This is a genomic window from Amycolatopsis sp. cmx-11-12, assembly GCF_046269425.1.
In the GTDB taxonomy this organism is placed as follows: Bacteria; Actinomycetota; Actinomycetes; order Mycobacteriales; family Pseudonocardiaceae; genus Amycolatopsis.
Window position 1 is genome coordinate 173,014 of record NZ_JADNQM010000010.1, and the last position, 110,963, is coordinate 283,976.

The window sequence follows — 110,963 nt, forward strand, 5'->3', positions numbered from 1 at the left end:
AGGATCGCAGATGCGCCACCGAGTTGGCCGCGACGACCTTCTGGGTCTCGGTGGTCACGTAGTTCTGCGCCGCGGCGAGCAGTGCGGGGTCGCGGACGAGATCCTTGCGCACCCACACCCCGACGTCACCGAACGCGGCCGGGTCACGGGGGCTGCGGTAGAGCACCTCGTACTCCCGCGCGAACCGTTCGTCCTGGGCGAAGCCGAGTGTGGTGTCCCACGAGCCGATGAGCGAGATCAGCTCCGGACGGACCTGGTCGAACACGTACTGACGTTCACCCGCGAAATCCGCGGTGCTCAGGTAGTCGGCGATGACGCGGTCGGCGAGACCGGCGAGGTCGATCACCTGGAGCCTGCTGACCAGCGACATCCCGCCGAGGTCGATCACGCCGATCTTCGCGGAATCGGGCAGCCTCAGGAGGTCCGCGACGCCGTTGGTGACCCTGGCGTCGCGCTCGACGACACTGCAGAACGGCGTTTTCGGGGTGTCGTGGTACTTCTTGCCCTGAGTGTAGAAGCCGTCGACCGACGACACCGTCGCGACGACGAGCGTGGCCACCAGCAGGACCCGGCCGCGGATCCGCGCCTTGCGCACGGTCTCGACGATCACGATCGTGCCGCCGAGTGTGCCGAGCGCCCAGATCGGCGTGGCGAACCGGAGCTGTCCCATCCAGTCGGCCTGGAGGACACAGAAGGCGATCACCGACAGGCCGAACGGGACCACGAGCGCGACCATCCCCGCGCGGAGCTTGGACGGCTTCTGCATCACCAGTGCGAGACAGACGATCGCGACCGCGACCAGCAGCCAGCCCGCGTATTGGAGGACCGTCCCGGCCTTGGCGATGTCGGTGACGGCCGGGAGCGGCTGCGCCTTGGCGACCGCGGTGTTGGGCAGCAGGCGCCCGTACTCGATCCAGCGGAACAGCAGGTAACCACCGAACGGGACGGTGAACCCGGCGGCGGACAGTAGTACCGCCCGGACGGCCGGGGCCAGGCCGCCGCGGCGGGTGAACAGCGCGACCACGATCGGGAACGCGGCCGCGTAGATGACACCGTCGGGGCGGCTCAGCCCGGCGAGGGCGGCGAGCGCGCCTGTCGACACGGCGACCTTCGCGGTCAGGAGCGTGCCGGAGTTCACGCCGCAGAGGGTGACCACGGCCACCGCGGTGACCGCGAGGGCGTAGACCGAGTTCTCCAGGCCGGAGAAGCACCAGATGACGAACGAGGAGTTGGCCGCGAGCGCCGCACCGGCGATCACGGTGACCAGGGCGGGCCGCGGTGTCACGCGCTTCGCGGCGACGTACACCAGCGCCAGGATGGCCGCGCAGCAAAGCAGCGCCAAACCCTTGGGGAACAAGACGTAATCGGGGATGCCGAAAAGCGTGCCGTTGTCGAACAGGCCGACCAGTTTCCCGAGTGCCAGCAGCACCATCCACACCGGATTCGAGAAGCCCTCGACGGGCTCCACCCCAGGCTGCAGAACCGGTCCGAAACCGTCGGCGAGGTTACGGGAATAGGCGAACGTGATGGCCGCGTCGTCGATCATCCAGTTGCCGTAGAAGCTCGCGTGGACGGCGATCAGCACCGTACCGGCGAGGACCGAGGCGAGGGCGCCGAGGAACGGCGGGAAACCCCGGTGCGGGGGTGCCAGGCCGTCGCCTGACGGTCTGGCGCGGCCACGGTCCGGCTCCGCCACCTGCGGCGGGCCGGTCAGTTCCACACTGCTCACGAGGTGAATCCCCCATAGTCAAGGTTCGAGAATCCGGCGACGGCGCCGAGCGGCCGAGCCCCCTTGCCACGGCCGCAGCGTCCTGTCTCATCCACTACACGGATTGTTCGAGGAACCTCATCGTTCTCGGCGGATGATCCGGAAACACAGCTTCAGCTGATTATCATCACCCAGACGTGTAGCGTTACAGGATCAAGGGGTGATTTTTCTTGCCCGGTTTCAGGGCAACTTCGTCGAAACCTCCCGGTTACCCGGAGTGCTCGGCGACGCGCGATCACGATCGGGGTGGCGATCGAGGACAGGTTCCCGATGAAGTTGAACATCCCCCCGGTCAGCCCGAACAGCCGCCGCGGCGCCAGCGACCAGGTGATCGACGCGAGACCGTTCCCGAAGAAGGCGACGGACAGGATCACGATGACCATCGCGGTCGAATCGGTGAAACTCGCCCCGACCATGACGGTGCTCAGCAGCAGCCCGGCGATGATCGGCCCCTTGCGCGCCACACTGAGCGAAGCGCCGCGCCGGACCAGGAAACCGGACTTTATGTAGTCCATGTCCCGGTACTCGACCGCTGGTGGTCTCCATCAGTCCGCGTGAGGCTCGGCGGGCGCGGGACGGCGTCCCGGATGAACCGGGCGTCGACCGACATGGGCAATGTCTCGCAGGTCGTCCCCGCCATCCATCCCTACATCGGCATCGGCTCGCTGCCCGCGATCAACCACCAGCGCGAATTCGCCGCGCACTGCGTCGGCGGCGAGGCCGAACGCGCCCTGCTGGACGGCGCGATCGCCCTGGCCTGGACCGGCGTGGACCGGGCGGCCTGACCGTCCACTGAGGACGAACGTGGAGACGGACCGTCCTCGCGCGACATGGTTCGAGGAGGCACCATGACCACACAGGACTCTCCGCCCGACGAGTTCGTCACCACTACCACCACCACCACCACCGCCGACCCTGCGGCGCAGCATCGCCGCGGGAGCCGTCGGCGTTTTCGTGCACTGGTTCGATTGGGCCGCCTACGCCTACCTCGCGAGCACCATCGCGTCGGTGTTCTTCCCCGCGGGCGACGCCACCGCCGGACTGCTCGCCGTATTCGGCGTTTTCGCGGTCTCCTTCGGGATCCGGCCGATCGGGGCACTGGTGTTCGGTCTGCTCGATGACCGGATCGGCCGCAAGCGCACGCTGTCCATCGTCATCTTCGTGATGTCCGGCGCCACCCTGGTCATCGGCCTGCTGCCCGGGTACTCGACGATCGGGATCGCCGCTCCCCTGTTACTGGTCTTCCTGCGGCTGCTGCAAGGTTTCGCGGCGAGTTCGGGAGCGCGGCGAGTTTCCTCGCCGAATACGCACCACGCCACCGCCGCGGTTTCGGCGTCAGCTGGCTCGAAGTCGGTTCCCTGCTGGGATTCCTCGCCGGATCGTTCGTGTTCCTGCTGCTGTCGCTCGGTCTCTCGGACGCGCAACTGGCGTCCTGGGGCTGGCGGATCCCGTTCCTCCTCGCGGCGCCGCTCGGGATCATCGGCTTCGTCATCCGCACCAAGATCGAGGACACCCCGGAGTACCGCGCGCTCGAGGCGACCGGCGACGTGCCCCGCAGCCCCGTCCGGGAACTGTTCCGCAACAACAAGAAGCAGCTTTTCCAGGCCGCCGGTCTGATGACCATGATGCATGTGCCGTTCTACGCCGTGCTCACCTATCTCGTCACCTACGAGACCGACCACCTCGGCCATTCCGCGGGCAGTGCCGCCTTGCTGTCCACGGCGATCTCGCTCCTCGCCCTCGTCCTCATGCCCGCCTTCGGGCGTCCCTCCGACAGGGTCGGGCGGAGGCCGGTCCTGCTCGGTGCGGGGATCGCGCTCTTCGTCCTCGCGACACCCGCGTACCTCGTGATGCGAACAGGGCTCATCGGCACGTGGATCGGCGGGCTCACGCTCGGCGTCGTACTCGCCGCGATCCTCGGCACCTACGCGGTGTGGTCCGCGGAGATCTTCCCGACCCGCACCCGCCAAGGCGGACTGTCGATCGCCTACAACCTCACCGCGGCCGGCAGCACCCTCGTCCCCGGCCCGTACCTCATGGTCGCCGCCGTCGTCGGGCTCGTCGCGGCGTTCTCACTGCGGGAGACCGCCGGAAAGCCGTTGCCGCAGACGGAAGACGACACCACCGGGTGACGTCGGTTTTCCCGCCCCGTTTCCTTGCTAGCGGCATCCCGAGATGGCTTGATGGACACGTGGCTTTCCGCGCGGCTGTGCACCGGACAGTGCTGGTCGTGGACGTGTCCGCATTCGGCGACCGGCGGCGCACGAACCTGCACCAGCTCGCGGTGCGACGCGGTCTGTACGGCGTCCTGGATCGGGCGTTCAGGGAGGCCGAGGTCCCTTGGACGGACTACGACCACGAGGATCGCGGCGACGGAGTACTCATGATCCTGCCGCCGGAGGTCGCCAAGAGCACACTTGTCGAGACGCTGCCGGCACCGCTCGTCCTCGCGTTGCAGGAGCACAACGCCGGGCACCCGACCGAGGAGCACATCCGGCTGCGACTCGCGCTCCACGCCGGAGAGATCCATTACGACGACCACGGAGTGGTGGGCCACGCGGTGAACCTCGCGTTCCGGCTCCTCGACGCGCCCTCTTTCAAGGCCGCGCACGCCAGGTCCGGCGGGCTGCTGAGCGTGATCACGTCGGCGTGGTTCTTCGACGAGGTGGTCTGGCACAGCGCGACGGCCGCACGTCACACTTACCACCGGATTCACGTCACCGCCAAGGAAACCGACACCACTGCCTGGATCCGGCTTGTGGACGGAGAACTCGCGCTCGTGGACGAGCCACCGCCGGTGTCACCTCGACCGGCTCCCCATCAGCTCCCAGTGAGCACCCGGCAGTTCGTGGGGCGCGACGCCGAACTCACGCGGCTGACCGAACTGCTCACGCCGCGGCGGCCCGGGACGGGGGCTGTCATCGCCGCGATCGACGGCACCGCCGGTATCGGGAAGACCGCACTGACGCTGGCATGGGCGCATCAGGTGCGCGACCGGTTCCCGGACGGCGAACTACACGTCAACCTCCGCGGATTCGATGAGCAGGATCCCTTGGACCCCGACCAGGTACTGGACAGTTTCCTCCAGACGCTCGGGGTGCATCCGCAGGCGATCCCGGCCGGGCACGACGCCAAATCCGCGCTCTACCGCAGCATGCTGGCCGAGCGCCGTATGCTCGTGGTCCTCGACAACGCGCGATCGAGCGATCACGTGCGCCCCCTTCTGCCCGCGAGCCCGGTCTGCCTCGTCGTGGTCACGAGCCGGAACCGGTTGGACAGTCTGGTGGTCCGGGAAGGCGCCCACCGAATCGCGCTCGACGTCCTGTCCGACGCGGGTGCGCTCGCGTTGATCTCCGAGCGAGTCGGCCGAGCGCGCCTTGAAGAAGATCCCGAGTCCACCGCGGAGCTGGTGCGTCTGTGCGCGCATTTGCCGCTGGCGCTCAGCGTGGCCTCCGCGCGTGCGGCGAATCAGCCGGCTCTGCCTCTGCGAGACCTACTCGGGGAACTGCGCGACGAGCGCCGTCGGTTGGACGCGCTGGACCTCGGGGAGCCGGATCTGAACCTGCGGGCGGTCTTCTCCTGGTCGTATTCAGTGCTGCCACCCGCGGCCGCTCGTCTGTTCCGCCTGCTCGGCCTGCACCCTGGCGCCGACATCGGGCTCGCCGCCTGCCGGGCGCTGGCCGACGACGGTGCCCAGGCCGCGCTCCGCAAACTGACCAGCGCCCATCTGGTGTTGGAATTCCGGCCAGGCCGGTTTCGCCTGCACGACTTGCTGCGCGCCTATGCCGCGGAGCTGGCCGCGACCGATCCGGAGCGGACGGCCGCCACGGCCCGGCTCGTGGGGCACTATCTGCATACCGCGCTCCATGCCGAACGGCAGATCCTGCCGCATCGCTACGGTCGCGACGCGCTCATCGGGGGACGTGCGCTCGGCCAAACCGAAGTCGCCGACGCCATGGGCTGGTTCACCGACGAGCACCCCACTCTCCTGACACTCGTCGGATTCGCCGCCGACCACGGGCTGCCTGGGCACGCCTGGCGGCTGGCTTGGGCGTGCACCACTTTCCTTCGCCGCACAGGGCGCTGGTCCGAACGTGCCGCCGTTCATCGCGCCGCCCTGGCGGCGGCGGTCCAGGCGGACGACCGGCTCGGCGAGGCCACGAGCCGCCGCAACCTGGCGACCGCGATCGCACGCCTCGGCGAGATCGACGAAGCCATCCAGCTGCTGAGGAGGTCCGCAGAGCTGTACGAGGAGCTCGGCGATGAGGTCGGTGAGATCAAAAACCACTTGGCCTGTATGAGGGTGCTCAGCGCTCAGGGTGATCACATCGAAGCGCTGAAGCACGCGGAAAGGGCGTGGAGTCTGGTCCAGGACCGCCCTGATCGGCTCGGACACGCTGACGCCTTGGCGGCGTTGGCCGAACAGCTTTCCGCTCTGCATCGCAACGATGAGGCACGCCGGCTCGGCACTCGGGCATTCGACCTGTACACCGCGATCGGGCACCTCGAGGGACAGGCCTACGTCCTGCTCGTACTGGGCGACGTCGAACGTGCTCTGGGCCGTCCCGTCCAGGCTATCGAGCACTACCAGTATTCCCAGTCGCTCGACCGGCGACTCGGCGACCGGTATTGGATCGCCGTCTCGGCGGAAAAGCTCGCTGAGGTGTATCCAGACGACCGGGATCGCGCGAGCGCGCTACGCGAGGCGCTCGCGACGTACCGGGAGATCCGGCATCCAGCCGCCGAACGCGTCGCGGTCCGGCTCACGGCCCTTGTGGCTTCGACCGGCGTTGCGCAGGCACCGGCAGGCGAGACACCAGCGTACTGACCGTCGCGCTCCATCTGAACCGGACGGCGAGACGGCGCTGCATCTCTCGCGCGTAGTCGAACGCGCCGGTCAGGTTGTCCATCTTGCGCTCCACGGCGTTCCGCCACGTACGGATGTCCTGCTCCAGATCGTCCATCACCGGGACGATCATCGGCTCGGCGAACTCGGGGCAGTTGTCGCGCAGCATCTGCGCGAGACCGCTACGGCTGCTGATGAGCACCGGGGTGCCCAGCCCTATCGCTTCCAGCGCCGCGAGGCCGAACCCCTCGGCCCGTGACGGCATGAGGAACAGTGCCGCGTGGCCGAGGTCCTGTGCGATGGCGGCGGGGGCCGCGTCGTACTCGCGCACGTCGATCCGGTCGCGGGCGATCCCGAACCGGGTGACGAGTTCGTCTTTGAGCGAGTCGCACCGTTCGCCGTGTGCCCCGCGAATCCGCAGCTCCGGGGGCGGTCGGTGATAGGGGTACCGCATTCCGGCGACGGCGCTGGCCGCGATGTCCAGGCCCTTGGGCTCGATGTACTCGGTGCGGCACACCATCAGCACGATCGAGTTGGACGGCGGGCTACGGCGCAGCCAGCGCGGGTCGTCGGGAATGTCGATGCCGGGGTCGAGCTGCAGCACGTCCCTGCTGCCCAGGATCGCCTCCGCACGGTTGCGCAGCAACGGCCCCACCGCGGCGACGACGGCGGCATCGGCGGCGATCTCCCGCATCCGCCGCTCACGATCGGAGGTCCGCCTGGCTCGGTCGGGATGGGGTTTGTAGGACTCGTTCTGAGCGGGAGACGTATGCATGACGTGCACCAGAGCCGCGGTCGGGACGTAGTACTTGGAGTACGCCCAGGCCACCGAGCCGCTGACGATGTCGTGTCCGATCACCACGTCCGGACACCAGGCGACCACCTCCGGCGAAGGTACGAACAGTCTCGGCCCATCGGGAGTGGCAGGCGCGGTGAACAGCCGGACGTCGTGTTCCTCCGCGTCCGCGGACTCGATCGCGGACGCGGCCTCGACCAGACACGCGGTCCGGTAGCCCTCTGCCGCGAACGTGATCGCCAAGCGCCTGTTGAACTGGGAGATCCCTCCGCGTTTCGGTGACCACTCGTCACTGATCAGCAGGATGGACGGGGGCTCGGCGCGCGCCCAACCGTTGGTTCGGAATGACGTGCTCGGCATCGGCTCCCCCTGCCCCGTCCCCTGGTGTCAGATGTCGTATTCGCGTCGGTACTTGTCGAGGATCGATGGAGTTTGGCCACGCATCCGTTCCCTGGCGCGGTCGCGGGCGATCTGAGCCACCTCTGCCGGTCCGTAGCCCAGCCAGCGCAGGGTGTTGAGCGCGATGCTGATCACGTCCGTCACTTCGCGCGCGGCCGCTCGAGAGTCGTTGTTGCCGAGGTGTTCGCGCATTTCGTCGAACTGAATCTCCACTGCGCGGGGGAAGTGCTCGAACGCTTTGCCGCGTATCTCGTCGTCTACCTCATTCCAGGCGTTCCAGAAGTCCTGGAATGGACCCAGATCCTCGGCCATCATCGTCACCCTTCGGTTCTCCTCTTCGTCAACCGGCAACGATTGCTCGCAACGCGGCCAGATCGTGCAAGACGATCCGCCGCCTCCCGGTGGTGACCAGCCCCCGCTCACGCAACTTCCGCAGCTCGATCGCCACCCCGTCACGGGATGCGCCGATCCGGGCGGCGAGGTCCTGTTGTGACAGCGTCGATTCGATGACCCAGCCCGCTTCGGTGTCTTCACCCACCTCGGTCGCCAGCTCCAGGAGCCACCGCGCCAGCCGGCTGCGGACGTCCAGTCTGGCCAGCATCAGCCGCTCCTCCAACTGACGGCGGCGCCGGACGGCCGCCCGGTACATCGCAGGCCAGAGGTCTTGCTGGCTGACGAACCGCAGCAGTTCGTCCGCGCGGAGGATCAAACCGGAAACCGCTGTGATCGTGCTGACCGTGGCCGAGCGCGACTCGGCCATCAACACGCCCTCCTCGCCCATTACCTCGTCCGCCCCTCGGATCGCGAAGATGATCTCCGCGCCATCCGCACCTTGGCGAGTCACCTTCACATTGCCGGACTGGATGATCAGCACCGAGAGGGACGGTTCGCCCTCCCAGAAGATCGTGTGCTCGGGCGGATAGGCCACCTCGTCAGCAAGACCTTCCAGCTCAGCGCGCTGACGTGCGCTGAGGAAGTCAGTCAGGTGAAGAGATGTGTTCTGAGACATGGGACTGAGTGTATTACTCTACACATCAACGTGGGTTAATCCGATCGAATGATTAGAGCCAGGCATGTTCGTACGCTGACTGGCCCTCACCGGACCATGTCTCAATGCACCTTCCGATGCTGCCTGGGACTACCGATCGCCCGCGCCGGACCCCTTGCCTGCCATGAAAGCGCGATACTAGCGACCGGCCGCGGCGGCGAGGACGGCTTGAGCCGTGGCGCGGGCGTGCAGGGCGTGGTCGGGGTCCCGGGGGGCCAGCTGGAACTGCAGTACCCGGAAACCCTCGCCGGGCGTGGGCTGACGCTGGTGCCCAGCTATTTCTGTTCGAGAGACCGGTCACCCTGATCGACCCCGAGCTGCCACCGGTGCTGATCTACCCCGCCACGGCCGGCCAGGACACCCCGCCGCCGATCGACGATGCGTCGCGCTGGCTTGTCCCGTTGCTCGGCCGGACCCGCGCCGACTGCCTGGCCTTCTTGACCACGCCGCACACCACCACCGCGTTGACCACCCACGTCCGCACCTCGATCGGCACAGCCAGCAAACAGGCCACCGTGCTGCGAGAAGCCGGGCTGATCAGCAGCGAGCGGCGGGGAAGCCATAGTGACCGTTGCCGCGTATCGGGCCGTCGACCGGAACCCTGCTTCTACCGGGCGAGACCAAGGAAGGCATCCAGTTCGGCCCGGATGGGTGCGGTGGCGGGTCCCCGCCTCGTGACGGCGATCGCGGCGGCGGCGTTCGCCCGGCGAGCGGCCTCGAGCAGGCTCGTCCCGGCGATCAGTTCGGCGGCGAGGACGCCACAGTGCGCATCCCCCGCACCGTTGGTGTCCACGGCGTCCACCGCGAATCCGGGCACGGACACGACGCGTTCTCCGACGACCACCCGGCATCCGGCGGGGCCATCCCTGACGACGAGCGTCTCCACTCGACCACTTTCCAGATCCATGGCTTTCGCTTCCCTGGCGTTACAGCTGAGAATGTCCACATGCGACAGAACGGCCGCGAGCACCTGGCCGGGAACGTCACCGGCGAGCGGGCCTGGGTCGAACAGGACGGTCGCGTCGCCGATCCTGGGTAACCAGTCCAGCAGGGCTTCCGCGTTCGGCGCGTGCAGCAGGCTGTATCCGGTGAGGTAGACGACGTCCTGGCCGGTGGGGGCGATGCCGTCGAGCAGGCCTCGCGACAGCCGCCCTTCGGCTCCGGCGCCGGTGATGAAGCTGCGTTCACCGTCATCCTCCACGAGGGCGACGACGATCCCGGTGTCCCCTTCGCCCATCGGTTCGTGCGCGAGGACGATGCCCTCGGCGGCCATCGCCGACCGGGCGAGGTCGGCGAAGTTCGCGGTGCCGTGTGTCCCGGCGTAAAGCACCGGGGCACCCGCCCTGGCGGCAGCGGCCATCACGTTGAAGCCCCCACCAGGCACGAAGTCCACTGTGGACGCCATCACGTCCCCGCCCGGCACGGGCAGGTTCGGCACCCGCATCACGAGGTCCACCACGACCTGCCCGGTGTGGATCAAACGTCCGCTCATCGCAGTGGACCTTTCTGTTCAGCGGGCCGGGGCCGGAAGGTGGAGGCGTCCATCGTGGACTTCGGCGATCTGGTCGGCGGCGGTGAGGTGGGTGCGGTCATGGGTGACCAGGATGGTGGCCGTGGCCTGCTGATGGGTGAGCCGGGTGATGAGGTCGACGACCGCGGCGCCGCGGTCGTGGTCGAGGGCGCTGGTGGGTTCGTCGATCAGGAGGATGGTGGGGTCGTTCATCAGGGCACGGGCGATGTTGACGCGTTGGCGCTGACCGCCGGAGAGCTGGTGCGGCCGCCGGTCCGCCTCGGCGGTGAGACCGACGGCCGCCAGGAGTTCGCGGGCCCTGCCACGGGACTTGCCCGGTGATCGGCCGTCGATCTGGGCCATGACCTGGAGCTGTTCGGTCGCGGTGAGGGCGGACAACAGGTTGGGCTGCTGGAAGACGATCCCGATCTTGTGACGGCGCAGGTCGGTGAGCTCACCCCGGGTCAGCCCCGTGGTGGTGATGCCGTCGATGGTGAGGGTTCCGGTGTCGGGGGTGATGAGGGTGGCGGCGACGGCCAGCAGACTGGACTTGCCGGAGCCCGAGGGGCCGACCACCGCGGTCATGCTTCCGCGTGGGACCTCCAGGGTGACGTGGTCGAGGGCGGTGAGACGGGAGTCGCCATCGGGGTAGGTGAGGGTGATGTCGGCGAGGTAGAGGCTCATCGGGCGCTCCCCAATGCGGTCAGCGGGTCGACGGAAGTGATGCGGCGGATGGACAATGCGGCCCCGAGCGCGCCGAGCAGGATCATCACGAGAGCCGGGACGAGAACGGTGGCGGGGGTGAGTTCGAAGGGCACCGCGGATCCGGTGATGGCGGCGCCTAGGCCGGCCGCGAGACCGGTTCCGACGAGAGTGCCGCCGACGAGCAGGACGACGGCCTGGCCGAGCGCGTCCTTCAGCAGGCCTGCCGTGGTGGCACCCAGTGCTTTGAGGACGGCTATGTCGCCGCTGCGCTGGATGGTCCACACGGTGAAGAAGGCGCCGATGACCAGTGCGGAGATCGCGAACAGGAAGCCACGCATCAACTGCAGGGAGCCGTTTTCGGAGGTGTAGGAGCCGATCGCGGACAACGAGTCGTCCTTGGACACCGTCCTGGTGCCGGCTGCCTGGTCAATGGCCGCGATATCGGCGCCGGAGGTCGTCAGCGCGATCACGGTCGCGGCCTGCCCGCCGTCGCCGCTGGGGGGCGCGATGGTGCGCCAGAGGTCGAGGCTGGTCCAGACGACCGGGGTGTGGCTGAAGGAGGCGTCTCCTGCCACGGCGGTCACGGTCACTTGCCGTCCGGCCAGGGTGATGGTGTCGCCGGGCCCGGCTCCCAAGTCGTCTGCGGCCGCGGTGGAGAGTACCGCCGAGTTCCCGGCGACTTCGCCGGTGCCGGGCAGGAGAACCGATCCGGGCTGGACGCCGAAAGCGGAGACGCCGGTGCTCCTGGTGCCGGAAACGGCCTTGGTGGTGGTGATCCCCAGCGGTTCAGCGCTGGTGACACCGGGAGTGGCGGCCCACTGCCGCCACTGCTGTTCCGTGACGGTGGAGTTGGCATACGAGAGATCCTGGCCGCCGTCGGGTGCGGCGAAGGCGATCTTGTCGGCGGGCAGGCCGGTGATCGCGGAGATGTTCTGCTTGCCGAGCCCGGCGGTCAACCCGGACAGCAGGCCGACCAGCAGGGTGATCAGCACGACGACGGCACCCATCAGCGCGAAGCGCCCTTTGGCGAATTTCAGGTCTCTCCAGGCGACGAACACGGCCTCGGTTTGTCCTTTCCAGCGAGCGGAGTCGGTATGCCTCCACTTTCGCCGCCCGGTCCGACCAGGACATCTGGCTGGGGACAGCACTTCGCGAGCCGGAAGGAGGCGCGCCGGTTCCACCTTTCGATAGAGGTGAATCCGGAGCCTGCTCCGTAACCTGGAACGCACTGTGAACATCACCGCTCCCACCTTGACCCCGACCAGCCGGGTACTGACCTGGTGTCTGCACCTGCTGCTCATCGCCCTGCTCGCCCTGGCCGCGGGGCGAGCCGTCGCCGGTGGCCTGCCCCAGGCCGGACCGGTCGTCGCGGTGGCTGCGCTCTGCGCGCTGGTGTACTCGATCGGCCCGCTCCTCCCCCGCGTCCGCACCTCCCGCCGCGTCGCCGCGTGGTGGCTGGCCGCCGTGTGCGCGGCGTGGCTGGCGCTGGTGGTGCTGACCGCGGACGGGGTCTGGGTCGCGTTCCCGCTGTACTTCCTCCAGCTCCATCTGCTCTCGCGCCGGACGGGCGCGGCGGCGGTGGCCGCCACCGCGCTGACCGCGATCGTCGCCTTCGCCGCGCACCAAGGCGTCTTCAATCCCGCCGCCGTGATCGGCCCCGCGCTCGGTGCGGCCGTCGCCGTGGCCGTCGTGTGGGGATATCAGGCCCTCTACCAGGAGAGCGAACAACGGCGACGGCTGATCGGGGAACTCACCGCGACCCGCGCCGACCTCGCCGAGGCCCAGCACACCGCCGGGGTGCTGGCCGAACGGGAACGTCTGGCTCGCGAAATCCACGACACCCTCGCACAGGGACTCTCCAGCATCCAGCTGTTGTTGCGCGCCGCCGAACGCGTCCCCGGCAACGGGGACCGTTACGTCACCCAGGCCCGCCAGGCCGCCGCGGACAACCTCGCCGAAGCCCGCCGCTTCGTCGCCGCCCTCACCCCGCCCGCCCTGGACGACACCACCTTGGCCGGAGCGCTGGAGCGCCTGTGCACCACCACCAGCACCAGCCACCCGATCGCCGCGCGCTTCCACCTTTCCGGCGATCCGGTGCCGCTGCCGACCGCGTATGAGGTCGCCTTGCTCCGCATCGCCCAAGCCGCCCTCGCGAACACCGTCCGCCACGCCGACGCCGCCACCGCCGAGATCACCCTGAGCTACCTCGATGGCCGCATCGCACTCGACATCGTCGACGACGGCACGGGTTTCGACCTTGACCAGCTGCCGACCGCGGATCCCGAGAATGGCGGCTTCGGACTGGCCGCCATGCGCGGCCGCACCCAGGCACTGGGCGGCACCTTCACCCTCGAATCCACTCCTGCCCACGGCACCGCGCTGGCCGCCCGGTTGCCCCTGCCCGAGGCGAGCCCTTGACCGAAACAGCCATCCGCCTTCTCCTGGCGGACGACCATCCCCTGGTGCGGGTCGGACTTCGCGCCCTGCTGGAGGCCGAACCCGGCCTCATCGTGATCGCGGAGGCCGCGACCGCCGAGGACGCCGTGACCCGTGCCGCCGCGGGCGACATCGACGTCGTGCTGATGGACCTGCGGTTCGGCCCCGGGATGACCGGCGCCGAAGCCACCGCCGCGATCACCGCCCGCCCCGGCGCCCCGCGCGTCCTGATCGTCACGACCTACGACACCGACGCCGACACCCTCCCCGCCATCGAAGCGGGCGCCACCGGCTACCTCCTCAAAGACGCCCTGCCGGAAGAGCTGGCCGCCGCCGTGCGCGCCGCCGCCGCCGGACGCACGACACTGGCCCCCACCGTCGCCGACCGGCTCATGAACCGGATGCGCGCCCCCGACACCGCCCCGACCCGGCGCGAGATCGAAGTCCTCGCGCTGGTCGCCGACGGCCTCTCCAACCGAGCCATCGCCACCCGGCTCCACCTCACCGAAGGCACCGTGAAATCCCATCTGGCCCGCATCTACACCAAACTCGCCGTCGACTCGCGCACCGCGGCCGTCGCCGCCGCGACCGACCTGGGTCTCATCCGCCGCTAGCGCGGAGTGTCATGACGTTCGCTCGCCGCCGCCACGGGAGGCGCGCACGACCAACGTCGGCCCGCTCCGCGGGATCGGCCAACCGTGCCAGCGCCCTCTCGTCGAGGGCGCGGGCGAGCGGGACACCGAGCGGGTCGCGCACGCCCGGGCGGAAGTCCGCCGTCTGCTCGAAACCGCCTAACGGATCAGGCCCGCGGCACGCAGATCGGTCCAGACCTGCGCGGGTACCTCGACCGCGAAGGATTCCACGTTGCGCCGTGTCTCCTCGGCGGACCGCATCCCCACCGCGATACCGGCGACAGCCGGGTGCTGCAACGGGAAGGCCATCGCCACCTGCGGAAGTGTCACGCCGTGCGACTCGCATACGTCGGCGATCTTGTTGGCGCGCTCCAGAACTTCCGGCGTCACGGCCTCGTAGTCGAAGTACGCTCCCTCGCGCGGCCGTGGCACCGCGAGCAACCCGGAGTTGAAGATCGACGCCGCGATCACCGAGACGCCGCGTTCCGTACACGCGGGCAGGAATGTGTCGAGTGCGCTGTGATCGAGCAGCGTGTAGCGGCCGGACTGCATGACCACGTCGACATCCGCTTCCCGCACCAAAGTGGTCAGCATGGCCGTGTCGTACATGCCCGCGCCGATCGCGCCGACGACGCCTTCCGACCGCAGTTCCGCCAGGGCCGGGTAGCCATCGCGCAACGCGTCGTCGAAGAACTCCTCGGCGTCGTGCAGGTACAGCACGTCGATCCGGTCCAGGCCGAGCCGCTCCAGCGAATCCTCGACACTGCGCCGAATCCCGTCCCGTGTGAAGTCACGGACCCGGTAATGCGTCGCGGGGACATGGAAACCGGCCGGATCCAGCTTCCCGTCCGCGTCCTGCGGCACCAGCAGCCTGCCGACTTTCGTCGACAGGACGTACGAATCACGCGGCCGCTGTCGCAGGAATTCGCCGATCCGGCGCTCGGAATGCCCGATGCCGTAGTGCGGAGACGTGTCGTAGTACCGGATCCCGCCGTCCCAGGCCGCGGCCAGTGCCCCCGCCGCGGTCTCGTCGTCCAGCGGTGCGAACAGTCCGCCGAGCGGCCCGCCGCCGAACCCCAGCCGTGTCACTTCGACGGTGGTGCGCCCGAGTCGGTTCGTCTTCATCCCAGCTCCCCCTGATCAGCTCGCGGCCGACGGTGTCATATCCGCAGCCCACCGGTCGAGGAGATATTCAGCGCCAGTCGGCGCAGGAGACGACCTCGAATCCCCGGCTGGGGAAGACGGCGTCGACGAAGAAGTCGTGGATCGACTGATCACCGTCCGCGCAACCGTCGCGCAGCACGGTCACCCGGTAGCCGCGGTCCGCCGCGTCGTAGGCGGTCGCGGCCACCATCGCGCTGGTCGCGACTCCGGCGATCGCGATGGTGTCGACGCCCTGGGCTCGGAGCACCAGGTCGAGATCCGTGCCGGCGAACGCGCTGGCACGGCGTTTCAGCACGACGACATCCTCGTCGGCGACCGGCAGAGCGATCTCGGTTCCGGCCGAGCCCTCGTGGAAGGTGTCCCCTGCCTCGTGGAACATCTTGAACATCGGGTTCCCCGGCGGCAGGTCCGCCCCGTTGCCCCGGAGCGCGAAGTGTACGAACACGACGAGCGCACCGGCCGCGCGGGCACGCGGCAGCAGCTCCTCGATCGGCTGCAGAACCCTTCTGGCGAACGGATAGTCGCCCGTGATGCCTCGCTGGAGGTCACCGATGATCAACGCGGTGGTCATGACGGGAAGCTATCCAATCGGCGGCGTAGCTGGCTAGCCTCCGCGAGTGAGGATCAAGAGTGTGCTGCTCGCCGCGCTGGTGGCCGTCGGCATCGTGGTTCCCCCTCCCTCGCTCGCCGGACCTATGCGGACGCTGACCGGGCGTCCGGCTACAGCGTCGACGCGACGGGCAACCGGTTCAAGCTGAGGGGTCTTTCGTCGCATTTGATGTCCCCAATGTCGCATTGGAGACTGTGAGCGTCTCCAATGCGACATTGGGGACTGTGACCGCGAGTGTTACGCCACCTTCGGCGAGCCTGAAGGAGGTCAAGCGACGAAGACGCAGAACGGATGCCCCGCCGGATCCGCGTAGACGCGCAGCGGTTCGTCCGGGTGGTCGCTGCGGTCGAGCAGGAGCCGCCCGCCGAACTCGAGGACGCGTTCGTGCTGCGCGTCGAGATCCTCGACCGTGTCCACGGTCAGGTCCAGGTGCAATTGCTGAGGTATCGGGGTGGGATCCGGCCAGCTCGCTTCGGGTAGCCGATCGACCTGCTGGAAGGCCAGCTGTACCCCGCCGTCCGGGTTTCTCAGTACCAGCCAGTCTTTGTCATGCCCGGTTTCGACGCCGGGCCGAAGCAGTTCGTCACCCGGGCGGTAGTCCCACACCAGCAGACGCCGGTAGAACTCCGCCAGGGCGCGGGCATCGGTGCAGTCCAGCACCACCTGACGAAACGTCGGACCCATCTTCCGCTCAACCAAGCCGATCTCCTCTGAAGTCCGCGGCCGTACGCTGATCGAGAACGCTGAGAACTTGTTCGCACCAGCGGATGTTCTCCGTTTCGAACGCGATCCCTCTGACAAGTGTCAGGTAGGGGCCGACGCGGGGCGCGACGGCGAGGAACTCCGCCTCGGCCGACTCGCCGAGGAGGCGGTCCCGGAGGCGTTCGAATCGTTTGAGTTTCGTTTCGGCGGTGGCCATCCTGTCGGCGACAGCGCGCCGGATCGCTTCGTCGTCACCTGCGTCGATCGCCTGGAGCTGAACCAGTAGTTCGTCGCGGATCGCGGTCGGTTTCGGGGCTCGCGTGGTGAAGTCGGCAAGCTCGGCCGCACCGGCGTCGGTCAGGGAGAAGAGCCGCTTGTTCGGACGGCGCAGCTGTTCGACGACCCGTGCCGTGACCAGGCCCTGCGACTCCATCTTGTCCAGCTCCCGGTAGAGCTGCTGAGGCGTCGCTGTCCAGAAGTTGGCGACCGACGCGTTAAAGCTCTTCGCTAGGTCGTAGCCCGAGGACTCGCCCTCCAGAAGCATCGCGAGGATCGCGTTCCGCAGCGCCATGACGCGATCGTAGTCACTCTGTGGATTAGTCGCAAAGTTGATTAGACACTGCCGCGACCATCACCTACGCTCGCGGCAGCTACTCAACTAGTTGACTACGGGAGATCGCCATGCCCACGTTCCGTCAGGCCGTCGAAGCGAAGGACGCAGCCGCGATCGAGGCGATGCTCGCCGACGACGTGGTCTTCACCAGCCCGGTGGCGTTCAAGCCCTATCAGGGCAAGGCGATCACCGCGGCGATCCTGCGCGGGGTCCTGCGTGTGTTCGAGGACTTCCGCTACGTCCGCGAGATCCAGGACGGCGTGCACCACGTGTACGAGTTCGAAGCGACGGTCGACGGGCTCCAGATCAACGGATGCGACCTCCTGACCTTCGACGCCGACGGCAAGATCGTCGACTTCAAGGTGATGGTCCGGCCGTTGCGCGCGGCGGAGGCGCTCGCGGCGCGTATGGGTGCCCAGTTCGAGGCCATCAAGGCCGACGCGCTCGGCTGACATCGGCTGGATACCGTGGATCACCATGACCACCCGTGTGTCCCGCTCAGCGCCGTCCGGTGGCGGATTCGTGCGATCGATCCGGCTGGCGACGGGCTCGGACACCGGCCGCTACCCGTTCACCCTGCCCGTGGTGCGACGGCTGGCCCGCTCCGCCGGACTTGCCCTCGACCTTGGCTTGACGTTTCTGGTCGGCGACAACGGCACCGGGAAATCGACGCTGGTCGAGGCGATCGCGGTGGCGGCGGGTTTCAACCCGGAAGGCGGGTCGCAGTCGTTCCGCTTCGCCACGCGCGCCACCGAGTCCAGCCTGGGTGATCAGCTGGTGCTGCGCTGGGGTGTCCGCAAGCCGCGTACTGGTTTCTTCCTGCGCGCCGAGTCCTATTACAACGTCGCGTCGGAGATCGAGCGCCTCGATCAGGACCCCGGGTCGCCGCCGCTACTGCCTGCCTACGGCGGGATCTCACCCCACGAACGTTCCCACGGGCAGTCCTTTCTGGACCTCGTCACACACCGCTTCGGACCGGGCGGGCTGTATTTGCTGGACGAGCCGGAAGCGGCGCTGTCCCCGCGCGGGTGCATGGCGCTGGTGGCGAGGATCGCCGAGTTGCGTGAGCAGGGCTGCCAGTTCGTGGTGGCGACGCACTCCCCGATCCTGCTCGCCGTGCCGGACGCGCGGATCTTGCAGATCGACGGCGACGGCGAGATCGAGCAGGTGGGGTACGACGAGGCCGAGCCGGTCGTCCTGACCCGGGGATTTCTCGCCCAGCCGGACCACTACCTGCGCCACCTGCTCACCGACGAGTGACCGGCGGGTGGCGCCTGCTCACCGGCCGGCTTCCTGCCGTCGCACCATTTCGGCGATCCAGACGGGCGCGAACGGCGACGTGCAGTTCGGCGGGGTCGGGTAGTCCTTGAGCACCTCCAGGCGCTCGCCGATGTCGATCGCCCGGGCGCGGTGCTCGTCGTGTTCGATCCCGATCTGCGCCAGGCAGTGGTTCATCGCCCATTGCAGGCGATCCGGGGCGTCCCTCATCTCTTTCTCTACGACGTCGAGCAGCCGGGTGAGGTCGAGGCCCTCGGGTTTCTTCGCCACACGTTCGGTGGTCAACGCCCAGCCGGCACTCGCGACCACCGGATCCGGATCGGCCGACCAGGCCACGCGTAGATCCTCGGCGTGCGGGCTCTTCTTCACCACGTAGTTGACGAGCCAGTCGTGGACCTTCGGGGTGCGCGCCTCGCGCACCATGCGGTCCAGGTCGTCCCGTTCGAAGGCCTTCGGACGGCAGATCAAGAGCGCGAGCAGCTTCGCCGCGGTGTCGTCCGTCTCCCAGAGCTCGAGCGCGAGCTCCTGCCGCGTCTTCAGCCGCTTCGCGATCGCGCGGAGCTTGCCGAGATTCACGCCGTGATCGTCACCGTGCTTCTCGTTCACCTCGCGTGCCCTCGGATCATCGAGGGCCGCCAGCTCGGCCAGCACCTCGGCCACCGTCGTCCCGGCCACGTCGTCCTCCCGTCCCCCGCCCGTGGGGTCCACCCTAAGGTCGGTCACGACAAGCGGGCCGGACCTCGCTCATCCGGCAGGTCGGGCCGCGGGACTGCTACGGTTGTCCCGTCGCGGTTCAGACACCAGCCGCCGGGTCCCTTCTTCCTGGTCCGGCATGCCCAAACAGGGCACCAGCCGGTCCTCCCCCGTACCGGCAAGGAGTCACCTTTTGACCGACTATCGCGCCCCCGCCTCCGATCCGCCCCGTTCCCCCCGGAGATTCGTGTCCCCTCTCGACGTCTCGGTCACCGCTTCCGGCACCGACACGGTGGTCACTGTTTCCGGCGAGATCGATCTCGCCGTCTCCGACGGCCTGCGGCGGACGCTGGAGGACGAGCTCCGGTTCACCCCCGTGGCGTTGATCGCGGACCTTTCCGCGGTCACCTTCTGCGACTCCTCGGGCTTCACGGCCCTCGTCCAGATCAGGGCGAAGGCCGAAGAAGCGAGTGTCCCGTTCATCCTGGTCACCCAGGAACGGGCGCTGCTACGCCCGATGTCACTCCTCGGCCTCGACGCCGTCTTCAACGTGCATCCGACGCTCGACTCGGCACGGGACGCGCTCAGCCGCTGACCCGGTCGGCTGTCATGATGGGTGGTTGTGACGGGTGACAAGGATCCAGGGTTCCGCATCGGCGGCCGCCCGCTGGTGGAACGGCTGACCGAAGTCCTGCCGTCGCTCGCGAAGGCGGTCCTCGCCGAGATCGTGTCCCGGATCCCCGAGTACGGCCACCTGCCCGCCGAAGAACTCAGCGGCGACATCACGCACGTGATCGAGCAGAACCTGCGTTCGTTCATCGACACCCTGCGTACCGGGGCGACACCCGCCCAGGAGGAACTCGACTTCCTCCGCGAGTCGGCCGCCCGCCGCGCGGAAGAGGGCATCCCGATCGACATCGTGCTCACCGCGTATCACATCGGCATCCAGGTGGTCTGGGCGTCGCTGGCACCGGACGCGCGCCCGGAAGAGGTGGCGGACGTCCTGGCCGTCAACGCGCTCACCCTGCGTTACCTCGAAGTCGTCACTCCCGCCGTCGGCGCCGGGTACCTCGACGAGCGCCGGACGATGTTCGACGACGAGCGGTCGGCGCGGCACGCGGTGCTGTCCGCCCTGCTCGACGGCGAACCCGCCGACGTGGCCGCGGGACAGGCCGGCCTGCGGCTGCCGCCGTGCTACATCGTCCTCGCCGCGACGGTCGGGGCGCATCCGGACGAGGAGGCCAGCGGCGTCGACCCGCTGGTCGCCGGACGCCGGAAACTCCGGCGGCTGCGGGTCGAACTGGAGCGCCAGATCCGCGGCACGGTCCTGACCTCGCTCACGCCCGAGGGCGGCGTCGCCTTGCTGCCGCACGAAACCCCGGCGGGCGAACTGTCCACACGCGACTGGGCACGGCTGGAGCGGGTCCTCGCCGACGTCGCCCGCACGGCGGGCGCGGAGGTCATCGCCGGGGTCGCGGCGGCCGGACCGGCCGGTGTTCCCGCCGCGGCGAAGCTGGCGCAGGACGTGCTCGCGGTCGCCACCGGATCCAGGCGGCCGCCGGGGTTGTACCGGCTCGACGACGTCTTGCTCGAGTACCAGCTGTCCCGCCCCGGGCCTGCCCTCGACCGGCTGGCCACCCGGCTGGAACCGTTGGACGGCAACGAAGAACTCCTCCAGACACTGGAGACCTTCCTGCGCCGTGGCGGGCGGCGGCAGACCGCCGCCGCCCTGCACGTCCATCCCAACACCGTCGACTACCGGCTGCGCCGGATCGCCGACCTCACCGGGCTGGACCCCACCCGGCTCGAACACATCGCCCTGCTGAGCGCGGCGCTCGCGGCACGCTCGGCGACCGGCCGGGGATGATCGGGGTCAGCGCGCCGCCTTCGCGATCGCGGCACCGAACACCGCCATCCCCGACGCGTTCGGATGCAATGGGGCCGCGGCGTGCGCGGGAATCAGGCCTTCGAGGTAGCGATCACGCGGGGCGGCGCAGATGTCGTGCCCGACGGTGAGCGGAGCGAAGTCGACGAACGTCGCGCCGCGGGCCTCGGCCTGCTTCCGGGCGGTGGAGCTGATCAGGTTCATCACGCTCTGCAGGTAGTTCGCGTCCCGCGCCCAGACCGGCTGCACGGGATAGCAGCCGTTGTGCCGGATGTAGGTGCCGTATCCGGTCACGAGGATCTTCGCGTGCGGTGACCTGGCTCGGATCTCGTCGAGCGCGGCGCCGAATTTCGGAGCCCACGCCCGGATCGAGTCGCCGAGGGGATCCTTGCCGCCCGCGGTGAGCCGGTCCGCGCACGAGAAGCCCGCCGGTTCCGGCAGCAGGTTGATACAACTGATCGCCTGCTGGAACAGGCCGGAGTCGTTGGCGCCCATGGTGATCGACACCAGACCCGTCGACGGCTTGAGTACGTCGAGTTGCGGCGCGAGGATGCCGAACCGCCGGTTCGTGAGATCGGCCGTCACCGCGCCCGAACACGAAACGTCGGTCAGTTTCGCGCCGAGCGCCGCCGCGGCGATCGCCGGGTAGTCGCGATCCGACCGCAGGCACAGCAGGTTGGGATCCTGATTCGGGATCAGCGGCCCCGCGGCGGCGGAATCGCCGAGCGCGACGTACTCCAGCTGACCCGCCTGCGCCGGTATCGCCGCCGCCGTCACCGCCACTCCGGCGGCCAGCGCCACCAGCCCTGCCTTGACCCGCTTGCCCAGCGCCATCCCAGCCTCCAACGTCGTTGTTGTTACCGCCCGGTAATGCGTCTTCACATCTTGCGGTCGGATCGACGGGACGGGCGTGGGGAATTTCCCAGACTTACTCCAGGCGCGGTTGTGACATGTCACCACAAGAGGGAGGCTTGAAGATCATGGGAAACGGGTATCACCAGCATGTCGGAGGTGATGATCGGTGTCCCCTGAACAGACCGGAAGCGGTCCCGTGGTGACCGGATTCGACGGCTCCCCGGAGGCTCGCCGCGCCGTCCGCTGGGCGGCGGCCGAGGCGAAGACCCGAGGGCGCGGCCTGGTGCTCGCGTATTGCACCAGGGATCGCTTGCCACCGCCCGGTGCCGACCCTGTCGCCGCACCACTCGCCGGAATGGTCCCGGAGGCCGCCGACGACGCGGACGCCGTGGAACCGGCGCGACGGCAACTGGACTCCATGGCCGAAGCGTTGCGACGCACCGACCCGGAGCTCGACGTCCGGACCGTCGTGCAAGGCGGTACCCCGGACGAGGTCCTGAAGTCGGTCGCCGACGAGACGGACGCGGTGATGATCGTGCTGGGCGAATCCCATACCGGAGTGTTCACCCGTGCCGTGACCGGCTCGACCGAAGCGGAGGTCACCCAGCACGCGGGCCGCCCGGTGGTCGTCGTCCGCGGGGAAGAACCCCCTCAGGACGGGCCGGTGATCCTCGGGACCGACGGCACGGAGCAGAGCACCCAAGCGGCCGGGTTCGCGTTCGATTTCGCGGCGAGGCACGGCCTGACCGTGCACGCGGTCCACGCCGCGCGAATTCCCGTCTGGGGGCCGGCGAGTGAACCGCTGCTCGGCGGCCCGGTGCTGGATCCGGCGCCGCCGCTCCCCCAGGACGTCGTCGACGAGCTCGTCGATCGACAGCTGCAGCCTTGGCGGGAGCGCTATCCGGAGGTGCCTGTCGAGATCGTGCACGGCGTCGGACCGACTTCGCAGGCGCTGACCGTGCAGTCCAGCGAAGCGGCATTGCTGGTCCTCGGCCGGAGTGACCACGGCGGCCTTCGACGCCTGCTTCTGGGCTCGGTCAGTGACGACGCGCTCCACCACGCGCATTGCCCGGTCGCGGTGGTCAGGTCGTAGCGGCTCAGCCGTCCAGCGGAGCGGCCATCCCGCCGAGTAGGCGCTGCGAAGCCCGGAGTTCTTGTGCCATCAGCAATCCGGCCGCCCGCGCGCGGGCGAGGTCGTCGGCCAGACGGCGCAGTGCTCCGAGTGTCCGATCGAGATCGGCCGTCGAGTCGGGTTCGCCCTCCCGCACCTGGCGGTTCAGGCGGCGCACGACGGAGGCGGCCTGCGCGGCCAGCAGATACGGCGGTTCCGCCGAGACGGGGTCCATGCCCGGTAATACCCGGAACCGGTATCGGGAAAACAGGTTTGCCGATTCCGCCCCGGGGTAACCCGGCCTCGTGAACGATGACGACCTCACTTTCGGTATCGAAGAGGAATTCTTCGTCGTAGACCGCGAAGGCCATCTCTCCCAGAGCGGCAACACGGTCGTCGATTCCGCCGAAGAGGGCCAAGGCGAACTGCAGCACGAACTCACCCGGACGCAGGTGGAATCCGCGACCGCGATCTGCCGGACGAGCGACGAAGCGTTGGGGCAGTTGAAGGCCCTGCGGACCGAACTCTCCGAAGCGGCGGCTCAACGCGGCTGCCATCTCCTCCCCTGTGGCAGCCCGCTGTTGGTCGAAACCGGTTTCCCGCACTTCACCCCGCATCCCCGCTACCAGCGGATCGCCGAACACTTCGGTGCCACCGCGCGCACCACGATCACCTGCGGCTGCCATATCCACATCGCGATCCCGGACCGGGAGACGGGAGTCCGGCTGATCGCGCGGGTCCGGCGCTGGCTGCCCGCTTTGCTGACGCTCACCGCGAACTCCGCGATCTCCGACGGCGCCGACACCGGCTACAGCAGCTGGCGGTATCAGCAGTGGACCAGATGGCCGTCGGCAGGGCCGCCGCCGGAGTTCACGTCGCTCGACCACTACGAGAGCATCGTGGACGCCTGGCTGCGCGCGGGGGCGATCCTCGACCGCCAAATGGTCTATTGGGACGTAAGGCTTTCCGAAGGCCAGCCGACGGTCGAGTTCCGGTTTTCCGATGTGGCGGCGACGCCGGAGGAGGCGGTGCTGCTCGGCATCCTGATCCGGGGGCTCGTCACCACGATCCTCGACGACGGACCCGCCGCCCCCTTGTCCAACGAGGTGCTGCGCGCCCATCTCTGGCGTGCTTCCCGGGAAGGACTTTCCGGCCGGTGCCCGCATCCGCGTACCGGCGATCTCACGCCCGCGCGCGAGGTGGTCGGCGATGTCGTGGCTTTCGCCGCGGCCGCCCTGGAGACGACCGGCGATCTGGACTTCGTCCGCGACGGCTGTGCCCGGCTGTTCGAGAGCGGGAACGGGGCGGATCGGCAACGGGCCAAGTTCTCGGAGCGGAAATGTCCCGAGGACGTGGTGGAGATGCTCGTCCGCTGAGCTGAGTGGTCTCGGTGACCGGCGTGCCGGCGTCCTTGCTCCGCCGAGGCTGCCCACGCCGGTCCACCTCGCGACCGGTGGACGCACAGCCGCGCTGCACCGGTCGCTGACCTCTGGTTACCCGCTCACACGGCGCTAAACCTGATCGCGCGGAACCGTCCTGTGCCAGTTCCGGGAAAAGACCCTTCGCTCGCCTTCGTAGCCGTCGAGCTGGGCGTCGATGACGAACTCCGTCGGCGTGCACGACACCCGGGTGCGGGTCTCGCTCCTGGCTTCCCAGCCGTCCCGGGCGAACGTCATCGACCACGCCGTTTCCGCCACCGGGGAACAGAAGTCGTCCGCCACCCACGAATAGCGCTCGAACACGTTCCTGGTGACGTCGAGCGCGATGTCCTCGAACCGGACCTTGCCCGCGTTCTTCACGATCTCGAGCGCGGACCGGTAGTCGATCAGGTCGCGAGACACCGTCCAGCGCTGCTCGCCGGGTTCGATCTGGGTGGCGGACAAGGGTTCCGTGCCTTCGGGCTCGTCGAACGGCCGGGCGGGCACCTCGTCCGCCTCCGCCATCGGGCGCACCGGCAGGGTGACCGTGCTCTGTCCGGTGTGGACGGTCACCATCGCCGGTTCCGGCGGTGGCCACGCCAGCGGCCAGTACGACGACGAGATCGACAAGCGGATCCGGTGCCCGGCGGGGAAGGCCTGCGCGACGGCGTTGAGTTCGACGCGCACCCGGTACGGCTTACCCGGTTCCAGCGGCTCCGGATCGTCGTGCCCGTCCCGGTGGGTCAGGTTCAGCAGCCCGTAGGTCACCCGCGTGGCCCTGCCGTCTGGGGCGACGTCGGACAACCGGACGGCGACCTGCGCCACCGGCTTGTCCGCCGAAACCTCCAGATCCACCACCGGCGAACCGAGGATCTCGCACGGCTCGGTGAGTTCGTCGGTGTCGAAGACGAGCGATCCGCCGTCCTCCTCCCGCTGGTCGTACGGCAGGTCGGGCGGTGCGCTGTAGGAAGCCCACTTGCCCGCGAACTGGCCGACCGAAAGCGGCGACTCCACCGACAGCCGTTCTTCCCTGACCTCCTCGTCCGGCCTGGCGATCCGGTGCCTCGCGAGCCGGTGCACCGAAGGGTGGACGTGCGGCGACGGCCAGGACGGCTCGCCGACCCAGCGGCCGGGCCGGTCCTCGTACGACGTCGACGGCGGCACGCTGTCCTGCATCCACGTCCGCAGCATCGGCCCGTCCATGACACCGTTCTCGGCGTCCTTCAGCCAGTGGTCCCACCAGCGGACCAGCTCTTGCAGGTACCCGATGGCCGGGCCGGGCTGCCCCAGATGCGGATACCTGTGCGACCACGGCCCGATCAGCCCGCGGCGCGGCACGTCGAGATGGGCCAGGAGCCGGGAGACGGCGTTCGAGTAGCCGTCCGCCCATCCGCTGGAGGCGAGCACGGGCACCTGGACGTCGCTGTAGTTCTCGCAGACCGACGCGTGCCGCCAGTAGTCGTCGCGGCGTTGGTGCCCCAGCCATTCGCCGATCCAGAGACCGCAGTTCTCCAGCCGTTCGAACCATCGGTCGCGCCACTGCTCGCCCGCCAGCGCCGGGTCGGGCGGCAACGTGGCGTAGGCGAACATCGTGGACGCCTCGGCGACGTTGTCCGAAAGCAGGCAGCCGCCCATGTAGTGCATGTCGTCGGCGTACCGGTCGTCGGTGAACGACGAGATCGCGATCGCGGTCAGGCTCGGCGGTTTGCGCGCGGCCACCTGCAAGGCGGCGAACCCGCCCCAGGAGAGCCCCATCATGCCCGTGCGGCCGGTGCACCACGGCTGCGCCGCGATCCACTCGAGCACCTCTTCCGCGTCCTGCTGCTCTCGTTCCAGGTACTCGTCCGCCAGCACGCCCTCCGACTCCCCCGAGCCGCGGATGTCCACGCGGACACAGGCGTAGCCGTGCCCCGCGAGGTAAGGGTGGTGCACGGAGTCCCGCACCGAGGTGAGGTCACGGTGCCGGTACGGGATGTACTCCAGGATCGCCGGGACCGGCGTGTCGTCCGAAGCGACCGGCCGCCAGATCCTGGCCGACAGCCGGACGCCGTCGGAGACCGGGATCCAGACGTGGTCGGACTCCGTGATCTCGTACGGCAGCGAAGCCACCGTCCGCATGGGCTATCCCTCCTCGAAGTCGAACCGCAGCGCATCGGTGCACCGGCGGTATTTGTGTTCCATCTCCCGCTGGGTCTGCGCGGCGACGAAGATGTGCGCGAGTTCGTAGCTGTAGCTGTCCTGTGCGGGTAGCTCCGAGAGCCGGATCCCCTTCTCCGGTACCACTTCGATCTTGACGCCGGGGATCTCCGCCTCCAGGTCCGCGATCTCGCCACGGGTGGGCACGCGGGTGACCAGGCCGTCACGGAACCGCCGGTGGTACCACTTGCCCGCGACCCGATAGTCACCCTGGTGGCGCCGGCCCGCGGGATCCCGGCCGAGTCCCAGCTGGACCATGATGTGATGGTTCGCCACCCCGTCGACGTACTCGAACAGTTCGGCGTGGGACTGCGAATGCCGCGGGTTGATCTCCAGCAGGCAGGCCTGACCGGATTCGGGATGGCAGAAGAACTCGATGCTGAAGGTGGCGTTGTCGAAGCCGATCCGCTCCATCACCCGGACGGAGATCTCCTTCATCCGGTCGACCGCGTCCTCGGGCAGCTGCGACGGGTACTGATGTCTCAGAAAGCAGGTGGAGTCGGGATAGTTGATCGAATCGAGAACGCCGTACACCGTCACCTGTCCGTTGTGGACGTAACCCTCGGTCGCGGCCTGCACACCGGTTAGTTCGCCTTCCGCGAGGCACGCGGCCCCTCCGGCGTCGGCCACCTCGGCGGGAAGCGCGACTTTTCCGAGGATGTGGTCGAAGGGAAGGCCGACTCGTTCGACGCCCGCCCTGATCTCGGCGACGGCCTTCTCGAACTCGCTCTCATCGGCCACATGGAAGGCCAGTTCCGACGAAAACGACTTCACCGGCTTGAGCCACATGGGGTAGTCGACGCCGTCGGGTGGCCGGGGATCGTCCTGCTCCAGGTCGACGATGCCGAACGACGGCAGCTCGTCGATCACCTTCGCCTGTTCGAGTCTGCTCCAGTACTTGTGCTCGCATTTCAGCACCGCCTCGAGCGAAACACCGGGGAGACCGTACTTCTCGCACAACATCGCCACCATCGTCGAAGACGGGAAGTCCCAATAACTGACGATTGCGTCGATCGGCCCATCGAAAGCGTCCAAATGCGACTGTGCCTTCTCCATCAGCGCGACGATCGGGATCTCGCCCTCTTGAAGTTCCTCAGGCGACAGCAACGGATGGAAGCGATATCGGTCAGCACCGGGGATTCGGCGCAGTACCTCGTCGTTGCTCTCGTCGAGGCCGATCACGAAGATGTTCTTTTCCTCTGGGGACCTGGAGGATGTGGTCATGGGCGAGACCTACCCTTTCGAGTGAGACAGAAAACCCGGATGACACTGGTTTGCCCATGTTGTCTCGCGGGAACCCGGCGGTCATGACCGAGTTGCCCGGCACGCGTTCCCTGTGGCTCGACACCGCCCCCGCTCCCGATCGCACCGGCACGCCGCTGCCGAGGGAGATCGATGTCGCCGTCCTCGGCGGTGGGATCGCGGGACTCACCACGGCCTACCGGCTGGCGAAGGCCGGGCGGTCGGTACTGGTCCTGGAAGCCGGCCGTCTCGCGGCGGGGGTTTCCGGGCACACCACGGCGAAGATCAGCACGCAGCACGGGATGAAGTACGCCTCGCTCGCGAAGGCCAAAGGCGCCGATGCGGCCGCGATGTACGCCTACACCCAAGCCGCGGCCCTGGACTGGATCGCGGCCGCCACCGCCGAACTCGGCATCGAATGCGGGTTCACCCGTGCCGACAGCTTCGTGTACACGACCAGGCCTGAAACGGTGGAAAGCCTTGAACGAGAGGCGGAAGCGGCCGCCGAAGCCGGTCTTCCCGCCACCTTCGTCACCGGCGTCGACCTCGATGTGGCGGCGGTCGGCGCGGTCAAATTCGCCGCACAGGCTCATTTCCACCCCCGCCGGTGGCTTCTCGGCCTGGCCGACGAGATCGAACGCGCGGGCGGCACGATCGTGGAGGGCGTCCGCGCGGAGGGTGTCGACGAACTCGGCGGGACCACGGTGCGCACCAGTTCCGGCGACGTGCGTGCCGGAGAGGTCGTGGTGGCGACCCATTACCCGATGCTGGACCGCGGCCTGTTCTTCGCCCGGCTCGATCCGGTGCGGGACCTCGTGGTCGCCGGTCCGGTCGAGGGCGACCGGTTGCCGGACGGGATGTTCCTCGATGCGGACACGCACCATTCCGTCCGCGGCTACCTCAACGACGGCGTCACGTACGCGATCGCGGGCGGCGAGCACTACCGCGTCGGTGACTCGGTCGACGTCGAGAGCCGTTACGAACGGCTGGCCACCTGGGCGAGTGAACATACCGGGATGCCAAGGGTGACCCACCGCTGGTCCGCCCACGACGTGTCCACTTTGGACTCGGTACCGTACGTCGGCCGTTATCACCCGGCGAGCCGCCACCTCTGGGTCGCCACCGGCTTCGGGCAGTGGGGGATGACGGGCGGCACCGCCGCCGGACTCCTGCTGGCGGATCTCCTGACCGGCCGGGACAACGCCGCGGCGAGCCTATATGACCCGAACCGGTTCGACCTCCGTTCCGCGATCAGCACCGTCGAGAACAACGCGACGGTCGCGAAGTTCCTGGTGGGTGACCATCTCAGCGCGTTGCGCAAGCCCGCGTCCTTGGCGGAACTCGCGCTCGGCGAGGCCAAGGTGACCCGCGACGGCGGCGAACTCGTCGCCGCCTACCGCGCCCCGGACGGCGAACTGCACGCCGTCAGCGCCCACTGCACCCACCTCGGCTGCCTGGTCGCGTTCAACAACGCGGAGAAGACCTGGGACTGCCCTTGCCACGGTTCCCGGTTCGGCCTGGACGGGTCGGTACTCCAAGGACCGGCCGTGCGCCCGCTGCCGAAGAAGCGGGAGCAGTGATGAGCGGCACCGGCGTCGAAACGGTTCCGGTCGCGTAGATCGGGTACTCCGTCCGCATGACGACGATCGACCATACGGTGGCCGCCTCGCTGCCCCAGGTCCGTGGCCCGCTCTCCGCCGCCACAGTGGACGCCCTGACAGGCGGAGGCGGCGACGGATTCGACCTCGAAGCGGCGGCCCACGCGGACCCCTTCGGCGACGATCTCCAGCTCGCGCTGCACGTCTGCTACGAACTCCACTACCAGGGCTTCGACGGCGTCGACCCCGGCTGGGAGTGGGATCCTGCCCTGCTCGGCTTCCGCGCGAGCCTGGAGCGGGTGTTCCTCGACGGTATCCGCGAGGCCGTACCCGGCGGGGACGACGTCGAGGGCCTGCTCGACGACCTGCTGGTCGAGCCCGTCGGCGGGGACGGCGTCTCGCATTTCCTCCGCGACAAAGGCGAGTGGTGGCACGTCGAGGAGTACTTCGCGCACCGGTCGATCTACCACCTCAAGGAAGGTGACCCGCACGCGTGGGTGATCCCCCGGCTGCGGGGCCGGGCCAAGGCGGCGCTGGTCGCCGTCGAATTCGACGAGTTCGGGGGCGGCCGGGCCGAGCAGGCGCATTCCCGGCTGTTCGCGGAACTCCTGACCGCGGCGGGCCTGTCCGATGGCTACCTCGCCTACCTCGACCACGTCCCGGCCTGCACGCTCGCGACGGTGAACATGATGTCGCTGTTCGGCCTGCTGCGCGGCGCGCTCGTCGGGCATTTCGCCGTCGCCGAGATCACCACCGCGCCCGCTGCCCGCCGCATGGACCAAGCACTGGAGCGGCTCGGCGGGGCGGCGGAATGCCGGTACTTCTACACCGAGCACATCGAGGCCGACGCGGTGCACGAGCAGGTGCTCCGGCACGACGTCGTCGGCGACCTGCTGGCGCGGGAACCCGAGCTGACGGCGGACATCGCGTTGGGCATTCAGGCCACCACGCTGCTGGAGGACCGGCTGGCCGGGCACCTCATGCGGTCCTGGACGGCCGGGGAGTCCTCACTCGTCCGGCCGCTGAACCGCCTGCCGTGACCGGCGGCGGTGGCTGGTGTCGCAGAAGGGGTAGGTCTTGCTGCGGCGGCAGGCGCAGAGCGCGACGAGGAACCTGTCGGAGGTCACCGTCTCGCCGTCCGGCATGACGATCTCGACCGGGCCCTCCACCAGGACCGGGCCGCCGGGTTCGATCCGCACCCGGGTCCTCTTGATGTTCGCGGTCATGGGCCCTCCGGTTCGCCGATACTTCCGGCTACCCCGGTCACGCGCCGCCAAACCAGCGCGACACGCGACTTACGTCTCCAAGCACGCGGGCTGGTGAGGAGTAAGGCAACGGCGGCGTCTGGTGAGGGGTGTGTGGATTTCGGGTCATCTAACGCACCAAAATCCACACAGTGAGGGAAGCGATCCCGCACCGCGCCCGAACACGAGACCTTCTCAGGACACTAGACGGTTGATTCCGTGAAAATCACGTGAAGCACTATGACTGTCCACAGAGGACGCTTTTCGAGTCGAATCGTCCGATTGGATGCCGTATGTCCGTATCGCCAAGGTTGTGAAGGCCTCCTTGCCTACCTTGAGGGTAGGCAAGGAGGCCTTCACAACCTTGGTTCGCACTGAAGGGGCGACCGAGACGGCCACGGCCACCTGAGCATGTCGAGTCCTTGAGGGGCCTCGCAGATCCGGTAATACGGGCAATCGATGATCAATCGGATAATTCGGCCCCAACCAGTGTCCTTTATGACGGTCAAGGGAAGGATTCCTTCGCGGGGTTGCACTTCACGCAATCTTCACGGAATCTCTCAGGACACTAGCGGACGGGACCGGCCTCGAAGACCTTCACCATGTCCCGCATCAAGCCGTTACCCGACGGCAGCGCCCGAAGCGCGGCGACCGCCCGCCCCTGCACCGAAGAACACCAGCGCCACCACGAATCGAGGTTCTCGGCTCGTGCCGCCTCCTCGGCCGGGACGAGCGCAGGCCAGCCGAGCGCGTCGGCCTGGGCCGTCAGGGCGCCGCCGCCGTCGACGGGATCCACCGCCAAGACGGGAACACCCGCCCGCAGCCCCAGCACCAGCCCGTCCAGCCGGGTCGTGACCACCACGTCCAGATGCGACAGGATCGACGTGAACTGGTCGGGTGTCGCACAACGCGTCCAGTCCGAAGACACCAGGCCCGGGTCGAGTGGCACCCGCCCGCAGTCGATCCCGGTGAGCCACCTCGTCACGCGGGACCGGGCGGCGGTGGGTTCCGGCTCGAGGATCAGGCCCGCCACCAGCACCTCGTCCGTCGGGGTGTCGATCGAGAGGTCCGGGGTGGCGATCCCCTGGTGGTCACGGACCAGCACCTGATCGAACCCGGTGACCGCGTCGTCGCCGGGATCGGTCACCGAAACCCCGACGGCGATCCGGTGACAGTGCGCGAAGCGCCGGTGCACCTCGCGCACCTGTCCGCCCCGCGCGGCGCCCGAGACGAACACGACGTGGCTGTACCTCGCCGGATCCACCTCCTCGTAGTTCAACCCCTCCGCTCGAAGGGAGGGACCCCACGCCAGATCATGCGGCACCTCCGCCAGCGACAGCGCGGCGTCGACCCGCCGCATCCCGAGCACGTCCACCGGAGTCGCCCCGCCATGGCGGAAGCTCGCCCACCCGATCACCAAAACACGCATATCCAACGCGTACCCGGCTTCGCCCGATTCACACGGGTTTCCCCGAATGCCGGTCCGGGTAGCCCGTCGCCATGAAGGCTCTCGCTCTCGTGTGTTCTCTCAAACCCTCGCCCGCGGCATCGAGCAGCGCTCTCATCGCCCAGCAAGTGCTCGACAAAATGGCGGAACGCGGTGTCACCGGTGAACTGGTGCGTGTCGTCGACCACGACGTCAAACCCGGGGTCGAAGCCGACATGGGCGACGGCGACGCCTGGCCGGAAATCCGGCGCAAGATCGCGGCCGCGGACATCCTGCTGCTCTCGACACCGACCTGGGTCGGCCACATGTCCAGCGTGGCGCAGCGGGTGCTGGAACGGCTCGACGCGGAGCTTCCCGAAACGGACGACGAGGGCAGGCCCGGCATGTTCGGCAAGGTCGCCGTCACCGCCGTGGTCGGCAACGAGGACGGCGCGCACAAGATCACCGCGGACCTGTTCCAGGCACTCAACGACACCGGTTTCACCGTGCCGGCCCAGGGCGGGACCTATTGGAACGGTGAGGCGATGAAGGGCGGCGACTACAACGACCTCGACGAAACTCCGGACGCGGTCGAATCGACCAACTCGACCGTGGCCCGCAATGCCGTCCACCTCGCGAAACTGCTGAAGGAAAAGCAATATCCCGCGTCATGATCGACGGGGTAATCCCGCGCCCGTCCAGGTAAACCACCTCCGTGATCGTGGGCCCCGGAAGGGTGCGAGCGTGGACATGCCGGAGCGGTGACGACGCGCTCTCCCTGGGCTTCGGGCTGCTGTTCCTGCTGAGCCTCGACTACCTGCCCTCCGCCGATTTTCGCCGTCGACGTCGCCGAAAACCGGCAAATCGAAATCGGTCGGCGCCCCGCATCACGTCACCGACGAATCCGGGTGATCGAGCCGCTGAACGAGACGACGGGCGGGCAACGCCATCGCCCCGAGCCCGATCGACGTCGTGACCTCGTCCGTGGGGGTGACGAGCAGGTGGTCGATCTCTTCGACCAGCCCGCGCGAGTGATCGAGCTTGTCCGGATCACCCGACCGCGCCACTTCCGCGAGCGCTTCGAGCAGGTCGCCGACCACCCCGCGCGCGTACTCGCCGGGATGCCGGAACGGCTGCTCACTCTGGGCGGCTTCGCTGACCGCGTCGATCAGCTGGGCGAGCGGCGGCCACAGCGAGACGAGCTTCGCCAGCGGCTCTTCCCGTGTCTCACGCCGGCGGCGATGATTCAGGTAGCGGCCCTCCCGGGTCCAGCCGATCGCCTCCTCCGCCTCCGCGACCAGACTGCGGACGTCGCGCAGGCGTTCGTGCAGAAGGTCCGCCGCCTCGGGTGGCTCACCGCCACGGACCAGCGCGGCGGTCTCCTCGAGAACGTCCCCGATCGCCGAGGCGAGCCGGGACGTCACCGTCTCCAGGCGCTCCCCGTGCAGTGGCGGGAGGACGACCGCGTTCAGCACCACGCCGATCGCCGCGCCCAGCGCGGTCTCCAGCAGCCGGTCGGCGAGCAGGACGGGCTCGGTCGCGTTGCCGTAGGAGATCAGCAGCATGCCGGTGATCCCCACCCAGACCCCCGAATCGCCGAACCCTCGCCACGAGCCGATCAGCAGCCCGGCGAAGACGACCAGCCCGAGCGCCACCGTCACCGACGGGATCAGCTGGACCGCACCCGCCGCGAGCAGCACTCCCCCGGTGACCGCGCCGACCTGTTGCGCCCAGCCGCGCACCGACCGGTAGACGGTGGCCTGCACCAGGAACACGGCCGCGTACGGCGCGAGAAAGGGCTGCGGCAGCTCGAGGACCGAGGTCGCGACGATCCACGCGATCACCGCCGCCGCTGCCGCCTTGGTGGTCTGGACGAGGCTTCGCCGTTCCTCCCCCGGGACCCGTACCACCCTGCCGAGCCACGCGAACGGCGACGTCAAACGGTTTCGTACGTTCATCACTACCCGGGCGTCGTCTCGCCGCCGAGGGCCGCGATGACCTCGCCGCTGTAGTACGACGAGAGCCTGTTGGATGCCAGGAAGACGTACGAAGGCGCGAGGTCGTCGGGGTGGGCCGCCCGCTCGAACGGGACCTGGAGGCCGAACTTCTCGACCTTCTCGGGCGGGAACGTCGACGGGATCAACGGTGTCCACACCGGACCCGGCGCGACGCAGTTGATCCGGACGCCCCGGTCGGCCAAGGCCTGCGCCATCGCGTAGGTCCAGGCGTGCACGGCACCCTTGGTGGCGGAGTAGTCGATCAGGGACTTGTTGCCACGCAAGCCGTTCACCGAGCCGGTGTTGATGATCACCGCGCCCTTCTTCAGATGCGGCAGCGCGGCGTCGGTCACCCGGAAGTAGCTGTGGATGTTCACGTCGAAGGTGTGGGTCCACTGCTCGTCGGTGAGGTCCTCCGGCGAGTCGACCGGCCATTGCGTGGCGACGTTGTTGACGAGGATGTCCAGGCCGCCGAGTGCACTCACGGTGCGGTCCACGATCTCGCGACACTGGGCGGCCTCGGCCAGATCACCCGGTAGGAGGAGGCACTCGCGGCCCTCCGCCCGGACACGCTCTTCGGTGTACTTCGCGTCCTCGTGCTCGTTGAGGTAGGCGATCGCGACGTCGGCGCCCTCCTTCGCGAAGGCGATGGCGACCGCGCGGCCGATCCCGGAGTCGCCCCCGGTGATCAGGGCGCGTTTGCCTGCCAGCAGGTCACGGCCTTCGTAGTCCTCCATGGAGTCACGAGGATGCGGGTCCATTTTCGACGTCACGCCCGGCGGGTCCTGCTGCTGCGGCGGCCGTAACTTGTCTGGCATGAGGGCTCCTCCGGTCGGGTGCGTTCCGCGCCCTGAGTACCCGGAGGAACTCGCTCCTGAACATGGCTACAGGAGGCCCCTTCCTGAGAGGTCGGCAAACGTGGCTCACGTGTCCGCCACGTACACGCGTTCGCCTGGCCGTGAAGGCCACTGCTCCCAATGCCGCATTGGGAGCATCAAGTCGCGTGCTTGGGCACGTGACTCGCGTGCTTGGGCGCGTCTCAGTGCACCCGCCGGTCCTCCGCCGTCCCGCGGTACCGGATCGTCCACAGGCTGCGGCGGATGTAGGTGCGTTGCAGCCACCGGTCACGCCCGTTGTGCCGCGCGAAGAACTGCGACCGCGCGTGCAGGCCCTTCCGGTTGTTGATCAGCAGCGCCGTCCCCGGCTCCAGCTTGACCTGGTGCGCGACCTCGCGGCAGACCCGCTGAAGTTCCTCCAGCGCCTGCTCCGCCTCGACGGTCTCCCCCACCACGCCGTTGGCCGAGACCGAAACCTCCGGCGAGTCCGACGGGCCGGAGATGACCGGCACGAGATCGGACAGCACGTCGGCGCCCTTGGCCACGTCCCGCACGTAACTGCCGGGCGCGTTGAGCCGGAACAGCGGACGGCGCAGGATGTCGAGCACCTCCGGGCGCAGGGCGGCCGAGATGTCCCGGCCGTCGGCGTAGTAGGTGACGGCTTCCTTGTTCCCATCCTGCCGCACGCAGTTCAGCACCAGGAAGTCCGGATTGGACACGTCGTACCGGCCGACCTCGTCGTGCACGATGTCGTTGTGGAAGTTCAGGAAGACGTGCGAACTCTGGTTGGTCTGGCTCCGCGCCCCCGCCGAGACCGGGACGACGTCGTGCACGAGCCGTCCGCTTTTCTCGGTGGTGAACCCGACGGGCTCGCCGAGCAACTGACTCAGTCCCAAAAGGACGGTCTCGGCGACGAACGTCTTCTTGTCCTTGCTGGGTTCCCCGTCGATCGGTGTCTCCGGGAGTTCCGGGTCCACCGGCAGGTTGCGCACGAGCGCCACACCCGGCGTGTCGACGTGCCTGCCGAAGTCCAGGATCGTCTGGAGCTGGTCGATGGGCAGCCGAGAGAAGACCACCCGGAGCATCGCCAGCGAACGGTCGATGTCGTCGACGGGGTCCGCGAAGGACCGCAACCCGGTTCCGATGGTCTCGCGGACCTCGTCATCGAGCACGACCTCGGCGAAGGTACTGACTAGGGTTTCCTTGCTGGTCATGATGTCCTATCCACCTTCTGGTCCTTTTCGGACTTCTTCTTCTCGAACTTCTCGATCAGGCTGAGCGCGGGTGCGGTGGCGATCGTCGAGACCAGCGTCATGATCACGAGCATCGCGAAGACCGTCGGGCTGATCACCTTCAGCTGGAGGCCGACGTTGAGCACCACCAGTTCAGTCAGCCCGCGGCAGTTCATCAACGCGCCGAGTGACAGCGAATCGCGCCAGCGGACGCCGGTCAGCCGGGCCGCCGTGGTACTGCCGAACCATTTCCCGAACACGGCCACCGCCGTGACCACACCGGTCCAGAGCCACATCGAACCGGAGCCGAGCAGGCTGAACTCGGTGTGCAGACCGGTGTAGGCGAAGAAGAGCGGCAGCAGCAAGGTCAGGGTCACGCTGCCGAGCTTCCCGGCGGCGCGGGCGAGGACCGGCTCCTTCCTCGGCGCGATCACGCCGAACAGGAAGGCGCCGAAGAGCGCATGGATGCCGATCTCGTTCGTGGCCAGCGCCGACAGCATGATCCCGCCGAGCAGGATCGCGAGAACGGCGGACTCCGGCGCCCGGGTGAGCACCTTGGCCAGCAGCGGTCGGACGACATAGACCATCACCACGGCGAACGCCAAGGTGAGCCCGACGGTCAGGAAGACCTCCGACGGCGCACCGCCCTGGCTGACCGCGACCACCACGGCCAGCAGGCACCACGCCGCGACGTCGTCCACGGCGGCACAGGTGAGCGCGAGCGCGCCCAGCGGGGTCTTCGAGATCCCCCGGTCGGTCAGGATCCTCGCGAGCACGGGGAAAGCCGTCACGCTCATGGAGACCGCGATGAACAACCCGAACGCGAGGAAGCCGACGTCACCACCGAAGATCGGGTACATGCCGAGCGCGAGCACGATGCCGGAGACCATCGGCAGCGCGATGCTGACCTGGCTGACCGTCACCGCGGTGAACCCCCGCCTCCGCACCGCGTCGACGTCGATCTCCGAACCGACCAGGTACATGAAGAAGATCAGCCCCAGCTGCGACAGGATGTTGATCGCCGAGACCACCCCGCCGGGGAACAGCCAGCCGAACGCGCCGGGCCAGACGATCCCGAACAGCGACGGTCCCAGCAGGATGCCCGCGACGATCTCGCCGATCACCGCGGGCTGGCCGAGCCGCCGGGCCAGCATTCCCGCCAGGTAACAGGCGCCGAGGATCACCGGCAGCGCAACCAGCAGGCGCGCGTAGGTGTCGGGTCCGCTGTCCGCCGCCTTGGCCGCCGTGCCCGAAACCGGCTCGTATGCGGACCCCAGGCCGAGCACCACGACGACGACCACCGCCGGTATCGCGATCAGCGCCGTCCCGACGAGGATCCGGCGCGGCGCCGACCGCCCGCTCCGGCCCTGTACAGCTGACTCCATCGAGTTCTCCTTAGTGGTCACCATCGGAAGTCCTCCGGGGGCAACCACTAGCCCGCGCGCAATTCCAGCGTGCAGCATTTGACACTGCCGCCCGCCTTCAGCAGTTCGGACAGGTCGGCGCCGATCGGCTCGAACCCGTGCTCCCGCAGTTGAGCGGTCAGCCCGGTGGCCGCCTGCGGGAGGACGACGTGCTTGCCGTCGGAGACGGCGTTGAGGCCGAACACAGCGGCGTCGCGTTCGGAGGCCAGGATCGCGTCGGGGTACATCTCCTTCAGCACCAGACGGCTGTCCTCGGAGAACGCCTCCGGGTAGTACATCACCATGTCGTCGTCGAGGACGGCGAGTGCGGTGTCGAGGTGGTAATAGCGCGGGTCGATCAAGGTCAGCCCGATCACCGGGCAGCCGAAGAATTCACGGGATTCGTTGTGTGCCTCGGGATTCGTACGGAATCCGGTGCCGGCGAGGATCTTCGTCCCCGCGACGAGGTAGTCGCCCTCCCCCTCGTTGACCCACTGCGCCTGCCGCACGTAGCGATACCCGTTGGCACGGAACCACTCCAGGTACGCCTCGGATTCACCGGCGCGCTGCATGTGGTGGAACCGTGCGACGAGGACCTGTCCGTTGACGACGGTGGCGCCGTTGGCCGCGAACACCATGTCGGGCAGACCGGGCACCGGGTCGAGCAATTCGACCCGATGACCCAGATCGACGTACAGATCGTGCAGCCACTCCCACTGCGCGACGGCCAGTTCGGTGTACGTGGGCTTCTTCGGGTCCATCCAAGGGTTGATCGAGTACTCGACGTCGAAGTACGTCGGTCTGACCATCAGGTAGTGCCGTTGGGCGACTGTTCGTGACACGCTGTCCTCCACGCGGAATTCAGTGCTTTTTCTGGGTTTCGCTCAGCTTGACCTCGATCTTCCCGGCCAGGTCGTTCGCGTTGTGCATGGCTTCGTCGAAGGACGAGCCGAGCGCGCCGATGCCGCCGAAGATGTTGTTTCCCAGCGGAGGGCGCTTGATCAGGTCGCCCGGCTTCGCGAAGATCTTGAGGTAGTACAAGGATTCCGAGTCCTTCACCGCCGGCGGGACGTCGATCGAGGAGATCACGCCACCAGGGCAGATCAGGCACATCGCGGCGGTGTGCACACCGGTCGGGCTGAAGTGGTGGACGTCCGGCCGCACGCCGCGAGAGACGTCCATGAGCCCTTTGATCGGGTCGTACCCTGCCGAAAGCCGCGCCATATGGTCGAGTCCGCCACCGCCGGGACGGACGGCGATCTCCAGCAGGAACGGCTTACCTTGGTGGAAACGGACTTCGGCGTGCAGTGCGCCGCGGATGAGCCCCTGCGCCCGAACCCCGGCGGTCACCACAGCGTGCACCTCGGCGACCTGTTCGGGAGTGAGCGACGTGGGAGCGTGGTGCACGTCGTCATCGAAGGTCTCACCCTCCGACGTGACCCTGTCCACAATGGAGCCGAGATAGACCTCGTCGTCCCAGGCGAGCGCCTCGATGAGATGTTCGTGACCGTCCAGAAAGGACTCGACGAGCAAACCGTGCGGACCGAGATCCAGTCCCTCGGCTTCCATGTTGTACCAGGTCATCCGGTCGATGCCTTCGCGTGCCTGCTCGTAGCGTTCACGCATCTTCTCTTCGTCGTCGACCCGGAAGACGAAGTTGCTGGCCGCGCCGAGGGTCGGCTTGAGGATCACCGGATAGCCGAAGTCCTCGGCCGCCCGCAAGGCAGCGTCGAGATCCTCGACGAACCGGTAGTCCGGATGCGCGGCCCCGCCCTTTTCGTGCGCCTGCCGCATGATCAGCTTGTTCCGGCTCGTCCGCGCCGCGTCGACACCGATGCCGGGCAGGCCGAGCGCTTCGGCGACTGCGGCGACCAGGACCACACCCGACTCGGAAAAGGTGAGCACGCCGTCGAAGGACTCCTCCGCGTGCCAGGCCTTCGCGTGCCGGACCAGGTCGTCGATGTGGTTGCTGCCGGCGATCCGGTAGCGATCCGACGGCCAGAGATCCTCGGTCCCGATCCCGTTGAGGACGTACAGCACCCCGCCGAAATCCTCGATCTGCTGGTAGCGGGGCAGGTAGTAGTAGGAGTTCTGGCTGGCTTCCAGCGCGAGCAGTTTCACGACACACCTCGGAGGGCAGGACGGGTTGGGTGGACACCGGACGCGCGCACGAGCGGCCGGTCGAGCGGGGCGAATCCGGTCGGGGCCGGGTCGGCGCCGGTCAGGCGTGCGGCGAGGGACCGGGCGATCAGCGGCGCGAATTTGAAGGACGAGCCACCGCAGGCCGCGTAGGACAGGACCCGGTCGCCGAGGATGGCGAGCATCGGGCCGAGGGTGGAGCGCCGGGCCAGGTAGTGGCAGTCCCGGGTGTCGATCAGCCAGTCCCGGCGGAAGCCAGGGATCAGCGCGGCGAACGTGTCGATCAGGTGCTCACGCCACCACGACGGTGAGGTGGCGCCGCCGACCTCGTCGACGACCCGGCAGGCGCTCGCCGCGCTGAGCTTCAAGGGCGTCCCGGCGACCGGCGGTACCAGCCACGCGCCACCCGGGGCACCGAGCGAGGTGATCGCCGGTGTCGCCGCCCACGCGGCGGCGTCGGCGGGTGGGACGTCGCAGTAGAGCATCGTCTGCCGGTGCAGCACGAGTTCCCTGGACAGTTCGGGCGCCAGCAGATCGCGGGACCACGGGCCCGCCGCCAGCAGGACCGCGTCACCTCGGAGGATCTCGCCGTCGGCCAGCCGTACCTCGGCCCGGTCCGTGTCGACCCCGACCACCTTGCGGTGCGGATGGAGTTCCGCGTGGGCGTGCCAGCGGAGCCAACCGGCGCAGGCCGCCAGTACCCGGTCGGCGAGCAGAACTCCCGCGTGCGACTCGAAGACCGCGCCCGTGCCCGGGACGAACCCGGCGTGCGGGAACTCCACGGCGAGTTCGCCCGCGCCGAACACTTCGGCCTTGGACCCGGCCGCGATCAGGAGGTCCTGCGCGGCGCTCGCCTCGTCCGCGGCGATCGCGGTGAGCGCACCGACCTGTTCGTAGAACGGCGTGGACAACCGGCGCTCGAGTTCGGTCCACGCGTGATGCGCGCCGACGGCGGCCGTCGTGGTGGCGAGATCGCCGGGATGCAGTGCGCGCAGCACGCGGTGACGGTCGAACGAAGTCGCGCCGGAGAACGGGATGTCGGCCTGGTCGGCGACGACCACCTCATGCCCGGCGGACACGCATTCCACGGCGGTCAGCAGCGCGATGACACCGCCGCCCGCGAGCACGACTCGCATGACCTTCCCCCTCCGGTGAATGTTCTTTCGGGCACCACGGGGTGCCCGGATGCCACGACTGGGCGCGTGGCATCCGGGTCTTGCCCCCGGTGGGCAAGGAATCAGGAGTCGCGCGGGGTCACGAACGTGTCGTTGATGACGTAGCCGTCGAGGCCGTACGTCTCCCCGTACTCGATGAGATCACTGGTGCGGTTGAGGAAACCGCGCCCGTTGTTGTTCAGCGAGGTGTTGCACAGCACGCTGAACCCGGTCTGCTCGCGGAACGCTTCGAGCAGGTCGGTGATGCCGGCGTTGCGTTCCCGCGTCACCGTCTGGGTGCGCGCGGTGCCGTCGACATGTGTGATGGCCTTCAACTCGTCGGAGGTGACGTGGTTGAAGTACAGCATGTACGGGTCCTGCACCGAGCCGACGAACCACTTCGGCGCATCGGACTCCAGCGCGATCGGCGCGATCGGGCGGTAGTCCTCGCGCCGCTTGATCTTGTTGAGCCGCACGGTGGTGTCCACGGTGAACGGCGCGGCCAGGATGGACCGGTTGCCCAGCGCCCGCGGACCCATTTCGTACCGGCCGCGCGCCCAGCCGATGATGTTGCCGTCCTTGATGTACTTCGCGACCTCGCTCGCCACGAGTGGCCGCGTCTCGTACTTCACGGGATCCGGGATGACGTCCTCGACGAAGTTCTCGCCCGCGTAGACGTCCCACTCGATCGTCGCCTGCCCGGTGTAGAACCACTGTGCGTCGATGGCCGTGCCCAGCGCGGAACCACTGTCGTTGGGACACGGCGGCACGAACACCGAGGAGAACAGCCCGCTCTCACGCCACAACCTGTTCCAGTCGCAGTTCAGCCCGCAGCCGCCGGAGATCAGCAGCGGCAGCCCTTCGGTCAGGTTCTTTTCGGCGTAGTCGTGGAACCGGCCGAAGATCGCTTGCGAATGTTTGGCCGCCGCGTTGCGGTACTCCTGCGACCAGACACCGGCGTTGTACAGATGGGACCACGACATCTCCTCTTTGGACAGACCGAGGATGATGCCGTCGCGGTCGAGGATGAAGTCGATGGTCTTCTGCTCGTCGGGGGTGAGCGGACCGGGTTCGGCGAATCCGGTGAGCGCCATCTGCTTGCCTGCGTCGTTGAACCGGAACTTTCCCTTGCCGAGCGGGAATCCCGGGTCCGCCAGCGCGAACAGGTAGGCGTACTTCGCACCCGGGTCGGCCAGCACGTGCTTCAGGTGAGTGGCCTCACCGCGCTCGTCGATCCGGTAGAAGTCCCCGATGTTCCCTTCCCACACCAGGGAGTAGTACGCCTGGCCGGGCGCGGCGGGCGCCATCCCGAGGGAGCTGTAGATATGCGAGCGCTCGTGGGTCGAGGAGAAGTAACGCACGTCCTTGCCGAAGAACTTGCCGGCCTCGTCGGAGACGGCGCCCTCTCCGACACCGAAGTATCCGGTGCGGGACGGGGGTTCCACCGAGAACTCCCCCTTGACCCAGCCGCCGAGCGCGACCACGTCGGGTTGTTTGCCGAGCAGGCCGGCCGCGCGCGCCATCAGCTCGCCGGTGATCCGGTCGTAGCGCGGGTAGTTGTCCTTTTCCGACTCCAGCGCGAACAGCAGTTTGCCGTCCTCGATGGCCACGATCCCGCCATCGTGGCCCTCTTTCATCGACAGAATCAGCATGGTGTCACCGAATTTCGCTCGCCTTCATTCGTCGACTCATTCAAGCCGCGCGGCCCGTTGACCGGAAGGACCGCGCGACTCGAACAATCAACCCTCGGACGAGCTGCCCGGCAGAGTGCGTACAGTCTCGTGGCGCAGCGCCTCGAACGCGTTCTTCCGCGCCCGCCGGCCCGCCATCGGGACCGCGGCGGCGAGCGGGTTCGGCTCCCGCTGCCGTTCGGCGGCGAACGCGCTCACCAGACGGGAGACCGCGTAGCGGCCGGCGACGTTGGCGCGCTGGAGAAGTCCCGCGTCAACGACGGATTCGAGGAGCTCGTCGGCGGTCTCGATCATGATGCCCATCGCCGCGGCGACACCGATCGACGTCGTCCAGCCCGCCCCGCTCTGTCCGAAGTGGTGGATGGCCTCGCGCCCGGCAGGAGAAAGGTGTTCGTACGCCGAGGTGAACCGGTCCCGGACATTGACGTCACCCACACAGAGGCTGTCCATGAGCCGTTCGCGGTCGGCGAGCTGACCCGCCGTGTACGCGATCGCCCATTCCGGGCGTGCGGCGATCTTGCGGCCGACGATGTTGATCGCCAGCGGAAGGTCACCGCACAGATCGGCGATCGCGTCCGTGGCGTCGTGCTCCGCCCGGACCCTGCTCGGACCGGCGATCCGGCCGATCAACGCCAGCGATTCCTTGCGCGTGAACGTATCCAGCTCGACACGGTTCGTGTCCTCCAGCCCGAGCAGCCGGGCGCGGCTGGTCACCACGACCTGACTGTGCGGGGCCTGGCCGAGCAGCGGCCGCACCTGCCCCTCGTCGCTGACCCCCGCGAGGAGAACGAACAACCGGCGTTCCGCCAGCAGGGACCGGTACAGGCCGATGCGCTGCATCGGGTCGTCGGGCACGAGATGCGCCGGCACGCCCAGCGCGCGCAGGAAGCCGCGCACGATCCCGTTGGCCGAGCGGCCGCCGGTGCCGCTGTTGCTCAGGTCGGCGTAAAGCTGCCCGTCCGGGAAGTCGGCGGCGACCTCTTCGGCGAGCCGCAACGCGAAGACGGTTTTACCTACCCCGATCGGACCACTGACGAGCAGCGGGACTTTGACCGGACCGGTCGCCCCGATCATCTCGGCGGCGTCGGCGAGATCCCGCTCCCTGCCGACGAAAGTCCTCGATCCCATGGGCAGCTGGGCCGGACGGGCGAGATGAATGACCCCGGATGCCAGCACGGGCGCGCCGTCCATCGGTATCTCGGCGGGCGGCGGGGCGGGCGCGCGTTCCTCGCGCGCCTCGACCCCACCGCCCGTTTGCCCGGCGAGACTCCGCCAACGCCGCTCCCACGCCGCGCGGTCCCCACCGCACGCGGAAACGAACGCCAGCGTCACAGCGAGAGTGGGCAGCCGGTGGCCGCTGGCCGCGCTGGACAGCACGGAAGGCGCGAACAGCGCCGTCCTGGCGAGTTCCCGGTAGCTCGGGTTTCCCGCCCGGTTCCGTAACACCCGCAGATCATGAGCGAATGCGGCGATCGGACCAGCGGAGCCGTCCAACGGTCGCTCTGGTCTGCCCATGCCTTCTTCCTCCCCTGGATGAGGCAACGCGGTCGCGCTGCGTGACCGACATCCTCGCGGCCTTCCTGGTCACAACACTAAAGGACCAATGAAGCTTGCAGCAGATACAAATAGGTGACTCAATGTACAAAGTCCAATAGATGGACACGGAAATTCACCCCCTTGGTGGCACCGGATAGGGTTCCCACATGTCTGGATCTCTCCCTCCGCTCGCCGAACTCCGGCGCGCGGCCGAAGTGTTCAACGGCTTCGCGAATGCCGACACCTCATGGCTTCGACTCAGCAAGGAAACGCGTTCCGCGATCGACCTGTCACAGGCCGCACACCGCACAATTCTTCTGCGCTGGCTGAACTCCTGGGGATGCCGTATCCGGTATCCGCGGGAAGGCGAACCAGCCCTCTTCGACGACGGGGTCCAGAACTGGTGGGAGACCTGGGGCGCCGCTCTGCCGTTCGTGGACCTCGTCCACCTAACGGATGCGGGCATCGACACGGCCGCGAAGGCGTACGCGGACCTCTCGGGCGTCGTCGTCTCAGCCGGACGGACGAGGCGCACACTGGGGCCGACCGCCGCGGCGAAGGCACTGTATGCGTTGCGGCCCAACACGATCATTCCGTGGGACGCCGCCATCGCGGCCGCCCTCCACGGCGACCGCGACGGCGCCGCGTTCGGCAGGCACCTGCGACTCGGCCGCACCTGGGCCGCGGCGGTGATCGCGGAGGCAGGGGACGAGATCCCCGCCCTTGTGGGCAGGCCCGTGTCGCTGGCCAAAATCCTCGACGAATATCTTTACGTCGTCTTCACCATGGGCGACGCGGGTGACTGGGGAACGGACAGCAGAGAATGGTGGAAAAATGGTAACTGGGGATGACGTCAGACGGATCGCTTCGGAGCTGCCCCGCGCCTATGAAGCGCTGGTGCGGGACCGGGCGAAGTTCCGCGTGGGACGAATCGTGTTCCTTTCGCTCTCGCCTGACGAAACCGTGCTGGGATTCGGCTATCCCAAAGAGGAGCGGGAAGCGCTCGTGGCAGGCGAGCCGGACAAGTTCATGATGCCGATTCCGTCCGATATGCGCTATCAGTGGGTTCGCGTCCGACTGTCCGCGATCGATTACGAAGAGTTACGAGAGCTGATCGTCGACTCGTGGCGAATGTGCGTGCCGAAGAAGGTCTGGGCGGAATACCTCGAAAAGAACCCCCGTCTTTCGAAGTAGGCTGTTCAGCCCCGTCGGCTACCCTTTTCGGTCGCGTGAATTCCCTTTCAGGCGACCGAACGCCCTTTCTGGGCAATACGCCACGGTCTGAGGGAAGGTGGTACGGAAGTCCGTGAAGGCCTCCTTCCCTACCTTGAGAGTAGGGAAGGAGGCCATCACGACGTGCGGGAGACGTCGCAGCGGGCGCGAAGGGACCTTCACGCGCTCTCACGGTGGAAACTGAGGTCACCCGAGCGAGAGCGTGGTCACCCCCACCCAAGTACATGAAGGCCCCCTTCCTTGCGCTAGGCGCAAGGAAGGGGGCCTTCATGTACTTGCGAACTACTCCGCGACCTCCTCGATCGCCGAAATCCCCCGGGAGCCGTGGGCGCCGTACCGTTCCCACACCTCGTTCAGCCGGATCCGCCCGTCCGGCAGGAACTCCGGCGTATTCGTGCTGTGCCCCGCGATCACCTGGCCGCTGGCCAGCACCATCGTGTAGGCCATGTCGATCGTCCCGTCCTCGCCGCACTTCCCGGTCAGCGACCCGAGCCGCACGCCGCCGCCGGTCAGTTCGGCCCACACCAGGTCGTCCTTCTGCCGGTACCGGGTGACCGGCGCGTTCGGGTCGGCGCTGACCTTGCGGAACCGTTTCCCGTCGTAGTTGATCATCCGTCCTGCTCCATTCGTCCGGGAGTGCCGGGGAACCAGAGGTCGTCCGAGGTGAGGTCCGCGAGGTCGTACTTGCCGAGCGCGCTGGTGAGCAGCCGCAGTTCGAGTTCGAGGCACCGCACCAGCCGCACGAGCCCTTCGGCCGCGTCCTCGTCGACGGCGAGCAGCGCCGCCCGGCCGAGGCCGACCGCGGAAGCGCCCATGGCCAGGCACTTCAGCGCACGGGCCCCTTCCCAGATCCGCCCCGACACCAGCAGCGACGCGTCGTGCTTCCCGACCCGACGCAGGCATTCCACCAGCGGCAAGCCCACCTGGTCGAGGAACACCGACGGCGCCCAGCCGGTGCCGCCCTCGGCACCGTCCACGGTGACGGCGTCCGCTCCCGCCGCCCAGGCGACCTGCGACGCCTCGCCGACGTCGCGGCCCGGGTGCAGTTTCACCCAGGCGCGGGCCCGCGGGTAGTTGTTGCGCATCAGGTGGATCTGCTGACGCAGGATCTCGCCGGTGAACGTGCCGGGGCTGCTCGAGCGCAGCAGCATGGCGGTGTCCGTGCCGAAGGCTTCGTCCACTGTGTACTGTTCGGCGACCTCGACGGCGGCCGTGCGCGAGAGCACGGTCATCCCGCCGAGACCCGGTTTGGCTCCCTGACCGACCTTGAGCTCGAACGCCAGCCGCCCGGTCTCCAGCAGTTTCGTCGCGGACGGGTCGCTGTAGACGAGGTTCCACACCTCCGCGTCGGCGTCCTCGGTGCTCTGCTGCACCACGACGCCGCCCAGCCCGTCCGGCACCGCGCCCGCGTACGCGCGGATCCGGCCGAGCAGACCGTCTTCGACGCTTTCGCCCATCCGGCCGTAGCCGTGCATGGGCACGACGTTCTCACCGATCACCATCGGCATCCCGAGCCTGCCGGCCTGCTCGCTCGCCGCGATCCCGAGACCGCTGCCCGCCACCTGCGTGGATCCGAACGCGCACAGGAACACCGGGGACGGCGCGGTGAACCCGCCGAGGACCGTCGAGAGCCCGACATCGCCGTAGACCGGTTCGCGCGCGAGGTCGAACATCTTCTCCAGACGCCGTGGGACGAACACCGGCGGCACGATCCGCGCGCGGTCGAGTTCGTCGGTACCCGAGTCGACGTCCGCGCCGAACAACGACCGGCCGTACCCGCCGACGTCGGGGAAGATCGCCGCGCTGCCTTCCCGCGCCCTGGCGCGGATCGCGTCTTCCGGAAGCTGCCGCGCGGTGATCACGGCGCCGCGATCCCCGGCAGCTTCGGGTACGCGTTGGCCTGCCAGATCGCGTCCAGCCCGGCGATGTAACGCGTCACCCGCTCCAGCCCCATCCCGAAGCCGGCGCTCGGCGGCAGCCCCTCGCGCGCGAGGTCGAGGTACCAGGCGTACTTCGCCGGGTTCTCCCCCGTCTCCCGCATCCGCTCGATGAGCCGCCGGTACTCGTGCGTGCGCTCGCCACCGCTGCACAGTTCGCCGAACCCCTCCGCGGCGATGAGGTCGAAGTTCCGCAGCACGCCCGGCTCGGTGCTCGACTCACCGTCGGTGAACCCGCGTGACCCCTTGGGATAGTCGACGATGAAGAACGGCCGGTTCGTCTGCTCGGAGATGATCCGCTCGCCCTGCCAGTCGATCTCCGCGTCGGCGCTCTGCCCGTGCAGCAGACCCTGCAGTCGCGACACCGCCTCACGGTGCGTCATCCGCTCGAAGTCCTCGTCCAGCAACGCCGTGAAGGCGTTCTGATCCCGGCCGAGCGTGGCAAGGTCCATTTTGGACTCTCGCAGCGTGTACGTGACCACGTGCCGGAGCAGGCCCTGCGCCAGGTCGAGGACGTCTTCGCGGCTCGCTCGCGCCACCTCGACGTCGATCTGGGTGAACTCGACCAGGTGCCGCCCGGTGGTCGAGGTCTCCAGCGGCTCCAGCCGGACGTTCGGAGCGACGTAGAAGATCTTGTCGAACGCGAGCAGCGACGCCTGCTTGTACAGGATGACGCTGGTCATCATCTTGTACTTGTGCCCGTAGTAGTCGACGTCGACCTGTTTGGCACCACGGCATCCCGGGTCGGTGACCGGCCCGATCAGCGGCGGTTGCAGCTCCACGAACCCGTTCATGCCGAGGTACTCACGGGTGCCCGCGGTGATGCTGTTCTGAATGCGCAACGCCGCCTGCGTCACCGGCGACGTCAGGTGCTCGCGGGTTCCCGGCGGCAGCGCCGCGCCCGGTGTTCCGGTCATGTTCCACTCCCCTGAATTAGTTGCACAGTCTCGATTCCCGGCATCCCGTACCGGTCGTCGAACGAGCGCTCGACGTAGCGGAGCGCGTCCAGCAGGCCGGACGACGTCATCCGCCGGTCCGCGGGCAGGTCGACGAGATCACCCAGTGGCATCGCGCCGATCCGCTGCCATTCCAGGCGCCCGCTCGGATCCAGCCGTCCGCGTGCGCGGCCGGCGTTGTCCGGATGCAGGCAGAACGGAACGTCCAGCTGGCCCCGCGCGAACGCGGTGACGAGCGCCCGGCCGAGGTCGTTGTCGAGCGAAAGTACGTTGTCCACCAACGCTTTCGCCTGCGCGTGGATCCCGGTGTCGCCGAGATGGCCGATCGGGGACACGCCCAGTGCGGCCTCGGCCGCGTGTTCGAGGGCGGTCACGTTCTCCGTCACGGTCGGCACGCGGTGCGCTTCGGCGGTGGTCTTGACGATCAGCCTGCTCGCTCCGGTTCGGGCGGCCAGCCGCGCGGACTCGGCCAGCAGCGCCAGCGCGCCGCCGGGAGTCCTCGGGTAGACGCCCATGTAGTTGTAGATCACGACATGCGTCCGCGCATGCGGCACGTATTCCCTGATGAGGGCGTGCAGTGCGGCGACGGCCTCCTCGTCCTGGCCGGCGTGCGTCCCCTGCGCGTAACTGAAGGAGATGCAGCGGACGCCGTGCCGCCAGAAGAACATTCCCTCCAGCACGCTCAGCGCCACCAGCAGCGCGGGCGGGCACAGCTGACCCATCATGCAGCCACCGAAGGTCTCCAGATGCGGTTCCAGCCGCGGTCCCCTGGCCAGTGCCAGCGTTTCGCAACAACGCCGCCAATTGTCGACGGCGGCCGAGAGCGGCATCCGGCTGTAGGGCAGGCAGTAGGAGACCGGTCCCCCTTCCGTCGCGTGCAGGCCGAGGTCCAGCAGCTTCCGCACGACCCGGCGGGGATCCGGCGAACCGTGCCGGATCTGCACCGGGAAATCCCCGGCCCGCACGGTGTCGAGCAACGCCGCCGTCGTGCCGGGCTCGTGGTCGACCAGCGGGTACCCGTTGAGGTCGGCACCCGCGGCCAGCGCCGCACGCGCCGCGTCGTGGTCGCCGACCCGGGTGTAGCTGTCGATCGTGATCGTGCCGACGGTCGCGGCCCTCGCCGCGCGCGTGGCGAGCAGGCCCCGGCCCATCCGCTCCGGATCGGCGAACCCCATCCGGGGCTGGACGACCAGTTCCCCTTTGGCGTGGTGGTTTGCGACAACCTCGCCGAACGAAAGTCCCCGTGGCGGGGCGAGCACGGTCATCCGGCACCCAGCGGGACACCGGTGCGCACCGAGAGCGTGTGGATGAACGTCCGGAACGGATTGAGCCCGCCGGAGTCCTCGAACACCGCGTCGAAGCCGGCCTCCAGCAGCCGCTCGGCGTTGCTCCCGCCGACGACGTCGAGCTTCCCGCCGATGACGACCGGCATCGTGACCAGGCCCGGCTGGGCACGGAAGCCCGCCATCAGCCGGACCCCGTCCTGGCAGCCGTGCCCGTTCACACTGCTGATCACCACCAGATCCGGCCGCCGGGTGGCGCATTCACGCACGATCGTCGCGTCCGGGACGCAGGCGCCGAGATTGGTCACCCGGCAGCCCAGTTCCTCCAGCAACAGCTCCAGGTACACCAGGTTCCAGGTGTGCGCGTCGGACGAGAGCCCGGTGACGATCACGTCGAGACCGGCGTCCGGGAGTGCGGGCTGGACGGCTTCGATGGTCATGGTGCGGCGTTCTCCCTCTCTTCGCCGTCCGGCCGCACGTCGATCTCGATCAGCGCGACCGCCTCTTCGGCCAGGCGCAACGCCTTCGCCGGGCTGTCCGCGGTCACCATCAGATCGCCGACGCGGTCCCACGAACTACGCAGCCCGTCGAACCGGTCACCGGCCGAAACACCGACGTCGCACATGAACACACCTTCGGCCTGTGACGCCTTGTCGACACCGCGCACGTCTTCGATGACACCGGGCTCGATGGACAGGAACCGCACGGCGGCACCACCTTCGGCCTGGCGTGGCAGCACATCCGTGACGGGCTCGTCCTTCATCACCGAGAAGTAGGCGCGATTCAGCTCCACCGGATAGGCACGCTGGATCAGCTCGATGATGCCGTCGCCCGCGAACCGGCCGGCGCATTCCACCAGGTACGGCACACCGGCCGAGACGATCCATTCACAGTGGACGATCCCGGTGCGGAACCCGGCCGCGCCGGTGAGCCGCCGCGTCTCCTCGGCCAGCAGCGCGGTCAGCTCGGCCGGAATTTCGGCGGGGACGATATGCGCGAGTTCCACCGGACGCGGCCCGGGGAACAGCTGCTTGCCGGTGACGTTGGCGAACAACGGCTCGCCGTCCCGCAACAGCATTTCGACGCTGTACTCGTCGCCCTCGACGAAGCTCTCGGCCAGCATCTTCAGTTCCATCGCGCGGTCCGGGACGAAAATGCCCTCGTCCTGCACGACGCAGTTCGCCCACGCCTGCTCGGCCTCGGCCGGGTCGGTGAGCACCTGGGTCCCCACCGACGCCTGCCGGTTCGCGGGCTTCAGCACGATCTTCCCCGGATTCCGCGCCATGAACTCACGGACCTGCGCCGGGCTTTCGACGCGCGCCGAGTCCGGGTTCGCGATCCCCGCCGCCCGGCTGACCAGGCGCAGCACCCCTTTGTCCCGCAGGATCTGCGCCGCGCCGAACCCCGCCCCCGGCAGGCCGTAGCGTTCCGCGAGCCGGGCCGCGAACGGGGTCGCGTACTCGGTCAGCGGCACCACCGCGGCCGGATCGAGGTCACGGTGGACGTGGTAGAACTCGTCCGCCTTGCCGGGGAGGTGGAACTCCCATTCGATCAGTTCGCGCACCAACGCCGAACCTGCCACCGTCTCCCGCGCGTTGCGCTTGCGGATGACGTCGGGCTCCTCGACGAAGATCACCGAGCCGTCCGGCTGGAAGTCCTTGATGGACGAACCGAGCGCGGCGGCCACGAACCCGACCAGCACCACCGGCCTTGTCATGACTCACCGTCCGCTGTGTCGTCGATGTAGTACCAGTTCTCGGGGTTGATCAGCCCGTACGGGTTCAGCGGCGTGAACCCGCGCAGGCTTCCGGCGACTTCGAACAACCGGCGAGGGAACGTCGGCATGAAGATCACCGGCGCCTGATCGGCGATGTACTCCTGGTACTCGTACAGGTCCGCGAGGTCGTCGGAGGTGACCGTCTTCGCGATCAGCTCGTCCGCCTTGGCGTCGCGGTAGTTGCTGAAGTTGCAGGCGGCGCCGCTCTGGAAGAGGTTCTCGCCGGTCGGGTAGTTGTAGACCCAGCCGCCGCCCCAGCAGGACAGCTCCCACATCCGCTTCTCGCCCGGCCCGTCCTCCGCCACCAGGACCGAACCCATCACCTCTTCCAGCCGGATCTCGATGCCCGCCTTCGACGCGTCGTCCCGGAACTGCGCCATGAGCCGTGCCAGCGATGGCCGTCCTTCCCAGTACCGCAGGGAGAAACTCAGCTCGGTGCCTGCCGGGATGCCCTCGCCTGCCTCGCCGGGACCGGTGCCAGGGCGGACGCACACCGCGGGCGAAGCGCTGACATCCCAGCCGTTTTCGGCCAGCAGCGTCCGCGCCTTCTCCAGGTCGAACGGCCAGAAACCGCCGCGTTCGGTGATCTTCGGCGACACCAGGTCGCTCTTGGGCAGCACCGGGATCGACCCGGTCTGGCTCCAGCCGTAGCCCTGGTAGACCTCGCGGGCGCCGTACTCCTGATCGAAACAGCTTTGCAGTGCCTGCCGGACATACGGCTGCCCGATCAGCTTCCCGGCGACCGTCGGGTTGCTGAAGTTCACCGCCATGAAGTTGATGTTGAACAGGATCTGCGGCTCCAGCTGGAATCCGTCGCCCAGCGGGTTCGGCCCGCCCTTCGTCGGGTCGCCGTCCGGCTGGACGCCCATCCCCGGCGGCAGGAAGCCGACCTGGACGTCGCCCGACCGCAGCAGTTCGTACTGCTGCTCGTCCGACGTCGTCGAAACCTGGCGCAGCTCATCGAGGTGCGGCGGGTTCGGCCCGCTGTAGTGCTCGTTCGGGACGAAGGTGATGACGCCTTCCTCCGTGTAGCTCTTCAGCCGCCACGGCCCGTTGACGACACTCCACACAGGACTGTCCGCCCAGCGCGTGCGGTGGCTGTTGTCCTCGGCGACGGGGTCACCGTTCTCCGCCATCAGGAACTCGTAGACCGCCTCGGCCTGACCGATGTCGTGCGTCGCGTCGGCGGGCCCGTCCACGGTGCGATCCCACGCCTTCGGCATCGGCGTGATCATGGTGAGCTGGTTCAGCAGCACCCAGTTCGTCGAGTACGCCTTGTCGAAGGTGAAGCTCACCTTGTCCTCGGCGACCTTCTCGAACGACACCAGGTTGTCCGGGAAGTAGCCCTCGCTGTAAGCGCCGAACCTCGGTCCCTTCACCTTCAGCATGTTCATCCAGAAGATGACGTTGTCCGCACAGACCGTCTCGCCGTTGGACCACTTCCACGGTTTGATCCGGACCGTGCAGGTGCGGCCGGTCTCGTCCCACACCGGCTCTTCGCCGACGCTGAGGTCGTAGTCGATGGCGGGTTCGCCGTCCCGGCCCAGCCAGTAGAGGGGCCGGTACATCAGCATCTGGAATTCGTAGAGGTTCCGCACGCCGAAGCGTTCACCGGGGGTGAACGGGAAGATCACCGCGGGCGGGAACCCTGGCAGGCAGGCCCAGGTCGCCACGCCACCCTTGATCGGCTTGTCCGTCATGACTTTCGCTTCCTCCGTAGTCGGCCGCGCTCAGGCGGCGGTCGCCTCGAGAACCTCGGCCGGCTGCTTCTTCTCCTGCGCCGAAAGGGGTTTCGCCAGACTGAAGTAGGTCCCGATCACGATCGCTCCCTGCAGCAGCGCCAGTCCCCAGAACGCGTAGGGCACGGTGGTCGCGTCCGCCAGTGTCGAGAGGCCGACGGTCGCGGCGACACCGAGGCCGAGACCGACCGCTTGCGTGCCACCGAAGATCCGGCCGACCCGGTCTTCCGGGCTCGCCCGCATCAGCAGGGTGCGGGCGGCGATCCGGCCTTGCGCGAAACAGAACCCGGCGAACGGGATCGCCGCCATCAGCGCGATGTAGTGCAAAGGCTGGATCGCGAGGCAGATCAGGTTCCCGAGCGTGCCGAGTACGGCGAGATGGATGCCCTTGAACCGTTTGCTGACCTTGCCGTACGCGGCGGCGCCGACGATGAAGCCGACCCCGGCCAGCGCGTCGACGACGCCGATCATCCACGCGCCCTGGTTGAACGTCTGCAGGATCAGCGTCGTCAGGATGACGTTGGCGACCATCAGGCCGATGTTCCCGTTGGCGTACAACAGCGCGAGCCGCTTGATCGGCTGGCGCACCGGAGCCTCGACAGGCACCGACGGGTCCGCCACCGTCTCCGTGACCACCGGCGCCTTCACGGGCTTGCGGCCGATCGCGTAGACGAGGACGGCCGAGAGGATGAAGGTCAGCGAGTTGAAGATGAACAGCGGGGTGGCACCGAACCAGATCACCAGGAACCCGGCGAGCGAGGACGCCAGCAGCATGCCCGAGTTGCTCGCCATCTCGAAGTGCGAGTTGAACTTCCCGAGCCGCTCGTCGGCGATCCGTTCCTTGATCAGGCCGTTGCTGGCCGGCATGAACAGCGCCGCGGTGCAGGCGAGCAGGAAGTTCGCTATGTAGGACCCCAGGTTCGCGGGACCGCCGATCCACAACCAGACCGGCAGGGCGAACGCCGTCATCGCGCTGATCAGGTCCGCGGCGACGCACAGCATCCGCCGGTCGACCTTGTCGACCAGCTTGCCGAACAGCAGCGCGAGCGCCACCTGCGGGATCGACACCGCGATGAACAGCCAGCCGACCGCCAGGGTGGTCTGTTCGGCGTGGAAGACCAGGATCGCGGCCGCGGTGATCTGGAACGCGTTGCCCGCCGTGGTGACGAACCCGGCGGGGACCAGCAGGCGTTCGGCGAGCCGGGAACTCCGGGCCGCGTCGGCGGAGAGGGTGGTGTCGAGTGACATGGGGTCTCAGACCTCGCTCGTGAGGGAAAATTCCAGTGGTGGTACGGCGAACGCCGTGGTGTGCGTGACGTCGAAGGCGTCCGCGGCGATCCGGAGGTCGAACCCACCCGCGCTCGCGGCCCGCGCGGTGAGGTCGATCAGGATCGGCGAAGCGCAGCCGATCAGCGCCCGCAGTTCGAGGAAGAGGTCGCCCAGCCTGCCGCGGAGCACCTCCTGGTCGAGGTTCCCCGCGACGGTGCGTTCCGTCGCCGCGCGCAGGCGTTCGACGTGCTGCACGATCAGGTCGGCCGCCCGGCTGAGGCTGAAGTCCTCGAGTTCGTAGTTCAGGGCGAACCGGGAGACCATCGCCGCCGCGCGTTCCGTCGCCTCGGTCGACACCGGGAGCGCGCCGTTCTCACCGCCGACCTCGGCGGTGAGTTTGGCCAGTGTCTCGGCGAGTTCGTTCCAGGGCGCGACGAGCCGCTCCCCCGCGACCTTCTCCAGCGCGGCCCGGCTGAAGTTCGTCCTGGCGAACTCGGGGGCGGTGAGGTTGAGGTGGAACCGCGCGATGTCACGCGGCACCTCGGCCGCCAGTTCGCGGGCCCACACCACATGTCCCTTGCTGGTGGAGAACTTCTCGTTCTCCAGTTCGTAGAACTCGTTGACGAGCAGGGTGTCCGGGAGGACGTAACGGCCCTCAAGAGCGATCAACTCGGCGACGTGGACGACGCCCCAGGTGAACAGCGGGTCGAACCCCATGAACACCACGACCCGCGCGTCGTTCTCCGCCAGCCACGCGTCGTCGTCGCCGCGTACCGGCTTTCCGTTGCGGCGCAAGGCGTACTCGGTGCAGTACATCGAGGCGGGCATTCCCTCGACCCACGCGTTGAGCCGCTGCCCCGGCGTCTGGAGGAACGGCGCGGGCAACCCCCAGTTCACCGGATACGTGATCGCGAAGTCCGGCAAAGGCCCGGCCAGCAGTTCCCGCATCAGGCCGAGGACGTGCGGCCGCCACGCCGGACCACGGTCCTCGTAGTAGGCGAGCAGCTGTTCGCGGTACTCCGAAACGGGGAAGACCATGATCTCCGTCTCGCGATAGGTCACCTCGTCGTCCGGGTGGAGCACCGAGTAGGGCTCGATGAGCGCGTCGAAATCGATCGGATGCCCGCAGCCCTCGCAGAAACCACCGCGACTGTCGGCGAGACAGGTCGGGCAGCCGCCGCCGACGAACCCCTCGACCAGGAACTCGCCCTTGCTCTCGCTGTACGGCAGCCGCACCTTGCGCAGGCGAAGCTTTCCCTTGTCGTACAAGCGTTTGACGTAATCATGGACGAGGGCCTTGTAGCCGTCGTCAGTCGGCGAGAAACCGTCGACCTCGACCCCCATCGCCTTGAACGTGCTCTGGATGGCGTCGGTCGACTGCTTCACCAGCTCGGGCGGCGTCGTCCCGACCCGCGCCGCGCTGGTGACGAGGTAGGTCTGGCTGTCGTCGGTGCAGGAGGCGAACACGCCTTCGCGGCCGGCCGCGCGCAGGTACCGCCGGTGCACGTCGGCGCCGAGGTACGGGCCCGCGATATGCCCGATGTGCAGGTCCCCGTTGGACGTCGGGGGGCCGCCGATGATCACCACCGGTCTCGTGTCGGGGGCCGTGGTCACGCCGTCTCCTCGTGCCGGGCGGTGAACTTCGCGCTCATGTCCGGGTCCCACCAGATCGCGTACATCTCGAAGTCCTCCGCGCCGTCGTTGAGGATGCGGTGTTCGGTGCCGGGCGCGTGGAACTCGACGTCACCAGGACGGAACGTGCGGCGCTCTCCCCCGGCCTCGACGACCGCCTCACCGTTGACGGCGATGAAGATCTCGTACTCGTGGTGGGAATGCGCACCCGTCGCGCCGTGTGCCGGCACCGTGACCCAGGCGCCTTCGAACGGCGCGTTCAGCGCCGCCCACGGCAGGAGCCGGTGGCCGTAGGCGCCGTTCTCGAAGACCATCTTTTCCCGCTCCAGCGGACGGATCTCCATGACTTTCTCTTCCCTCTCGGTGATCAGGGGATGGCCACGATGGGCGCGGTGCCCGACGTCGGCTGCGGCGGCACCGCGGGGATTTCGCCGCGGTGGGCGAGGATGTCCTGCAAGATGTCGTTGGCGCGCGGGGCGAGCACGCTCAGCAAGGAGTCCGCGATCCCGTGCGTCGCCTCGTTGACGCCCTGGAGGTAGACGGCCGCGGTGGCGGGCTGGTCGATCTCCAGCCGGTAGTCGCGCGTCACCTTGATCTCCGAGAGGCCGATCGATTTCGCGATCTCCTGGACCATCCTCGGCATCTCCGGGGAGAAGCCGGTGCCGAGCAGCACGAGGTCCGTCCGCAGTTCCTGGACCTCGCCGGTGCGGCGGTCGGTCAGCTCCAGCACGACCTCGTCGCCGTCGTCGCGGGCGTCGGTGATGTCGTTCATCGTGATCATCCGCAGCCGGGAGCGGCCGGAAAGGCGGTCCAGGTACACCGTGCGGTAGAGCGAGTCCATCGTCCCCGGAGCCAGCCCGGAGTAGTTGGTGTGGTGCATCTCCTTGAGCATCTGCTCGCGGGCGTCCGGCAGCGCGTCGAAGAATGTGTCCACATGGGACGGGAAGAACAGCTCGTTGTTGAACTTGCTGCTCTCGTAGTAGTTCAGGCCGATCGAGCGCATCACCATGGTCGGCTTGCATTCGGGCAGATCGTTCTGCACCGAGCAGAACAGTTCCGCCGCGCTCTGCCCGGCGCCGATCACCGCGACGCGGTACGGGAAGTCCTTGCGCAGCTTGGCGACCCTCGGCAGGTACTGCGTACTGTGGATGACGCGATCCTGGTTCACCGTCCGGAGCTGGTCGGGGATCCGCGCGTCCCGTCCCGCGCCGACCACCAGGTACCGGCTGCGGATGGTCTCGCCGTCGGCGACCTTGGTCTCCCAGCCGGTGAGCGTTCCGTCCGTCCACACAGGAGTGATGTCAAGGCATTCCTTGCCGCGCTGCAAATCGACCAGCGAGAGCGAATCGGCCGTCCACTTGAGATAGTCGGCCAGCTCGACCCGGTACGGGACGAAGCTGCCCATGTTCACGAACTCGTTGAGCCGGTTGGTGGCGTGCAGGTAGTTGAGGAACGAGAACCGGCTGCACGGATTGCGCAGGGTCACCAGGTCCTTGAGGAACGAGACCTGCGAAAGCGCCTCCGGCAGGAGCATCCCCCGCTGCCAGGAGACCTCCTCGTCGCGTTCGATCAGGACCGAATCGCGGGCCAGTCCGGGCGCGAGCTCCTCCAGTGCCACTGCGAGTGCCAGGTTGGACGGTCCTGCTCCGACTGCGAGAAGCTCGACATCACGGTTCGCCATTGTTTGCTCCGCCATCGTTGAGAGTACTGGGAAGGTGTTCTGCGGTGCCGGTGCGCGGTCAGCCACCGGCGGCAACCGAGGGCAGCAGAGGGTGCGCGGTCAGCCGGACCTGGGCCATGGCCTTGTCCAGCACCACTTCACAGTCGTCGGGATCGCGGCCGGCGCAGATCACGTACGCGTGCCGCGAGATGAACTCCGCCGGTGGCAGCCGCATCCGCGCCCCCGGTTCGACGAGCGCGTCGGCGGCGAGAACGCCGTTGTCCCGCATGGAATCCGGCACGGACACGGACTCGACGACGCAGTCCTGTTTCGGGTAGCCGAACCGCACCCCGATCCACCGGGGCTCGGCCTCGTGCGGGAGATGCGGCCGCATGCCGAGCGCGACGTCGACCGCGGCCGCGGCCGGGTCGATCCCGGTCGCGAACCGCGCCAGCAACGGGATCAGGTCCCCGCCGAGCCTGCCGTTGATCTCGATGATCACCGGCCCGCGCTCGGTGAGCTTGAGTTCGGTATGGGTGATGCCGTACCGGAAATCGATCGCGCCGTGCGCGCGGGCCAGTGTCGACCGGAGTGCCGGGTCGGCGAGCAGTTCGTCCTTCGAACTCACCAGGTGACCGAGTTCCTCGAAGTACGGGTGCATGCCGACCGTCTTGTGCGCGACGAACATCGGCGTGTACTCGCCGTCGACGACGGCGCCGTCCACGCTGATCTCGGGACCGGTCAGGTACTCCTCGACCAGTGCCCCGCCCTGGTAGGCGGGAGAGCCGCCGAAACTGGCGTCCTCCGCGGTCCGGAACGCCTTCCGCACCGCCTCGCCGTCTTCCGCGAGGCTGACGCCGATGCTGGCCCCGCCCCCTCGCGGCTTGACGACGACCGGGTACCCGATCCGCTCGGCCACGCGGACGGCCTGCTCTTCGTCGTGCACGAAACCGAAGTCCGGCTGGGCCAGCCCGGCCGCGGTGAGTGTCCGCCGATTCAGCCACTTGTCGCGGCAGCCTTCGATCGCGGAGACCCCGGCGCCCGGCACGCCGAGTTCGTCCGCGACATGCGCGGCCGTCACGATCAGCGCCTCGTCCCAGGACACCACACCGAGCACCGGGGTGGCCGCGTTCAGCGTGCGGGCCGCGGCCAGCACCGCGTCGCGGTCCGGCAAGTCCAGCACCGTGGCGCCGGTGATGTAGCGCTCCTGCCAGGTCGGCTCGGTCCCGTTGAACAGCCACAAGGGATGCCGGTGCCCGGCCGACGCCAACAGGTACTCCCGGTACGGCCGCATCCCGCAGCCGATGACCAGGACAACACCCTCCGCTGAGCTCATTCCCTCTCCCCACCAGCCCGTCGCTTCGTCGCGGGCTACTACATCCCGGGGATTGGTTGACCGGAACCCTTGATTCGGGCAGAACAATCAACGAGATGCGCGGAGAGGGCGCGGGCGCTATGGGGATTGCGCTGTCCCCGCAAGTAGTCGGCTACTTGCGGCACCGGGTCGCACCAGGCGACCGCAAGTAGTCGACTACTTGCGGAGGTTCGTCAGAGGGCGGCGTCGTAGGCGGCGGCGAGTCGTTCCAGCACACCGGGCCCGTCCCGGTCCGGCGCCTGCTCGCCGAGATGGACGACCCGAAGTTCGGCCATGAACTCCGCCCACAGTTCCGGCCCGCCCGCGGCGAGCAGTTCGGCCCGCACCCTCAGGCGCTTCGTGGTCGGGCGGTGGGTCAAGCCCCACGAACCGAGCTGGGCGAACACGGGCACCAGCTGGATCGACGCCTCGGTCAGGCTGTACGCGGCCCGCTTGCCGGGGCCGGCGTCCTCACGGGTCAGCAGACCGGCCTTGACCAGCCGTTTCAGCCTGTCGGCGAGGATGTTGGAGGCGATCCCCTCTTCGGATCCGGCGAGCAGTTCGCGGAAATAGCGCCGCGTGCCGAACATGATGTCCCGCAGGACGAGCAGGCTCCAGCTGTCGCCGAACGCCTCGACCGCGGCGTTGATCGGGCAGCCCGAACGGGCGGGTTCCACCATTCGTCTCACCTCCGGAAGAAGTGGTTGCAAACTACCATCACCCACTCTACGGTGAGCAAACCGATTGCACATCGCAAGCAGTAGGAGACGAGATGCTCGAACCACAGACCGCGAGCGGAAAAGTGCTCTGGCACTTCACGATGTCCCTGGACGGCTTCGTCGCGGGCCCGGGCCACAGCATGGACTGGATGGGCGGCACCACGTCCCGGCCGGGCCTGACCGACGAGTACGCGTCGACCACCGGCGCCGTCCTCGGCGGCCGCGACGGCTGGGACGCCTACCCCGACCCCAGCGGCATCTACGGCGGCGCCTGGCAGGGGCCGCTCTTCGTCCTCACCCACCACCCCGAGGACGCGACCCCCACCGAAGGCGTCACCTTCCTGAACTGCGGCCCGGCCGAAGCGGTCCGGATCGGACTGGAGGCGGCAGGCGGGAAGAACCTCGAAGTGTTCTCGCCGAACATCGGCCGCCAACTGCTCGGACTCGGCTTGATCGACGAGATCGACCTGCACATCGCGCCGGTCCTGCTCGGCGACGGCATCCGGCTGTACGACAACCCGGGCGGCACGCCGATCCGCCTCCACGGACTCGGCAAAGCGGACCCGTTCGCCGAAGTCGACGTCCGCTTCAAGCCCATCTAGTGTGGCGATTCGTTGGTTCGTGCTCAGATTCCGGTGTTGTGTCACGCTGTTCGGCGTACCGTGCGCCCAGCCGCCCAGCACGTGTCGCGAAAGCCACTTTCGCGACATCTGACGTCCCGAAAGTGGCTTTCGCGACACATCAGGTCCGGCGCTGCTGGCGAATCCGGGTCCTGACAGGACTGCGAGCGGCGGCGGCAGGTCGGACGAGTAGGTCGTGAGCGGTAAATAGCCCCACCAACCTCAGGAGCAACGATTGACGCGCGACGCTAGCGAGTTCTACGTCACGCAGAAAGTTTTCGACACTGTGCAGATTTTTCTCTGCACTGTGTCATAGTGGCTTCGTGGCAGCGAAACGTCGTGACACACCGAGCAAAGGCGACCAGCGGGAACAGGCGATCCTGGACGCCGCCGAGACTCTGCTCGAACGGGAGCACACCGAACCGATGACCGTCGAGTCGATCGCCAAGGGCGCCGGCCTTTCCCGCGGCTCGCTGTACTTCTACTTCGGATCGAAGCAGGAGGTCCTCGCCGCACTGGTCGCGCGCACAGTCGCCCGGTTGCAGATGGACGAACAGTCCACTGACCTCGACTCGCCCGTGCGCGACGTCGTACGAAAGGCCGTGGAGAACACGGCCCGCGCGTGGCGCGAGCACGGAACCGTGATGCGAGCGGCGGTCGACTTCAGTGCCGAAGTACCCGAGATCGCCCGTCTTTGGCACGGCACCATCGCCAACAACACCGAGGCCATGGCCCGCGTCCTCGTCGCCGCCGGACTGTCCGATGAGGACGGTCCGGCCGGGGCCGCGGCCATCGCCAACGCACTCTGCTGGATGACCGAACGCAACTTCTATCACGCGTCGGCACAACCCAGCGGCCTGGATCGGATGACCGAGACGATGGTCGAGATCTGGTGCCGCGTCCTCCCTGGAGCGTGACCATGCTTTTCCTGATCACCGGTGTCAGCGGCGGCCTCGGCCGCGCTTTCGCCCAAGGCGCCCTCGACGCCGGGCACAGCGTCGTCGGCACGGTCCGCCGGGAAGACGACCTCGCGACGTTCGAAGCGCTCGCGCCGGGACGTGCGCACGCGCGTCGGCTGGATGTCACCGACGACGACGCGGTGTACTCCGTCGTCGGTGACGTCGAGGAACAGGTCGGACCGATCGACGTGCTCATCGCGAACGCCGGCTACGGGCACGAGGGCGTGTTCGAGGAGTCACCGCTGTCGGAACTGCGTGCGCAGTTCGCCGTCAACGTTTTCGGTGTGGCCGCCACCGTCCACGCCGTTCTGCCGTTCATGCGGAAACGCCGCGCGGGGCACGTGTTCGCCGTCAGCTCCATGGGCGGGCTGATGACCGTGCCAGGGCTGGCCTATTACTGCGGCAGCAAGTACGCCGTGGAGGGCATCCTGGAGACCGTCGCCAAGGAGGTCGCGGACTTCGGCGTACACGTGACGATCATCGAACCCGGCTCGTTCCGCACGGACTGGGCGGGCCGATCGATGGTCCGCACCGAACGGTCCATCCAGGACTACGACAAGCTGTTCGAGCCCATCCGCACGGCCCGGCAGGCAGCGAGCGGCAACCAGCTGGGCGATCCGGCCAAAGCCGCCGAGGCCGTCCTGCGAGTCCTCGAAGCAGAGAATCCCCCTGTGCACCTGGCACTGGGCTCGGACGCGCTGCGACTGGTCGCGACCGGCCGCTCGGCGGTCGAGCAGGATCTGCGCGAGTGGGAGGAGCTGTCTCGCTCCACCGACTTCCCCGACGGCCACCAGATCACGTCGAACTGACATCGGAGTTCAGTTCCGGTTCCCGTACGACTGCTCGCACGGATATCCGTCACGATCGGCGTCCCAGCTCAGCGGGCGCCCCGCGTTCACCCAGGCGCTGAACGCGTAGGTGAACGAGTACCCCTCGGCGAACAGACGCTGGCACGAGGTAAGACTCGGCGCCACGGGTGCCCGCGTGACGGTCACCGGCGGTTCCACCACGACCACCGAAGTGGGTGGCGGGGCGACGACCGCGGTGGTCGTCGACGGCGGCACGATCTCCCGCACCACGGTGACCGGTGTCCCGGCGGTCGGCGTCCCGCAACCACCCAGTGCCGCAACGGAAACGGCGGCACCCGCCGAAACCAGCAGTGCCGTGACCATTCTGTTCATACCCTTGCCCTCCGATGGAACCGCCGAACCCTCACGAGAGGAGAACGGCGGTTTCACCGGCGGCGTAACAGGTTTCCCGCGATCGGAGCCGCAAGGCCCCGGAAGTCGGGAGCTTCGGCACCGAGCGGATCGGGCCGGAAGTCTCTAGCCCTGGATGACGTTCACCATCCACGAGATGCCGAACTTGTCGGTGCAGGCACCGAATTCGTCACCCCACATCTGCTTTTCGAACGGCACCGAGACGGTACCGTCGGCGGAGAGTTTCTCCCAGTACCCGCGCAATTCCTCACCGTCGTCACCGCTGAGGCTGACCGACAGATTGGTGCCCGGATTATGCGTCATTCCCGGCGGCGTGTCCGACGCCATGATCGTGTAGCCGCTCGGTGCGTCGAGCTGACTGTGCATGATCTGGTCCTCCACCGGCGAACCCGCCATACCGGACTCGCCGAACGTGTTCAGCGTCAGTTCTCCGCCGAACACCGACTTGTAGAATTCCATGGCTTGCCGGGCATCGCCGGCAAAGCTGATGTAGGGATTGAGACGGGAAGCCACTGGACGCTCCTTCAGGTCGAGTCACGAGCATCCTGGCAGACGCCACCGGACGCGACAACGACTGAACTACACCCGGGTGAATTCCTTCGCGCAACGAAAATTCAACCCCGTTCACCGAATGCGGTGAGCGATTTCCCCAACGCGCTCCGATAGCCGACGTCGCTTCGGTTTGACCGGGCGGCGAGCCGGGAAATCGGGGGAATGGCGACCAAGGCACCCGGGGCGGATCCGCCCGAGACCGTCGATCTGCGCAGGCTCCGTTCGGCGGCGGCCGGCTGTCGCGGCTGCGATCTCTACCGCGACGCGACCCAGACCGTCTTCGGTGAAGGCCCCCGTGGGGCGGAGGTCATGGTGGTCGGCGAACAACCGGGCGACCAGGAGGATCAGGCGGGCGCCCCGTTCGTCGGCCCCGCCGGGCGGTTGCTCGACCGCGCCCTCGACGAAGCGGGCTTCGACCGCCGGAAGATCTACGTCACCAACGCCGTCAAGCACTTCAAGTTCAAGCGCGACGAACGCGGCAAGCGGCGCATCCACAAGACGCCTTCGAAGACCGAAATCGTCGCGTGCCGCCCATGGCTGCGCGCCGAACTGTCGGCTGTCCATCCGGACCTGCTGATCTTTCTCGGCGCCACGGCGGCGAAGGCGCTGCTGGGCGACGACTTCCGCATCACTCGCAGCCGCGGTGAGCGAATCGAACTCCCCGAGTTCGCCACCACCGCGGTCACCACCGTTCACCCGTCCGCGGTACTGCGTGCGCCCGACCGCGACGAGGCGTATCAGGCCTTCGTCGCGGACCTCGTGGTGGCGCGCGGCACCCGCTGAATCAAGCCACTTCGGTGCTGCGGCCACCGTCGTGCAGACCGAGCATGTCCAGGAGTGTCGCGCAGTCGTCGGCGTCCGTCGCCCGTGAAGCCACGACAAGGGCCGCCTTACGACGGATCGCTTCCTGCTCCGGCGAGTCTTGGCCCTCCGGCAGCAGGTCGGGTACCGGGTGGAGCCCGAGTTCGCTCATCAGTTCCCCCTTCGGTGAAGGCCGGCTTGCCGCTCTAGTACCCACGATCGCCGACTTGCACACAGGTGTCCCCGTACGGACGCGCAGAGACAGGGCAGACGTACTCCGTCCGTGTGAATCAGCCGCGCAACGCCGGGAGCAGCGTCTCCTCGGCGAAACGAAGGAAACCCTCCTGCTGGTCACCGCCGATCTGGATCAGGGCGAGGTCGGTGAATCCGGCCGCCTCGAACTCGCCTGCCTGCTTCACGATCTGGTCGACGTCCGGCCCGCAGGGGATGGCCGCGGCGACGTCCTCGGGTTTGACGAACTGGGTGGCACCGGCGAATCCCGCCGGCCCCGGCAGTTCGGCGTTGACCTTCCAGCCGCCGGCGAACCAGCGGAACTGCTCGTGCGCCCGCTGGATCGCGGCGTCGCGGTCCTCGCCCCAGGACACCGGCAGCTGGGCGATCTTCCTGGACGGCGGGCCGGGTTTGGTGGCGTCCCACTCGCTGCTCAGCGACTCGTTCGGTTCGACGGCGATCATCGCGTCGGCGATCGGCGCGAACCGGGTCACCGACTGTGACCCGGACACCGCGACGGCGATCGGGACACGCTGCTCCGGCAGATCCCACAGCTTCGCCGAGTCCACCCGGAAGTGGTCACCGGCGTAGTTGAAATACCCGCCGTCGAACAGCCCGCCGATGATCTGGACGGCCTCGGCGAGCATCTCGTGCCGTACGTTCGCCGGTGGCCAGCCACGGCCGACGACGTGCTCGTTGAGGTTCTCCCCCGCCCCAAGCCCGAGGGTGAACCGGCCGTCGGACAGCGCCTGGACGGTCGCCGCCTTCTGCGCCACCACCGCCGGGTGGTAACGCATGGTGGGGCAGGTCACGAACGTCATCAGCTCGACCCGTTCGGTGCTCTGGGTGACCGCCCCCAGCACGCTCCACGCGTACGGCGAATGGCCCTGCTCGTCCAGCCAAGGGGAGTAATGGTCGCTCATCACCTCGAAGTCGAATCCGGCCTTCTCCGCCCCGGCGGCGTATCCGACCAGGTCCTTCGGCCCGGTTTGTTCGGTCATGAGCGTGTAGCCGATCCGCATCGGCGCCTCCTTCCGTCTGACCTCCGCGTACCCGTCTGCTTCGGGTGTCAACCGGAGGTTTATCCGGCGAAACGATCGGGGTACCTGAGCTGAGGAGAAGGGAGCAGCCATGCCTCAACAGAGTTGGAGCGACAAACGCGAACGACAGTACGAGCACATCAAGGACTCGGCGAAGGACCGTGGAGCGAGCACGGACCGCGCGGAGGAGATCGCCGCGCGCACGGTGAACAAGAACCGCGCGCAGGCCGGCGAGTCGCGGGAGGCGAGCAAGACCTCCACCCAGGACATGTCCCCGCAGCGGCGAGGCGGCAAGCGGTCCGGAAACCGGCAGGGCCCGAACGGCCCCACCAAAGACCAGCTCTACAACGACGCGAAGAAGCGCAACATCGAGGGCAGGTCGAAGATGTCCAAAAAGGAGCTTCAGCGCGCACTTGGCCGTTGATCACCTGTCCCGCGGCGGGTCCCTGTCGCGGTTGCCCCACGGCCATGGACGGATAGGTCTCGCAATGGATTCACACGCACGGGGCAGCCTCACCCCCGAAACCCGCCATGAGCAGGACGGGTATCTCGACCGAGTAGAACTCCGCCTCCCCGCTGAGGCGGAGCAGATCCCCCTCGTCCGCACGCTCACCCACGGTGTGGTGGCACGTGCGGACTTCGGCTTGGATGCCATTTCAGACGCGAAGATGGCCGTCGACGAAGCCTGTTCCCAACTGGTCCAGCCCGCAGAACTGGGAGCGACTCTGTGTTGCGTCTTTCACGAGATCCCGGAAGGGATAGCCGTTTCGATCTCCACCCGGACGGCAGAACCGCATCTTCCGAGCGAAACGACGTTCGGATGGCACGTTCTGACGACCCTGACGCGGTCGGCGGTGGCTCGCTGCGAGCCGATCCCCGGCGAAGCGGGGAGTACGACGACGATCGACCTCGTCCTGACACCGGGAACGAGCGACGGGTGAACGCCGAGCGCAAGTCGACCACCCGCCAGGCGGACGACTACGCCCATTGCCAGCCGCTGTTCGACGAGATGTTCTCGCTGCCGGAGGACTCCCCCCGGCGCCAGGCCCTGCGTGCCCGGCTGGTCACCGAACTGCTGCCGCTCGCCGAGCACATCGCCACCCGGTTCTCCGGGCGAGGCGAACCTCGCGAGGATCTCGTGCAGGTGGCACGGATCGGGCTGATCAACGCGGTCGACCGCTTCGACCCCGGCCGCGGCCACGACTTCCTCTCCTTCGCCGTGCCCACGATCATGGGCGAGGTCCGGCGGCACTTCAGGGACACCGGCTGGTCCGTCCGCGTACCGAGACGGCTCAAGGAACTCCACGTCTCACTCAGCCAGGGCACGGCCGCGTTGTCCCAGCGCCTCGGCCGCGCGCCGACACCGACCGAACTCGCCGAATACCTCGAACTCGAAGTGAACGAGGTGCGCGAAGGGCTGCTCGCCGGTCAGGCGTATCAGACGTTGTCGGTCGACAAGCCGGTTCACGACGACGCCACCGAGGCCCTGTCCCTCGCCGACACGATCGGCGAAGAGGACCACGAGATGGCCTTGGTGGAAACCCACGAGGCGCTGCAACCGTTGCTGCGGGAACTCCCGAAACGGGAACGCGCGATCCTCGTGATGCGGTTCTTCGGCGGCTACACCCAGACGCAGATCGCGGAGCGGGTCGGCATCTCGCAGATGCACGTTTCGCGGCTTCTTTCGCAGACGCTGGAACAGCTGCGAGGGAAGCTTTCGGAGTAGACCGGCGTGACGGCGCCCGGTCACCTGAAGTACATGAAGGCCCCCTTCCTTGCGCTAGGCGCAAGGAAGGGGGCCTTCATGTACTTGGGAAAGGGGCCTTCACGAGCCGACGCTGTGGCTGGTGATGCTGCGGAGGCACTTTGACCGTCCACAGAGGACACTTTCGAGGTCGAACCGTCCGATTAGATGCCTTATGTCCGCATCGCCAAGGTCGTGAAGGCCTCCTTGCCTACCTTGAGGGTAGGCAAGGAGGCCTTCACGACCTTGGTTCGCGCCGAAGGGGCGTGCGCGACCGAAACGGCCACGGCCACCTAAGCAAGGGGAATCTTGAGGGACCCAGGGTCCCTCAAGGAGTCCTTCACGGACCCCGCCTTACCCGCCTTAGATATCTAAAGCACTGTTGGCTCTATCCTTCCTACCACTTACGAGACCCGACCGCGCCTGACTCGCGTGAAGGCCCCCTTCCCTCGGCTGAGCCGAGGGAAGGGGCCTTCACGCGCAAAGCGGTCGGACTAAGGCGTCGTGTACGGCGCCTGCTGCTCGATCGACGGGCTCGCGGTCGGGAAGCGGCCTTCCTGACCGGGCACCGGGGTCACCGTGGTGCCCTGCCGTTCAGGCTCGACACGCCCCCGCGGACGGTTGATCACCGCTTCGGCCTCCTGCTCACCACGGATCCGCGAGAGCACGCTGAGCGTGATCGCGTGGGCGATGGCCAGGACCAGCAACAGAACGCCCAGCCTGCCCACCACACCCGGCAGGTCACTGCCCCCGATGTCGACGGTCGACAGCAGCGCAAGCACGCCCAGCGTCGCGAGGTGGAACAGCACCGTGACGAGCCACGTCATGGACGCCCCGGCGGCCGGATCGCCGTGGGAACCTCGCAGGTAACGCTTACCGCTCTGGTAGATGATCAGGCCGTCGAGCATGACCAGCGCCACCCCGATGACGAGGAAGGCGACGTATGCGTTGGTAGTCATGCCAGGACGCTCCCTTCGTTGTGGACCACACCCATGAAGTACCCGGGACCTTCCCCTGGAAAACGGCGTTTTCCAGGGGAAGGTCCCGGGCGAAGGTCAGCTGCCGGGGCGATCCACGTCACCGCGCCACGCGCCGGTCTCGTGACCGCGGCTTTCGATGAACTCCTTGAACCGCTTCATGTCGCCCTTGATCCGGCGGTCGAGCACGCCGAGCTTGTCGGCGACGTTCTCGGCGAAGCCCTCCGGGTCGATCTCCATCTGCGCCGTGACACGGGTCTTGTTGTCGTCCAGGCGATGGAAGGTGATGACGCCGGCGTGGTCGGGACCGGAGTCCGACGTCCACGCGACGCGCTCGTCGGGATGCTGTTCGGTGATGGTCGCGTCGAATTCCCGGCTCACACCACCGAACTTGGTCACCCAGTGGGTGTGAGTCGCGTCGACCTGGCGGATCTCCTCGACGCCTTCCATGAACTTCGGGAAGGACTCGAACTGGGTCCACTGGTTGTACGCGGTCTTGACCGGTACGTCGACATCGACCATTTCGGTGATCGTGCTCATGCATCCTCCTGTTTGTTGGGTGCTTTCGAGCCGGCAATCCCTCGGCTACCCGGCACCCGGCGGCCCGAAACTCGCCGTGATTGATCGCCGGTACTCCCGGGTACCCGGCGGGCAGAACGCTCCGAGGAGGTGCCCCCATGATCGAAAAGACCGAAGACCGGTCGGTCGGCGAATTGGTCTCCGACCTGAGTGACGAGGTCAAACGTCTCGTCCGCGACGAAATGCGACTCGCCGTCGCCGAATTGCAGGGCAAAGGAAAACGAATGGGGCTCGGTGCCGGATTGTTCGGCGCGGCGGGCCTCTTCGCCCTGTTCGGCGTGGCGACCCTGATCGTCGCGGTGGTACTGGCACTCGCCCTGGTCATGCCCGCGTGGCTGGCCGCCGTGGTGACCGGCGCGGCGCTGCTGCTGATCGGCGGACTGTCGGCCGTGGTCGGCAAGAAGGAGATCGCGAGCGCGACACCGCCAGTGCCGGAAGAAGCCATCGAAGGTGTCCGCGAGGATGTCGACATCGTCAAACAGGGAGTGCGCTCATGACCGATTTCCCCAAGAACGCCGAAGAAGCCCGCGCCGATCGCGACGTGACGCGCGAGGAACTCACCGAGACCCTCGACGCGTTGGGCCAGAAGCTCGACGTCAAGGCCCGGGTCAACGACAACCTCGACGCGAAGGTCGATGAGGCCAGCGCCAAGATCTCCGAGAAGGTTTCCGAACCCGCGGCGGACAAGTTCCGCCAGGGCACCGAAGTCGTCCGCGCCCATCCCCTGCCGATCTTCGCCGCTGTTCTCGCACTGCTCGTGACGATCCGGCTGATCATGCGAAAGAGGTCTTCGTCGTGAACAAGGTGCTCTACAAACCGCTGAACATGGTCGTGAGCGCCGCGGGCGGCGTGCTCGCCGGGATCGCGTTCAAGCAGATCTGGAAACGTGTGAGCGGCGAGGAAGACGCGCCCAACGCCACCGACCGGGACTTCACCTGGACTCAGGTGATCGTCGCCGGCGCCGCGCAGGGCGCGATCTTCGGCGCGGTGAAGGCGGCGACGGAACGGGCGGGCGCGGTCGGCTACCGCAAGGCGACCGGCGACTGGCCCACTGAGGACTGACGATGCGCGTAGTAATCATCGGAGGCGGGTTCGCCGGTTACAACGCCGCCAAAACCCTCCGCAAGGCGGCGGGCGACGACACGGAGATCGTCGTGCTGAACCCCACCGACTACTTCCTCTACCTTCCCCTGCTGCCCGAAGTCGCCGCCGGGATCCTCGAACCACGGCGGATCTCGGTGTCCATCCCCGGTACCTTGCGCGGCGTGCGCCTGGTGCTCGGCACCGCGACGTCGGTCGACTTCGACGGCCGCAGGGTGAGCTACACCGACCCTGAAGACCGCGAACACGAAATCGGTTACGACCGTCTCGTGCTCGCCGCGGGCAGCGTCAACAAGCTGCTCCCGATCCCTGGCGTGGCCGAGTACGCCCACGGCTTCCGAGGTCTCCCTGAGGCCCTCTACCTACGGGACCACATCACCCGGCAGGTGGAACTCGCCGCCTCCGCGAAGGATCCGGCCGAACGCGACGCGCGCTGCACGTTCGTCGTGGTCGGCGCCGGCTACACCGGGACCGAAGTCGCCGCGCAGGGTCCGGCGTTCACCACGGCGCTCGCCGCCCGGCATCCCGAACTGGACGGCCAGAAGATCCGGTGGCTGCTGCTGGACGTGGCCGACCGTGTCCTGCCGGAACTCGACCGGCGGCTCGGCACCACCGCGGACGAGGTGTTGCGGGCACGCGGCGTCGAGGTGCTGATGAAGACGTCCGTCGACAACGCCGACGAAAAGGGCGTCACGCTGACCTCGGGTGAAGCCGTGCCGACCTGCACCCTCGTCTGGTGCGTCGGGGTCCGGCCGGATCCGCTGATCGAGGACTTGGGCTTGAAGACGGCCAAGGGCAGGCTCGTCGTCACCACGCAACTGAACGTCCCCGGACGGCGTGACGTCTACGCGTGCGGCGACGCGGCCGCCGTCCCGGATCTGACCCGGCCCGGCGAATACACACCGATGACCGCCCAGCACGCCGAACGGCAAGGGAAACTCGCCGGGCGGAATGTGGCCGCGTCGCTCGGGTACGGGTCGCACGGCACCTACCGGCACCATGATCTCGGCTTCGTCGTCGACCTCGGCGCGCATCAAGCTGCGGCGAACCCCTTGCACATCCCCCTTTCCGGGCTCGCCGCCAAGGCGGTGACGCGGGGGTATCACCTGCTGGCCATGCCGGGCAACCGGCTGCGCACCGCCACCGACTGGGCGCTGGAAGCGGTGACGAAGCGCCAGACCGTCCAATTAGGACTGGTGCGGTCGGCCTCGGTCCCGCTGGACACCGATTCCCCGGAACTACCGCGCATGAAGCGTTAGGCGCTAGCGCCGCCGTCGAGGACGATGTCGTGCCCCACGACGTACGCGGACTCGTCGGAAGCCAGCCAGAGCACGGCCGCGGCGATCTCCTCGACCTTGCCGATCCGGCCGAGCGGGATGACCGCGCCGAGCCGTTCGGCGCGGTCGGCCTCGGTCTCACCGGGCCGGAACGACATGCCGGTGTCGGTGGCGCCGGGGCTGACCGCGTTGATCCGGATGCCCTCCGCGATGTGGTCGCGGGCGGCCGTCCGGGTCAGCACGTCCACGGCGGCCTTCGAGGCGGCGTAGGCGGCCATGTTCGGGAGGCGGGTGTGCGAACCGATGTTGGACGCCATGTTGACGATGACTCCCCCGCCGCCTGCCCGCATCTGCGCGATCTCGTGCTTCATGGACAGCCAGGTGCCGGTGAGGTTCGTCTGCACGACGGCGGTGAAACCGTCTTCGTCGAGGTCCGCGGTCGGCGCGGGGCTGCCGAGGACGCCCGCGTTGTTGAACGCGATGTCGAGTTTGCCGTGCCGTCGCACGGTCTCGGTGACGAGACGCTCGACTTCGGCGCCGACACCCACGTCGGCGGCCACCGCGTCGGCCGCGCCGCCTTCGGCCTCGATCTCCTTCACGGTCTGACGCAGCTTCTCGCCGTCCCGGCCGGAAACGACGACCTGCGCGCCTTCGCGTGCGAAGGCCGCCGCTGTGGCACGGCCGATCCCGGAGCCTCCCCCGGTGACCAGGACGACTTTGCCGCTGAATCGCTTCTCCACAGTACCCAACTTTCTGGTCCGATCGTTCTAGTATTTATGCATGACAACATCAATGCGGACGGGATCAATGCGGACGGGCGGCTTCGAGGACCGCGATGGCCTGCTTCGCCGTCCCCTGGGCCCGCGCCTCGGGATCCGGCCCCTTGCCCAGCACCCGCATCCCCTGCAAAACGGTGAGCAGGAAGGCGGCGAGTGTTTCCGGGTCGGTGGCGGCGTCGAGTTCGCCTTGCGCCTTCGCCCGGCTCAACGCCATCCTCAAGGCCAGTTCGAGTGCATCCCAGCTGCGCTCGACCACGCGCGCGACCTCGGGATCTCTCGGCATCATCTCCATGGCGGCGTTGACGACGAAACAGCCCTTGCGTCCCGATTCGCCGAGTACTTCGGCGAGAAAGCGGTCGATGAGCCGCCGCACCCCGTCGAGCGCGGGCCCCGGTCCGGCGAAGTCCTCGACGAACCGCTCGTTGCCCCGGGCGATGTAGCGGTTCAAGGCGGTCAGGTACAGCTCATGCTTGGTGCCGAACGTCGCATAGAGACTGGCCTTGCCGATGCCCAGCTCGGCGACCAGGTCGTTGACCGAAGTCGCCTCGTACCCTTGCCGCCAGAACAGTTCCAGCGCGGCACCGCAGGCCGCGTCGACGTCGAATTCCTTTACCCGGGACACGTGAGCAGCGTAGCCGTATCTAGACCGATCAGTCAAGAAAGAGAACCGCTACCGCCCCGAGTCGTAGGCCGACCGGGCCTCCTCGACCTTCGGCAGATTCTCCGTCGACCAGTCCGCGAGGGTCGCGAATAGCGGCGCCAGGCTCCGGCCGAGATCACTGATCTCGTACTCGACCCGGGGCGGCACCTCCGCGTGATAGGTCCGCGTGAGGAGTCCGTCGCGTTCCAGTTGCCGTAGCCGCTGGGTCAGCACCTTCGGCGTGATCGTCCCGATCCGTCGCTCGAGTTCGACGAACCGCTGCCTGCCGAACTCGTTGAGCGCCCACAGGATCGGCGTGGTCCAGCGACTGAAGACGAGGTCGACCACCGGGGCGATCGGACAGGCCTGCTCGGGAGTGGTCAGGGCATCGGCGCGCATGGGGTCAAGGTACGCGGGTCCGCCCGGGTCGTCTTCGACACAGGAATCGGACACCCCATCACCCCACCTTTGCGCGTAGCGTTCTCTTATGGACTTGACCACCGAAAGGCTCGTCGTCCGTGACTGGTCCGAGGACGACGCCGAAGCCGCGCTGGCGATCTACGGCACCGCCGACGTGACCCGCTGGCTCACCCCGGCGATGGACCGGGTGACCGACGCCGCGGCCATGCGCTCGGTTCTCCAGGCCTGGCAACAGGCTCAGCCCAACCTCGTGCCGCCGCGCGGAAGATGGGCGGTGCAGCGCAAGGAGGACGGCGCGGTCGTCGGCGGACTGGGCATCCACCTGCTTCCACCGTACGAAGAGGACCTGGAGATCAGCTGGCAGCTGCATCCGGACGCCTGGGGCGAGGGATACGCCTCCGAGGCCGCCCGCGCACTGCTCGGCTGGGCGTTCACCCAGGACACGGACGAACTCTTCGCCGTCGCGCGGCCGAACAACGTACGTGCCATCGCGACCGCGAAACGGCTCGGGATGGTCTGGGTCGGCGAAACCGAGAAGTACTACGGACTTCGCCTCCAGGTGTACCGCGTCAGGCACACAGACGTAATCTAGGGCGCGTCTGAGCTGAAGGCGTCCTTCAGCCGCACTGACCTAGCCCGAATCGCCACTCACGACACCTGTACCGAGTACTGCCTGAGAGACACGCCCTAGCCGCGTCGGTCCACTCGGGACACTTCGCCAGCCACCGAGACGGCGTGCCCCGCCCCGCGCCCGTCCGCCGTGGCGACGATCCGTCCCCGCTCGACCCGGACCGCGGCCTCGGTCTCGTCGCTGACCGCGAGCACTCCCCCGGCGGCCGCCAGCGTGCCGGTCACGTCGCACACCACGCGCACGCCCGGCCAAGCCCGCTCCGGGAAGGCCTGCCGCAGGCCGCCGCACACTTCCGCGACGATCAGCCGGGTCAGCGGGACCAGCTCGTCGGGCTCGCTGGTCACGACGACCACGGTGACGTCGCGACCGTAGGCCCGCACGGCCTCTTCGGCGGCGACCAGCCGATGGGTGCCCAGGACGATCACGACGCCGTCGGCGGGGATGAACGTCTCGGCGCGCACGAGGTCGACGGCCTCGGGCGGTGACCACGGCCGGTCGGCCGGCTGCGCGGCGGGCGCGATCACCGGCGGCGCCCACCAGTCGTTGAGGGCCAGCCCCGCCAGTCGCTCGCAGGCACTCACGACGTCGAAGGGTTCGACGAGTCCCGGCGCGGCGGCCGCCAGCTGGCCGGCGCCGTGCAGCGTGGTCAGCACCGTTTCCGCGAGCCGGATACGGCGCGGGATCGGCGCTCCCGCCGGACGTTCCGGCGGATCGAGCCGTTCCAGCGCGAGTCCGAGCAGCAGCCCGTTGAGCTTCACCAGCTGAGCGAACGGACGCCGGATCCGCTCGTCGGCCAGCACTTCCGGCATCAGATCGCGCGCGAGACCCGTCTGGTCGTCACCCAAGGGAAGCGCCGCCACCCTCGCCCTCGCGAGTGCGCCCAACGCGTCCTGGAGCGTCTCGCCCGGCACGGCGTGCGGCGCTCCGGCGGACCGTTCCGCCAGTTCGGCCAGGACGGCGAAGTACAGCGCGCGTTTACCGGGGAAGTTCGAGTAGACCGCGCCGCGGGTGAGTTCCGCCCGTTCGGCGATGACGTCGATCTTGGCGTCCCGGAAGCCCCGGTCCGCGAACTCGTCACGCGCGGCGGCCAGCACCTTCGTGCGATTGCGCTCCTGCGTCTCCGCCCTGCTCAGCCGGACCATCGGCCTCCTGTCGTCCAGCACGATTGCCCTCGGACCGTAATCAAGATACCTTGAGCATTCAGATGATGAGAACATCTGATTTGAACATCCGAACTGGGAGACCTGCCTTGTCCGACGTTCCCGAGATCCTCCTGACCGACCCCGAGGTCCTGCGCGATCCGTTCACCGCGTACAGCCCGGTCCGTGAGCGCTCCCCCATCGCCAAGCTCTCCGCGCCGGGGTTCTCGATGTGGGCGATCCTGCGCCACGAAGAAGCACGGAAGATGCTGAGCGACTCGCGTTTCGCCCTGAGCTCGGCCAGCTACCAGCGGATGGAGATCCCCGAGCACTGCCGCCCGTACATGCGGTCCATGCAGGAGGTCGAAGGCCCGGAACACCTCCGGCTCCGGCGCCTCGTCTCCCCCGCGTTCACCCCGCGCAAGGCCGCCGCGCTCCGGCCGGGGATCGAGCGGCTCGTGGACGACCTCCTCGACGGCCTCGCCGGACAAGACCGGATCGACCTGGTCACCGCCTTCGCCCGCCCGCTGCCGGTCGACGTGATCTGCGCGCTGGTCGGCATCCCCGAAGCCGACCGCCCGCGTTGGCGCGAGTACGGCACCATGGTCGCGGCGGGCGACGGCCCCGGGCTCGCGAAGGCGGTTCCAGGGATCGTCGAGGACTCACTGGCCGCCATCGCGAACCGGAAGCTCGAGCCCGCCGAAGACGTCGTCTCGCAGCTGCTCCAGATCCAGGCTGAAGATGGCGACAGGCTCAGCGAAACCGAACTGGTCGCCCTGGTCTGGCAGCTGGTCCTTGGCGGCCAGGTGCCCGGCAACCTCATCGCCAACTCCGTCGAGATCCTGCTCTCCCACCCTGACCAGCTGGCCGAACTCCGCGAAGACCCGGCCCTCATGCCCGGCGCGGTCGAGGAACTGATGCGCTGGTGCAGCCCGCAACTCCTGACGGTCCCCCGGCTCACCACGACTGACGTCCGGATCGGCGATGTCCTGATCCCCGAAGGAGAACCGGTTACCGTCGCGATCGCGGCGGTGAACCGGGATCCGAGGGCGTTCACAGACCCGGACGTCTTCGACATCCGGCGCGCGGCGGGGCCCGCGTGGCATCTGGCGTTCGCCCACGGGCCGCATTTCTGTCTCGGCGCCTCACTGGCCAGGGTGCAGACCGAAGTCGCGCTCACCGCACTGCTTCGCCGCTTCCCCGATCTGGCGCTCGTGGACGGACTGCTGCGGATCCCGGATCCGGGCACCTGGCGGCTGAACGCGCTACCGGTCACCCTGCACGCGACGGTTGCGAACTGAAACACGTTCTAATAATGTGACCGGCTGTGAGACACGGGATAGTGCTGTTCACCAGTGACCGGGGCATCACACCGGCGGCCGCCGCGCGGGCGGCGGAAGCGGCGGGCTTCGATGCCTTCCACGTGCCCGAACACACGCATATCCCGGTCAAACGGGAGGCTCCACATCCGCGCACCGGCGACGCATCGCTGCCCGACGATCGCTATCTGCGCACCCTGGATCCGTGGGTCGCGCTGGCCACCGCGGCCTCGGTGACCACGCGGATCCGGCTCGCGACGGCGGTGGCCCTCCCGGTCGAGAGCGATCCGATCACGCTGGCCAAGACGATCGCCAGCCTCGATCACCTCTCGGGCGGGCGGGTCACCCTCGGCGTCGGCTTCGGCTGGAACGTCGACGAACTGGCCGATCACGGCGTGCCCGGCGGCAAGCGGCGGACGGTCCTGCGCGAGTACGTCGAAGCGATGCGCGCGCTCTGGACGGACAACGAAGCCTCGTACGCCGGCGAGTTCGTCTCGTTCGGCGCCAGCTGGGCCTGGCCGAAACCGGTTCAGGCGCATATCCCGGTGATCGTCGGCGCGGGCGGGACGGAGAAGACGTTCCGCTGGATCGCGAAGTCCGCCGATGGCTGGCTCACCACCCCCGGCGACACGGACATCGAGGACAAAGCACGACGGCTACGCGAGATCTGGCACGAAGCGGGTCGTTCCGGGGAACCGGAGATCTCCGCTCTCGGTGTCCGTCCGGACCCGGAGAACCTGGCCAAGCTGGAAGCCGCCGGAGTCACCGAGACGATCTTCGGGCTCCCGGACCGCTCCCCCGACGAGGTCGAGGCCTGGCTTCAGCGCCTCGCCGGAAAACTCAGCCTGCCCGCTGGGAGTCGATGAGGTACCGGCCGTCCTGCTGGACCAGGGTGAAGGTCTCCTTCCCCGTCTTGGTCCCTCCCGAGGCAGTGACGTAGGTGAGCGTCGCCGTCACGGTGTTCCCGGATTCGGACACGTTCGACACGGTCACCGAGCGGTATTCCTTCCAGTAGCCCGAGTACCGCTCGAAGCTCTGGTTCCTGCTGCGCTTGAAGTTGTCGGTCAACGTCGCGAACCCGGCCTGGAGATTCCCCGGGATGAGCGCGTAGTAGGCCGCGAGCGCCTGCCCTGGCGTCTGCGCCGGAGGCGGCGCGGAAGACGACGTGGCCGGGGGCGGTGATGACGACGGGGGCGTCGAAGAGGACGGCGGCTGCGGTTCGGGAGAGGACGGCGGCGGGGTGACGGCCTGCGACTGCGAGGCAGGCGGCGGCGCGGCGTCCGACGGCGTGTCCTCGCCGCGCGTGAGCATGACGACCACGGCCGCGGCGACGGCGGCGAGCACGAGGAACCCGGCGAGCACGCCGATGAGCATTCCCTTGCGTGCCTTCGGCGGCGGTTCCTCGGCGACGAGTGTCGTCGGCTCCCCCGCCGCCAGCGCCCGCAGTTCCCGCTCGGTCTCGGTCATCGTCGGCCTGCTGTCCGGCCGGACGTCGAGAAGCCGGTTCAGCAGCGGCGTCAGGGTGCCGGATTTGACCGGCGGGGTGATCTCCCCGCTGGACGCGCGGTACAGCAGCGCGATCGGGTTCTCCGCCGTGCCGTAGGGCGTGCCGCCTTCGAGCGCGGTGTAGAGCGTCGCGCCGAGCGAGAACACGTCGGAAGCGGAAGTGGCGTCCTCGCCGCGGGCCACCTCGGGCGCGAGGAACGCCGGCGTCCCGGAGATCTCGCCGGTCGCGGTGAGCTGGACGTCCCCCATCGCCCGCGAGATCCCGAAGTCGGTGATCTTCACGGTGTCGTCTTCGCCGAGCAAGACGTTGCCTGGCTTGATGTCACGGTGGACGATGCCCGCCCGGTGCGCGGCCGCCAGCGCCGAGCACAGCTGGATGGCGAGGCGGATGACGTCGTCGACCTCCATCGGCCCTTCGCGCAGTTTGTCCGCGAGGCTGATCGAGGGGAGGTACTCCATGATGATCCACGGGCGGTCCTGCTCGTCGATCACCCCGAAGACGGTGATGGCGTGCGGATGGACCAGCCGCGCGGCGATCCTGGCCTCGCGCAGCGCGCGATTCTTGGCCTCGTCGGCCTTCTGCTCCCCTTGCCCGTGCGGCAGAAGGAGTTCCTTGATCGCGACCGTGCGCTCCAGGTTGTCGTCGCGTGCCCGCCACACGGTGCCCATGGAGCCGCCGCCGACGGGCTCGATGAGATCGAACCGGTCGGCGAGGCGGCGGATCTCCTCCATTGTCGACGTCCCCCTGGGAGCTGTGGTGTTCGCGTGAACCTTGCCAGCATGCCAGGAACGCGCCGGGGCACAGGACCCGGCACGGTGGTTTTCGGCGCGGTGTCGGTCACGTAGCGGGCTGGGCCGTTCAGCGGAACCCCGCCCCTTCGGCTGCCCGAAAGTTCGTATCCCGGACGGCCTGGGGCGCACTTTACTTCTCCAGGTGTGGCCTGATCTCGAGAAAGGGCGGCGATGCGGGAAACCATCGGCGGACGTGGCGTGCTCGAAGGCGCGTTCACGTTGCTCGAAGCGCTCAACGAGCATGGCGGGCAGGCCGGGCTGACCCAGCTCGTGCGGGCCACCGGGCTCCCGAAGACCACCGTGTACCGGCTCCTCGACCAACTGGCCGACCTCGGCGCGGTCGAGCGGGCGGGCCGCGGCTACCGGATCGGCTCACGGGTGTTCCGGCTCGGCCGGTTCTGGCAGCCCGAACTGCGTGACCTGGCCAAGGAATGGCTGCCGTCGCTTTCGGCGCGGATGCGGGTGAGCCTCGTACTCGCGGTCCCGAGGGAAGGCCGCGCGCTGGTCGCTGCGGGAGCCGTCCTGCCAGCCGACGACGTCCCCGCGTGGCCGGGCAGCCCGCTGCCGCCCGGGACCGCCGCCGGACGGCTTCTCGCCGCTCACCATCACGCGCTCGCGGAACCGGACGCCGACGCACTGGAGATCCGTTCAGCCGGGTACGCGGCGGAGTCGGAGACCATCACGGCCGGACTCGGCTGCGCCGCCGTCGCCATCAGGACCCCGGACGGCCGGGTCGGCGCGGCACTCGCCGCCGTCCTGCCCGTCCGGCGCGACCCGGTTTCGCTGGTCACGGGATTGGCGAGCACCGCGCGTTCTTTCAGTGCCGCGCTCGCCGAGCACTCACGGCCGGACCGGGCCGGATGATCGACGAACACCGAACAATTCCCGATCAACGCGGAAAGCGGACCAGCCACCGAATTCGGGCGGAATATTTCCGACGAGATCCCGCATTTACCTCACGCTGCGTCCGCAGACGACGACTCCTGGCACGAAAAATCATGGATTCCCTTGCCATCAGGTCATTTGGGTGACTGATCGCATACCGGACAACCATCGTCAAGACAATTCAATCGCCTTTCCCTCGCGGTTCCGGACAGAAGCGGCACACGTACGGTTCAGGAATTCTTTCGACCAAGGAGGGAATTCCTTGCAAAGACTTCTCGCGTCCGTGTCCGCATTTCTCGTCGTGGTGTTCGTCGCGTCCGCGACCACGGCCGTCCCGGCACAGGCCGGGTCCCTTTCCGGACGCCCGGTCGTGGCCGGGATCGACCTGGAGCGCGCCACGATCCCCGATCTGCAACGGGCGATGCGCTCCGGGCGGCTGTCCTCGGTCGAACTGACGGCCTTCTACCTGCAACGGATCCGCAAGCTGAACCCGACGCTGCACGCGGTGCTCACCACGAACCCGGACGCGCTCCGGCTCGCCGCGGCCAGCGACCTGCGGCGGCACCGGCATCAGTCGAAGGGCCCCATGGACGGCATTCCGGTGCTGCTCAAGGACAACATCGACACCGCGGACCGGCAGCCGACCACCGCCGGATCGACCGCGATGCTGGAATCCCGCCCCTACCGCGACGCCGGCGTCGTCGAAAACCTGCGCGAGGCGGGCGCGGTGCTCCTCGGCAAGGCCAACCTGTCGGAGTGGTCCAGCTACCGTTCCACGAGTTCGTCGAACGGCTGGAGCCCGCTCGCCGGTCAGACCGCCAATCCCTACGTCCTCGACCGCAATCCGTGCGGTTCGTCGGCCGGTCCGGGGGTCGCGGTCGCGGCGCATCTGGCGACCGTCGCCGTCGGGACCGAGACGGACGGTTCGATCAGTTGCCCGTCCGGCGCCAACGGCATCGTGGGTGTGAAGCCGAGCCTCGGGCTGGTCAGCCGGAGCGGGATCGTGCCGGTGTCGAAGCAGCAGGACACCGCGGGCCCGATGGCGCGCAACGTGGTCGACGCCGCGATCCTGCTCGCGGCCCTCAACGGCTCCGACCGCCGTGACCCGATCACCGTCGACGCCGCCCGGCAGTCACTCGACGACTACACGAAGTTCTTGCGCCCCAACGCCTTGCGTGGCAAGCGGATCGGTGTCTGGCGCGAGGTGTACACCCCGGACGACGCGACGAAGGCGGCGTTCGAGCAGGCGCTGAGCAGGCTCCGGAAGCTCGGCGCGACCACGGTGGAGATCACCATCCCCTACCTGGACGTCATCGCGGCCAACGAATTCCCCGCGATCAGGACCGAGTTCAAACACGACCTGAACGCCTACCTCGCCTCCACCGGCGGCGAGCATCCCGCGGACCTCGCCGCGCTGATCCAGTACAACCTGGACCACGCGGCGGTCGAAATGCCGTACTGGACCCAAAATCTGTGGGACCGTTCGCAGGCCACCACCGGTGACCTGAACGATCCGGCCTACCGCGCGATGCGGGAAGCCGCGACGAGCGCCGCCCGGCGAGGACTCGACGAGACGCTGCGCGGGAGCAAGCTGGACGCGATCGTGGCGCCGACCAACAACGCCGCGTGGAAGACGCGACTCGGGACCGGTGACGGCGCGCTGCTCATCGACTCGTCCGGCCCGGCCGCGGTTTCGGGCTACGCCAACATGACTGTCCCGATGGCGTACTCCGGGCCGTTGCCGCTGGGGCTGTCGATCATGGGCGGACGGTTCAGCGAACCGTCGCTGCTGGCCATCGCCTACGCCTTCGAACAGGACACGAAGGTCCGGCGACTGCCGACGTTCATCCCGTCCATCGGCTAGGTGATCGGCCAGGTACCTACCGTCGGGCTTCGGGCTTGGCGCGGGTCCGTGAAGGCCTCCTTCCCCAAGTACATGAAGGCCCCCATCACTGCGCTAGACGCAAGGAAGGGGACCTTCACGTACTTCATCCCGAACCGAACTGACCACGGGTCGGTCGTGAGTGGCGTTTCGTGTCAGGCCGAAACGCCACTCACGACCCCCGCCCCTACCAGGCCTTGCCGAACTTGATGCGGTACTCCGGGTCTTCGGCGGGCTTGCCCGCCCCCTTGATCCTGGCCTTGGGCTTGCCCGCCTTCTTGCGTTTGGCGGCCAGCGTCTCCGGATCCCACGGGTTCTCGAGCAGGCCTTCGGCGTCCTCTTCCTTCGGCTGCTCGTCCGTCACTGCGCGGCCGCGGGTTCCTTCGGCACCGGCTTGACGGCCCAGAGGCCGGAGTTCCCGGCCGGTTCCGCCATCTCCTTGACGTCGCTGAAGTCGCTCCCCTGCCGGGCGAGGAAGACGCCCATCTGGCGCAGGTCGCCCATCTTGCGGACCGAGGCCTCGATCAGGTCGCTGACGGCCTGGGCGAACCCGTTCAGGGCGCGCAACATGTTCGCCGCCTCACCCGGAGGGTTGAACCAGTCCTCGATGAAGTTCGTCGTAGCCTCGACGAGCTGGTTGGCGCACTCACTGATGAATCCGATCGCGTCGCCGTAGGTCTCGTAGACGATGTCGATGCAGCTCTCCATCGTGCCGGCGATCTCGTTGAACACGCCTTCGTTGCGCGAGATCCGCTTGGTGGCGTTGATCGCGTACGTGTTGTACGAATCGAACCCACCACCCTGCCAGTACGCGACGAGGTTGTTGCGGGAGTCGTCGATGTAGGTCTCGGAGTCGACCATGTACGCGGCCTGGCCCCACCAGACGGCGAGTTCTTCCATCCGGTCGGCGTTGCCGAAGAGGGTGGTCCGGATCATGTCCAGGGCGTCGAGAGCGCCCTTGTGCTTGTGCTTCTCAGCCTTCTCCCGGACCTTGTTCGCGCTGTCCTCCGGCCATTCGGCCTTCTCGCGTGTCGCCATGCTCTGTTCCTTAACTCTCTGGAGGCCTAGAAGCGCTTGTTCGCGTCGTCGCCGCCCATGTAGCCGAACTTCTCGTAGTACTCGGCGTCACGGTTCTCGTACTCCTTGGCGACCTTGTCCAGTGCCGCCTTGACGTCCTCGATCTGCTCGATCCCGGTCCGAGTGGTCTTCATGATGGCCTCGCGGGCGGCGTTGTAGTCGCGGTCGAAGTTGGTCTTCATCCCGAGCAACCCCATGTCGAGGGGCACCATGACCGCGTAGTCACTGCCGAGCTTGAGGAACTCGTTCCACGCGTCCCCCGTGTTCACCCAGGCGTCGGCGTTCTTGCGGAGGGCGTCCGGAACGACGTAGTAGCCGGTACCTTCGATGTCTGCCAAAGTCGTTCTCCGTTCAGCGGGGGCGCGTGGCCGTGAGGGCCTGCTGCCTGAGTTCTTGCACGTGCTCCTCGGCGGCGACGATCGCCTCCAGCAGGCTCGCGCTCAACGCGGTGGCCGTGGTGTAGGGCAGGTTTTCGAGGTCGATCTCGATCCGCTCCAGCCGTCCGGTACCGGAGACCTCGATGACGCCGAGATCGTCGGGGATGTCGACCTCGATGGTCTGCGCCTGTGCGGCCGCGAGCGCTTGTGTCCGCGCCGCGTACTGCTCTTCGATCTCGCTGACCAGGTTCTCCAGCCTGCGCCTGCGGCTCACGCGGACACCCCCGGCAGGATCTCCGCGAACTTTTCACGACCGGCGGCGCCTGCCGCCGCACGTGCGGCGGCGATGGCCTCGATCGTGTCCGGGCCGATGTTCTGCGGGTAGGCCTGACGCAGCGCGTCCGCGCTGACGTCGAGGTCGGTCAGCCGTCCGTTCCCGTCCACCTCGGCTTCGACGAGGCCACTGTCCGAACGACCGGAGAAGCGTTCTTCGGCCTGTTCGGCGGCGAGACGTTCGAATTCCGCGGCCTGCGCCTCCCAGGCAGCCATTTCCGCAGCCGTTGGCGGCTCCCAGTCGTATCCGTTCATACGATGTATGCAAACACCGTTGACTTTGCCAGGACGGGAGTTTCCGGACATCGCCGGAGACATTGTGGCCCAGATCACCCTGTCGACCGTCACCCGGCGGCGTCGACCAGGAACGCGAGGCTGCGCTCGGCCTCCGCGACGACGGAATCGCGCTCGACATGGCCGTCGATCACGAGCGTGGCCAGCCCGTGGAGCAGGCACCAGAGCGTGACGGCGAACCCGCCAGGATCGTTCCGTTCGCCCACCCGATCGGCCAGCACCGCACAGGTCTCCCGGTGTGCCTCTCCGAGTTCGGGATGCGCGCCGCGGTCGCAGATCCCGGCGCCCGCCATCAACCGGTACAACGCGGGATTCTCCAGCGCGAAGCCGAGGTAGGAATGCCCGAGCGCGGTCACCGTACCGGCGCCGCAGCCCCGCAGGCAGGCGTGCAGTTCGGCGTGCCCCTCCAGCGCGACCGCCACCAGCAGCGCGTCCTTGTCGCGGAAATGCCGATACGGCGCCGCGGTGGACGCGCCCACCTTCGCGACCGCGCCGCGCAGGCTCACCCCCTCGGGACCTCGCTCGACGAGGAGCTCGCGTGCGGCCAGGACGAGCGCACGACGGAGATCCCCGTGGTGATAGGAACGTTTGACGATCATGGCGGACCCCCCAGCCCTTGATGCCACGCGAACGCCACACCTTAACCGCGGGCTGCTCGGTGGAGCCGCAGACACCATATCCACGTCGTGAGGGCGCGCGAGGCGTCACTGTGTGGATTTTGGGACGTCAGATGTCCCAAAATCCACACGGTGACGCGCGAAAGGTCCGGTCATCCTCCGACTGGAGCTATCACGTGTTCGCCAGATTCGAAACCGGCGCCGCGCTGCGATCATGGTCTGATGGCCGATGACTCTCACCCTCCGGAGAAGTCTCGAACCCGGCTTCCCTCGCCCTCTGGGAGGGAGCATCGCACGCTGTCGAATCGCACCATCACCCTGTGTGCCGGGCTCCTGCTCGCCTTCGCCATCGCCGCTTGCTGGCTGCTGTTCTTTCTCTACGGACGGGGAACCGACGCCGACAAGGCACGGTTGGAGGGCGTGCGCACCGTCGGCACGATCGTGCTCGGAGCCGGTGGCGCCATCGCCTTGCTACTGGCCGCTCGACGCCAACAGACAGCGGAAGAGGACCTCGTGACCAAACGGCACGACCTCTTGTTACGTGAGCAGGCCAATGACGACGCGCGCCACGACGCGGCGGAACGGCGGATCAGCGACCTCTATCTCAAGGCGGTCGAGCAGTTGGGAGCGGACAAGGCACCAGTCCGGCTCGCCGGACTCTACGCACTCGATCGCCTGGCGCAGGACAACCCAGCCCAACGTCAGACCATCGTCAATGTGATCAGCGCCTACCTTCGCATGCCTTACGAGCTTCCTGAAAAGCCTCCTGATCCTAGTGCGGAAAAGGAAAGCCACGACGAATACCGAAGCGCCATCCAAGAACGCGAAGTGCGAACAACCGCCCAGCGGATCCTGGCCGACCACCTCGATCCGAACTACCGGGACGGCAAACGGTTCTGGCCGGACATCGATCTGGACCTCAGCGGCGCGTTGCTGATCGATGTCATGTTCCGCGACTGCCGGCTCGACAACGCCCGCTTCTCGAACGCCCGATTCCGCGGCGACACACTGCTCATGGGCGTTCACTTCGACGGCGAGACCCGATTCGACGGGGCCACGTTCACCGGCGACACGTGGTTCTCGGAAGCACAGTTCACGGGGGACGTGCGGTTCGACCACGTCACCTTCGAAGCCGACGCTAGGTTCGACGAAGCGTCTTTCAAAGGCACCGCGACGTTCCGCTCGGCCATGTTCCTTCGAGAAGCCCGGTTCGAGAGCACGACGTTCACCGGAAGCGTGGTTTTCAGCAAAGCGACCTTCACCAGTAGCGCGAAGTTCGACGGCGCCACATTCTACGAAGAAGCCTACTTACCGGATGTGACGTTCGCGCACAGGTCGTACTTCACCGAAGCCTCCTTCGGAGGCGACGCCTGGTTCAACCAAGTGATCTTCAGCAGCTACACCACGTTCGACGGCGCGACGTTCAGCGGCGACATCAGGTTCACCGACTCGACCTTGGACGGCGTCCCCTTTGTTCCCTCTCAACTGCGACCACACAAGCCGTTCGAAGACGAATGACGACGGCATCTCCCCTTCAGCTCACCGGGTGATCCGCCAGGTCGTTCGCCGCGACATATCCGAAGGTCATCGCCGGGCCGATCGTCGACCCGGCGCCCGCGTAGCTGTTGCCCATCACCGCCGCGCTGGCGTTCCCGGCGGCGTACAGCCCGGAGATGACCGAGCCGTCCACCCGCAGGACCCGCGCCCGCGCGTCGGTCCGCATCCCGCCCTTGGTGCCGAGGTCGCCCGGGACGATCTTGAACGCGTAGAACGGGGGTTCCCAAAGCGCGGCGAGACATGAATTCGGCAGGACGTACGGGTCGGTGTAGTAGTGGTCGTAGGCGCTGGCGCCCCGGCGGAAGTCACTGTCCACACCGGACAGCGCCTGGCCGTTGAACCGGTTGACCGTGGCGCGCAACGCCTGGGACGGGACGCCGATCGCGGCGCCGAGCGCCTCCACGGTCCACGCCTTCTTGACCGCGCCTGCCGAGTACCACTCTTCGGGGAGCGGCAGCAGTGGCGCGACGTCGCGGAAGAGGTATCGGTTGCGGTAGTGCTGGTCGACGACCAGCCACGCCGGGATCGTGGGCGACGTCGGGTTCCGGTCGTACATCGTGTGCACGACGTCGCTGTAAGGCGCCGCTTCGTTGACGAACCGTTTGCCTGCCGCGTCCACCATCAGCCCACCGGGCAGCGTCCGCTCGGCGAGGCAGAAGTAGGGCTCGCCGGGCAGTGGGATCGCCGGGCCCCACCAGGCGTCGTCCATCAGGTCCAACGCCGCTCCGGCGCGCTTTCCCGCCAGGATCCCGTCGCCGGTGTTCGACCGGGCACCGACCGTCCATTGTGTACCGATCGGCTGACGCTGGTATTCCGCCCGCATGGCGGCGTTGTGCTCGAACCCGCCGGAGCCGACGATGACACCGCGCCGCGCCTTCACCACGCCTGCCGCGACGGTCACGCCGGTGACCTTCCCGTTCTCGATGACGAGATCGGCCAGAGGCGTGTTCAACCACACCGGGACACCGGCGCGCTGTAGTCCTGCCCGCAGGCCCGCGGCCAGCGATTGCCCCATGGTGAGCGGTTTCTGGCCGGCGAGCGCGGCGGCCGTGCCGCGGGCGAGACAGGCGGCGGCCACCGCGGCGCCTTTCGGGTTGACCGCGGCCAGCGCGAGCCATTTGTAGTCGGCGCTGAAGACGACCATCCCCGCGGGCGTGGCGAGATAGGGCGCGTTCAGGTTGGCCAGTTCGGCGCCGAGGACGTTCCCGTCGAGCTGATCGGGTTCGATCGAACGGCCGTCCGGCTTCCCTCCCGGCAATTCCGGGTAGTAGTCGCTGTAGCCCTCCATCCACCGGAACCGCAGCGGACTGTTGGCCATCACGAACGAGAGCATCGCCGGGCCGTTGGTGAGGAACGCCCGCTGCCGTGAGGCGGGGATCGACGGGCCGACCACGGCGGCCAAGTACCGTGCGGCCTCTTCCGGGGTGTCGCGGACGCCTGCCGCCGCCAGCACCGAGTTGCCCGGAATCCAGATCCCCGCCCCCGACCGGGCGGCCGAACCGCCGAACTTCGCCGCTTTCTCCAGCACGACACAGCTGAGCCCACGTCTGGCGGCCGTCAGCGCGGCGGTCATCCCGGCCGCTCCCGCGCCGACCACGACGACGTCGTACTCGCCGATCACCGCGGCGTCGGCCGAAGCCGTTCCGGCGAACGGAAGTCCCGAAGCGAGGGCGATCCCCGCACCGGCGGCGGCGGTACCGCGCAGAACCTGGCGCCGGGACAAGCGGGGGTCGGGACTCATGAATCCTCCTCGCGTGGGGATCGAGCGAGGTCATGGTCTCCAGCCGAGCGCAAAAGTGAAACAAGTTCTACCCGCTTGGAGCAGGCGTGGCCGGTCGCGCTCGGCCGGTCACCTCAACCGGCGCTGGCATTCAGCCCAGAGCGCGGACCAGGTCCAGCGCGCGGCCGAGCGTGGCGAGCCGGTCGGCGACCGTCTCCCCCGCCGGGTACAGCCGGACCGTGTCGACCCCGGCGTCACGCCAGACAGCCAGCCGTCGCGCCACCATCGGTTCGGTGCCGATCAGCGTCGTGCCGAGCACCATTTCGTCGGTCACCAGCGCGGCGGCGCCTTCCCGGTCGCCGGCCTGCCAGCGTTCCCGCACCGCCGCGGCGACCTCGGCCCAGCCTTGTCTGCTGTAGGCGTTGTTGTAGAAGTTCGTCTTCGCCGAACCCATCCCGCCGAGGCTGAACGCGAGTTCGGCCTTGCGGCCCGCGACCATCCCGCGCAACTCGTCCTCGTCCCGGGCGAACGCGACCTCGGCGCCTTGGCAGACTTCGAGGTCCGCCCGCGACCGGCCCGCCTTCGCGAGACCGGCGTCGAGATGCGAGAAGTAGGCCTCCGCCCCCTCCGGAACGAAACTGGTGCCCAGCCAGCCGTCCGCGATCTCGCCGGTCAGTTCCAGGAGCTTCGGCGAGAGCGTCGCCAGGTGGATCGGGATGTCCGGATTCGGCGTCGTCGACAGCCGCATCGGTTTGGCGTCACCCGGCAGCGGGATCTCGAACTCCTTGCCGGTGAACGAGATCTTCTCCCCCGCGAACGCCTGGCGGATGATCGCGACTGTCTCACGCATCCGCGTCAGCGGCCGGGCGAACGGAACGCCGTGCAGGCCCTCGATCACCTGCGGCCCCGAAGCCCCGAGCCCGAGTGCGAACCGGCCACCGGACAGCTCCGAGAGCGTCAGCGCCGCCTGCGCGATCGCGACCGGGCTCCGTGTGCCGAGCTGGATGATCCCCGAGCCGAGCCGGATCCGCTCGGTCCGCGCGGCGAGATAGCCGAGCACGGACGGCGCGTCCGAACCCCACGCCTCGGCGACCCAGCAGTCGTCGAGACCGAGCTTTTCCGCCTCCAGCACGAAATCCAGCGTGTCCCGCCAGCCGCGCGAGGCCTCGACCGTGGTCGCCGTCCGCATCACGCGCCGGCCGCCTCGGCCCGTTCCTTGATCGCGGCGAGGGTCCCGGTCATCGCGTTCTCGAATTCACGCAACCGGACAAAGACGATCTTCTCCTCCTTGTCCGGCATCTGCTCGATCGCCAGCGAAAGGCCCGACCGGCCCGGCCCGAGCCGCATCCACTGCCGGAGCTTCGTACCGCCGTTCTCGGGCTCCAGCGTGAAGCGCCACAACGCGGTCGGCGTCTCGGGGTCGTGAACCGCCCAGGTGAAGACGCGCGGCGCCTCGCATTCGACGACGTGCGACGTCGTCTCCCATTCGCCGAGCGCGTCGTGCCTGCTGCGGCCGACGAACCGCCTGCCGACCGCGGCGCCACCGGCCGCGCCGTCGCACCATTCGGCCGCTTGGAGTTCTTGGCTCATCTCCGGCATCAGCCGCACGTCCGAGACGATCGACCAGACGCGCTCCGGGACGGCATCGACCCAGGCCTCGACCTCGACCGTCGGCTGGTCGGCGTATTTGGCGCCGGTCCACTCCATCGTGGCCCCTCTCCATGCTCGTGACCTCGATAGTTGCGTAGATAGACTTACGTTGTCAAACCTTCCTGGGCGGCGAAGCGGCGCACCACGTCGGGGCGGCTCGCGAGCTTCGACGGGTAGCCCGGCCCGAGTCGCGCCCGGGTGTTCTCCGCGGTGAGCGGCCCTGCGCAGTGCGCGCAGACGACCTCGGCGTGCGTGTCGTGCCCGCAGGTGTCGTGCTGGAGGGTGATCGGTGGCCCATCCTCCCCGGAGAGCCAGCGGTCACCCCACCGCGTCATCGCGGCGAGCACACCGTAGAAATCGGCGCCCTTCTCGGTCAGCACGTAGTCGTAACGGACCGGATCGGCCTGGTAGGCCCGCTTTTCCAGCAGCCCCTCGCCGACGAGGCGGCGCAGCCGGTCGGCGAGGGTGTTCCGCGCGATGCCGAGTTCCTGCTGGAACTCGTCGAACCGGCGGATCCCGTAGAACGCCTCCCGCAGGACCAGCGGCGTCCACCAGTCGCCGAGCAGGTCCATGGTGCGCGCGATCGAGCACGGCCACTGCGCGAACGAAGTCCGTTTCATGCCCGCGAGCCTACGCCTGAGGTAATTGATCCGGTCATTCCTCCACCTATTCTCCGGCGCTCAGGCGCTGGCACGAAATGTTGCGATCCGGTCAAGGAGTTCCCGCGCGTTAATGTCATCCAATCGTCTCCGCGCGCATTCCGACAGCGGCCGTAAACGATCCCGCGTCCGCGCGGAACGGATTCCGTCCGCGATCTCCATCGCGGCGAGGCCGACCTCCGCCGCACGGTCGAGGTCGCCTTCCAGTGCGTGGTCGACGGCGAGCCAGATCATCGTCAGCGAACGGCTGCGCGCCATGTCCGGGCCGTAGCCGTCGATGGCCTCGGTCAGCGCGGGGATGGCCTCCCGGCTGTGACGGACGTCGACGAGCCTGGCGAGTTCGGTGCGCACCGTGCCGATCATCGCGGCCATGTCAGTGGCTGTGAAGAAAGCCGACCACGACGGGACGACGTCAGCCGAGGAGCTGGCGAACTGTTCCGGGGCAAGGGAAAGCTTGTCCAGCGCCTGGGGGACGTCACCGAGCAGCGCGTAGGCCCATGCCTCGTTCGCCGAGAGGATCGCCTGCGACAGCGGCGTTCCCGCCCGGCGCGCCGCGAGCTGCCCCTGACCGAACTGATCGAGTGCCTCCACCGGAGAGCGGTGATGCAGGTACATCCGGCCGAGCCGGTAGTGGATGTTGGCGGCGAGATCGTCGTTGCCCGCCTCCGCCGCGAGTTCGAGCGCGCGACGGAAGTGCCGCTCCGCCCGGACGGGGCGGCCGGAGTCGAATTCCGTCCAGCCGACCAGATTGTGCAGATCCGCGACCACGCCGGCCAGCCTCCGCGCCAGCCCCTCGGACATCATCCCTCGCCGCAGTGCCATGCCGTAGGGCTCCAGCACCCGCAGAAGTTCGCGGCATGCCCCGCCGCCTTCCCGGTAGTCGCGCGCGCGAAGCGTGCCGATGACGCCCTCGAGCCGATCGATGTCGGCCTGCCCGACGCGCATCGGGAGCCGCTCAATCACCGCGGCGTCCCTGAACCCTCGGCACAGCCGGATCGGTCCCGTTGCCCGCCCGGGGCGGGGGCAGCACGCAGCCTGGAAGCTCCCGTCGCCGCTGCCCGTGAACCGTCTCGCGCCGGCGAAGGTCCGCCCTCGGAATGGTGACGGTGATTCGCACACCCATTGCTCTATCTCCTTCCCGACCCACAACCATCAAGCTCGCCAAGGTCCAGGACGGAGCCACGCCGGACTCCGGAAAATAGCGAACGACGCAATGGTGATGCTAACCTCGAAGAATATCGGTTCCATCCGCCGAATGGTTGGCTATTTTCGTTCACCGGAATATGCACGTGCGGAATCTTTTTCTTTTGCACGAATGATCGTCTTCCCGCTTGCTCACCGCACGTGCACGACGGGAACCGTCTGTGAGCACATGAGACACAGCTCTCAGCCGAACGTGTGAAAGTTGTCGACTCGGGTCACGAAAAGGCTTCACATTGCGTTATCCATAGCTGAAGATCAACAGCAACCGAACGTAAGGGGCTGAAGCGTTGGACAAGGAAAGCGACCTCATCCGGGGGACGATCGTCTTCGGTCTGCGCACTTTCGGTGCGGACCCCCTCCCCGTCCACGCCGATCTCGAGTACGACCCGGAAGACCCCTACGCCGTCGTGGTGGCCTACCACTCGGGCGGCGGCACGGTCCGCTGGATGTTCGGCCGAGACTTGCTCGCGGACGGCCTCCTCACACCATCGGGTGAGGGCGACGTGATCATCAGCCCGGCCGACGACGCCTCGATCGTGATTTTCGCGCTCAGTGCGCCCGACGGCTGCGCGGTGCTCGAAGCGCCGGCGCAGGAGCTGGCCGAGTTCCTCGACCTCACCTACGACGTCGTGCCCGCCGGTTCCGAGCCGGAATGGTTCGACTTCGACCAGGAGATCGGCAAGCTCGTCACCGAGTCCTGATGGACCTAGCCGGGAGTCAGACCAGAGGACCAATCGCGGTCTCGACCGAGGGCTATCCACACCTCACCAGGGTGTTCTCGCGTGCTTGAAGGCGGAACACGCGTGCTTGGCGTTGATCCGCACCACGGGGTGGATGTTCCCAATGCCTCATTGGGAACACTGAGCGTCTCAAATGCGACATTGGGAACAGTGACCGCGAAGCACGCCAGCCTCAGCTGCCACGATTCACGCGCCAACCCGAAACGCCACTAACGACCACCGAACCGGGAGACACTGCCTAAGCCGGGAGTCAGACCACCGAGTCGACGAGGAATACCTGAGCGGCGGTGCCGTCGCACCGATCCTGGATGAGCTGCACGCCTGCCTCGCTGCTCCCCTTGTACACGCCGACACACCATTCCGCGCCCGCGGCCGATTTGAGCAGGTACCCCCGCACCGGCACCGTGACCGGCTCGAAGACGAACCGCTGATCGGGACGTCCTGGCTCGCAGTGGTCGCCGGCCAGCAACGTCGACGCGCTCGTGCCGCCATAGTCGACGGTCGCGCAGCCCTCTCCGTGCTCCGGGCTGTGCAGCAGCAGCCGGTACCCGCCCTCGACGGCCTCGACCGACATCGGCGGCGACGCCGTCGCGCAGTCCTGCTGGCCGAGCACGATCCGCTCCTCCCGCACGAACTTCTCCGGCCCTTCCCCGACGCACAGCCCGGTATGCGCGAGCCGTACCCGCGCGCGCCCGGTCGGCGGCGTGCCAAGGGACGCGTTCGCGGCCTCCGTGGCGGTGGTGAGGGGAGCCGGTGCCGACGAACTCGGCAGCGCCGCGGGCGGTTCCGGCGGCGGGTCGTCGAATACGAGCAGCCCGCCCGTCACCAGCGCCACGACGGCCACCACCCCGGCCGCCGCCCACAGCAACTTCGGCCGCTTTCCCCGCGGCTCCTCGGGAACGATCTCCGGTGCGACGGGCTCCGGTTCCGGTGCCTGTCCGGACGCGGCGAGGTCGGCCCTCGCCGCCAGCCAGCGTTCGACCGTGGCCTCGTCGGCACCACAGGCTCGGAGGAACGCCGCGAGCAGATCGGCTCTCGGCAAGGTGTCCCGCGAGAGCGCTCCGCTGATCGTCGAACTCGGCAACGGCGTACCCGCTTTCGCGGCCCGCCGTTCGAGGACTCGGTAGCTCAAGTCGGTGCGGGCGCGAAGGGTGCGCATCGCCGCGACGAACTCCGCGGCATCAGTGGCGTCACGCGGATCCGGCCAGTCCTCCACCACGTGCGGCTCCTCCCCAGGTCGGTGAACCCGGCTGAGTCTAGGGGTGTCCGGGACCGTCCGGAACCGTCCGGAAATGTTGCCCTGGCCGGGGCGGACGCCTTGATTCGGCGATGTCCACCGAACACGAGAGAGGACGATGCCGATGCCGAAACGTCGATTCCGCCCTGTCCGGCGACGCCGCTACCCCGGCCCGCTGGCTTGGGCCGGGTTCGCGGGAGGGGTGACCATGGGTGCGCTGGCGGCGACACTCATCGCCGGAAGCGACGAGCAGCCACCTCCGCCGGCCACTCAGCTCGCCGCGGGCGAGTTGCCGGAAGCGCTCAAGAACCTCGTCGCCGAGTATCTCGACGAGGAGGGGTACCGGCCGGCCGAGCCCGCTCCCCCGCCGCCACCGGCTCCCGCCGAGCTTCCTCCGGCACCCGCGCCCGCTGTGCCGGTACCCGTGCCGGTGGCCCCCGTCTCGACGCGGACCGGCGCGGAGGTCTGGCCGGTCGAGATCGTGCCGGAGCCGATCGCTCCGCCCGTTCGGGTTCCGCAGCCGGTGATCCAGGCCGTGGCGCCGGTCCTTCCACAGCCGGAAGCCGAGCCGGTCGCTGTTGCGGTCGCAGCACAACCGGAAGCCGAACCGGCCACTGCCGCAGTCGCAGCACAACCGGAAGCCGAACCGGCCACTGCCGCAGTCGCGACACAGCCGGAAGCCGAACCGGTGGCCGACGCTCAGCCGGAACCTGTCATGGCAGAGGAGCCTGTCGCCTTTGAGACGCGAGAGAGCAGCGTCGCGCCGGAAGAGGACACGGCTCCGATCATTCGCCATGCCGAGGCGGCTCCCGAGCCGACGGTCTGGGCGCCCACAACCGCCGACGCGATCGTCGTACCGGCGGAGCCCGAAGTCGAAGGCGGGACCGAATGAACCCGCTGGTGAAACCACCCCGAGTACTGGGAACCGGCACGCTCGCCTTCGCGGGCCTGCTGGCCGCCACCGTCCTGGCGTCCGGACTGTCGAGCGGTCTCGAATCCACGCTGGACACGGGAGTGCGGCAGGTCGCCTACGAGCCACCCGCGAAGAGCGCGAAAGAGAAGCTGAAGGCCAAGATCCTGGCGCAGATGCTCGACCTGGCCGCCCCGCTGGACCCGGCGGACCCGGACTACCAGCGGAAGTTGTACAAGCAGGTGCTGGCCAACCGGGCCATCACCAAGCTGGGCAGCGGCAGCGTGAGCATCTCCGCGGGCGATCTCCAGGGACTGGTGTCGGACGCCTTCGAGATCCACCGCCGGTCCCGGCAGACGGTCGATGGCCTGCGAAACCGTATGTCCACAGTGGACAAGCGGATCGCGGACCTGCGGCAGCAGGTCCGCGACGCGAAGACCGGGAAGGCCCGGGACAAGGCCACCGCGAAGCTGACGCGGGAGACGAACAGCCGCAAAGACCTGAACAAACTTCTCAAGAACGCCGAGCACCAGGCCAAGCCGTTCAACCGGGACGCCTACATCCGGAACCTCGAGCGGACGATCTGGGGACTCGAGCAGCAGACCGGCGGCAAACAGAGCGCGGCGACGAAAAAGAAGATCGAGCAGCGGCTCGCACAGGCCCGCGAGAACCTGAAGACGGCGATCGAGGATCGCGATGGCGGTGACGAAGGCGGCACCCCGGCCAAACGGGGTGACCCCAAGCAACCGCCGAAGAATCCGTCGACAGGGGCCGAGAAGACCACCACGACACCGCCTGCCGTCAAGCAGCAGGGGAAGGTCCGCGTTCCTACGTCCACCTCCGCCCTCGAGAAGGCTTTCCGCGGCGCCGGTCAGGTGCGGGCGGGACTCGGTCCCCTCCAGGGTGTGGCGCCGCCCTATTCCTTCAAGGAGGTTCACGACAACAAGTACCTGCCGACCGCTTACGCGTTCGCCCAAGCACTGCAGGACGCGCCGACGGAAAAGGACAGGAAGTCCGTCGAGGGCTCGATCCTGCGGCACGTCCTGCCCGACCCGCACAAGCGAAAGACGTTCCTCGAAGCGCTGCGCAACACCTATCGGCCGCAGATCGTGCCGGACGGCAAAGGCAACTACGTCAAGGCGGTCAACCCGATCCGGACGGATTGGGAGGAGCGCATCGCCAGGACGTACCCGGTGAAGGTCCCGACCCCACGCGAACGCGCCATCCGGAAACAAGAGCAGATCGACCGTGAGGACAACCAGCGCGGCGGTCCGGTCAAGAAGCCGGTTTACTCACGCAAGGACGCCATCCGCAAACAGGAACAGATCGATCGCACCGACCAGAAACGTGGCGTGACCGCCAAGAAGCACGTGACCACCCCACGCGAACGCGCCATCCGGAAACAGGAACAGATCGACCGCGCCGACACCCAACGCGGGATCGGCAAGACAACCGCGGCCAAGAAGCCGGCCGCTTCGAAGAAGCCGACAGGCAAGGGAGGCAGGAACATCCAGTCGGCTGTCTGAGAAATCTGGGGGTACGGGTAGCGGTGCCGTGCAGTGGGCGGCACCGCTACCCGTTTCGGCTCAGCCCAGCTCGCGGATACCCGGCACGACCTGTTCGGAGAACGAGCGCAGGAAGCGGTCCTGATCGTGGCCGGGGCCGTGGAAGACGAGGTGGTTGAAGCCCGCCTCGACGTACGGCTTGATCTGCTCGACGGCGTCCGCCGGGTCGGAGGTGACGATCCAGCGCTTCGCGACCTGCTCGATCGGCAGCGCGTCCGCGGCCTTCTCCATCTCGGCCGGGTCCTCGATGCCCGCCTTCTGCTCCGGCGTCAGCGAGAGCGGCGCCCAGAACCGGGTGTTCTCCAGCGCCTGCGCCGGATCCGGGTCGTAGGACAGCTTGATCTCGATCATCTTGTCGATGTCACCGGTGCTCCGGCCGACCTGCTCCGCGCCTTCCGCGACCGCGGGCAGCAGCTTCTCGGTGTAGAGGTCCATGCCCTTGCCGCTGGTGCAGATGAAGCCGTCGCCCTGCTTGCCGACGTACTTCGCCATCACCGGGCCGCCCGCCGCGATGTAGATCGGCACGCCGCCCTCGGGACGGTCGTACACGGTCGCGTCGGTGGTCTGGTAGTACTCGCCCTCGAACGTGACGCGCTCTTCCGTCCACAGTTTGCGCATCAGCTCGATCGCCTCGCGCAGCCGCGCGAACCGCTCCTTGAACGCGGGCCACTCGATGCGAGCGACCGCGACCTCGTTGAGCGCCTCACCGCTGCCGACACCGAGCAGCACCCTGCCGGGGTACAGGCTGCCGAGGGTGCCGAACGCCTGTGCCACCACGGCCGGGTTGTAGCGGAAGGTCGCGGTCAGCACGCTGGTGCCGAGAACGACCCGCTCGGTACGCTCGCCGACCGCCGCCATCCACGCGAACGAGAACGGCGCGTGCCCGCCTTGGTGGCGCCATGGCTGGAAATGGTCGCTGACCATCACGCTGTCCAGCCCGACCTGCTCGGCGAGCACGGAGTACTCGACGAGGTCGCGCGGGCCGAACTGTTCGGCCGACGCCTTGTAACCGATCTTCAGTGCCATCCGGGTCACCGCCTGGGCTCTTGGGGTTGTTCCGCTCTTCACCTTGGCACAGAGTCGATCAGGTCCGCCCATGCCTCGACGGGGTGAAGGGTGTCGGGAACACCACTCGACCGACGGGAATGCGGCGCACCGCAACCAGAGGACTACTTGCGGAACGTGGAAAGGCCCCGTGCCCACCCTCGCCTTCCGGGACCGGCACGTGGTGATGAACTGTGCCGTTTGCACCGTCACCTGTGCACTGTGCTGGGCGGAGTTGTGATCGGGGAGTCGAACCCCACGCTGCCCGCCACGTGCCAGGAGGTGGGCCGGTGAACCGCCGGCCCTCGGCTTGTGCCCGCTTCCCGGAGGGCTACCTGCTTTCCACGTTCAGTCCAGGAGGTCGGTCTCCCAGTTGGTGCGCTGGATCTCGACGTCGACCACCCGGATCTCCCCCGCGACCCGGTCCGCGCGAGTTCGCAGTTCCGCGACCGGGAGCGCGGAGAGATACCGGAGTTCCGAACGGAGCTGACGCCCGTAGCCGCCTTGGTTGCGGCCCGCCGCGGCGTCCGCGGCCGCGGTGAGGACGCCATGCCGGAGCCGGAGGACGTCGCGGCGCGCGATCGCGTCGGTGATCGTGCCTTCCCCGAGCGGGGTCGCGGCGTTGGTCCGGTTGATCCGCTGGATCAACGATTCCAGTTCGCCCAGCGCGGTTTCGGCGTCAACGAGCAAGGCGGCCGCGTTCTCCGCGGGCTCCTCGCCCTCTTGGTGCCGCGCGTTGTCGACGATCCGGGCGTGCAACGCCTCCACTTTCTTCGTCGCGTCGGCGCGCAGAGCAAGCGCTTCGGCCAGTTTGATCCGGGACATGCCGTGAAGTATCGCGAAGATCGCCGGCCGAAGCACCTGGTTTTCAGCCCGCCAGGGAATGCTTCCGATAGTCCGCACCGGGCTCCGTGTACTCGATCCCGTTCTCGTCCATGGCGTTGAAAACGGTGAACCGCCCTTTCGGGAAGACGAAGCCGAGCGCCACCATGCCGTCGGCCACGTCCCGGGTGCCGCACTGGAGCAGTTCGACGTCCTGGAGAACCTGACCGTCCAAAGCGGACAGTTCGGGGTAGATGTCCTGCCGCCACCGGAGCGGGCTCGGTTCCGCCGGGTCACCCCAGTCCCATTCGGACTTGCCGTACGGGTCGATCGTGTTCCAGGTCAGGGAAAGCTCGTCGAACCTCCAGTGCGTGATCTCGAGCCGTTCGTCACCGAAGTCCACCACGACCGGCGCGTCCTGAAGCCATTCGCCGTATTCGACGAACCAGGTCAGGTGGACGCACTGGAGCCGCTTGCCCACCAGCGCGCGCAACCGGTCCCCGTGGGCTCTCCGGATCGTCTCGAGTCCGGAGAGCCACCCGGGTTCGTAACCCTCGATGTCGAAGAAAGCCATCCGGCGAGTATGCCGGTGATCAGCAGGAACCCGGCACCGGTTTCCCGGCGAGCCGGTCGTTGACGTAGGCCAGCGCGCCGGGCGCGCCCTGGACCGCCACGGTGACGTGCTCTCCGACGGGGATCCGGTCGTACTTGATCTTCACCCCGGCCGCGCAGTACTTCGCGACCAGCTTGTCGACCGGCGGGATCGGCGTCAGTTCGTCGAAGATCCCTTGGTAGAAGTACGTCGGCGAACCCGGCTTGTGCCCGCCCATGACGTTCTGGGCGATCACCTGTTTCACCGCCGGGACGTCGAGCAGTTCCGGCACGGTCACGTAGTCGGCCATGCGACGGAACGCCTGCCCGACGCTGAACTGGTTGATGCACTGCTTCCCGACTTCGGCGAACGCCGCTTTGCCGCGCGCGTTGAGCAGGGTCTCGAGATCGATCTCCGGATACGCCCGGCTGAGTCCGACGGCCGCTCCGATGTAGACACCCGACAGCGGCCCGCCGTCGATCTGCCGCGCGATGTACCCCATGTCGGCCGGGACCCCGCCCGCCGCGACACCGGCGAACTTCAGTTCCGGCGCGTACGACGGCTGGATCTCGTTGGCCCACTGGCTCGCCAGCGCGCCACCGGAGTAGCCCATCAACGCCGTCGGCGTCTCCGCGCCGTTCAGCCGCGCGGGCGCGAACCGTTGTGCCGCACGGATTCCGTCGAGGACGCCGTGCGCGGTGTTGAGCCCGGCCGTCCATTGTGAATCGGGGCCCTCGTAGTCCGCGGTGACGACGGTGTGCCCGGCGGCGAGCAGCGGCACCATCAGGGCGAGTTCCTCGGCTGGCAGGGCCAGCCCGGTCCGGAGCACGTAGGACGGCGCGCAATCGGTGCTGAGACCGTCCTGCGCTGTCTGGTACGAGACGAGCTTGCGCGGCCCCGGCGGTGGGACGAGTGGCTGCAGGACGGTCGCGACGTCGGCGATCGGCCTGCCCCGGGTGTCGGTGGACTTGTACTTGACCTGCCAGGCCCGGATCGGCAGCGGCAAGGCGAGCGCCCGGACGGTGACCGGCCGGGAGTCGAGCACGGTGCCCGGTGCGACGTCGGGGAACGGCGACGGCTGGGCGTAGAAGGGATCGTTCCGGGGATTCTGCGGGAAATCGGCGGCACGGACGGGTGGTGCGGCGACCACCAGGGTGGCGAGGGCGACGAAGGCTGCGGCCAGGACGGCCATTGCGCGGCGCACGTCGACGGTGACTGCGAACACGGGACCTCCAACTCAATACCGATCGGTATCGAGTTGCCTGACTACCATATGAGCCAGATCACAGTCAAGGTCCGGAGTCCGAGTTCAGCGGGTTGTACCCTCCGGATCCATGGCCGCTTCCCGTCCTCCGCGCACCCGTCCGAGCCGGGCCGAAACCCGGCGGCGCGTGCTCGACGCGGCGACCGCCGTGTTCGCCCGTCAAGGCATCGCGGGGACCTCACTCAACGACATCGCGGCCGAAGCCGGGCTCACCAAAGGCGCCGTCTACTCGAATTTCAGCGGCCGCGACGACCTGGTGCTGACGATCATGGAAGAGCACATCGTCGACCGGATGGGTGCCGCCACCGCGGTCTTCGACGAGATCGCCGATCTGGAGGAGGCGACGGCCGAGGCGGGCGCCCGCTTGCTGAGCGGAATCGGCACCGACGCCACCTGGCATCGGCTGCTGCTGGAGTACTGGGGCCTGGCGATGCGGGATCCGGCGATCCACGCGGGTTTCGCGGAACGCCGCGCCCGGCTGCGGGAGGCCATCACCCGCGCGATCCGCAAGGCCGCCGGGGCGCATTCGGTGGAACTGCCGCTCCCGGCCGAACAACTCGCGGTGGTGATCCTCGCGCTGTCGAACGGTCTCGCCGTCGAACGCGGGGTGGACGCCGACGCGGTCCCCGAAACGCTCTTCACCGACGTCCTGCGACTCCTGATCACGCCGCGCCCCACCTGATCGGCGGATCTCGCCCTTCCGTGGCACCGTGGAGAGATGCGAACCCGGATGCTCGCCGTCACCGTCGACTGCCGTGAAGCCGAGGCGCTGGCCGCGTTCTGGAAGGAAGCACTCGGCTACCCCGAAACCGAGCGGTGGACGGACAGTCACGGAGTGACCTATGTCGAGCTGAAGAGCCCGGACGTCCCGAGCCTGCTCTTCCAGCCGGTGCCCGAGGAGAAATCCGGCAAGAACCGGCTGCACCTCGACGTCTCCCCCACCGAACTCGAGCAACGCGAAGAAGTCGCCCGGCTCGTGTCACTCGGCGCCAAGATCGTCGACGACCCCGAGGGGGATCCCTGGGTGATCATGGCCGATCCGGAAGACAACGAGTTCTGCGTACTCCCCCGCCGCTGAAGCCCCTGGTCCGGAATGGACTCAGGCGGCCTCCTCGCCGGATCGGACCGCGGGCCGGGAGTGCAGCCCGAGCATCTCCAGCAGCATCCGGCAATCCGTCGCGTCGCGGGCGTTCGCGACCACCGCCTCGGTCGCCTTGCGCAGCACCACCGCGCGCACGGCCGTCGCGCCGCCGTCGACCAGTTCCCCGGCCGGGCGTAATTTCTCGTACGGGTTCCCCATGACCCACCTCCGTCTTCCCTGTCGTTGATACCCGATCCGAGCTGAGAAGGCCTCTGCCTTCGTGCGGTCCGGGTGGGTTTCTCCCTAGAATGGCGCCATTCGTACTAACGGACGGAGCAGGGAACTGACCACCGAGTTGCGCGGGGAGATCGTGATTCTGACCCCGGTCACCGAAGCCCACGTCCCGGAACTGCGGCGGATCCGCGGCACGGCCGAGGTCGGCGCGCGCTGGGGTTCGGTCGAGGACTCCCCCACCTGGCCGTTCGACGACCCGACGACGGCCTGCTTCACCGTCCTGGAGGACGGGGTCGTGCGGGGCTTCGTCCAGCACGGCGAGGAAGAGGACCCGATGTACCGGCACGCGTCGATCGACCTCTTCCTCGATCCGGCGGCGCACGGCCGGGGGCTGGGCACGGACACCGTCCGCACGCTGGCCCGCCATCTGGTGCACGATCGCGGGCATCACCGGCTGGTGATCGATCCCGCCGTGGACAACGACGCCGCGATCCGCTGCTACAAGGCCGTCGGTTTCCGCGAGGTCGGGGTGATGCGCCGCTACGAGCGCGACACCGTCGGCGATGGCTGGCACGACGGGCTGTTGATGGATTTGCTCGCCGAAGACCTCACGTAGCGCGTCAGCGCGACTCCGATCAGCACCACCACCATCCCGGCGAGCACCCGTAGGCCGAGTTCCTCGCCGAGCACGAGCGCGCCCAGCGCGACCGAAACGACCGGGAGCAGGTAGCCGACGGTCGCCGCGGAGGTCGCGCCTTCGTCCTCGATGAGCCGGTAGTTGAGGTAGAAGGTGATGCCGGTACCGAAGATCCCGAGGACGACGACGGCGACCAACGCCGTCACGTTCAGCGGTCCGGTCGGTGTCGCGTCGAACGGCAGCGCGAGCGCGCTCAGTACGGTGGCGGTCAGCAACTGCGCGGCGGAGATCGCGATCGGCCCGCCCTGACCGACGAGTTTCCGCCCCATGTAAGCGAAAGCGATGGCGTAGCTGACGCCGGCGCCGAGCAGTGCCAGCGTCCCCCAGCCGAGCAGGCCGCTCTTCTGCCAGGGCGCGAAGATCAGCACGATGCCGGCGAAACCGAGGATCAGCCCGCCGACGCGGATCGCGGTGATCCGGCGTTCGCCGCCGATCCCGATGCCGATCAGCAACGACCACAACGGGGTCGTCGCGTTCATCACGCCGGCGATACCGGAATCCACGGTGAGTTCGCCGATGCCGAACAACGCGAACGGCAGGGCGTTGCAGAAGAAGGCGGCGACGAGGAGCCTGCCCCAGATCCGGCGCTCACGCGGAAGGCGTTGCCCGGCCCAGCGGCTCAATACGAGAAGGACGGCCGCGCCGAGGGCGCAGCGGACGACGGTGACCTGGATGGGCGAGAGCCCGGTCAACGCGAGTTTGATCCACAGGAACCCCGATCCCCACAACAGGGCGAGAACGCCCATCCGGACCAGGGTTCCTGGCGCGCCGATGCTCACTTAGTTCCTTTCGCCGGGCCGCTCGATACCTCTCCAAGCTGCCTCGGACGACTCATCAGGACAAGTGAAAAGATCTACACCGACGTTAAGCGGTCCTACATGTTCCGAAAGGTCACGGTCGTGGCCGCCGGGAAAGGCGGCCACGACCGGCTTCCGAGGAGATCACTACTCGCCCGGTTGTTCGCAAGGCGGAACAGGGCCTGCTCACATTTCGCGGTCGCGCATGATCCACCTCCCTTTCGACTGGCGCACCGGTGGGGAACGGGCGCGTTCTCGCACAGTTTGGGGGCTGTCTTCGCACCTCCGCGCACCCGGTGGCCGTGTTGTGACCCATGTAATGGGAAGGTTGTCGCACGTGGAGCCGTTCCGCCCAGCGGCGATTCGGCAGATGGCCCTGCCAGCCGTCGCGCCGCTGTGGCACGATCTGCCGCGGAGCAGGGAGAAAGGTGCTTCTGGTGACCGAGAATTCCGGCTCGGCCAGATCCGGGGATACCTGGAAAGCACGGGCGGAACCCAGGCCGGTTTCGACGGCCGCGGGGGCTTTCGGACGCGCGCTGCGCCAACGGCGACAGGCCAAAGGGCTGGCTCTGCGCGATCTCCAGAAACTCGCCTATGTCGACAAAAGTCTCATCAGCCGGGTCGAACGCGGCCTCACCCCGCCGAGTGCGGAATTCGCCGAATCCTGCGATCGCGCGCTGGAGGCGGGCGGGACACTGATCGTGCTCGCCGAAGCCGCCCGCGCGGAACCGTATGTTCATCTTCCCCCGGCACCGAGCCATTTCGTCGGCCGTGAAGAACACTTCGCCTTGCTCGACACCCTGCTCGACAAAAGAGTGCCCACCGGACCGGCCAAAGTGGTCTTCGTGGCCGGGCCACCCGGGGTCGGCAAGACCGCGCTCGTGCTGAAATGGGCGAACCGGCGGCAGGAGGAGTTCGACGGCGTCCTCTGGTCGGATCTGCGTGGCTACGCGGCGGGCTCCCCCGCGCAACCCGCCGACATCCTCGACGATCTCCTCCGCTGCGTCGGTGTCCGTCCCGACCGCATCCCCGCCGAGGAGCACATGCGGCTCGCGCTCCTGCGCGGCCTGCTGCGCGGGCAGCAGACCCTCGTCGTGCTGGACAACGCCCTCGACTCGCATCAGGTCCGGCCGGTGCTCCCCGGCACCCCCGGCACCACCGTGCTGATCACCAGCAGGCGACGGCTCTCGGGGCTGGTCGTCGGCAGCGGCGCGGTCGGAGTTTCCTTGGACCCGCTGGAAGATCTCGAAGCGACACGGCTCATGGCCGACCTCATCGGCGACGAACGCGCGGCGAGCGATCCCGAAGGCGTCGGCAGGCTCGTCCGGCTGTGCGCGGCGCTGCCGCTGGCGGTGAACATCGCCGCCGAACGGGTCGCCACGCATCCGCATCAGAGTGTCGGGGACCTCGCCCGCGAACTCGTCGCCGAGGGGCGGCGGCTGGAACTGCTCGCGGTCGACGACGACGCCGTCGGGGTCCGGGCCGCTTTCAGCTGGTCCTACCGCGCGCTCGAAGCCGACACCGCCCGCATGTTCCGGCTGCTCGGCCTCCACCCCGGCCCGCGGTTCACCGCGGACGCGGCGGCCGCGCTCGCCGGGTTGCCGGGACACGACGCGCGACGGCTCGTGGACAAACTCGTGCAGGCACATCTCGTCCAGCAGGTCGGCGCCCAGTACTACCGGTTCCACGACCTGCTCCGCGTCTACGCCGCCGAAGAGGCCGCCTCCGGGCAATGGCGGGAAGAGCGGCAGGCGGCGGTTTCGCGACTGACCCACTGGTACCTCTACGCGGCCAACGCGGCGAGCTGGACGCTGACGCCTGCCCGCGACCACCACATCGACCTCGGCCCCGCCCCCGAAGGTGTCGAGCCGATCCGGTTCGACACCTTCGACGAGGCCTACATCTGGTGCGCGTCGGAGATGCCGAGCATCACCGGCGTCGCGCGGCTGGCGCTGGACCACGGGCTGTACGAGATCGGCTGGCGGCTGCCGGTGGAGATGTTCGACTACCACCTGCTCGGCAGGCCGTGGCAGACCTGGATCTCCAGCCACGACGTGGCGATCGAGTCCGCGGAGGCGGGCGGCGACCTCGGCGGGCTGGCGTGGTCGGCGATCAACCTCGCCGAGGCGCACCGGCGGCGCGGTGACCTCGACCGCGCGCACGAGCTGTACAGCCAGGCCGTCGACATCTCCGGTGAGATCGGCGAGAACCCGAGCCTTGGCTGGGCGCTGGTGGGGCTCGGCAACATCGCGCACGAGCGGGAGGACTACGCCGAAGCCGTGCGGCTGATCGAACAGAGCGTGGCGGTGAACGCCCGGATCGGCTACCAGCTCGGTGAAGCGACCGCGCGGGTCCACCTCGGCCGCGCCTACCGCGACCTCGGTGAACGAGACCTCGCGCTCGACCACGGGCTTTGCGCCTTCGACGCCTATGCGAAGGACGCCGACCAGCACGGCATGGGCTTCGCGCTGGTGCCGCTCGCCAGGACCTGCCGCCGGTTCGGCGATCCGGAACAGGCGCTCGGGTACTGCGAGCAGGCGTTGACCGCCTACCGGAACTGCGGCGACGTCTGGGGCCAGGCCGACGCGCTCGACGAACGCGGTTGCGCACTGGCCGCGCTGGGCCGCACCGAAGAGGCCATGACGGTCTGGCGCGACGCGCTCCAGCTCGTCATGGATCTCGACGACCGGAAGGCGAACGTGCTGCGGGGCCGCCTCGAAGGCGCCGTCTAGAGCTTCACCGGCAGGTTGTGCAGGCCGCGGGTGATCGCGCTCGGCCACCACACGAGCCGGTCTTCGGGCACGGTCAGCGTCATCGACGGCGCGCGGTCGAACAAGGTCTCCAAGGCCGCGGACGCCTGCATCCGCGCGAGCGCGGCGCCGATGCAGATATGCGGACCGAGCCCGAAGGCGACGTGCCGCACCGGCCGCTCGCCCGGGCGGAAGGCGAGCGGTTCGGGGTGGACCTCCGGGTCGCGATTGGCCGCCAGCAACGACAACAGGATCGGGTCGCCCGCCTCCATCCGCTGCCCGGCGAGTTCCATCGGCTCGGTGACGAAACGCCAGCTGGTGTTCTGAAGCGGGGTGTCGCGGCGCAGGACCTCTTCGATGACGAGCGTCAGATGGGAGCCGTCGTCGCGGGCGCGGGCCGCCTCCTCGGGATGGGTGATGAGGGTCAGCGCGGTGGAGGCGATGAGACTGATCGTCGTCTCGTGCCCGGCGATCAGCGACAGGAACGCCGTCGCCGCGACCTCTTCTTCGGTGAGCTTGCCGTCGGCCTCCTGGGTGAGCAGGTCGCTGATCAGGTCCGCGCCCGGTTCGACGCGTTTCCGCGCGACGACGTCGGCGAGCAGTTCGTCCAGCGCGTCGGTCGCTTTGAGCATCGACGGCATGTCGGTGACGTCGCCGGCGGCGACCACCAGTGCGGGCGGGCGGACCTCGTCCAGGAGGGTGTCGGGGATGCCGATCAGTTCGCAGATCGACCGGATTCCCAGCGGGTACGCGAAATCTTCGACGAGGTCGCCCTCGCCGCGCTCCAGGATCGGGTCGAGCAGCTCGTTCGCGAGCTGATGCGTGCGGTCGCGCATATGTTGCAGCCGCCGCGGGCCGAAGGCACCGGCGCAGGCCTTGCGCAGCCGCGCGTGTTCGTCGCCCTCGACGTTGTTCATATGCCCGATGAGCGTCGGCCGGTGGTCGGCGGGCAACCCGAGATTGGCCTTGCGCCAGTGTTCCGCGGCCACGGACGGGCATTTGGACAGCCGGGGGTCGGCCATCGCGGAAACGACGTCCGCGTGCCGGGTCAGGAGCCAGGTCCAGGTGTCGCCGGGCAGCGGAAGCCGGAACGCCGGGGCGTTCGCGCGCAACCATTCGTAGGCGGGTGACGGATCCCTGTCGAAATCCGGACCGAACATCACAGGGACCGCGTCGGCGTCGTATGCGGCATCGGACATACGAGCCACCCTGCCAGCTTGTGGCGGTATCGCGTCCGGCGAACGCAGGCATTGGGCTGTCTCACGCGATCGTCAACGCGGTCCCCCTGTCACCCTCTTGTGGTGACCAGCAAGATCGAAGCGGGTGCGGTGCGTAACGGATGGAGGTGGCCCCCGTCAGCGAGTTGGGCAAGCAGGTCTCCGAGCGGCCGGCCGGTTCGCTCCGGGGTTTCGCCGACACCGTCGGCCTCGCCTCCGCCCGCGTCTGGCGGCTGCGTGGTCGCGCCTGGAACACCCTGCGGCATCCGGCGGGGTGGGAACTGTGGCGGCTGCCGCCCGCGGCGGTCGTCTGGATGCTCGGCACCGAAATCGCGGTCGCGATCTGGGCCCTCTACAGCGCTTTCAAGGTCACTGTCACGACCACGGACCTCGTCCGCTTCGGCGTGATCGCGGGCTGTGCCATCTGGTACCTCATCCAGACCCAGCATCCCGAGGAACAGCGGCGCGCCGACGACCGGCGCGGCGAGCACATCGACCAGACCGCCGTCTGGCTGGGCAGCGCGGCCGTGCTGCTGCCGCCCACGTTGTCGCTCATGCTGCTGCTGATGGTGCGTGTGCAGCGGTACTCCATCGCGCACAAGGCGATGACGACGTTCCTCTTCACTACCGCCGCGCACGCCGCGTCCATCCTCGGCGTGCACACGATCACCGAACTGACGTCGCTGCACACCTGGCTCGCGACGGGCACGCTCCCCCAGCGGACGGGTGACATCGTGTTCGCCGCCGTCGTGCTGGTGGGCACCGCGCTCTGGTACTTCGGGTCGCAAACGCTCCTGATCAGCATCGCGCGCGGCCTGGCCTGGGGCGGCTGGCGGCGGCAGAAGCTGATCGGCAGCTGGGCCGACAACGCGGACTTCGTCTACGCGCTGCAACTCGCCGCGTGCACCACGATCCTCGGCGCGGTCAACATCGCGCTGGTGCCGCTGGTGATGATCGGCGTGGCACTGCGCTCGACCCGGCTCTCGCAGGCGCTGGCGGACACGATCGCGCGCAGCCAGCGCGACCGGAAGACCGGGCTGCTGACCGAGGACTCGTTCCACACCCCGGCCGCCCTGCGGCTGCTCGAAGACCAGACCGATCGGCGGCCGACGGCGTTCCTGATGCTGGACCTCGACCACTTCAAGCAGTGGAACGACAAGTACGGGCATTCCGGCGGCGACATCGTCCTCGGCTGCGTCAGCGCGGTGCTTCGGCAGAACACGCGCGCCTCCGACGTCGTCGGACGCTGGGGCGGCGAGGAGTTCGCCGTACTGCTGCCGGACACCACGCGAATGGAGGCCATGCGGATCGCCGAGCGGATCCGAGCGGCCGTCGCCGCCACGGCGATCACCGGGCTGACGGAACTCGCCAGCGGGCACGCCACCAACGAACCCCGGACGGTGGGACCGACCTACGGGTGCACCGTGTCGATCGGCGTCGGGCTCTCGCCGGAGAACTCGACGGACTACGGCGAACTCTTCCGCGCGGCGGACTCGGCGATGTACGAGGCGAAGCGGGGCGGGCGGAACCGGGTCGTGCTGGCCCGTTCGGCTTTGGCCGTCGATCCTCCTTCGCCGCGGGCCCCGATGTCGCCGTTGAGCCGGGCGGGGGACTCGCGGCGGGAGTGGTGAAGGCCGGGATGAGAAACGTGCGATGAAGGACGCTTTCATAGCAAATTTTGCTATGAAAGCGTCCTTCATTGCACGAGTGAGGCGCTACCGAGCGCACCCCGAAGCGATCCAAGCACCGATGTCACGTATGAGACGTAACCGTCCCATACGTGACATTCGGGGCACCTCCGTACGACCCGCGTCAGCGGCGGGTCACGAGGCGAGTCTCGAGCAGGTCGTCGACCACCCGGGTCTCCACGAAGGCCCGCCGCTCGAACGCGGAGCCGCGCAGCGGCCACAGCGCGATCAGCACGACACCCACCGCGGCCAGCGCGGCCAGCACCAGCGCGGCGACGAACTGGGCGGCGCCGTCGGTCGCCGTGCTCAGCACCGCGAACCCGATCAGCACGAGCATCGTCGGTCCGGCGGCGGCCACCGTCACGATCCAGGCGGGTGTGCGGCGCAGATCCCGGCGCCGGGTGGTCAGCCAGGCGGCGAGGAGGCAGGCGAACGACGCCCCCAGCAGGCAGGCACCCGCGGTGTCGCTCAGCCGGTGCCAGCCCAGCGCGATGGTCGAGGACGCGACCCAGGCGACGGCGACGCCGCCCGTTCCGATGATCACCGGGCGGAACCGTTGGGGCAGAACGAAAGCGAGTGCCATCAGGATCGCCATGGCGGCGCTGACGTGTCCGCTCGGGAAGCTGTTGTGGCCCGGTCCGTAACCACCGTCGGGCAGTTCGGGGCGGTCGAGGACGTACAGCTTGAGCAGCTGCGCGGTGATGAGCGGGAGCACGAGGACGCTCAGTGCCGGGACGAGGAGGCCGGGTTTGCGGCGAAGAAACGCCAGTGCGACCAGGATGATCCCGGCGGCGCCGATCACGAGTACCATGTCCTGCTCCCGTAGCGGGCCAGCCCAGTCCATTGTGGACCACTGGCCCGACTGCGCGCTGCGGACGACGCCGTTCTCCGCGAGCTGCCCCGCCGACGTGTGCACGAAGAGCACGTAGGTCACGACGAACGCGACAGCCAGTCCCAGTCCGGTGGCGAGCTGGAACACGGCCCTGGACAGGGTGAGCCTGGTCTCGGCATGCCGTCCCGGCAGCGGACGGTGGGCGGGTGCGGGCTTCGCTTCGTGGGTGAGTACGGCCATGCATCTCACTGTCCCCACGCCGTTTAGCGGTGAGGTCCGGACAATGTCATGGTTCTGCTACAAGATCGAGCCGAGTCGCACACGCGCGGCGATATCCGAATAATGGCGGCGTGGCAAGTGTCCTTTTGATCGAAGACGACGCGTCCGTCCGGGAGGGTCTGGAGCTCGCGCTGCGCCGTCAGGCGCACACCGTCCACACCGCCGAAAGCGGTGAGCTCGGCCTGGAGAAGCTGCGGGTGTTCCAGCCCGACATCGTCGTGCTGGACCTCATGCTGCCCGGAATCGACGGCTTCGAGACCTGCCGCCGCATCCGCGCCGCCGGTGAGGTGCCGATCATCATGCTCACCGCCCGCAGCGACGACTTCGACATCGTGGCCGGGCTGGAGGCGGGCGCCGACGACTACGTGACCAAGCCGATCGAGCCCCGCGTGCTCGACGCCCGGATCCGGGCGGTGCTGCGGCGCGCGGTGAGCGAGAAGCCCGCGAACGCCGACGACGACACCGCCGAACGGCACGGCCGCCTGGTCATCGACCGGGCCGGGCTGGTGGTCACGAAGAACGGCGAGCCGGTCTCGCTCACTCCGACCGAGCTGAAACTGCTGCTGGAGCTGTCGCGCACGCCCGGGCAGGTCTACAGCCGCCAGCAGATCCTCTCCGCCGTGTGGGATCACGACTACCTCGGCGACTCGCGGCTGGTCGACGCCTGTGTCCAGCGGTTGCGCGCGAAGATCGAAGACGTGCCCGCGAAACCCGACCACGTCCAGACCGTCCGCGGCTTCGGGTACCGGTTCGGCCGTTCATGAGGCTGCTCTCCGGGCTGCGGCCGCGACTCATCCTCGCCTTCGCGGTGATGACGATCATCGGGGCGGCGGCCGCGGCGGGGGCCAGCTACGTCTCGGCCCGCAACGCCATCCTCGAAGCGGTCCAGGACGCGGCGATGAACCAGCTCAAGGACCGGGTCGCCGCCTACGGCCGCCCGCTGTCCACGCCGCCGACCCAGGAACAGCTCAACGACTTCGCGGGCAGTCTGCGGTTGAACGCCGTCGCGGTCTACCGGGACATGCGGTCGGTCAACGGACCGGATCTGACCACGTTCTCCCCCGAACTGCGGGAGACCGTCGCCGACGACGACCGGATCCAGTTCCAGCGTCTCGACCGCGACACCACCCCCGAGCTCCTGGTCGGCATGCCGGTGCTGGCGCGGCAGCCGAACGGATTGATGGGGCGCAGCGGGCTCCAGGTGTACTCGCTCACCTCGCTCGGCCAGCAGCAGCAAGCCATCGAAGAGCTCGCGAAGTACGCGTGGCAGATGGCCGCGCTGGCCCTGCCGCTCGCCGCCGCGCTCGCGTTGCTGGCCGCCAGGCAGGTGCTGCGGCCGGTGCGGGCGCTCAACACCGCCGCGGCCCAGCTCGGCGAGGGAAGGCTCGACGTCCGCCTGCCGGCCAAGGGGTCCGACGAACTGGCCGAACTGGTCACGACCTTCAACAACACGGCCGCCGAGCTGGAACGCACGGTCGGCGAGCTGCGGGCCATGGAGGCCGACGCCCGCCGGTTCGTGGCCGACGTCTCGCACGAACTCCGTACCCCGCTCGCGGCGATGAACGCGGTCACCGACGTCCTGGACGAGGACGCGGAGGCACTGCCGCCGGACACCGCGGTCGCCGCGCGGCTGGTCTCCGGCGAGACCCGCAGGCTGACCCGGCTCGTCCAGGATCTGGTCGAGATCTCCCGGTTCGACGCGGGCCGCGCCGAACTCGTGCTCGACGAGTGGGATCTCGCGACGGCGATCCGCGACAGCCTCGACGCCCGGGGCTGGCGGGACGGCGAAGACCTGGTCACCGACCTGCCCGAGGGTGTCACCGCGCGGGTCGACCGGCGGCGGCTCGACCTGATCGTCGCCAATCTCGTCGGCAACGCGTTCCGGCACGGCGCTGTCCCGGTCGAGGTCCACCTGCGTGCCGACGGCGACGACGTCACCCTGGAGGTCGACGACCACGGCCCCGGCATCGACCCCGAGGTCCTACCGCACGTGTTCGACCGGTTCACCAAGGCGGACAGCTCCCGCGCCCGGTCCGAAGGCAGCGGGCTGGGCCTGGCGATCGCGCTGGAAAACGCCCGCCTGCACGGCGGTGACATCACGGCGGGAAACACCGGCCAGGGCGCCCGGTTCGTCCTGCGGCTGCCGCACCGGGCGGAAGGAGGGACACGATGAGGAAAACCCTTCTGGCCGCCCTCGCCGCGGCGACGCTGGTGGCGGGCTGCGGCGTCCAGCCCACCGGCGTCATCCCGGCCGGACCGGGACCGTCGATCCGCGCGACCACGGGGCCGGCGGTCGTCGGCGGCGGGCTGACCTTGTACTTCGTGTCCGATGGCCGGGTCATCCCGGTGACCCGGCCCAGCGAAGGCTTCATTTCCCCCGAAGGCGCGATCACGTTGCTCATGAAGGGACCGACGGAACGGGAAGCCGCGCAGGGACTCACCACGTTCATTCCCCCCGAAGTGGGGCGGGTCGAGGTCTACTCGGGCCAGCCGGGGACCATGGTGCTGCCGTTCACCACGCGAAAACTGTCGAGCCAAGCCCTCAACCAGCTGGTTTGCACCGCGATAGCGGCCTCGCCGTCGACAGGACAAGGTCCGGTCGCTCCGGGGATGAACCTGACCTCGCCGGATGGGGACATGTACTACCAAACCTGCAAGGCGGGCTGAACTCGTCACTCACAGTGCTCACATAAAAGCACTTCTTGTGTCTGTACGGACGTGAGCCCCTGTTGGTTCACCGATCAAGGTAACTGTGGGCGAGCACACTCGCGCGTGACATTGCCGTGTCCATTTCGTAATGTTGCCCGGAGCTCGCGGCCCCCGACGCGAGCTCCCGTCCCCGAATTGGTGAGTGATCAGAGAAATGGCCGGCAGACATCGCAAAACCCACGCCCCGAAGTGGAAGCTCCCC

Annotated in this window: 116 protein-coding genes and 2 pseudogenes (2 of these 118 only partly in view); 46 read left to right on the top strand and 72 right to left on the bottom strand. The window is 68.2% G+C overall.

Annotated elements, in window-relative coordinates; translation table 11 throughout:
- A protein-coding gene (locus ACLARN_RS16515) for a hypothetical protein (RefSeq protein WP_409492283.1) crosses the window boundary here: on the bottom strand, positions 1-1,729 show its 5' portion. It extends 41 nt beyond the left edge of the window; only the first 1,729 of its 1,770 coding nucleotides appear in the window; the start codon lies at positions 1,727-1,729; its stop codon lies beyond the left edge, outside the window.
- Positions 1,730-2,038: 309 nt separating this feature from the next.
- Between ACLARN_RS16515 and ACLARN_RS16520 the strand changes: the two genes are divergently transcribed.
- From ACLARN_RS16520 to ACLARN_RS16540, 5 genes and pseudogenes are all read left to right on the top strand, one after another.
- The gene (locus tag ACLARN_RS16520) at positions 2,039-2,278 is read left to right on the top strand and encodes a hypothetical protein (RefSeq protein WP_409492284.1); all 240 of its coding nucleotides are present in this window, start codon (positions 2,039-2,041) and stop codon (positions 2,276-2,278) included.
- A gap of 77 nt (positions 2,279-2,355) precedes the next feature.
- Positions 2,356-2,553, top strand: coding sequence for a hypothetical protein (locus tag ACLARN_RS16525; protein WP_409492285.1), 198 nt, complete (start codon positions 2,356-2,358; stop codon positions 2,551-2,553).
- Positions 2,554-2,722: 169 nt separating this feature from the next.
- A pseudogene (locus ACLARN_RS16530) lies at positions 2,723-2,980 on the top strand (MFS transporter); the annotation flags it as partial.
- A 128-nt stretch (positions 2,981-3,108) separates the two neighbouring features.
- Positions 3,109-3,900: pseudogene (locus ACLARN_RS16535) on the top strand (MFS transporter); the annotation flags it as partial.
- Positions 3,901-3,998: 98 nt separating this feature from the next.
- Positions 3,999-6,596 carry an ATP-binding protein gene (locus ACLARN_RS16540; protein WP_409492286.1) on the top strand — a complete coding sequence of 866 codons (2,598 nt, stop codon included), beginning with the start codon at positions 3,999-4,001 and terminating at the stop codon, positions 6,594-6,596.
- Here ACLARN_RS16540 and ACLARN_RS16545 read toward each other — a convergent pair.
- The 7 genes from ACLARN_RS16545 to ACLARN_RS16575 form a co-directional block, all read right to left on the bottom strand.
- Positions 6,532-7,770: a glycosyltransferase family 4 protein gene (locus ACLARN_RS16545; RefSeq protein WP_409492287.1), complete on the bottom strand. Its 1,239-nt coding sequence runs from the start codon at positions 7,768-7,770 to the stop codon at positions 6,532-6,534. The genes ACLARN_RS16540 and ACLARN_RS16545 overlap by 65 nt on opposite strands.
- A gap of 27 nt (positions 7,771-7,797) precedes the next feature.
- On the bottom strand, positions 7,798-8,130 hold the full coding sequence (locus tag ACLARN_RS16550) for a hypothetical protein (RefSeq protein ID WP_409492288.1): 333 nt from the start codon (positions 8,128-8,130) through the stop codon (positions 7,798-7,800).
- A 19-nt stretch (positions 8,131-8,149) separates the two neighbouring features.
- On the bottom strand, positions 8,150-8,818 hold the full coding sequence (locus ACLARN_RS16555; RefSeq protein WP_409492289.1) for a Crp/Fnr family transcriptional regulator: 669 nt from the start codon (positions 8,816-8,818) through the stop codon (positions 8,150-8,152).
- Positions 8,819-9,191: 373 nt separating this feature from the next.
- Positions 9,192-9,362 carry a hypothetical protein gene (locus ACLARN_RS16560; RefSeq protein ID WP_409492290.1) on the bottom strand — a complete coding sequence of 57 codons (171 nt, stop codon included), beginning with the start codon at positions 9,360-9,362 and terminating at the stop codon, positions 9,192-9,194.
- A gap of 102 nt (positions 9,363-9,464) precedes the next feature.
- Entirely contained in the window at positions 9,465-10,349 is an 885-nt protein-coding gene (locus tag ACLARN_RS16565; protein ID WP_409492291.1) for a PfkB family carbohydrate kinase, read from the bottom strand.
- Positions 10,350-10,367: 18 nt separating this feature from the next.
- Positions 10,368-11,051, bottom strand: coding sequence for an ABC transporter ATP-binding protein (locus ACLARN_RS16570; protein ID WP_409492292.1), 684 nt, complete (start codon positions 11,049-11,051; stop codon positions 10,368-10,370).
- A complete protein-coding gene (locus tag ACLARN_RS16575) occupies positions 11,048-12,130 on the bottom strand; it encodes an ABC transporter permease (protein ID WP_409492293.1) in 1,083 nt (360 codons plus the stop codon). The genes ACLARN_RS16570 and ACLARN_RS16575 overlap by 4 nt, the downstream gene beginning before the upstream one ends.
- Positions 12,131-12,302: 172 nt before the next feature.
- Here ACLARN_RS16575 and ACLARN_RS16580 point away from each other — a divergent pair, with 172 nt between their 5' ends.
- Complete coding sequence (locus ACLARN_RS16580; RefSeq protein WP_409492294.1) at positions 12,303-13,490, top strand: sensor histidine kinase; 1,188 nt, start codon at positions 12,303-12,305, stop codon at positions 13,488-13,490.
- Positions 13,487-14,122, top strand: a complete 636-nt coding sequence (locus ACLARN_RS16585) for a response regulator (RefSeq protein WP_409492295.1) — start codon at positions 13,487-13,489, stop codon at positions 14,120-14,122. Before ACLARN_RS16580 ends, ACLARN_RS16585 begins: the two co-directional genes overlap by 4 nt.
- Positions 14,123-14,299: 177 nt before the next feature.
- Here the strand turns inward: ACLARN_RS16585 and ACLARN_RS16590 are convergent, their stop codons facing one another.
- From ACLARN_RS16590 to ACLARN_RS16605, 4 genes are all read right to left on the bottom strand, one after another.
- Positions 14,300-15,265, bottom strand: a complete 966-nt coding sequence (locus ACLARN_RS16590) for an aldo/keto reductase (protein WP_409492296.1) — start codon at positions 15,263-15,265, stop codon at positions 14,300-14,302.
- Positions 15,266-15,332: 67 nt separating this feature from the next.
- Positions 15,333-15,875, bottom strand: coding sequence for a cysteine hydrolase family protein (locus ACLARN_RS16595; RefSeq protein WP_409492297.1), 543 nt, complete (start codon positions 15,873-15,875; stop codon positions 15,333-15,335).
- Positions 15,876-16,181: 306 nt separating this feature from the next.
- Entirely contained in the window at positions 16,182-16,598 is a 417-nt protein-coding gene (locus ACLARN_RS16600) for a VOC family protein (protein WP_409492406.1), read from the bottom strand.
- 7 nt (positions 16,599-16,605) lie between these two features.
- Positions 16,606-17,187 (bottom strand): PadR family transcriptional regulator, encoded by a 582-nt coding sequence (locus ACLARN_RS16605; protein WP_409492298.1) that lies wholly within the window; start codon positions 17,185-17,187, stop codon positions 16,606-16,608.
- Positions 17,188-17,297: 110 nt separating this feature from the next.
- Between ACLARN_RS16605 and ACLARN_RS16610 the strand changes: the two genes are divergently transcribed.
- Positions 17,298-17,681 carry a nuclear transport factor 2 family protein gene (locus tag ACLARN_RS16610; RefSeq protein WP_409492299.1) on the top strand — a complete coding sequence of 128 codons (384 nt, stop codon included), beginning with the start codon at positions 17,298-17,300 and terminating at the stop codon, positions 17,679-17,681.
- A 25-nt stretch (positions 17,682-17,706) separates the two neighbouring features.
- Complete coding sequence (locus ACLARN_RS16615; protein WP_409492300.1) at positions 17,707-18,489, top strand: AAA family ATPase; 783 nt, start codon at positions 17,707-17,709, stop codon at positions 18,487-18,489.
- An 18-nt stretch (positions 18,490-18,507) separates the two neighbouring features.
- Here ACLARN_RS16615 and ACLARN_RS16620 read toward each other — a convergent pair whose 3' ends face one another.
- Positions 18,508-19,182 (bottom strand): DNA alkylation repair protein, encoded by a 675-nt coding sequence (locus ACLARN_RS16620; protein WP_409492407.1) that lies wholly within the window; start codon positions 19,180-19,182, stop codon positions 18,508-18,510.
- A 265-nt stretch (positions 19,183-19,447) separates the two neighbouring features.
- On the opposite strand from ACLARN_RS16620, the gene ACLARN_RS16625 reads away from it, so the two are divergent.
- Together ACLARN_RS16625 and ACLARN_RS16630 are read left to right on the top strand one after the other, a co-directional pair.
- The gene (locus ACLARN_RS16625) at positions 19,448-19,795 is read left to right on the top strand and encodes an STAS domain-containing protein (protein ID WP_409492301.1); all 348 of its coding nucleotides are present in this window, start codon (positions 19,448-19,450) and stop codon (positions 19,793-19,795) included.
- A gap of 27 nt (positions 19,796-19,822) precedes the next feature.
- Positions 19,823-21,067: a PucR family transcriptional regulator gene (locus ACLARN_RS16630; RefSeq protein ID WP_409492302.1), complete on the top strand. Its 1,245-nt coding sequence runs from the start codon at positions 19,823-19,825 to the stop codon at positions 21,065-21,067.
- 6 nt (positions 21,068-21,073) lie between these two features.
- On the opposite strand, the gene ACLARN_RS16635 is transcribed toward ACLARN_RS16630, so the two are convergent.
- A complete protein-coding gene (locus ACLARN_RS16635) occupies positions 21,074-21,919 on the bottom strand; it encodes an SGNH/GDSL hydrolase family protein (protein WP_409492303.1) in 846 nt (281 codons plus the stop codon).
- A gap of 187 nt (positions 21,920-22,106) precedes the next feature.
- Between ACLARN_RS16635 and ACLARN_RS16640 the strand changes: the two genes are divergently transcribed.
- On the top strand, positions 22,107-23,033 hold the full coding sequence (locus ACLARN_RS16640; protein WP_409492304.1) for a universal stress protein: 927 nt from the start codon (positions 22,107-22,109) through the stop codon (positions 23,031-23,033).
- 4 nt (positions 23,034-23,037) lie between these two features.
- Here the strand turns inward: ACLARN_RS16640 and ACLARN_RS16645 are convergent, their stop codons facing one another.
- On the bottom strand, positions 23,038-23,286 hold the full coding sequence (locus ACLARN_RS16645) for a hypothetical protein (protein ID WP_409492305.1): 249 nt from the start codon (positions 23,284-23,286) through the stop codon (positions 23,038-23,040).
- 70 nt (positions 23,287-23,356) lie between these two features.
- On the opposite strand from ACLARN_RS16645, the gene ACLARN_RS16650 reads away from it, so the two are divergent.
- Positions 23,357-24,427 carry a glutamate--cysteine ligase gene (locus ACLARN_RS16650; protein WP_409492306.1) on the top strand — a complete coding sequence of 357 codons (1,071 nt, stop codon included), beginning with the start codon at positions 23,357-23,359 and terminating at the stop codon, positions 24,425-24,427.
- Positions 24,428-24,562: 135 nt separating this feature from the next.
- Here the strand turns inward: ACLARN_RS16650 and ACLARN_RS16655 are convergent, their stop codons facing one another.
- Both ACLARN_RS16655 and ACLARN_RS16660 read right to left on the bottom strand, forming a co-directional pair.
- A complete protein-coding gene (locus tag ACLARN_RS16655; protein WP_409492307.1) occupies positions 24,563-26,587 on the bottom strand; it encodes a CocE/NonD family hydrolase in 2,025 nt (674 codons plus the stop codon).
- A 3-nt stretch (positions 26,588-26,590) separates the two neighbouring features.
- Entirely contained in the window at positions 26,591-27,889 is a 1,299-nt protein-coding gene (locus ACLARN_RS16660; protein ID WP_409492308.1) for an acetyl-CoA carboxylase biotin carboxylase subunit family protein, read from the bottom strand.
- Between the two features lie 83 nt (positions 27,890-27,972).
- Here ACLARN_RS16660 and ACLARN_RS16665 point away from each other — a divergent pair, with 83 nt between their 5' ends.
- Complete coding sequence (locus tag ACLARN_RS16665; RefSeq protein WP_409492309.1) at positions 27,973-29,487, top strand: FAD-dependent oxidoreductase; 1,515 nt, start codon at positions 27,973-27,975, stop codon at positions 29,485-29,487.
- A 56-nt stretch (positions 29,488-29,543) separates the two neighbouring features.
- Complete coding sequence (locus tag ACLARN_RS16670; RefSeq protein ID WP_409492310.1) at positions 29,544-30,545, top strand: iron-containing redox enzyme family protein; 1,002 nt, start codon at positions 29,544-29,546, stop codon at positions 30,543-30,545.
- Here ACLARN_RS16670 and ACLARN_RS16675 read toward each other — a convergent pair.
- Both ACLARN_RS16675 and ACLARN_RS16680 read right to left on the bottom strand, forming a co-directional pair.
- Positions 30,513-30,731 (bottom strand): CDGSH iron-sulfur domain-containing protein, encoded by a 219-nt coding sequence (locus tag ACLARN_RS16675; RefSeq protein WP_409492311.1) that lies wholly within the window; start codon positions 30,729-30,731, stop codon positions 30,513-30,515. The genes ACLARN_RS16670 and ACLARN_RS16675 overlap by 33 nt on opposite strands.
- Before the next feature lie 586 nt (positions 30,732-31,317).
- The gene (locus ACLARN_RS16680; protein ID WP_409492312.1) at positions 31,318-32,178 is read right to left on the bottom strand and encodes a polysaccharide pyruvyl transferase family protein; all 861 of its coding nucleotides are present in this window, start codon (positions 32,176-32,178) and stop codon (positions 31,318-31,320) included.
- 71 nt (positions 32,179-32,249) lie between these two features.
- Between ACLARN_RS16680 and ACLARN_RS16685 the strand changes: the two genes are divergently transcribed.
- The gene (locus tag ACLARN_RS16685; RefSeq protein WP_409492313.1) at positions 32,250-32,849 is read left to right on the top strand and encodes a flavodoxin family protein; all 600 of its coding nucleotides are present in this window, start codon (positions 32,250-32,252) and stop codon (positions 32,847-32,849) included.
- 213 nt (positions 32,850-33,062) lie between these two features.
- Here ACLARN_RS16685 and ACLARN_RS16690 read toward each other — a convergent pair whose 3' ends face one another.
- The 9 genes from ACLARN_RS16690 to ACLARN_RS16730 form a co-directional block, all read right to left on the bottom strand.
- Entirely contained in the window at positions 33,063-34,133 is a 1,071-nt protein-coding gene (locus ACLARN_RS16690) for an FUSC family protein (protein WP_409492314.1), read from the bottom strand.
- Between the two features lie 2 nt (positions 34,134-34,135).
- A complete protein-coding gene (locus ACLARN_RS16695) occupies positions 34,136-34,990 on the bottom strand; it encodes an SDR family oxidoreductase (RefSeq protein ID WP_409492315.1) in 855 nt (284 codons plus the stop codon).
- Between the two features lie 221 nt (positions 34,991-35,211).
- A complete protein-coding gene (locus ACLARN_RS16700) occupies positions 35,212-36,222 on the bottom strand; it encodes a TauD/TfdA family dioxygenase (RefSeq protein ID WP_409492316.1) in 1,011 nt (336 codons plus the stop codon).
- The gene (locus tag ACLARN_RS16705) at positions 36,219-37,625 is read right to left on the bottom strand and encodes a cation:proton antiporter (protein WP_409492317.1); all 1,407 of its coding nucleotides are present in this window, start codon (positions 37,623-37,625) and stop codon (positions 36,219-36,221) included. Before ACLARN_RS16705 ends, ACLARN_RS16700 begins: the two co-directional genes overlap by 4 nt.
- Positions 37,626-37,672: 47 nt before the next feature.
- Positions 37,673-38,485: a dimethylargininase gene (gene ddaH / locus ACLARN_RS16710; protein ID WP_409492318.1), complete on the bottom strand. Its 813-nt coding sequence runs from the start codon at positions 38,483-38,485 to the stop codon at positions 37,673-37,675.
- A gap of 19 nt (positions 38,486-38,504) precedes the next feature.
- Positions 38,505-39,764, bottom strand: a complete 1,260-nt coding sequence (locus ACLARN_RS16715; protein WP_409492319.1) for an ATP-grasp domain-containing protein — start codon at positions 39,762-39,764, stop codon at positions 38,505-38,507.
- Entirely contained in the window at positions 39,761-40,918 is a 1,158-nt protein-coding gene (locus ACLARN_RS16720; protein WP_409492320.1) for an NAD(P)/FAD-dependent oxidoreductase, read from the bottom strand. Before ACLARN_RS16720 ends, ACLARN_RS16715 begins: the two co-directional genes overlap by 4 nt.
- A 101-nt stretch (positions 40,919-41,019) precedes the next feature.
- Entirely contained in the window at positions 41,020-42,588 is a 1,569-nt protein-coding gene (locus ACLARN_RS16725) for a carbamoyltransferase C-terminal domain-containing protein (RefSeq protein ID WP_409492321.1), read from the bottom strand.
- A gap of 87 nt (positions 42,589-42,675) precedes the next feature.
- Complete coding sequence (locus ACLARN_RS16730) at positions 42,676-44,142, bottom strand: NB-ARC domain-containing protein (RefSeq protein WP_409492322.1); 1,467 nt, start codon at positions 44,140-44,142, stop codon at positions 42,676-42,678.
- A 188-nt stretch (positions 44,143-44,330) separates the two neighbouring features.
- Here ACLARN_RS16730 and ACLARN_RS16735 point away from each other — a divergent pair, with 188 nt between their 5' ends.
- Positions 44,331-45,014, top strand: coding sequence for a hypothetical protein (locus ACLARN_RS16735; protein ID WP_409492323.1), 684 nt, complete (start codon positions 44,331-44,333; stop codon positions 45,012-45,014).
- Complete coding sequence (locus ACLARN_RS16740; RefSeq protein WP_409492324.1) at positions 44,998-45,357, top strand: MmcQ/YjbR family DNA-binding protein; 360 nt, start codon at positions 44,998-45,000, stop codon at positions 45,355-45,357. The genes ACLARN_RS16735 and ACLARN_RS16740 overlap by 17 nt, the downstream gene beginning before the upstream one ends.
- Positions 45,358-45,678: 321 nt before the next feature.
- Here the strand turns inward: ACLARN_RS16740 and ACLARN_RS16745 are convergent, their stop codons facing one another.
- The 13 genes from ACLARN_RS16745 to ACLARN_RS16805 form a co-directional block, all read right to left on the bottom strand.
- Complete coding sequence (locus ACLARN_RS16745) at positions 45,679-46,008, bottom strand: hypothetical protein (protein WP_409492325.1); 330 nt, start codon at positions 46,006-46,008, stop codon at positions 45,679-45,681.
- Positions 46,005-47,258, bottom strand: coding sequence for a glutamate synthase-related protein (locus ACLARN_RS16750; protein ID WP_409492326.1), 1,254 nt, complete (start codon positions 47,256-47,258; stop codon positions 46,005-46,007). Before ACLARN_RS16750 ends, ACLARN_RS16745 begins: the two co-directional genes overlap by 4 nt.
- The gene (locus tag ACLARN_RS16755; protein WP_409492327.1) at positions 47,255-48,250 is read right to left on the bottom strand and encodes an asparagine synthetase A; all 996 of its coding nucleotides are present in this window, start codon (positions 48,248-48,250) and stop codon (positions 47,255-47,257) included. The genes ACLARN_RS16750 and ACLARN_RS16755 overlap by 4 nt, the downstream gene beginning before the upstream one ends.
- Positions 48,247-49,554 carry a methylaspartate mutase gene (locus tag ACLARN_RS16760; protein ID WP_409492328.1) on the bottom strand — a complete coding sequence of 436 codons (1,308 nt, stop codon included), beginning with the start codon at positions 49,552-49,554 and terminating at the stop codon, positions 48,247-48,249. Before ACLARN_RS16760 ends, ACLARN_RS16755 begins: the two co-directional genes overlap by 4 nt.
- On the bottom strand, positions 49,551-50,012 hold the full coding sequence (locus tag ACLARN_RS16765) for a cobalamin B12-binding domain-containing protein (RefSeq protein WP_409492329.1): 462 nt from the start codon (positions 50,010-50,012) through the stop codon (positions 49,551-49,553). Before ACLARN_RS16765 ends, ACLARN_RS16760 begins: the two co-directional genes overlap by 4 nt.
- Positions 50,009-51,289 carry an ATP-grasp domain-containing protein gene (locus tag ACLARN_RS16770; protein WP_409492330.1) on the bottom strand — a complete coding sequence of 427 codons (1,281 nt, stop codon included), beginning with the start codon at positions 51,287-51,289 and terminating at the stop codon, positions 50,009-50,011. The genes ACLARN_RS16765 and ACLARN_RS16770 overlap by 4 nt, the downstream gene beginning before the upstream one ends.
- A complete protein-coding gene (locus ACLARN_RS16775) occupies positions 51,286-53,049 on the bottom strand; it encodes an ABC transporter substrate-binding protein (protein WP_409492331.1) in 1,764 nt (587 codons plus the stop codon). The genes ACLARN_RS16770 and ACLARN_RS16775 overlap by 4 nt, the downstream gene beginning before the upstream one ends.
- A 30-nt stretch (positions 53,050-53,079) precedes the next feature.
- Positions 53,080-54,336 carry an MFS transporter gene (locus ACLARN_RS16780; protein ID WP_409492332.1) on the bottom strand — a complete coding sequence of 419 codons (1,257 nt, stop codon included), beginning with the start codon at positions 54,334-54,336 and terminating at the stop codon, positions 53,080-53,082.
- Positions 54,337-54,342: 6 nt separating this feature from the next.
- The gene (locus ACLARN_RS16785) at positions 54,343-55,971 is read right to left on the bottom strand and encodes a class I tRNA ligase family protein (protein ID WP_409492333.1); all 1,629 of its coding nucleotides are present in this window, start codon (positions 55,969-55,971) and stop codon (positions 54,343-54,345) included.
- Positions 55,968-56,333, bottom strand: coding sequence for a cupin domain-containing protein (locus ACLARN_RS16790; protein WP_409492334.1), 366 nt, complete (start codon positions 56,331-56,333; stop codon positions 55,968-55,970). The genes ACLARN_RS16785 and ACLARN_RS16790 overlap by 4 nt, the downstream gene beginning before the upstream one ends.
- A 23-nt stretch (positions 56,334-56,356) precedes the next feature.
- On the bottom strand, positions 56,357-57,670 hold the full coding sequence (locus ACLARN_RS16795; protein WP_409492335.1) for a lysine N(6)-hydroxylase/L-ornithine N(5)-oxygenase family protein: 1,314 nt from the start codon (positions 57,668-57,670) through the stop codon (positions 56,357-56,359).
- Positions 57,671-57,728: 58 nt separating this feature from the next.
- Positions 57,729-58,985 carry an ATP-grasp domain-containing protein gene (locus ACLARN_RS16800; RefSeq protein WP_409492336.1) on the bottom strand — a complete coding sequence of 419 codons (1,257 nt, stop codon included), beginning with the start codon at positions 58,983-58,985 and terminating at the stop codon, positions 57,729-57,731.
- Positions 58,986-59,197: 212 nt separating this feature from the next.
- On the bottom strand, positions 59,198-59,683 hold the full coding sequence (locus tag ACLARN_RS16805) for a winged helix-turn-helix transcriptional regulator (protein ID WP_409492337.1): 486 nt from the start codon (positions 59,681-59,683) through the stop codon (positions 59,198-59,200).
- Between the two features lie 92 nt (positions 59,684-59,775).
- On the opposite strand from ACLARN_RS16805, the gene ACLARN_RS16810 reads away from it, so the two are divergent.
- The 3 genes from ACLARN_RS16810 (at position 59,776) to ACLARN_RS16820 (ending at position 62,110) form a co-directional block, all read left to right on the top strand.
- Positions 59,776-60,324 carry a dihydrofolate reductase family protein gene (locus ACLARN_RS16810; RefSeq protein WP_409492338.1) on the top strand — a complete coding sequence of 183 codons (549 nt, stop codon included), beginning with the start codon at positions 59,776-59,778 and terminating at the stop codon, positions 60,322-60,324.
- A 341-nt stretch (positions 60,325-60,665) separates the two neighbouring features.
- Positions 60,666-61,259 carry a TetR/AcrR family transcriptional regulator gene (locus ACLARN_RS16815; RefSeq protein WP_409492339.1) on the top strand — a complete coding sequence of 198 codons (594 nt, stop codon included), beginning with the start codon at positions 60,666-60,668 and terminating at the stop codon, positions 61,257-61,259.
- A gap of 2 nt (positions 61,260-61,261) precedes the next feature.
- Complete coding sequence (locus ACLARN_RS16820; protein WP_409492340.1) at positions 61,262-62,110, top strand: oxidoreductase; 849 nt, start codon at positions 61,262-61,264, stop codon at positions 62,108-62,110.
- 9 nt (positions 62,111-62,119) lie between these two features.
- On the opposite strand, the gene ACLARN_RS16825 is transcribed toward ACLARN_RS16820, so the two are convergent.
- Together ACLARN_RS16825 and ACLARN_RS16830 are read right to left on the bottom strand one after the other, a co-directional pair.
- Positions 62,120-62,482 carry a hypothetical protein gene (locus ACLARN_RS16825; RefSeq protein ID WP_409492341.1) on the bottom strand — a complete coding sequence of 121 codons (363 nt, stop codon included), beginning with the start codon at positions 62,480-62,482 and terminating at the stop codon, positions 62,120-62,122.
- A 144-nt stretch (positions 62,483-62,626) separates the two neighbouring features.
- On the bottom strand, positions 62,627-63,034 hold the full coding sequence (locus ACLARN_RS16830; RefSeq protein WP_409492342.1) for a VOC family protein: 408 nt from the start codon (positions 63,032-63,034) through the stop codon (positions 62,627-62,629).
- A 201-nt stretch (positions 63,035-63,235) separates the two neighbouring features.
- Here ACLARN_RS16830 and ACLARN_RS16835 point away from each other — a divergent pair, with 201 nt between their 5' ends.
- Positions 63,236-63,856 (top strand): UdgX family uracil-DNA binding protein, encoded by a 621-nt coding sequence (locus tag ACLARN_RS16835; RefSeq protein WP_409492343.1) that lies wholly within the window; start codon positions 63,236-63,238, stop codon positions 63,854-63,856.
- Position 63,857: 1 nt separating this feature from the next.
- Here ACLARN_RS16835 and ACLARN_RS16840 read toward each other — a convergent pair whose 3' ends face one another.
- Both ACLARN_RS16840 and ACLARN_RS16845 read right to left on the bottom strand, forming a co-directional pair.
- Complete coding sequence (locus ACLARN_RS16840) at positions 63,858-64,046, bottom strand: hypothetical protein (RefSeq protein ID WP_409492344.1); 189 nt, start codon at positions 64,044-64,046, stop codon at positions 63,858-63,860.
- Between the two features lie 118 nt (positions 64,047-64,164).
- Positions 64,165-65,127 carry a TIGR03557 family F420-dependent LLM class oxidoreductase gene (locus ACLARN_RS16845; protein ID WP_409492345.1) on the bottom strand — a complete coding sequence of 321 codons (963 nt, stop codon included), beginning with the start codon at positions 65,125-65,127 and terminating at the stop codon, positions 64,165-64,167.
- Positions 65,128-65,236: 109 nt separating this feature from the next.
- Here ACLARN_RS16845 and ACLARN_RS16850 point away from each other — a divergent pair, with 109 nt between their 5' ends.
- Both ACLARN_RS16850 and ACLARN_RS16855 read left to right on the top strand, forming a co-directional pair.
- Positions 65,237-65,569, top strand: coding sequence for a plasmid stabilization protein (locus ACLARN_RS16850; RefSeq protein ID WP_409492346.1), 333 nt, complete (start codon positions 65,237-65,239; stop codon positions 65,567-65,569).
- Between the two features lie 513 nt (positions 65,570-66,082).
- The gene (locus ACLARN_RS16855) at positions 66,083-66,871 is read left to right on the top strand and encodes a SigB/SigF/SigG family RNA polymerase sigma factor (RefSeq protein WP_409492408.1); all 789 of its coding nucleotides are present in this window, start codon (positions 66,083-66,085) and stop codon (positions 66,869-66,871) included.
- Positions 66,872-67,383: 512 nt separating this feature from the next.
- Here the strand turns inward: ACLARN_RS16855 and ACLARN_RS16860 are convergent.
- A complete protein-coding gene (locus ACLARN_RS16860) occupies positions 67,384-67,848 on the bottom strand; it encodes a hypothetical protein (protein WP_409492347.1) in 465 nt (154 codons plus the stop codon).
- A gap of 96 nt (positions 67,849-67,944) precedes the next feature.
- Complete coding sequence (locus tag ACLARN_RS16865) at positions 67,945-68,406, bottom strand: SRPBCC family protein (RefSeq protein WP_409492348.1); 462 nt, start codon at positions 68,404-68,406, stop codon at positions 67,945-67,947.
- A 137-nt stretch (positions 68,407-68,543) separates the two neighbouring features.
- Between ACLARN_RS16865 and ACLARN_RS16870 the strand changes: the two genes are divergently transcribed.
- The 4 genes from ACLARN_RS16870 to ACLARN_RS16885 are packed head-to-tail and all read left to right on the top strand — an operon-like array spanning position 68,544 to position 70,805.
- The gene (locus ACLARN_RS16870) at positions 68,544-68,942 is read left to right on the top strand and encodes a phage holin family protein (RefSeq protein WP_409492349.1); all 399 of its coding nucleotides are present in this window, start codon (positions 68,544-68,546) and stop codon (positions 68,940-68,942) included.
- Positions 68,939-69,244, top strand: coding sequence for a DUF3618 domain-containing protein (locus ACLARN_RS16875; protein WP_409492350.1), 306 nt, complete (start codon positions 68,939-68,941; stop codon positions 69,242-69,244). Before ACLARN_RS16870 ends, ACLARN_RS16875 begins: the two co-directional genes overlap by 4 nt.
- Positions 69,241-69,507 carry a DUF4235 domain-containing protein gene (locus ACLARN_RS16880; RefSeq protein WP_409492351.1) on the top strand — a complete coding sequence of 89 codons (267 nt, stop codon included), beginning with the start codon at positions 69,241-69,243 and terminating at the stop codon, positions 69,505-69,507. Before ACLARN_RS16875 ends, ACLARN_RS16880 begins: the two co-directional genes overlap by 4 nt.
- Positions 69,508-69,509: 2 nt before the next feature.
- Positions 69,510-70,805: an NAD(P)/FAD-dependent oxidoreductase gene (locus ACLARN_RS16885; RefSeq protein ID WP_409492352.1), complete on the top strand. Its 1,296-nt coding sequence runs from the start codon at positions 69,510-69,512 to the stop codon at positions 70,803-70,805.
- On the opposite strand, the gene ACLARN_RS16890 is transcribed toward ACLARN_RS16885, so the two are convergent.
- From ACLARN_RS16890 to ACLARN_RS16900, 3 genes are all read right to left on the bottom strand, one after another.
- Entirely contained in the window at positions 70,802-71,563 is a 762-nt protein-coding gene (locus ACLARN_RS16890; RefSeq protein WP_409492353.1) for a glucose 1-dehydrogenase, read from the bottom strand. The two genes, ACLARN_RS16885 and ACLARN_RS16890, sit on opposite strands and share 4 nt — an antisense overlap.
- Positions 71,564-71,627: 64 nt before the next feature.
- The gene (locus tag ACLARN_RS16895) at positions 71,628-72,224 is read right to left on the bottom strand and encodes a TetR/AcrR family transcriptional regulator (RefSeq protein ID WP_409492354.1); all 597 of its coding nucleotides are present in this window, start codon (positions 72,222-72,224) and stop codon (positions 71,628-71,630) included.
- Positions 72,225-72,272: 48 nt separating this feature from the next.
- Positions 72,273-72,641 (bottom strand): winged helix-turn-helix transcriptional regulator, encoded by a 369-nt coding sequence (locus tag ACLARN_RS16900; protein ID WP_409492355.1) that lies wholly within the window; start codon positions 72,639-72,641, stop codon positions 72,273-72,275.
- An 88-nt stretch (positions 72,642-72,729) separates the two neighbouring features.
- On the opposite strand from ACLARN_RS16900, the gene ACLARN_RS16905 reads away from it, so the two are divergent.
- Positions 72,730-73,254 (top strand): GNAT family N-acetyltransferase, encoded by a 525-nt coding sequence (locus ACLARN_RS16905; RefSeq protein WP_409492356.1) that lies wholly within the window; start codon positions 72,730-72,732, stop codon positions 73,252-73,254.
- A gap of 95 nt (positions 73,255-73,349) precedes the next feature.
- On the opposite strand, the gene ACLARN_RS16910 is transcribed toward ACLARN_RS16905, so the two are convergent.
- A complete protein-coding gene (locus ACLARN_RS16910) occupies positions 73,350-74,435 on the bottom strand; it encodes a TetR/AcrR family transcriptional regulator (protein ID WP_409492409.1) in 1,086 nt (361 codons plus the stop codon).
- A gap of 107 nt (positions 74,436-74,542) precedes the next feature.
- On the opposite strand from ACLARN_RS16910, the gene ACLARN_RS16915 reads away from it, so the two are divergent.
- A complete protein-coding gene (locus ACLARN_RS16915; protein ID WP_409492357.1) occupies positions 74,543-75,733 on the top strand; it encodes a cytochrome P450 family protein in 1,191 nt (396 codons plus the stop codon).
- A 26-nt stretch (positions 75,734-75,759) separates the two neighbouring features.
- Positions 75,760-76,617 carry an LLM class F420-dependent oxidoreductase gene (locus ACLARN_RS16920; protein ID WP_409492358.1) on the top strand — a complete coding sequence of 286 codons (858 nt, stop codon included), beginning with the start codon at positions 75,760-75,762 and terminating at the stop codon, positions 76,615-76,617.
- On the opposite strand, the gene ACLARN_RS16925 is transcribed toward ACLARN_RS16920, so the two are convergent.
- Positions 76,592-77,989, bottom strand: a complete 1,398-nt coding sequence (locus ACLARN_RS16925) for a serine/threonine-protein kinase (RefSeq protein ID WP_409492359.1) — start codon at positions 77,987-77,989, stop codon at positions 76,592-76,594. The two genes, ACLARN_RS16920 and ACLARN_RS16925, sit on opposite strands and share 26 nt — an antisense overlap.
- 231 nt (positions 77,990-78,220) lie before the next feature.
- On the opposite strand from ACLARN_RS16925, the gene ACLARN_RS16930 reads away from it, so the two are divergent.
- Together ACLARN_RS16930 and ACLARN_RS16935 are read left to right on the top strand one after the other, a co-directional pair.
- Positions 78,221-78,913: an IclR family transcriptional regulator gene (locus ACLARN_RS16930; RefSeq protein ID WP_409492360.1), complete on the top strand. Its 693-nt coding sequence runs from the start codon at positions 78,221-78,223 to the stop codon at positions 78,911-78,913.
- Between the two features lie 283 nt (positions 78,914-79,196).
- Positions 79,197-80,798, top strand: a complete 1,602-nt coding sequence (locus tag ACLARN_RS16935; RefSeq protein ID WP_409492361.1) for an amidase — start codon at positions 79,197-79,199, stop codon at positions 80,796-80,798.
- 205 nt (positions 80,799-81,003) lie between these two features.
- Here the strand turns inward: ACLARN_RS16935 and ACLARN_RS16940 are convergent, their stop codons facing one another.
- The 6 genes from ACLARN_RS16940 to ACLARN_RS16965 form a co-directional block, all read right to left on the bottom strand.
- Positions 81,004-81,180, bottom strand: coding sequence for a hypothetical protein (locus ACLARN_RS16940; protein WP_409492362.1), 177 nt, complete (start codon positions 81,178-81,180; stop codon positions 81,004-81,006).
- Positions 81,177-81,854, bottom strand: coding sequence for a hypothetical protein (locus ACLARN_RS16945; RefSeq protein WP_409492363.1), 678 nt, complete (start codon positions 81,852-81,854; stop codon positions 81,177-81,179). The genes ACLARN_RS16940 and ACLARN_RS16945 overlap by 4 nt, the downstream gene beginning before the upstream one ends.
- A gap of 26 nt (positions 81,855-81,880) precedes the next feature.
- A complete protein-coding gene (locus tag ACLARN_RS16950) occupies positions 81,881-82,231 on the bottom strand; it encodes a hypothetical protein (protein ID WP_409492364.1) in 351 nt (116 codons plus the stop codon).
- 13 nt (positions 82,232-82,244) lie between these two features.
- The gene (locus ACLARN_RS16955; RefSeq protein ID WP_409492365.1) at positions 82,245-82,544 is read right to left on the bottom strand and encodes a hypothetical protein; all 300 of its coding nucleotides are present in this window, start codon (positions 82,542-82,544) and stop codon (positions 82,245-82,247) included.
- Positions 82,541-82,819 (bottom strand): YbaB/EbfC family nucleoid-associated protein, encoded by a 279-nt coding sequence (locus ACLARN_RS16960; protein ID WP_409492366.1) that lies wholly within the window; start codon positions 82,817-82,819, stop codon positions 82,541-82,543. Before ACLARN_RS16960 ends, ACLARN_RS16955 begins: the two co-directional genes overlap by 4 nt.
- Positions 82,820-82,947: 128 nt before the next feature.
- Positions 82,948-83,496: a TetR/AcrR family transcriptional regulator gene (locus ACLARN_RS16965; protein ID WP_409492367.1), complete on the bottom strand. Its 549-nt coding sequence runs from the start codon at positions 83,494-83,496 to the stop codon at positions 82,948-82,950.
- Between the two features lie 240 nt (positions 83,497-83,736).
- Here ACLARN_RS16965 and ACLARN_RS16970 point away from each other — a divergent pair, with 240 nt between their 5' ends.
- On the top strand, positions 83,737-85,032 hold the full coding sequence (locus ACLARN_RS16970) for a pentapeptide repeat-containing protein (protein ID WP_409492368.1): 1,296 nt from the start codon (positions 83,737-83,739) through the stop codon (positions 85,030-85,032).
- 16 nt (positions 85,033-85,048) lie between these two features.
- Here the strand turns inward: ACLARN_RS16970 and kstD are convergent, their stop codons facing one another.
- The 5 genes from kstD to ACLARN_RS16995 form a co-directional block, all read right to left on the bottom strand.
- Positions 85,049-86,812, bottom strand: coding sequence for a 3-oxosteroid 1-dehydrogenase (gene kstD, locus ACLARN_RS16975; protein ID WP_409492369.1), 1,764 nt, complete (start codon positions 86,810-86,812; stop codon positions 85,049-85,051).
- A 130-nt stretch (positions 86,813-86,942) separates the two neighbouring features.
- Complete coding sequence (locus ACLARN_RS16980; RefSeq protein ID WP_409492370.1) at positions 86,943-87,980, bottom strand: LLM class flavin-dependent oxidoreductase; 1,038 nt, start codon at positions 87,978-87,980, stop codon at positions 86,943-86,945.
- On the bottom strand, positions 87,980-88,498 hold the full coding sequence (locus ACLARN_RS16985; RefSeq protein WP_409492371.1) for an SRPBCC family protein: 519 nt from the start codon (positions 88,496-88,498) through the stop codon (positions 87,980-87,982). Before ACLARN_RS16985 ends, ACLARN_RS16980 begins: the two co-directional genes overlap by 1 nt.
- 47 nt (positions 88,499-88,545) lie before the next feature.
- Entirely contained in the window at positions 88,546-89,061 is a 516-nt protein-coding gene (locus ACLARN_RS16990) for a winged helix-turn-helix transcriptional regulator (RefSeq protein ID WP_409492372.1), read from the bottom strand.
- Between the two features lie 60 nt (positions 89,062-89,121).
- Positions 89,122-90,045 (bottom strand): tetratricopeptide repeat protein, encoded by a 924-nt coding sequence (locus tag ACLARN_RS16995; RefSeq protein WP_409492410.1) that lies wholly within the window; start codon positions 90,043-90,045, stop codon positions 89,122-89,124.
- Between the two features lie 545 nt (positions 90,046-90,590).
- On the opposite strand from ACLARN_RS16995, the gene ACLARN_RS17000 reads away from it, so the two are divergent.
- Positions 90,591-91,004: an SsgA family sporulation/cell division regulator gene (locus ACLARN_RS17000; protein WP_409492373.1), complete on the top strand. Its 414-nt coding sequence runs from the start codon at positions 90,591-90,593 to the stop codon at positions 91,002-91,004.
- A 289-nt stretch (positions 91,005-91,293) separates the two neighbouring features.
- Here ACLARN_RS17000 and ACLARN_RS17005 read toward each other — a convergent pair whose 3' ends face one another.
- Positions 91,294-92,262, bottom strand: coding sequence for a hypothetical protein (locus tag ACLARN_RS17005; protein ID WP_409492374.1), 969 nt, complete (start codon positions 92,260-92,262; stop codon positions 91,294-91,296).
- A 142-nt stretch (positions 92,263-92,404) separates the two neighbouring features.
- On the opposite strand from ACLARN_RS17005, the gene ACLARN_RS17010 reads away from it, so the two are divergent.
- Positions 92,405-93,172 (top strand): hypothetical protein, encoded by a 768-nt coding sequence (locus tag ACLARN_RS17010; RefSeq protein WP_409492375.1) that lies wholly within the window; start codon positions 92,405-92,407, stop codon positions 93,170-93,172.
- Positions 93,169-94,716 carry a hypothetical protein gene (locus ACLARN_RS17015; protein WP_409492376.1) on the top strand — a complete coding sequence of 516 codons (1,548 nt, stop codon included), beginning with the start codon at positions 93,169-93,171 and terminating at the stop codon, positions 94,714-94,716. The genes ACLARN_RS17010 and ACLARN_RS17015 overlap by 4 nt, the downstream gene beginning before the upstream one ends.
- A 60-nt stretch (positions 94,717-94,776) precedes the next feature.
- Here the strand turns inward: ACLARN_RS17015 and fgd are convergent, their stop codons facing one another.
- From fgd to ACLARN_RS17035, 4 genes are all read right to left on the bottom strand, one after another.
- Positions 94,777-95,781 carry a glucose-6-phosphate dehydrogenase (coenzyme-F420) gene (gene fgd, locus ACLARN_RS17020; protein ID WP_409492377.1) on the bottom strand — a complete coding sequence of 335 codons (1,005 nt, stop codon included), beginning with the start codon at positions 95,779-95,781 and terminating at the stop codon, positions 94,777-94,779.
- Positions 95,782-96,147: 366 nt separating this feature from the next.
- A complete protein-coding gene (locus tag ACLARN_RS17025; RefSeq protein ID WP_409492378.1) occupies positions 96,148-96,624 on the bottom strand; it encodes a DIP1984 family protein in 477 nt (158 codons plus the stop codon).
- 43 nt (positions 96,625-96,667) lie between these two features.
- The gene (locus ACLARN_RS17030) at positions 96,668-97,195 is read right to left on the bottom strand and encodes a hypothetical protein (RefSeq protein WP_409492379.1); all 528 of its coding nucleotides are present in this window, start codon (positions 97,193-97,195) and stop codon (positions 96,668-96,670) included.
- A 19-nt stretch (positions 97,196-97,214) separates the two neighbouring features.
- Positions 97,215-98,438, bottom strand: a complete 1,224-nt coding sequence (locus tag ACLARN_RS17035; RefSeq protein WP_409492380.1) for a lipase family protein — start codon at positions 98,436-98,438, stop codon at positions 97,215-97,217.
- Between the two features lie 109 nt (positions 98,439-98,547).
- On the opposite strand from ACLARN_RS17035, the gene ACLARN_RS17040 reads away from it, so the two are divergent.
- Together ACLARN_RS17040 and ACLARN_RS17045 are read left to right on the top strand one after the other, a co-directional pair.
- Positions 98,548-99,159: a TetR/AcrR family transcriptional regulator gene (locus ACLARN_RS17040; RefSeq protein ID WP_409492381.1), complete on the top strand. Its 612-nt coding sequence runs from the start codon at positions 98,548-98,550 to the stop codon at positions 99,157-99,159.
- A 36-nt stretch (positions 99,160-99,195) separates the two neighbouring features.
- Positions 99,196-99,555, top strand: a complete 360-nt coding sequence (locus ACLARN_RS17045; protein WP_409492382.1) for a VOC family protein — start codon at positions 99,196-99,198, stop codon at positions 99,553-99,555.
- A 21-nt stretch (positions 99,556-99,576) separates the two neighbouring features.
- Here ACLARN_RS17045 and ACLARN_RS17050 read toward each other — a convergent pair whose 3' ends face one another.
- Positions 99,577-99,777 carry a hypothetical protein gene (locus ACLARN_RS17050; RefSeq protein WP_409492383.1) on the bottom strand — a complete coding sequence of 67 codons (201 nt, stop codon included), beginning with the start codon at positions 99,775-99,777 and terminating at the stop codon, positions 99,577-99,579.
- A 124-nt stretch (positions 99,778-99,901) separates the two neighbouring features.
- Between ACLARN_RS17050 and ACLARN_RS17055 the strand changes: the two genes are divergently transcribed.
- Complete coding sequence (locus ACLARN_RS17055) at positions 99,902-100,408, top strand: GNAT family N-acetyltransferase (protein WP_409492411.1); 507 nt, start codon at positions 99,902-99,904, stop codon at positions 100,406-100,408.
- Here ACLARN_RS17055 and ACLARN_RS17060 read toward each other — a convergent pair.
- Positions 100,333-101,268 carry a DMT family transporter gene (locus ACLARN_RS17060; protein ID WP_409492384.1) on the bottom strand — a complete coding sequence of 312 codons (936 nt, stop codon included), beginning with the start codon at positions 101,266-101,268 and terminating at the stop codon, positions 100,333-100,335. The genes ACLARN_RS17055 and ACLARN_RS17060 overlap by 76 nt on opposite strands.
- 455 nt (positions 101,269-101,723) lie before the next feature.
- Between ACLARN_RS17060 and ACLARN_RS17065 the strand changes: the two genes are divergently transcribed.
- On the top strand, positions 101,724-104,018 hold the full coding sequence (locus ACLARN_RS17065; protein WP_409492385.1) for a tetratricopeptide repeat protein: 2,295 nt from the start codon (positions 101,724-101,726) through the stop codon (positions 104,016-104,018).
- On the opposite strand, the gene ACLARN_RS17070 is transcribed toward ACLARN_RS17065, so the two are convergent.
- Positions 104,015-105,235, bottom strand: coding sequence for a cytochrome P450 family protein (locus tag ACLARN_RS17070; RefSeq protein ID WP_409492386.1), 1,221 nt, complete (start codon positions 105,233-105,235; stop codon positions 104,015-104,017). The genes ACLARN_RS17065 and ACLARN_RS17070 overlap by 4 nt on opposite strands.
- A 140-nt stretch (positions 105,236-105,375) precedes the next feature.
- Between ACLARN_RS17070 and ACLARN_RS17075 the strand changes: the two genes are divergently transcribed.
- Positions 105,376-106,884 (top strand): GGDEF domain-containing protein, encoded by a 1,509-nt coding sequence (locus ACLARN_RS17075; protein ID WP_409492387.1) that lies wholly within the window; start codon positions 105,376-105,378, stop codon positions 106,882-106,884.
- 181 nt (positions 106,885-107,065) lie between these two features.
- On the opposite strand, the gene ACLARN_RS17080 is transcribed toward ACLARN_RS17075, so the two are convergent.
- Positions 107,066-108,013: a phosphatase PAP2 family protein gene (locus ACLARN_RS17080; protein WP_409492388.1), complete on the bottom strand. Its 948-nt coding sequence runs from the start codon at positions 108,011-108,013 to the stop codon at positions 107,066-107,068.
- Between the two features lie 110 nt (positions 108,014-108,123).
- On the opposite strand from ACLARN_RS17080, the gene ACLARN_RS17085 reads away from it, so the two are divergent.
- The 4 genes from ACLARN_RS17085 to ACLARN_RS17100 form a co-directional block, all read left to right on the top strand.
- The gene (locus ACLARN_RS17085) at positions 108,124-108,816 is read left to right on the top strand and encodes a response regulator (protein WP_409492389.1); all 693 of its coding nucleotides are present in this window, start codon (positions 108,124-108,126) and stop codon (positions 108,814-108,816) included.
- Positions 108,813-110,225, top strand: a complete 1,413-nt coding sequence (locus ACLARN_RS17090) for an ATP-binding protein (protein ID WP_409492390.1) — start codon at positions 108,813-108,815, stop codon at positions 110,223-110,225. The genes ACLARN_RS17085 and ACLARN_RS17090 overlap by 4 nt, the downstream gene beginning before the upstream one ends.
- Positions 110,222-110,719 carry a GerMN domain-containing protein gene (locus ACLARN_RS17095; protein WP_409492391.1) on the top strand — a complete coding sequence of 166 codons (498 nt, stop codon included), beginning with the start codon at positions 110,222-110,224 and terminating at the stop codon, positions 110,717-110,719. Before ACLARN_RS17090 ends, ACLARN_RS17095 begins: the two co-directional genes overlap by 4 nt.
- Positions 110,720-110,915: 196 nt before the next feature.
- On the top strand, positions 110,916-110,963 hold the beginning of the coding sequence (locus ACLARN_RS17100) for a hypothetical protein (RefSeq protein ID WP_409492392.1). The gene runs 624 nt beyond the window's last position; only the first 48 of its 672 coding nucleotides appear in the window; its start codon is at positions 110,916-110,918; its stop codon lies beyond the right edge, outside the window.

Excerpts from the sequence above, each read along its gene's own strand:
- ACLARN_RS16520 (WP_409492284.1), top strand. The coding sequence starts at position 2,039 with ATGAAGTTGAACATCCCCCCGGTCAGCCCGAACAGCCGCCGCGGCGCC.
- ACLARN_RS16525 (WP_409492285.1), top strand. The coding sequence starts at position 2,356 with ATGAACCGGGCGTCGACCGACATGGGCAATGTCTCGCAGGTCGTCCCC.
- ACLARN_RS16545 (WP_409492287.1), bottom strand. The coding sequence starts at position 7,770 with ATGCCGAGCACGTCATTCCGAACCAACGGTTGGGCGCGCGCCGAGCCC.
- ACLARN_RS16555 (WP_409492289.1), bottom strand. The coding sequence starts at position 8,818 with ATGTCTCAGAACACATCTCTTCACCTGACTGACTTCCTCAGCGCACGT.
- ACLARN_RS16565 (WP_409492291.1), bottom strand. The coding sequence starts at position 10,349 with ATGAGCGGACGTTTGATCCACACCGGGCAGGTCGTGGTGGACCTCGTG.
- ACLARN_RS16570 (WP_409492292.1), bottom strand. The coding sequence starts at position 11,051 with ATGAGCCTCTACCTCGCCGACATCACCCTCACCTACCCCGATGGCGAC.
- ACLARN_RS16590 (WP_409492296.1), bottom strand. The coding sequence starts at position 15,265 with ATGAAGACGAACCGACTCGGGCGCACCACCGTCGAAGTGACACGGCTG.
- ACLARN_RS16595 (WP_409492297.1), bottom strand. The coding sequence starts at position 15,875 with ATGACCACCGCGTTGATCATCGGTGACCTCCAGCGAGGCATCACGGGC.
- ACLARN_RS16600 (WP_409492406.1), bottom strand. The coding sequence starts at position 16,598 with ATGGGTCCGACGTTTCGTCAGGTGGTGCTGGACTGCACCGATGCCCGC.
- ACLARN_RS16605 (WP_409492298.1), bottom strand. The coding sequence starts at position 17,187 with ATGGCGCTGCGGAACGCGATCCTCGCGATGCTTCTGGAGGGCGAGTCC.
- ACLARN_RS16610 (WP_409492299.1), top strand. The coding sequence starts at position 17,298 with ATGCCCACGTTCCGTCAGGCCGTCGAAGCGAAGGACGCAGCCGCGATC.
- ACLARN_RS16615 (WP_409492300.1), top strand. The coding sequence starts at position 17,707 with ATGACCACCCGTGTGTCCCGCTCAGCGCCGTCCGGTGGCGGATTCGTG.
- ACLARN_RS16635 (WP_409492303.1), bottom strand. The coding sequence starts at position 21,919 with ATGGCGCTGGGCAAGCGGGTCAAGGCAGGGCTGGTGGCGCTGGCCGCC.
- ACLARN_RS16645 (WP_409492305.1), bottom strand. The coding sequence starts at position 23,286 with ATGGACCCCGTCTCGGCGGAACCGCCGTATCTGCTGGCCGCGCAGGCC.
- ACLARN_RS16655 (WP_409492307.1), bottom strand. The coding sequence starts at position 26,587 with ATGCGGACGGTGGCTTCGCTGCCGTACGAGATCACGGAGTCCGACCAC.
- ACLARN_RS16660 (WP_409492308.1), bottom strand. The coding sequence starts at position 27,889 with ATGACCACATCCTCCAGGTCCCCAGAGGAAAAGAACATCTTCGTGATC.
- ACLARN_RS16665 (WP_409492309.1), top strand. The coding sequence starts at position 27,973 with ATGACCGAGTTGCCCGGCACGCGTTCCCTGTGGCTCGACACCGCCCCC.
- ACLARN_RS16670 (WP_409492310.1), top strand. The coding sequence starts at position 29,544 with ATGACGACGATCGACCATACGGTGGCCGCCTCGCTGCCCCAGGTCCGT.
- ACLARN_RS16675 (WP_409492311.1), bottom strand. The coding sequence starts at position 30,731 with ATGACCGCGAACATCAAGAGGACCCGGGTGCGGATCGAACCCGGCGGC.
- ACLARN_RS16680 (WP_409492312.1), bottom strand. The coding sequence starts at position 32,178 with ATGCGTGTTTTGGTGATCGGGTGGGCGAGCTTCCGCCATGGCGGGGCG.
- ACLARN_RS16685 (WP_409492313.1), top strand. The coding sequence starts at position 32,250 with ATGAAGGCTCTCGCTCTCGTGTGTTCTCTCAAACCCTCGCCCGCGGCA.
- ACLARN_RS16690 (WP_409492314.1), bottom strand. The coding sequence starts at position 34,133 with ATGAACGTACGAAACCGTTTGACGTCGCCGTTCGCGTGGCTCGGCAGG.
- ACLARN_RS16695 (WP_409492315.1), bottom strand. The coding sequence starts at position 34,990 with ATGCCAGACAAGTTACGGCCGCCGCAGCAGCAGGACCCGCCGGGCGTG.
- ACLARN_RS16700 (WP_409492316.1), bottom strand. The coding sequence starts at position 36,222 with ATGACCAGCAAGGAAACCCTAGTCAGTACCTTCGCCGAGGTCGTGCTC.
- ACLARN_RS16705 (WP_409492317.1), bottom strand. The coding sequence starts at position 37,625 with ATGGAGTCAGCTGTACAGGGCCGGAGCGGGCGGTCGGCGCCGCGCCGG.
- ACLARN_RS16720 (WP_409492320.1), bottom strand. The coding sequence starts at position 40,918 with ATGCGAGTCGTGCTCGCGGGCGGCGGTGTCATCGCGCTGCTGACCGCC.
- ACLARN_RS16725 (WP_409492321.1), bottom strand. The coding sequence starts at position 42,588 with ATGCTGATTCTGTCGATGAAAGAGGGCCACGATGGCGGGATCGTGGCC.
- ACLARN_RS16730 (WP_409492322.1), bottom strand. The coding sequence starts at position 44,142 with ATGGGCAGACCAGAGCGACCGTTGGACGGCTCCGCTGGTCCGATCGCC.
- ACLARN_RS16735 (WP_409492323.1), top strand. The coding sequence starts at position 44,331 with ATGTCTGGATCTCTCCCTCCGCTCGCCGAACTCCGGCGCGCGGCCGAA.
- ACLARN_RS16740 (WP_409492324.1), top strand. The coding sequence starts at position 44,998 with ATGGTAACTGGGGATGACGTCAGACGGATCGCTTCGGAGCTGCCCCGC.
- ACLARN_RS16745 (WP_409492325.1), bottom strand. The coding sequence starts at position 46,008 with ATGATCAACTACGACGGGAAACGGTTCCGCAAGGTCAGCGCCGACCCG.
- ACLARN_RS16755 (WP_409492327.1), bottom strand. The coding sequence starts at position 48,250 with ATGACCGGAACACCGGGCGCGGCGCTGCCGCCGGGAACCCGCGAGCAC.
- ACLARN_RS16760 (WP_409492328.1), bottom strand. The coding sequence starts at position 49,554 with ATGACCGTGCTCGCCCCGCCACGGGGACTTTCGTTCGGCGAGGTTGTC.
- ACLARN_RS16765 (WP_409492329.1), bottom strand. The coding sequence starts at position 50,012 with ATGACCATCGAAGCCGTCCAGCCCGCACTCCCGGACGCCGGTCTCGAC.
- ACLARN_RS16770 (WP_409492330.1), bottom strand. The coding sequence starts at position 51,289 with ATGACAAGGCCGGTGGTGCTGGTCGGGTTCGTGGCCGCCGCGCTCGGT.
- ACLARN_RS16775 (WP_409492331.1), bottom strand. The coding sequence starts at position 53,049 with ATGACGGACAAGCCGATCAAGGGTGGCGTGGCGACCTGGGCCTGCCTG.
- ACLARN_RS16780 (WP_409492332.1), bottom strand. The coding sequence starts at position 54,336 with ATGTCACTCGACACCACCCTCTCCGCCGACGCGGCCCGGAGTTCCCGG.
- ACLARN_RS16790 (WP_409492334.1), bottom strand. The coding sequence starts at position 56,333 with ATGGAGATCCGTCCGCTGGAGCGGGAAAAGATGGTCTTCGAGAACGGC.
- ACLARN_RS16795 (WP_409492335.1), bottom strand. The coding sequence starts at position 57,670 with ATGGCGAACCGTGATGTCGAGCTTCTCGCAGTCGGAGCAGGACCGTCC.
- ACLARN_RS16800 (WP_409492336.1), bottom strand. The coding sequence starts at position 58,985 with ATGAGCTCAGCGGAGGGTGTTGTCCTGGTCATCGGCTGCGGGATGCGG.
- ACLARN_RS16805 (WP_409492337.1), bottom strand. The coding sequence starts at position 59,683 with ATGGTGGAACCCGCCCGTTCGGGCTGCCCGATCAACGCCGCGGTCGAG.
- ACLARN_RS16810 (WP_409492338.1), top strand. The coding sequence starts at position 59,776 with ATGCTCGAACCACAGACCGCGAGCGGAAAAGTGCTCTGGCACTTCACG.
- ACLARN_RS16820 (WP_409492340.1), top strand. The coding sequence starts at position 61,262 with ATGCTTTTCCTGATCACCGGTGTCAGCGGCGGCCTCGGCCGCGCTTTC.
- ACLARN_RS16825 (WP_409492341.1), bottom strand. The coding sequence starts at position 62,482 with ATGAACAGAATGGTCACGGCACTGCTGGTTTCGGCGGGTGCCGCCGTT.
- ACLARN_RS16835 (WP_409492343.1), top strand. The coding sequence starts at position 63,236 with ATGGCGACCAAGGCACCCGGGGCGGATCCGCCCGAGACCGTCGATCTG.
- ACLARN_RS16840 (WP_409492344.1), bottom strand. The coding sequence starts at position 64,046 with ATGAGCGAACTCGGGCTCCACCCGGTACCCGACCTGCTGCCGGAGGGC.
- ACLARN_RS16845 (WP_409492345.1), bottom strand. The coding sequence starts at position 65,127 with ATGCGGATCGGCTACACGCTCATGACCGAACAAACCGGGCCGAAGGAC.
- ACLARN_RS16850 (WP_409492346.1), top strand. The coding sequence starts at position 65,237 with ATGCCTCAACAGAGTTGGAGCGACAAACGCGAACGACAGTACGAGCAC.
- ACLARN_RS16860 (WP_409492347.1), bottom strand. The coding sequence starts at position 67,848 with ATGACTACCAACGCATACGTCGCCTTCCTCGTCATCGGGGTGGCGCTG.
- ACLARN_RS16865 (WP_409492348.1), bottom strand. The coding sequence starts at position 68,406 with ATGAGCACGATCACCGAAATGGTCGATGTCGACGTACCGGTCAAGACC.
- ACLARN_RS16870 (WP_409492349.1), top strand. The coding sequence starts at position 68,544 with ATGATCGAAAAGACCGAAGACCGGTCGGTCGGCGAATTGGTCTCCGAC.
- ACLARN_RS16875 (WP_409492350.1), top strand. The coding sequence starts at position 68,939 with ATGACCGATTTCCCCAAGAACGCCGAAGAAGCCCGCGCCGATCGCGAC.
- ACLARN_RS16885 (WP_409492352.1), top strand. The coding sequence starts at position 69,510 with ATGCGCGTAGTAATCATCGGAGGCGGGTTCGCCGGTTACAACGCCGCC.
- ACLARN_RS16900 (WP_409492355.1), bottom strand. The coding sequence starts at position 72,641 with ATGCGCGCCGATGCCCTGACCACTCCCGAGCAGGCCTGTCCGATCGCC.
- ACLARN_RS16905 (WP_409492356.1), top strand. The coding sequence starts at position 72,730 with ATGGACTTGACCACCGAAAGGCTCGTCGTCCGTGACTGGTCCGAGGAC.
- ACLARN_RS16910 (WP_409492409.1), bottom strand. The coding sequence starts at position 74,435 with ATGGTCCGGCTGAGCAGGGCGGAGACGCAGGAGCGCAATCGCACGAAG.
- ACLARN_RS16925 (WP_409492359.1), bottom strand. The coding sequence starts at position 77,989 with ATGGAGGAGATCCGCCGCCTCGCCGACCGGTTCGATCTCATCGAGCCC.
- ACLARN_RS16930 (WP_409492360.1), top strand. The coding sequence starts at position 78,221 with ATGCGGGAAACCATCGGCGGACGTGGCGTGCTCGAAGGCGCGTTCACG.
- ACLARN_RS16945 (WP_409492363.1), bottom strand. The coding sequence starts at position 81,854 with ATGGCGACACGCGAGAAGGCCGAATGGCCGGAGGACAGCGCGAACAAG.
- ACLARN_RS16960 (WP_409492366.1), bottom strand. The coding sequence starts at position 82,819 with ATGGCTGCCTGGGAGGCGCAGGCCGCGGAATTCGAACGTCTCGCCGCC.
- ACLARN_RS16965 (WP_409492367.1), bottom strand. The coding sequence starts at position 83,496 with ATGATCGTCAAACGTTCCTATCACCACGGGGATCTCCGTCGTGCGCTC.
- ACLARN_RS16970 (WP_409492368.1), top strand. The coding sequence starts at position 83,737 with ATGGCCGATGACTCTCACCCTCCGGAGAAGTCTCGAACCCGGCTTCCC.
- kstD (WP_409492369.1), bottom strand. The coding sequence starts at position 86,812 with ATGAGTCCCGACCCCCGCTTGTCCCGGCGCCAGGTTCTGCGCGGTACC.
- ACLARN_RS16980 (WP_409492370.1), bottom strand. The coding sequence starts at position 87,980 with ATGCGGACGGCGACCACGGTCGAGGCCTCGCGCGGCTGGCGGGACACG.
- ACLARN_RS16985 (WP_409492371.1), bottom strand. The coding sequence starts at position 88,498 with ATGGAGTGGACCGGCGCCAAATACGCCGACCAGCCGACGGTCGAGGTC.
- ACLARN_RS16990 (WP_409492372.1), bottom strand. The coding sequence starts at position 89,061 with ATGAAACGGACTTCGTTCGCGCAGTGGCCGTGCTCGATCGCGCGCACC.
- ACLARN_RS16995 (WP_409492410.1), bottom strand. The coding sequence starts at position 90,045 with ATGCGCGTCGGGCAGGCCGACATCGATCGGCTCGAGGGCGTCATCGGC.
- ACLARN_RS17010 (WP_409492375.1), top strand. The coding sequence starts at position 92,405 with ATGCCGAAACGTCGATTCCGCCCTGTCCGGCGACGCCGCTACCCCGGC.
- ACLARN_RS17015 (WP_409492376.1), top strand. The coding sequence starts at position 93,169 with ATGAACCCGCTGGTGAAACCACCCCGAGTACTGGGAACCGGCACGCTC.
- fgd (WP_409492377.1), bottom strand. The coding sequence starts at position 95,781 with ATGGCACTGAAGATCGGTTACAAGGCGTCGGCCGAACAGTTCGGCCCG.
- ACLARN_RS17025 (WP_409492378.1), bottom strand. The coding sequence starts at position 96,624 with ATGTCCCGGATCAAACTGGCCGAAGCGCTTGCTCTGCGCGCCGACGCG.
- ACLARN_RS17030 (WP_409492379.1), bottom strand. The coding sequence starts at position 97,195 with ATGGCTTTCTTCGACATCGAGGGTTACGAACCCGGGTGGCTCTCCGGA.
- ACLARN_RS17040 (WP_409492381.1), top strand. The coding sequence starts at position 98,548 with ATGGCCGCTTCCCGTCCTCCGCGCACCCGTCCGAGCCGGGCCGAAACC.
- ACLARN_RS17045 (WP_409492382.1), top strand. The coding sequence starts at position 99,196 with ATGCGAACCCGGATGCTCGCCGTCACCGTCGACTGCCGTGAAGCCGAG.
- ACLARN_RS17050 (WP_409492383.1), bottom strand. The coding sequence starts at position 99,777 with ATGGGGAACCCGTACGAGAAATTACGCCCGGCCGGGGAACTGGTCGAC.
- ACLARN_RS17070 (WP_409492386.1), bottom strand. The coding sequence starts at position 105,235 with ATGTCCGATGCCGCATACGACGCCGACGCGGTCCCTGTGATGTTCGGT.
- ACLARN_RS17075 (WP_409492387.1), top strand. The coding sequence starts at position 105,376 with ATGGAGGTGGCCCCCGTCAGCGAGTTGGGCAAGCAGGTCTCCGAGCGG.
- ACLARN_RS17080 (WP_409492388.1), bottom strand. The coding sequence starts at position 108,013 with ATGGCCGTACTCACCCACGAAGCGAAGCCCGCACCCGCCCACCGTCCG.
- ACLARN_RS17090 (WP_409492390.1), top strand. The coding sequence starts at position 108,813 with ATGAGGCTGCTCTCCGGGCTGCGGCCGCGACTCATCCTCGCCTTCGCG.
- ACLARN_RS17095 (WP_409492391.1), top strand. The coding sequence starts at position 110,222 with ATGAGGAAAACCCTTCTGGCCGCCCTCGCCGCGGCGACGCTGGTGGCG.